Annotated in this window: 119 protein-coding genes, 1 tRNA gene, 2 pseudogenes and 1 riboswitch; of the genes and pseudogenes, 96 read left to right on the top strand and 26 right to left on the bottom strand. The window is 61.9% G+C overall.

Annotated features, from left to right (window positions below):
* The coding region (locus DK391_RS45270) for a hypothetical protein (RefSeq protein ID WP_239482800.1) at positions 1-213 on the bottom strand (213 nt) is incomplete at its 3' end.
* Between DK391_RS45270 and rpsJ the strand changes: the two genes are divergently transcribed.
* The 31 genes from rpsJ (at position 208) to dsbD (ending at position 17169) form a co-directional block, all read left to right on the top strand.
* Positions 208-519 (top strand): 30S ribosomal protein S10, encoded by a 312-nt coding sequence (gene rpsJ / locus DK391_RS12760; RefSeq protein WP_006998489.1) that lies wholly within the window; start codon positions 208-210, stop codon positions 517-519. The two genes, DK391_RS45270 and rpsJ, sit on opposite strands and share 6 nt — an antisense overlap.
* A gap of 189 nt (positions 520-708) precedes the next feature.
* Positions 709-1368 carry a 50S ribosomal protein L3 gene (gene rplC, locus DK391_RS12755; RefSeq protein WP_109478348.1) on the top strand — a complete coding sequence of 220 codons (660 nt, stop codon included), beginning with the start codon at positions 709-711 and terminating at the stop codon, positions 1366-1368.
* Positions 1368-1988 (top strand): 50S ribosomal protein L4, encoded by a 621-nt coding sequence (rplD, locus tag DK391_RS12750; RefSeq protein WP_109478347.1) that lies wholly within the window; start codon positions 1368-1370, stop codon positions 1986-1988. Before rplC ends, rplD begins: the two co-directional genes overlap by 1 nt.
* The gene (rplW, locus tag DK391_RS12745; RefSeq protein WP_007730525.1) at positions 1985-2299 is read left to right on the top strand and encodes a 50S ribosomal protein L23; all 315 of its coding nucleotides are present in this window, start codon (positions 1985-1987) and stop codon (positions 2297-2299) included. The genes rplD and rplW overlap by 4 nt, the downstream gene beginning before the upstream one ends.
* 2 nt (positions 2300-2301) lie before the next feature.
* On the top strand, positions 2302-3129 hold the full coding sequence (gene rplB, locus DK391_RS12740; RefSeq protein ID WP_109478346.1) for a 50S ribosomal protein L2: 828 nt from the start codon (positions 2302-2304) through the stop codon (positions 3127-3129).
* Positions 3130-3139: 10 nt separating this feature from the next.
* Positions 3140-3415, top strand: a complete 276-nt coding sequence (gene rpsS, locus DK391_RS12735; protein WP_006998484.1) for a 30S ribosomal protein S19 — start codon at positions 3140-3142, stop codon at positions 3413-3415.
* A 12-nt stretch (positions 3416-3427) separates the two neighbouring features.
* Positions 3428-3757 carry a 50S ribosomal protein L22 gene (rplV, locus tag DK391_RS12730; RefSeq protein ID WP_004199272.1) on the top strand — a complete coding sequence of 110 codons (330 nt, stop codon included), beginning with the start codon at positions 3428-3430 and terminating at the stop codon, positions 3755-3757.
* 11 nt (positions 3758-3768) lie between these two features.
* On the top strand, positions 3769-4563 hold the full coding sequence (rpsC, locus tag DK391_RS12725) for a 30S ribosomal protein S3 (protein ID WP_007730536.1): 795 nt from the start codon (positions 3769-3771) through the stop codon (positions 4561-4563).
* Positions 4564-4565: 2 nt separating this feature from the next.
* Positions 4566-4982: a 50S ribosomal protein L16 gene (gene rplP, locus DK391_RS12720; RefSeq protein WP_007730545.1), complete on the top strand. Its 417-nt coding sequence runs from the start codon at positions 4566-4568 to the stop codon at positions 4980-4982.
* A 10-nt stretch (positions 4983-4992) separates the two neighbouring features.
* Positions 4993-5187 (top strand): 50S ribosomal protein L29, encoded by a 195-nt coding sequence (gene rpmC, locus DK391_RS12715; RefSeq protein WP_007180130.1) that lies wholly within the window; start codon positions 4993-4995, stop codon positions 5185-5187.
* Entirely contained in the window at positions 5184-5456 is a 273-nt protein-coding gene (gene rpsQ, locus DK391_RS12710) for a 30S ribosomal protein S17 (RefSeq protein ID WP_007730563.1), read from the top strand. Before rpmC ends, rpsQ begins: the two co-directional genes overlap by 4 nt.
* Positions 5457-5749: 293 nt before the next feature.
* Positions 5750-6118, top strand: a complete 369-nt coding sequence (rplN, locus tag DK391_RS12705) for a 50S ribosomal protein L14 (protein ID WP_007730565.1) — start codon at positions 5750-5752, stop codon at positions 6116-6118.
* Positions 6119-6127: 9 nt separating this feature from the next.
* On the top strand, positions 6128-6433 hold the full coding sequence (rplX, locus tag DK391_RS12700; RefSeq protein WP_109478345.1) for a 50S ribosomal protein L24: 306 nt from the start codon (positions 6128-6130) through the stop codon (positions 6431-6433).
* A gap of 16 nt (positions 6434-6449) precedes the next feature.
* A complete protein-coding gene (rplE, locus tag DK391_RS12695) occupies positions 6450-6989 on the top strand; it encodes a 50S ribosomal protein L5 (RefSeq protein ID WP_109478344.1) in 540 nt (179 codons plus the stop codon).
* Between the two features lie 7 nt (positions 6990-6996).
* Positions 6997-7302 (top strand): 30S ribosomal protein S14, encoded by a 306-nt coding sequence (rpsN, locus tag DK391_RS12690; RefSeq protein ID WP_109478343.1) that lies wholly within the window; start codon positions 6997-6999, stop codon positions 7300-7302.
* 14 nt (positions 7303-7316) lie between these two features.
* On the top strand, positions 7317-7712 hold the full coding sequence (gene rpsH / locus DK391_RS12685; RefSeq protein WP_007730595.1) for a 30S ribosomal protein S8: 396 nt from the start codon (positions 7317-7319) through the stop codon (positions 7710-7712).
* A gap of 19 nt (positions 7713-7731) precedes the next feature.
* Positions 7732-8262 (top strand): 50S ribosomal protein L6, encoded by a 531-nt coding sequence (rplF, locus tag DK391_RS12680; protein ID WP_109478342.1) that lies wholly within the window; start codon positions 7732-7734, stop codon positions 8260-8262.
* Between the two features lie 12 nt (positions 8263-8274).
* Positions 8275-8640 carry a 50S ribosomal protein L18 gene (gene rplR, locus DK391_RS12675; protein WP_008923336.1) on the top strand — a complete coding sequence of 122 codons (366 nt, stop codon included), beginning with the start codon at positions 8275-8277 and terminating at the stop codon, positions 8638-8640.
* Between the two features lie 14 nt (positions 8641-8654).
* Positions 8655-9173, top strand: coding sequence for a 30S ribosomal protein S5 (gene rpsE / locus DK391_RS12670; RefSeq protein ID WP_007730604.1), 519 nt, complete (start codon positions 8655-8657; stop codon positions 9171-9173).
* A gap of 10 nt (positions 9174-9183) precedes the next feature.
* Positions 9184-9366 (top strand): 50S ribosomal protein L30, encoded by a 183-nt coding sequence (gene rpmD / locus DK391_RS12665; RefSeq protein ID WP_007730608.1) that lies wholly within the window; start codon positions 9184-9186, stop codon positions 9364-9366.
* A 30-nt stretch (positions 9367-9396) separates the two neighbouring features.
* Positions 9397-9831, top strand: coding sequence for a 50S ribosomal protein L15 (rplO, locus tag DK391_RS12660; protein WP_109478341.1), 435 nt, complete (start codon positions 9397-9399; stop codon positions 9829-9831).
* Between the two features lie 46 nt (positions 9832-9877).
* Positions 9878-11224, top strand: a complete 1347-nt coding sequence (gene secY / locus DK391_RS12655; protein WP_012402182.1) for a preprotein translocase subunit SecY — start codon at positions 9878-9880, stop codon at positions 11222-11224.
* An 8-nt stretch (positions 11225-11232) separates the two neighbouring features.
* Complete coding sequence (gene infA / locus DK391_RS12650) at positions 11233-11451, top strand: translation initiation factor IF-1 (RefSeq protein ID WP_004521905.1); 219 nt, start codon at positions 11233-11235, stop codon at positions 11449-11451.
* Positions 11452-11471: 20 nt separating this feature from the next.
* Positions 11472-11588, top strand: coding sequence for a 50S ribosomal protein L36 (rpmJ, locus tag DK391_RS12645; protein WP_004199844.1), 117 nt, complete (start codon positions 11472-11474; stop codon positions 11586-11588).
* Between the two features lie 41 nt (positions 11589-11629).
* Positions 11630-11995 (top strand): 30S ribosomal protein S13, encoded by a 366-nt coding sequence (gene rpsM, locus DK391_RS12640; protein WP_013589830.1) that lies wholly within the window; start codon positions 11630-11632, stop codon positions 11993-11995.
* 28 nt (positions 11996-12023) lie between these two features.
* Positions 12024-12428 carry a 30S ribosomal protein S11 gene (gene rpsK, locus DK391_RS12635; protein WP_006052224.1) on the top strand — a complete coding sequence of 135 codons (405 nt, stop codon included), beginning with the start codon at positions 12024-12026 and terminating at the stop codon, positions 12426-12428.
* A 146-nt stretch (positions 12429-12574) separates the two neighbouring features.
* Complete coding sequence (gene rpsD / locus DK391_RS12630) at positions 12575-13198, top strand: 30S ribosomal protein S4 (RefSeq protein ID WP_109478340.1); 624 nt, start codon at positions 12575-12577, stop codon at positions 13196-13198.
* 124 nt (positions 13199-13322) lie between these two features.
* On the top strand, positions 13323-14300 hold the full coding sequence (gene rpoA / locus DK391_RS12625; protein ID WP_007730697.1) for a DNA-directed RNA polymerase subunit alpha: 978 nt from the start codon (positions 13323-13325) through the stop codon (positions 14298-14300).
* A 139-nt stretch (positions 14301-14439) separates the two neighbouring features.
* Complete coding sequence (gene rplQ / locus DK391_RS12620) at positions 14440-14835, top strand: 50S ribosomal protein L17 (protein ID WP_109478339.1); 396 nt, start codon at positions 14440-14442, stop codon at positions 14833-14835.
* Between the two features lie 149 nt (positions 14836-14984).
* A complete protein-coding gene (gene cutA / locus DK391_RS12615) occupies positions 14985-15317 on the top strand; it encodes a divalent-cation tolerance protein CutA (protein ID WP_109478338.1) in 333 nt (110 codons plus the stop codon).
* Positions 15310-17169: a protein-disulfide reductase DsbD gene (gene dsbD, locus DK391_RS12610; protein ID WP_109478337.1), complete on the top strand. Its 1860-nt coding sequence runs from the start codon at positions 15310-15312 to the stop codon at positions 17167-17169. Before cutA ends, dsbD begins: the two co-directional genes overlap by 8 nt.
* A gap of 133 nt (positions 17170-17302) precedes the next feature.
* On the opposite strand, the gene hemB is transcribed toward dsbD, so the two are convergent.
* On the bottom strand, positions 17303-18301 hold the full coding sequence (gene hemB / locus DK391_RS12605; RefSeq protein WP_109478336.1) for a porphobilinogen synthase: 999 nt from the start codon (positions 18299-18301) through the stop codon (positions 17303-17305).
* A 245-nt stretch (positions 18302-18546) separates the two neighbouring features.
* Positions 18547-19203, bottom strand: a complete 657-nt coding sequence (gene yihA / locus DK391_RS12600; RefSeq protein ID WP_109478335.1) for a ribosome biogenesis GTP-binding protein YihA/YsxC — start codon at positions 19201-19203, stop codon at positions 18547-18549.
* A 267-nt stretch (positions 19204-19470) separates the two neighbouring features.
* Here yihA and DK391_RS12595 point away from each other — a divergent pair, with 267 nt between their 5' ends.
* The 5 genes from DK391_RS12595 to msrQ all read left to right on the top strand — a co-directional run bounded on the left by DK391_RS12595 (position 19471) and on the right by msrQ (position 25599).
* Positions 19471-20124 (top strand): c-type cytochrome, encoded by a 654-nt coding sequence (locus tag DK391_RS12595; RefSeq protein ID WP_109478334.1) that lies wholly within the window; start codon positions 19471-19473, stop codon positions 20122-20124.
* A 142-nt stretch (positions 20125-20266) separates the two neighbouring features.
* Positions 20267-22504, top strand: a complete 2238-nt coding sequence (locus DK391_RS12590; RefSeq protein WP_109478333.1) for a cytochrome c biogenesis protein ResB — start codon at positions 20267-20269, stop codon at positions 22502-22504.
* Positions 22505-22559: 55 nt separating this feature from the next.
* A complete protein-coding gene (gene ccsB / locus DK391_RS12585; RefSeq protein ID WP_239482803.1) occupies positions 22560-23726 on the top strand; it encodes a c-type cytochrome biogenesis protein CcsB in 1167 nt (388 codons plus the stop codon).
* 174 nt (positions 23727-23900) lie between these two features.
* Complete coding sequence (gene msrP / locus DK391_RS12580; protein WP_109478331.1) at positions 23901-24896, top strand: protein-methionine-sulfoxide reductase catalytic subunit MsrP; 996 nt, start codon at positions 23901-23903, stop codon at positions 24894-24896.
* 10 nt (positions 24897-24906) lie between these two features.
* Positions 24907-25599 carry a protein-methionine-sulfoxide reductase heme-binding subunit MsrQ gene (msrQ, locus tag DK391_RS12575; RefSeq protein ID WP_109478330.1) on the top strand — a complete coding sequence of 231 codons (693 nt, stop codon included), beginning with the start codon at positions 24907-24909 and terminating at the stop codon, positions 25597-25599.
* Between the two features lie 77 nt (positions 25600-25676).
* On the opposite strand, the gene lysA is transcribed toward msrQ, so the two are convergent.
* Together lysA and DK391_RS12565 are read right to left on the bottom strand one after the other, a co-directional pair.
* A complete protein-coding gene (gene lysA, locus DK391_RS12570) occupies positions 25677-26939 on the bottom strand; it encodes a diaminopimelate decarboxylase (protein ID WP_109478329.1) in 1263 nt (420 codons plus the stop codon).
* 9 nt (positions 26940-26948) lie between these two features.
* Positions 26949-27266: a lipoprotein gene (locus tag DK391_RS12565; RefSeq protein WP_109478328.1), complete on the bottom strand. Its 318-nt coding sequence runs from the start codon at positions 27264-27266 to the stop codon at positions 26949-26951.
* Positions 27267-27301: 35 nt separating this feature from the next.
* On the opposite strand from DK391_RS12565, the gene cyaY reads away from it, so the two are divergent.
* Positions 27302-27619, top strand: coding sequence for an iron donor protein CyaY (cyaY, locus tag DK391_RS12560; RefSeq protein WP_109478327.1), 318 nt, complete (start codon positions 27302-27304; stop codon positions 27617-27619).
* 104 nt (positions 27620-27723) lie between these two features.
* Here the strand turns inward: cyaY and DK391_RS12555 are convergent, their stop codons facing one another.
* Positions 27724-30114, bottom strand: coding sequence for a penicillin-binding protein 1A (locus DK391_RS12555; RefSeq protein ID WP_109478326.1), 2391 nt, complete (start codon positions 30112-30114; stop codon positions 27724-27726).
* 251 nt (positions 30115-30365) lie between these two features.
* Between DK391_RS12555 and pilM the strand changes: the two are divergent.
* From pilM to DK391_RS12520, 7 genes and pseudogenes are all read left to right on the top strand, one after another.
* Positions 30366-31325: pseudogene (gene pilM / locus DK391_RS12550) on the top strand (pilus assembly protein PilM).
* Positions 31322-31933 (top strand): fimbrial assembly protein, encoded by a 612-nt coding sequence (locus DK391_RS12545; protein ID WP_109478325.1) that lies wholly within the window; start codon positions 31322-31324, stop codon positions 31931-31933. The pseudogene pilM and the gene DK391_RS12545 overlap by 4 nt, the downstream one beginning before the upstream one ends.
* Positions 31930-32844, top strand: coding sequence for a type 4a pilus biogenesis protein PilO (gene pilO, locus DK391_RS12540; protein WP_109478324.1), 915 nt, complete (start codon positions 31930-31932; stop codon positions 32842-32844). Before DK391_RS12545 ends, pilO begins: the two co-directional genes overlap by 4 nt.
* The gene (pilQ, locus tag DK391_RS12535; protein ID WP_109478323.1) at positions 32841-34430 is read left to right on the top strand and encodes a type IV pilus secretin PilQ; all 1590 of its coding nucleotides are present in this window, start codon (positions 32841-32843) and stop codon (positions 34428-34430) included. Before pilO ends, pilQ begins: the two co-directional genes overlap by 4 nt.
* A 137-nt stretch (positions 34431-34567) precedes the next feature.
* The gene (locus DK391_RS12530) at positions 34568-35119 is read left to right on the top strand and encodes a shikimate kinase (protein ID WP_109478322.1); all 552 of its coding nucleotides are present in this window, start codon (positions 34568-34570) and stop codon (positions 35117-35119) included.
* A gap of 7 nt (positions 35120-35126) precedes the next feature.
* Positions 35127-36218: a 3-dehydroquinate synthase gene (gene aroB, locus DK391_RS12525; RefSeq protein ID WP_109478321.1), complete on the top strand. Its 1092-nt coding sequence runs from the start codon at positions 35127-35129 to the stop codon at positions 36216-36218.
* Positions 36219-36272: 54 nt separating this feature from the next.
* Positions 36273-37502, top strand: coding sequence for a deoxyguanosinetriphosphate triphosphohydrolase (locus DK391_RS12520; protein ID WP_109478320.1), 1230 nt, complete (start codon positions 36273-36275; stop codon positions 37500-37502).
* A 205-nt stretch (positions 37503-37707) separates the two neighbouring features.
* Here DK391_RS12520 and DK391_RS12515 read toward each other — a convergent pair whose 3' ends face one another.
* Together DK391_RS12515 and DK391_RS12510 are read right to left on the bottom strand one after the other, a co-directional pair.
* Entirely contained in the window at positions 37708-38091 is a 384-nt protein-coding gene (locus DK391_RS12515) for a DUF883 family protein (protein WP_109478319.1), read from the bottom strand.
* 362 nt (positions 38092-38453) lie between these two features.
* Positions 38454-39176, bottom strand: a pseudogene (locus tag DK391_RS12510) (OmpW family outer membrane protein).
* A 186-nt stretch (positions 39177-39362) separates the two neighbouring features.
* Here DK391_RS12510 and DK391_RS12505 point away from each other — a divergent pair.
* The 4 genes from DK391_RS12505 to thpR all read left to right on the top strand — a co-directional run bounded on the left by DK391_RS12505 (position 39363) and on the right by thpR (position 47465).
* Positions 39363-40070 (top strand): transposase, encoded by a 708-nt coding sequence (locus tag DK391_RS12505; protein WP_109478318.1) that lies wholly within the window; start codon positions 39363-39365, stop codon positions 40068-40070.
* Between the two features lie 313 nt (positions 40071-40383).
* The gene (locus DK391_RS12500) at positions 40384-45087 is read left to right on the top strand and encodes a glutamate synthase-related protein (protein WP_109478317.1); all 4704 of its coding nucleotides are present in this window, start codon (positions 40384-40386) and stop codon (positions 45085-45087) included.
* A 102-nt stretch (positions 45088-45189) separates the two neighbouring features.
* Positions 45190-46656: a glutamate synthase subunit beta gene (locus DK391_RS12495; RefSeq protein ID WP_109478316.1), complete on the top strand. Its 1467-nt coding sequence runs from the start codon at positions 45190-45192 to the stop codon at positions 46654-46656.
* Between the two features lie 191 nt (positions 46657-46847).
* Positions 46848-47465 (top strand): RNA 2',3'-cyclic phosphodiesterase, encoded by a 618-nt coding sequence (thpR, locus tag DK391_RS12490; protein WP_109478315.1) that lies wholly within the window; start codon positions 46848-46850, stop codon positions 47463-47465.
* 22 nt (positions 47466-47487) lie between these two features.
* Here thpR and DK391_RS12485 read toward each other — a convergent pair whose 3' ends face one another.
* On the bottom strand, positions 47488-48756 hold the full coding sequence (locus tag DK391_RS12485) for a D-amino acid dehydrogenase (protein WP_109478314.1): 1269 nt from the start codon (positions 48754-48756) through the stop codon (positions 47488-47490).
* Positions 48757-48765: 9 nt separating this feature from the next.
* A complete protein-coding gene (locus DK391_RS12480; RefSeq protein ID WP_109478313.1) occupies positions 48766-50037 on the bottom strand; it encodes an MFS transporter in 1272 nt (423 codons plus the stop codon).
* 406 nt (positions 50038-50443) lie between these two features.
* Here DK391_RS12480 and DK391_RS12475 point away from each other — a divergent pair, with 406 nt between their 5' ends.
* Entirely contained in the window at positions 50444-51397 is a 954-nt protein-coding gene (locus tag DK391_RS12475; RefSeq protein ID WP_204117351.1) for a tyrosine-protein phosphatase, read from the top strand.
* 189 nt (positions 51398-51586) lie between these two features.
* Here DK391_RS12475 and DK391_RS12470 read toward each other — a convergent pair whose 3' ends face one another.
* Complete coding sequence (locus tag DK391_RS12470; RefSeq protein WP_109478361.1) at positions 51587-52894, bottom strand: ATP-binding protein; 1308 nt, start codon at positions 52892-52894, stop codon at positions 51587-51589.
* Between the two features lie 25 nt (positions 52895-52919).
* A complete protein-coding gene (locus DK391_RS12465; protein WP_109478312.1) occupies positions 52920-53657 on the bottom strand; it encodes a response regulator in 738 nt (245 codons plus the stop codon).
* A 407-nt stretch (positions 53658-54064) separates the two neighbouring features.
* Between DK391_RS12465 and DK391_RS12460 the strand changes: the two genes are divergently transcribed.
* The 4 genes from DK391_RS12460 (at position 54065) to DK391_RS12445 (ending at position 56007) form a co-directional block, all read left to right on the top strand.
* Positions 54065-54256: a hypothetical protein gene (locus tag DK391_RS12460; RefSeq protein WP_109478311.1), complete on the top strand. Its 192-nt coding sequence runs from the start codon at positions 54065-54067 to the stop codon at positions 54254-54256.
* A 16-nt stretch (positions 54257-54272) separates the two neighbouring features.
* On the top strand, positions 54273-54482 hold the full coding sequence (locus DK391_RS12455; protein ID WP_109478310.1) for a DUF6726 family protein: 210 nt from the start codon (positions 54273-54275) through the stop codon (positions 54480-54482).
* 30 nt (positions 54483-54512) lie between these two features.
* Entirely contained in the window at positions 54513-55238 is a 726-nt protein-coding gene (locus DK391_RS12450) for a hypothetical protein (protein WP_109478309.1), read from the top strand.
* An 82-nt stretch (positions 55239-55320) separates the two neighbouring features.
* Positions 55321-56007 carry a flagellar basal body L-ring protein FlgH gene (locus tag DK391_RS12445; RefSeq protein WP_109478308.1) on the top strand — a complete coding sequence of 229 codons (687 nt, stop codon included), beginning with the start codon at positions 55321-55323 and terminating at the stop codon, positions 56005-56007.
* A gap of 124 nt (positions 56008-56131) precedes the next feature.
* On the opposite strand, the gene DK391_RS12440 is transcribed toward DK391_RS12445, so the two are convergent.
* From DK391_RS12440 to DK391_RS12420, 5 genes are all read right to left on the bottom strand, one after another.
* Positions 56132-56878 carry a response regulator gene (locus DK391_RS12440; protein ID WP_109478307.1) on the bottom strand — a complete coding sequence of 249 codons (747 nt, stop codon included), beginning with the start codon at positions 56876-56878 and terminating at the stop codon, positions 56132-56134.
* A 179-nt stretch (positions 56879-57057) separates the two neighbouring features.
* Positions 57058-57648, bottom strand: a complete 591-nt coding sequence (locus DK391_RS12435; RefSeq protein WP_239482802.1) for a hypothetical protein — start codon at positions 57646-57648, stop codon at positions 57058-57060.
* A gap of 59 nt (positions 57649-57707) precedes the next feature.
* The gene (locus DK391_RS12430; RefSeq protein ID WP_109478305.1) at positions 57708-58205 is read right to left on the bottom strand and encodes a hypothetical protein; all 498 of its coding nucleotides are present in this window, start codon (positions 58203-58205) and stop codon (positions 57708-57710) included.
* 196 nt (positions 58206-58401) lie between these two features.
* Entirely contained in the window at positions 58402-59175 is a 774-nt protein-coding gene (locus DK391_RS12425) for an SDR family oxidoreductase (RefSeq protein WP_109478304.1), read from the bottom strand.
* A complete protein-coding gene (locus DK391_RS12420; RefSeq protein WP_109478303.1) occupies positions 59172-60905 on the bottom strand; it encodes an ABC transporter ATP-binding protein/permease in 1734 nt (577 codons plus the stop codon). The genes DK391_RS12425 and DK391_RS12420 overlap by 4 nt, the downstream gene beginning before the upstream one ends.
* A gap of 309 nt (positions 60906-61214) precedes the next feature.
* Positions 61215-61325: riboswitch (TPP riboswitch) on the top strand.
* 244 nt (positions 61326-61569) lie between these two features.
* Here DK391_RS12420 and DK391_RS12415 point away from each other — a divergent pair.
* The 29 genes from DK391_RS12415 to tatC all read left to right on the top strand — a co-directional run bounded on the left by DK391_RS12415 (position 61570) and on the right by tatC (position 83730).
* Entirely contained in the window at positions 61570-62718 is a 1149-nt protein-coding gene (locus DK391_RS12415) for an FAD-dependent oxidoreductase (protein WP_109478302.1), read from the top strand.
* Between the two features lie 10 nt (positions 62719-62728).
* Entirely contained in the window at positions 62729-62926 is a 198-nt protein-coding gene (gene thiS / locus DK391_RS12410) for a sulfur carrier protein ThiS (RefSeq protein ID WP_109478301.1), read from the top strand.
* A gap of 52 nt (positions 62927-62978) precedes the next feature.
* Positions 62979-63803: a thiazole synthase gene (locus tag DK391_RS12405; protein WP_109478300.1), complete on the top strand. Its 825-nt coding sequence runs from the start codon at positions 62979-62981 to the stop codon at positions 63801-63803.
* The gene (thiE, locus tag DK391_RS12400; RefSeq protein WP_109478299.1) at positions 63800-64909 is read left to right on the top strand and encodes a thiamine phosphate synthase; all 1110 of its coding nucleotides are present in this window, start codon (positions 63800-63802) and stop codon (positions 64907-64909) included. The genes DK391_RS12405 and thiE overlap by 4 nt, the downstream gene beginning before the upstream one ends.
* An 86-nt stretch (positions 64910-64995) precedes the next feature.
* Entirely contained in the window at positions 64996-65817 is an 822-nt protein-coding gene (locus DK391_RS12395) for an ABC transporter ATP-binding protein (RefSeq protein WP_109478298.1), read from the top strand.
* Positions 65814-66581, top strand: a complete 768-nt coding sequence (gene mlaE, locus DK391_RS12390; protein ID WP_109478297.1) for a lipid asymmetry maintenance ABC transporter permease subunit MlaE — start codon at positions 65814-65816, stop codon at positions 66579-66581. Before DK391_RS12395 ends, mlaE begins: the two co-directional genes overlap by 4 nt.
* A 77-nt stretch (positions 66582-66658) precedes the next feature.
* Positions 66659-67213, top strand: a complete 555-nt coding sequence (gene mlaD, locus DK391_RS12385) for an outer membrane lipid asymmetry maintenance protein MlaD (protein WP_109478360.1) — start codon at positions 66659-66661, stop codon at positions 67211-67213.
* Positions 67214-67225: 12 nt separating this feature from the next.
* On the top strand, positions 67226-68179 hold the full coding sequence (locus DK391_RS12380) for a VacJ family lipoprotein (protein WP_109478296.1): 954 nt from the start codon (positions 67226-67228) through the stop codon (positions 68177-68179).
* A gap of 137 nt (positions 68180-68316) precedes the next feature.
* Positions 68317-68949 (top strand): ABC transporter substrate-binding protein, encoded by a 633-nt coding sequence (locus DK391_RS12375; protein ID WP_109478295.1) that lies wholly within the window; start codon positions 68317-68319, stop codon positions 68947-68949.
* Entirely contained in the window at positions 68946-69251 is a 306-nt protein-coding gene (locus tag DK391_RS12370) for an STAS domain-containing protein (RefSeq protein WP_109478294.1), read from the top strand. Before DK391_RS12375 ends, DK391_RS12370 begins: the two co-directional genes overlap by 4 nt.
* Positions 69252-69515: 264 nt before the next feature.
* Positions 69516-70442 carry an ABC transporter ATP-binding protein gene (locus DK391_RS12365; protein WP_109478293.1) on the top strand — a complete coding sequence of 309 codons (927 nt, stop codon included), beginning with the start codon at positions 69516-69518 and terminating at the stop codon, positions 70440-70442.
* The gene (locus tag DK391_RS12360; RefSeq protein WP_109478292.1) at positions 70439-71194 is read left to right on the top strand and encodes an ABC transporter permease; all 756 of its coding nucleotides are present in this window, start codon (positions 70439-70441) and stop codon (positions 71192-71194) included. The genes DK391_RS12365 and DK391_RS12360 overlap by 4 nt, the downstream gene beginning before the upstream one ends.
* An 11-nt stretch (positions 71195-71205) precedes the next feature.
* Positions 71206-71445 (top strand): BolA family protein, encoded by a 240-nt coding sequence (locus DK391_RS12355; protein WP_109478291.1) that lies wholly within the window; start codon positions 71206-71208, stop codon positions 71443-71445.
* Positions 71446-71680: 235 nt separating this feature from the next.
* Entirely contained in the window at positions 71681-72943 is a 1263-nt protein-coding gene (murA, locus tag DK391_RS12350) for a UDP-N-acetylglucosamine 1-carboxyvinyltransferase (RefSeq protein ID WP_162600803.1), read from the top strand.
* A complete protein-coding gene (gene hisG, locus DK391_RS12345; protein WP_109478289.1) occupies positions 72940-73638 on the top strand; it encodes an ATP phosphoribosyltransferase in 699 nt (232 codons plus the stop codon). Before murA ends, hisG begins: the two co-directional genes overlap by 4 nt.
* Before the next feature lie 54 nt (positions 73639-73692).
* Positions 73693-75015: a histidinol dehydrogenase gene (gene hisD, locus DK391_RS12340; RefSeq protein WP_109478288.1), complete on the top strand. Its 1323-nt coding sequence runs from the start codon at positions 73693-73695 to the stop codon at positions 75013-75015.
* A gap of 152 nt (positions 75016-75167) precedes the next feature.
* Positions 75168-76238: a histidinol-phosphate transaminase gene (gene hisC / locus DK391_RS12335; protein WP_109478287.1), complete on the top strand. Its 1071-nt coding sequence runs from the start codon at positions 75168-75170 to the stop codon at positions 76236-76238.
* A gap of 51 nt (positions 76239-76289) precedes the next feature.
* On the top strand, positions 76290-76877 hold the full coding sequence (hisB, locus tag DK391_RS12330) for an imidazoleglycerol-phosphate dehydratase HisB (RefSeq protein WP_109478286.1): 588 nt from the start codon (positions 76290-76292) through the stop codon (positions 76875-76877).
* A 42-nt stretch (positions 76878-76919) separates the two neighbouring features.
* Entirely contained in the window at positions 76920-77540 is a 621-nt protein-coding gene (locus DK391_RS12325) for a MarC family protein (RefSeq protein ID WP_109478285.1), read from the top strand.
* Positions 77537-78178: an imidazole glycerol phosphate synthase subunit HisH gene (hisH, locus tag DK391_RS12320; protein WP_109478284.1), complete on the top strand. Its 642-nt coding sequence runs from the start codon at positions 77537-77539 to the stop codon at positions 78176-78178. The genes DK391_RS12325 and hisH overlap by 4 nt, the downstream gene beginning before the upstream one ends.
* Before the next feature lie 198 nt (positions 78179-78376).
* Positions 78377-79129 (top strand): 1-(5-phosphoribosyl)-5-[(5-phosphoribosylamino)methylideneamino]imidazole-4-carboxamide isomerase, encoded by a 753-nt coding sequence (hisA, locus tag DK391_RS12315; RefSeq protein ID WP_109478283.1) that lies wholly within the window; start codon positions 78377-78379, stop codon positions 79127-79129.
* Between the two features lie 153 nt (positions 79130-79282).
* On the top strand, positions 79283-80056 hold the full coding sequence (gene hisF, locus DK391_RS12310) for an imidazole glycerol phosphate synthase subunit HisF (protein ID WP_109478282.1): 774 nt from the start codon (positions 79283-79285) through the stop codon (positions 80054-80056).
* Between the two features lies 1 nt (position 80057).
* Positions 80058-80468 carry a phosphoribosyl-AMP cyclohydrolase gene (gene hisI / locus DK391_RS12305; protein ID WP_109478281.1) on the top strand — a complete coding sequence of 137 codons (411 nt, stop codon included), beginning with the start codon at positions 80058-80060 and terminating at the stop codon, positions 80466-80468.
* A complete protein-coding gene (locus DK391_RS12300; protein WP_109478280.1) occupies positions 80465-80848 on the top strand; it encodes a phosphoribosyl-ATP diphosphatase in 384 nt (127 codons plus the stop codon). The genes hisI and DK391_RS12300 overlap by 4 nt, the downstream gene beginning before the upstream one ends.
* 106 nt (positions 80849-80954) lie before the next feature.
* Positions 80955-81350 carry a hypothetical protein gene (locus DK391_RS12295; RefSeq protein WP_109478279.1) on the top strand — a complete coding sequence of 132 codons (396 nt, stop codon included), beginning with the start codon at positions 80955-80957 and terminating at the stop codon, positions 81348-81350.
* A 46-nt stretch (positions 81351-81396) separates the two neighbouring features.
* A complete protein-coding gene (locus DK391_RS12290) occupies positions 81397-81762 on the top strand; it encodes a histidine triad nucleotide-binding protein (protein WP_109478278.1) in 366 nt (121 codons plus the stop codon).
* Between the two features lie 317 nt (positions 81763-82079).
* Positions 82080-82316, top strand: coding sequence for a Sec-independent protein translocase subunit TatA (gene tatA, locus DK391_RS12285; RefSeq protein ID WP_109478277.1), 237 nt, complete (start codon positions 82080-82082; stop codon positions 82314-82316).
* 55 nt (positions 82317-82371) lie between these two features.
* Complete coding sequence (gene tatB / locus DK391_RS12280) at positions 82372-82908, top strand: Sec-independent protein translocase protein TatB (protein WP_109478276.1); 537 nt, start codon at positions 82372-82374, stop codon at positions 82906-82908.
* A gap of 42 nt (positions 82909-82950) precedes the next feature.
* A complete protein-coding gene (tatC, locus tag DK391_RS12275) occupies positions 82951-83730 on the top strand; it encodes a twin-arginine translocase subunit TatC (RefSeq protein WP_109478275.1) in 780 nt (259 codons plus the stop codon).
* Positions 83731-83821: 91 nt separating this feature from the next.
* Here the strand turns inward: tatC and DK391_RS12270 are convergent, their stop codons facing one another.
* The gene (locus DK391_RS12270) at positions 83822-85030 is read right to left on the bottom strand and encodes a Do family serine endopeptidase (protein ID WP_109478274.1); all 1209 of its coding nucleotides are present in this window, start codon (positions 85028-85030) and stop codon (positions 83822-83824) included.
* Between the two features lie 19 nt (positions 85031-85049).
* Here DK391_RS12270 and DK391_RS12265 point away from each other — a divergent pair, with 19 nt between their 5' ends.
* The 8 genes from DK391_RS12265 to DK391_RS12230 all read left to right on the top strand — a co-directional run bounded on the left by DK391_RS12265 (position 85050) and on the right by DK391_RS12230 (position 91391).
* A complete protein-coding gene (locus DK391_RS12265; RefSeq protein ID WP_109478273.1) occupies positions 85050-85796 on the top strand; it encodes a Nif3-like dinuclear metal center hexameric protein in 747 nt (248 codons plus the stop codon).
* A gap of 217 nt (positions 85797-86013) precedes the next feature.
* The gene (petA, locus tag DK391_RS12260; RefSeq protein ID WP_109478272.1) at positions 86014-86631 is read left to right on the top strand and encodes a ubiquinol-cytochrome c reductase iron-sulfur subunit; all 618 of its coding nucleotides are present in this window, start codon (positions 86014-86016) and stop codon (positions 86629-86631) included.
* The gene (locus tag DK391_RS12255) at positions 86631-88013 is read left to right on the top strand and encodes a cytochrome bc complex cytochrome b subunit (RefSeq protein ID WP_109478271.1); all 1383 of its coding nucleotides are present in this window, start codon (positions 86631-86633) and stop codon (positions 88011-88013) included. The genes petA and DK391_RS12255 overlap by 1 nt, the downstream gene beginning before the upstream one ends.
* Positions 88014-88036: 23 nt before the next feature.
* Complete coding sequence (locus tag DK391_RS12250; protein ID WP_109478270.1) at positions 88037-88792, top strand: cytochrome c1; 756 nt, start codon at positions 88037-88039, stop codon at positions 88790-88792.
* A 95-nt stretch (positions 88793-88887) separates the two neighbouring features.
* Positions 88888-89499, top strand: a complete 612-nt coding sequence (locus DK391_RS12245; protein ID WP_006052302.1) for a glutathione S-transferase N-terminal domain-containing protein — start codon at positions 88888-88890, stop codon at positions 89497-89499.
* Positions 89500-89569: 70 nt separating this feature from the next.
* Positions 89570-90055, top strand: a complete 486-nt coding sequence (locus DK391_RS12240; RefSeq protein ID WP_109478269.1) for a ClpXP protease specificity-enhancing factor — start codon at positions 89570-89572, stop codon at positions 90053-90055.
* A 20-nt stretch (positions 90056-90075) separates the two neighbouring features.
* Positions 90076-90151 (top strand) — tRNA-Thr (locus DK391_RS12235).
* Between the two features lie 112 nt (positions 90152-90263).
* A complete protein-coding gene (locus tag DK391_RS12230) occupies positions 90264-91391 on the top strand; it encodes a class I SAM-dependent methyltransferase (RefSeq protein WP_109478268.1) in 1128 nt (375 codons plus the stop codon).
* A gap of 21 nt (positions 91392-91412) precedes the next feature.
* Here the strand turns inward: DK391_RS12230 and DK391_RS12225 are convergent, their stop codons facing one another.
* Positions 91413-92681 (bottom strand): TIGR03862 family flavoprotein, encoded by a 1269-nt coding sequence (locus DK391_RS12225; protein WP_109478267.1) that lies wholly within the window; start codon positions 92679-92681, stop codon positions 91413-91415.
* 271 nt (positions 92682-92952) lie between these two features.
* On the opposite strand from DK391_RS12225, the gene DK391_RS12220 reads away from it, so the two are divergent.
* A complete protein-coding gene (locus DK391_RS12220; RefSeq protein ID WP_109478266.1) occupies positions 92953-93165 on the top strand; it encodes a DUF1059 domain-containing protein in 213 nt (70 codons plus the stop codon).
* 13 nt (positions 93166-93178) lie between these two features.
* On the opposite strand, the gene DK391_RS12215 is transcribed toward DK391_RS12220, so the two are convergent.
* Together DK391_RS12215 and DK391_RS12210 are read right to left on the bottom strand one after the other, a co-directional pair.
* A complete protein-coding gene (locus DK391_RS12215) occupies positions 93179-94729 on the bottom strand; it encodes an altronate dehydratase family protein (RefSeq protein ID WP_109478265.1) in 1551 nt (516 codons plus the stop codon).
* Between the two features lie 45 nt (positions 94730-94774).
* The gene (locus tag DK391_RS12210; protein ID WP_109478264.1) at positions 94775-96064 is read right to left on the bottom strand and encodes an MFS transporter; all 1290 of its coding nucleotides are present in this window, start codon (positions 96062-96064) and stop codon (positions 94775-94777) included.
* A 375-nt stretch (positions 96065-96439) separates the two neighbouring features.
* Between DK391_RS12210 and DK391_RS12205 the strand changes: the two genes are divergently transcribed.
* The gene (locus DK391_RS12205) at positions 96440-97138 is read left to right on the top strand and encodes a FadR/GntR family transcriptional regulator (RefSeq protein ID WP_275426820.1); all 699 of its coding nucleotides are present in this window, start codon (positions 96440-96442) and stop codon (positions 97136-97138) included.
* 65 nt (positions 97139-97203) lie between these two features.
* Here DK391_RS12205 and DK391_RS12200 read toward each other — a convergent pair whose 3' ends face one another.
* A complete protein-coding gene (locus tag DK391_RS12200; protein WP_109478262.1) occupies positions 97204-97524 on the bottom strand; it encodes a DNA-binding protein in 321 nt (106 codons plus the stop codon).
* Positions 97525-97915: 391 nt separating this feature from the next.
* Here DK391_RS12200 and DK391_RS12195 point away from each other — a divergent pair, with 391 nt between their 5' ends.
* Positions 97916-98758, top strand: a complete 843-nt coding sequence (locus DK391_RS12195) for an SAM-dependent methyltransferase (RefSeq protein WP_109478261.1) — start codon at positions 97916-97918, stop codon at positions 98756-98758.
* A 27-nt stretch (positions 98759-98785) separates the two neighbouring features.
* On the opposite strand, the gene DK391_RS12190 is transcribed toward DK391_RS12195, so the two are convergent.
* Both DK391_RS12190 and DK391_RS12185 read right to left on the bottom strand, forming a co-directional pair.
* On the bottom strand, positions 98786-99355 hold the full coding sequence (locus DK391_RS12190) for a DUF1415 domain-containing protein (RefSeq protein WP_109478260.1): 570 nt from the start codon (positions 99353-99355) through the stop codon (positions 98786-98788).
* Between the two features lie 88 nt (positions 99356-99443).
* A complete protein-coding gene (locus tag DK391_RS12185; protein WP_109478259.1) occupies positions 99444-100061 on the bottom strand; it encodes a TetR/AcrR family transcriptional regulator in 618 nt (205 codons plus the stop codon).
* A gap of 169 nt (positions 100062-100230) precedes the next feature.
* Here DK391_RS12185 and DK391_RS12180 point away from each other — a divergent pair, with 169 nt between their 5' ends.
* On the top strand, positions 100231-101514 hold the full coding sequence (locus tag DK391_RS12180; RefSeq protein WP_109478258.1) for an MFS transporter: 1284 nt from the start codon (positions 100231-100233) through the stop codon (positions 101512-101514).
* Positions 101515-101698: 184 nt separating this feature from the next.
* The gene (locus DK391_RS12175; RefSeq protein ID WP_109478359.1) at positions 101699-102292 is read left to right on the top strand and encodes a nitroreductase family protein; all 594 of its coding nucleotides are present in this window, start codon (positions 101699-101701) and stop codon (positions 102290-102292) included.
* 106 nt (positions 102293-102398) lie between these two features.
* Here the strand turns inward: DK391_RS12175 and DK391_RS12170 are convergent, their stop codons facing one another.
* Positions 102399-103868: an MFS transporter gene (locus tag DK391_RS12170; RefSeq protein ID WP_109478257.1), complete on the bottom strand. Its 1470-nt coding sequence runs from the start codon at positions 103866-103868 to the stop codon at positions 102399-102401.
* Positions 103869-104105: 237 nt separating this feature from the next.
* Between DK391_RS12170 and DK391_RS12165 the strand changes: the two genes are divergently transcribed.
* On the top strand, positions 104106-105374 hold the full coding sequence (locus tag DK391_RS12165) for an Hsp70 family protein (RefSeq protein ID WP_109478256.1): 1269 nt from the start codon (positions 104106-104108) through the stop codon (positions 105372-105374).
* Between the two features lie 92 nt (positions 105375-105466).
* On the opposite strand, the gene DK391_RS12160 is transcribed toward DK391_RS12165, so the two are convergent.
* On the bottom strand, positions 105467-105670 hold the full coding sequence (locus tag DK391_RS12160; RefSeq protein WP_109478255.1) for a cold-shock protein: 204 nt from the start codon (positions 105668-105670) through the stop codon (positions 105467-105469).
* Positions 105671-106210: the final 540 nt, after the last annotated feature.

Genomic DNA, 106210 nt, shown 5'->3' with positions numbered 1-106210 from the left:
CCAGAAGAAGGTCTGCGCTTCGCAATCCGCGAAGGTGGCCGTACCGTCGGCGCAGGTGTCGTTGCAAAGATCATCGAGTAAAATCGAAGATTGCTGTAGCAGTATGCAGTGCCCGGGTCCGGGCGCACGCTCTCCGCGAGCGCCCGGACCTACGTTCTTTTCTAATCGGCGGTGCAACATCGCCTCGCTCTTTCCAAGGAATTCGTCATGCAAAACCAGAAAATCCGCATTCGCCTGAAGGCTTTCGACTATCGTCTGATCGATCAATCGGCAGCTGAGATCGTCGACACGGCAAAGCGGACTGGCGCAATCGTTCGTGGCCCGGTTCCCCTGCCCACGCGCATTCAGCGTTTCGACATCCTGCGTTCGCCGCACGTCAACAAGACGTCGCGCGACCAGCTCGAAATCCGCACGCACCAACGCCTGATGGACATCGTCGACCCGACGGACAAGACCGTCGACGCACTGATGAAGCTGGATCTGCCGGCTGGCGTGGACGTCGAAATCAAGCTGCAGTAAAGGTTTCCAGCGGTATCAGAGTCGTCGGATACCGCTAAGTCTTTGATTGCTTGCGGAAAACGAAAAGCCTCGTTATAATCGTAGGCTTTTCGCGCATTCGCGTAAAAAAGCCGGTGCGTTTCGCCTCTGAAGCGTGCGGCATTTTTGTAAATTAGCCCCGACCAATCGCAGTCGGGAATGGAGAAAACGATGAGCCTTGGACTCGTAGGTCGCAAGGTTGGCATGACCCGTATCTTCACGGCTGAAGGGGATTCGATTCCCGTCACCGTGCTGGACGTGTCCGACAACCGCGTGACGCAGATCAAGACTGTTGAAACCGACGGCTACACGGCCGTTCAGGTTACCTTCGGTACGCGCCGTGCATCGCGTGTGACGAAGCCGCTGGCAGGTCATCTCGCCAAAGCCGGTGTTCAAGCCGGTGAAATCCTCAAGGAATTCCAGATCGACGCCGCTAAGGCCGCCGAACTGTCGAATGGCGCTGTGGTCGGTGTGGATCTCTTCGAAGTAGGCCAAAAGGTTGACGTGCAAGGCACCTCGATCGGTAAGGGCTACGCCGGTACCATCAAGCGTTACAACTTCGCATCGGGTCGTGCATCGCACGGCAACTCGCGTTCGCACAACGTGCCGGGTTCGATCGGTATGGCGCAGGATCCGGGTCGTGTTTTCCCGGGTAAACGCATGACGGGTCACATGGGTGACGAGACCGTTACCGTGCAAAACCTCGAAATCGCACGTATCGACGCAGACCGCAAGTTGCTGCTGGTCAAGGGTGCTGTTCCGGGTGCGAAGGGCGGCAAGGTGTTCGTGACGCCGGCTGTCAAGACGCGTGCCGTGAAAGGAGCGAAATAATGGAACTTAAGCTCCTGAATGCCAACGGTCAGGAAGGCGCAGCAGTCAACGCATCGGACGTCGTGTTCGGTCGTGACTACAACGAAGCCCTGATCCACCAGATCGTCGTCGCTTATCAAGCGAATGCACGTAGCGGCAACCGCGCTCAGAAGGATCGTGAGCAGGTTAAGCACACCACCAAGAAACCGTGGCGTCAGAAGGGTACGGGCCGTGCTCGTGCCGGTATGTCGTCGAGCCCGTTGTGGCGCGGCGGTGGTCGCATCTTCCCGAATTCGCCGGAAGAAAATTTCTCGCACAAGGTCAACAAGAAGATGCATCGCGCAGGTCTCTGCTCGATCTTCTCGCAGCTGGCCCGCGAAGGCCGCATCTCGGTTGTCGACGAGCTCACGCTCGAAGCGCCGAAGACGAAGCTGCTGGCCGAAAAGTTCAAGGCAATGGGTCTCGACTCCGTTCTGGTCATCACGGACACGGTTGACGAAAACCTGTACCTCGCGTCGCGCAACCTGGCCCACGTGGCAGTTGTCGAGCCGCGTTATGCCGACCCGCTGTCGCTGATCTACTTCAAGAAAGTGCTGATCACGAAGGCTGCGGTCGCCCAGATCGAGGAGTTGCTGTCATGAGCGAAGTTCGCAAAAACGATCATCGTTTGATGCAAGTTCTGCTCGCGCCGGTGATCTCCGAAAAGGCGACCCTGGTAGCTGACAAGAACGAGCAAGTCGTGTTCGAAGTTGCGCCGGACGCTACGAAGCAGGAAGTGAAGGCTGCTGTCGAGCTGCTGTTCAAGGTGGAAGTCAATTCCGTCAACGTGCTGGTCCAAAAGGGCAAAGCCAAGCGCTTTGGTCGTTTCATGGGCAAGCGCAAGGACGTGAAGAAGGCGTACGTCTGCTTGAAGCCGGGCCAGGAAATCAACTTTGAAGCGGAGGCCAAGTAATCATGGCAATCGTGAAAGTTAAGCCGACTTCGCCGGGTCGCCGCGCGATGGTCAAGGTGGTCAACAAGGATCTGCACAAGGGCAAGCCGTACGCACCGCTGCTCGACTCGCAGAGCTCGACCGCTGGCCGTAATAACAACGGTCACATCACCACGCGCCATAAGGGCGGTGGTCACAAGCATCACTACCGTATGGTCGACTTCCGTCGCACCAAGGACGGCATTCCGGCAAAGGTCGAACGTCTCGAGTACGACCCGAACCGTAGCGCGAACATCGCGCTGGTGCTGTACGCAGACGGCGAACGTCGCTACATCATCGCTCCGAAGGGTGTGGCAGTTGGCACGCAGTTGATGTCGGGTTCGGAAGCTCCGATCCGCGCAGGCAATACGCTGCCGATCCGCAACATCCCGGTTGGTACGACGATTCACTGCATCGAGATGCTGCCGGGCAAGGGCGCGCAAATGGCGCGTTCGGCTGGTACGTCGGCAATGCTGCTGGCTCGCGAAGGCATGTACGCACAGGTCCGTCTGCGTTCGGGCGAAATCCGCCGCGTTCACGTCGAGTGCCGCGCGACGATCGGTGAAGTGGGCAACGAAGAGCATAGCCTCCGTCAAATCGGTAAGGCTGGCGCGAACCGCTGGCGCGGTATCCGCCCGACGGTGCGTGGCGTTGTTATGAACCCGGTCGATCACCCGCACGGTGGTGGTGAAGGCAAGACGGCTGCAGGTCGCGATCCGGTGAGCCCGTGGGGCACGCCGACGAAGGGTTATCGCACCCGTAGCAACAAGCGCACGACGAGCATGATCGTCCAGCGCCGTCACAAGCGTTAAGGAGTAGGCAATGGCACGTTCTATTAAAAAAGGTCCGTTCTGCGACGCCCATTTGCTGAAGAAAGTTGAGGCGGCTGCAGCATCGCGCGACAAGAAGCCAATCAAGACCTGGTCGCGTCGCTCGACGATTCTGCCGGACTTCATCGGTCTGACGATCGCTGTTCATAACGGCCGTCAACACGTTCCGGTGTATGTCACGGAAAACATGGTCGGCCACAAGCTTGGCGAGTTCGCACTGACCCGTACGTTCAAGGGTCACGCGGCCGACAAGAAGGCCAAGAAATAAGGGGCAATCAAGATGGAAGTGAAAGCAATTCATCGCGGTGCCCGCATCTCGGCGCAGAAGACGCGCCTTGTGGCTGACCAGATTCGTGGTTTGCCGGTCGACAAGGCGCTGAACGTTCTGACGTTCTCGCCGAAGAAGGCGGCGGGTATCGTTAAGAAGGTCGTGCTGTCTGCGATCGCGAATGCGGAGCACAACGAAGGTGCCGACATCGACGAGCTCAAGATCAAGAGCATCTACGTCGACAAGGCTGCTTCGCTGAAGCGTTTTACCGCACGCGCTAAGGGTCGCGGTAACCGCATCGAGAAGCAATCCTGTCACATCACTGTGACGGTCGGGAATTAAGGAGCCATACGATGGGACAGAAAATTCATCCGACTGGCTTCCGTTTGGCCGTCAGCCGCAATTGGGCTTCGCGTTGGTACGCGAACAACAACAATTTCGCGGCGATGTTGCAGGAAGACATCGGTGTTCGTGAATACCTGAAGAAGAAGCTGAAGAACGCGTCCGTCGGCCGCGTCGTGATCGAGCGTCCTGCAAAGAACGCACGTATCACGATTTTCAGCTCGCGTCCGGGTGTCGTGATCGGCAAGAAGGGTGAAGACATTGAACTGCTGAAGGCCGAGCTGCAAAAGCGCATGGGCGTCCCGGTTCACGTCAACATCGAAGAAATCCGCAAGCCGGAAACGGATGCGCAGCTGATCGCTGATTCGATCACGCAACAGCTCGAGCGTCGCATCATGTTCCGCCGCGCGATGAAGCGTGCGATGCAAAACGCAATGCGTCTGGGTGCTCAAGGCATCAAGATCATGAGCGCAGGCCGTCTGAACGGTATCGAAATCGCTCGTACGGAATGGTATCGCGAGGGTCGCGTGCCGCTTCATACGCTGCGTGCTGATATCGACTACGCAACTTCGGAAGCGAAGACGACGTACGGCATCATCGGTGTGAAGGTGTGGGTCTACAAGGGCGACACGCTCGGCCGCAATGACGCTCCGGTGGTTGAAGAAGTCGCCGAAGAAAAGCGTCCGCGCCGCAACGCACGTCCGGGCGATCGCCGCCCGCGTCGCGATGGTGAAGGTGCACCGGCAGGTGCTCGCCGTGGTGCTCCGCGCCGTGGCGGTGCCGGCGACGGTAAGACTGGAGAATAACGATGCTGCAACCGAAACGCAGGAAGTATCGCAAAGAGCAGAAGGGTCGTAACACTGGCGTCGCAACGCGTGGTAACGCGGTGTCGTTCGGTGAGTACGGTCTGAAGGCTATCGGTCGCGGCCGCCTGACCGCGCGTCAGATTGAAGCAGCGCGTCGTGCAATGACGCGTCACATCAAGCGCGGCGGCCGCATCTGGATTCGCATTTTCCCGGACAAGCCGATCTCGCAAAAGCCGGCTGAAGTACGGATGGGTAACGGTAAGGGTAACCCTGAGTACTACGTCGCCGAGATTCAACCGGGCAAGATGCTGTACGAAATGGACGGTGTGACCGAAGAACTGGCACGTGAAGCGTTCCGTCTGGCTGCAGCAAAGCTGCCGCTGAAGACGACGTTCATGGTTCGCCAGCTCGGCGCCTAAGGAGTGAATGATGAAGGCATCCGAACTTCACCAGAAAGATCAGGCCGCGCTCAACAAGGAGCTGTCGGACCTGTTGAAGGCGCAATTCGGCCTGCGCATGCAACTCGCGACCCAGCAGCTCACGAACACGAGCCAGCTGAAGAAGGTTCGTCGCGACATCGCACGTGTGCGGACCGTCCTGACTGAGAAGGCGAACCAGAAATGAACGATAGCGTAAAAACCTCGCTCAAGCGGACGCTGGTCGGCAAGGTCGTCAGCAACAAGATGGACAAGACCGTTACCGTGCTGGTCGAGCACCGCGTGAAGCACCCGATCTACGGCAAGTACGTCGTACGTTCGAAGAAGTACCACGCTCACGATGAAGCGAACACCTACAACGAGGGTGACCTCGTTGAAATCCAAGAAACTCGTCCGGTGTCGAAGACGAAGGCTTGGGCGGTGTCGCGCCTGATCGAAGCTGCTCGCATCATCTAAAGCAGCTGAGCTGTAAGAAGTAGTTGAAATCGCAGTAGATTTCGCTTGCAAGACCGAGATTATTTGTTATAATCTCGGTCTTCCCTCTTTGTGGGAGCCCCATCGCGGGCGAAGTCGTAGGTGGGGGAGGCGACCGGGACGCCAGTCCTAGTCGACAGATTCACCGGATTGCGATGGCGGGTTTCGTTTGCCGTCGCTGCTGTTCATACCCAAGCAGCCGATTGGCTGACGGGACCAAGACTGACCGAATGCATCATGGTGGTGTGTTCGGATTAAGTTGGGAAAGATAAACCATGATCCAGACCGAAACTCGGCTTGAAGTAGCCGACAACACGGGTGCACGTGAAGTCATGTGCATCAAGGTGCTCGGCGGCTCGAAGCGTCGTTATGCCAACATCGGCGACATCATCAAGGTGACTGTCAAAGAGGCAACGCCGCGCGGGCGCGTGAAGAAAGGCGAAATCTATAACGCCGTGGTGGTTCGCACCGCCAAGGGTGTTCGCCGTCAAGACGGCTCGCTGATCAAGTTCGACGGCAACGCCGCCGTGCTTTTGAATACCAAGCTCGAGCCTATCGGCACCCGTATCTTTGGGCCGGTCACGCGTGAGCTGCGTAGCGAACGCTTCATGAAGATCGTTTCGCTCGCGCCGGAAGTGCTGTAAGGAGCCGAGATGAACAAGATTCGCAAGGGTGACGAAGTCATCGTCATCACCGGCAAGGACAAGGGCAAGCGCGGAGTCGTGCTGGCTGTTGCTGAAGACCGCGTGACTGTCGAAGGCCTCAATATCGCCAAGAAGCATGTGAAGCCGAACCCGATGAAGGGTACGACGGGCGGCGTGGAAGCGAAGGCAATGCCGTTGCAGATTTCGAACGTCGCATTGGTCGACGCGAATGGCAAGCCGTCGCGTGTCGGCATCAAGGTCGAAGGAGACAAGAAGGTCCGTTTCCTGAAGACGACTGGTGCTGTGCTGGCCTGACGCTGCGGAGTAAAAAATGGCACGTTTGCAAGAATTTTATAAAGAGAAGGTTGTTCCCGGCCGGATCGAGAAGTTCCGTTACAAGTCCGTTATGGAAGTGCCGCGCATCACCAAGATCACCCTGAATATGGGTCTTGGCGAAGCCGTCGCTGACAAGAAGATCATCGAGAACGCCGTTGGCGATCTGACGAAGATCGCGGGCCAGAAGCCGGTCATCACGAAGGCACGCAAGGCAATCGCGGGCTTCAAGATCCGTCAGGGTTACCCGATCGGTGCGATGGTCACGCTGCGTGGCCAGGCAATGTACGAATTCCTGGACCGTTTCGTGACGGTTGCGCTCCCGCGTGTGCGTGACTTCCGTGGCGTGTCGGGCCGTGCATTCGACGGTCGTGGCAACTACAACATCGGTGTGAAAGAGCAGATCATTTTCCCCGAAATCGACTACGACAAAATCGACGCACTGCGTGGGCTGAACATCAGCATCACGACGACTGCGAAGACTGACGACGAAGCAAAGGCACTGCTCGCCAGCTTCAAGTTCCCGTTCAGAAACTGAGGTTACCGTGGCTAAACTGGCACTGATCGAACGTGAAAAGAAGCGTGCGCGCCTGGCTGCCAAGTTCGCACCGAAGCGTGCTGAGCTGAAGGCTGTCATCGACGACCAAAGCAAGTCGGAAGAGGAGCGCTATGCCGCTCGTCTGGAGCTGCAGCAACTGCCGCGTAATTCGAACCCGACCCGTAAGCGCAATCGTTGCGCGATCACTGGTCGTCCGCGTGGCACGTTCCGTAAATTCGGGCTGGCGCGTAACAAGATTCGTGAAATCGCGTTCCGTGGCGAGATCCCTGGCCTGACCAAGGCGAGCTGGTAATAGGAGAAACGTAAATGAGCATGAGTGATCCTATCGCCGATATGCTGACTCGCATCCGCAATGCGCAGATGGTTGAGAAGGTTTCGGTGACGATGCCCTCGTCGAAAGTCAAGGTTGCGATCGCGCAAGTCCTGAAGGATGAAGGCTATATCGACGACTTCGCAGTGAAGGCTGAAGGTGCGAAGTCGGAATTGAACATCGCGTTGAAGTACTACGCTGGCCGTCCGGTTATCGAGCGCCTCGAGCGCGTTTCGAAGCCTGGTCTGCGTGTGTATCGCGGCCGTAACGACATTCCGCAGGTCATGAATGGCCTCGGCGTTGCGATCGTTTCGACGCCGAAGGGTGTGATGACTGATCGCAAGGCGCGCGCAACTGGCGTCGGCGGCGAAGTCATCTGCTACGTCGCTTAAAGCCGAAGGGAGAAGAAACATGTCTCGAGTAGGTAAAAGCCCGATCGCGCTGCAAGGCGCAGAAGTGGCCCTGAGCGACGAGCGCATTACCGTCAAGGGCCCGCTGGGTTCGATCTCGCAGAACGCGAATCGCCTGGTGAAAGTGGTGAACGACAACGGCACGCTGAAGTTCGAGCCAGTTGACGAAAGCCGCGAAGCAAATGCGATGTCGGGCACGATGCGCGCACTGGTTGCGAACATGGTGCAAGGCGTGACCAAGGGTTTCGAGCGCAAGCTGACGCTGGTTGGCGTTGGTTATCGTGCGCAAGCGCAAGGCGACAAGCTGAACCTGTCGCTGGGTTTCTCGCACCCCGTGGTGCACCAGATGCCGGAAGGCGTCAAGGCCGAAACCCCGTCGCAAACCGAAATCGTGATCAAGGGGATCGACAAACAGAAAGTTGGCCAGGTCGCTGCAGAAGTGCGCGGCTATCGTCCGCCGGAGCCCTATAAGGGCAAGGGCGTGCGCTATGCCAACGAGGTTGTGATCCTCAAAGAAACGAAGAAGAAGTAAGGGTGCGCAATCATGGATAAGACTCAATCTCGCCTGCGCCGCGCTCGTCAGACGCGGATCAAGATCGCTGAGCTGCAAGTCGCGCGTCTGGCCGTGCACCGCACGAACACGCACATCTATGCGCAAGTGTTCTCGCCGTGCGGCACCAAGGTGCTCGCAAGCGCATCGACGCTCGAAGCCGAAGTGCGTGCGCAACTGGCCGACCAATCGGGCAAGGGCGGCAACGTTGCTGCTGCGACCCTGATCGGCAAGCGCATTGCAGAAAAGGCTAAGGCTGCCGGCATCGAATCCGTCGCCTTTGACCGCTCGGGTTTCCGCTACCACGGCCGCGTGAAAGCGCTGGCTGATGCGGCGCGCGAAGCCGGGCTCAAGTTCTAAGGAAGGAATTCGTCATGGCAAAGATGCAAGCGAAAGTTCAGGCTGACGAACGCGACGACGGCCTTCGCGAAAAGATGATTTCGGTCAATCGCGTGACCAAGGTCGTGAAGGGTGGCCGTATTCTCGGTTTCGCCGCACTGACCGTGGTTGGCGACGGTGATGGCCGCGTCGGCATGGGCAAGGGCAAGGCTAAGGAAGTTCCGGTTGCCGTTCAAAAGGCAATGGAACAAGCCCGTCGCAACATGTTCAAGGTGCCGCTCAAGAACGGTACGCTGCAACACGAAGTGCACGGTAAGCACGGCGCATCGACGGTTCTCCTCGCTCCGGCGAAGGACGGTACCGGCGTGATCGCTGGCGGCCCGATGCGCGCAGTGTTCGACGTGATGGGCGTGCAAAACGTTGTGGCCAAGAGCCACGGTTCGACGAACCCCTACAACCTCGTCCGTGCGACGCTGGACGGTCTGCGCAAGCAGTCGACCCCGGCTGACATCGCGGCGAAGCGTGGTAAGTCCGTCGAAGACATTCTGGGCTAAGGTGGTCACCATGTCTGATAAAACTGTCAAGGTTCAGCTCGTCAAGAGCCTGATTGGGACCCGCGAATCGCACCGCGCCACGGTGCGCGGTCTTGGCCTGCGTCGTCTGAACTCGGTTAGCGAGCTGCAGGACACGCCGGCTGTGCGCGGCATGATCAACAAGGTCTCGTACCTCGTTAAGGTCATCGGCTAAGCGGCCGTTCGGGCACTCAAGGAGTTGATAATGGAATTGAATAACCTGAAGCCGGCTGAAGGCGCGAAGCACGCAAAGCGTCGCGTGGGTCGCGGCATCGGCTCCGGCCTCGGCAAGACCGCTGGCCGTGGTCACAAGGGTCAGAAGTCGCGTTCGGGTGGCTTCCACAAGGTCGGCTTCGAAGGCGGTCAAATGCCGCTGCAACGTCGCCTGCCGAAGCGTGGCTTTACCTCGCTGACGAAGGAATTCGTCGGTGAAGTGCGCCTCGGTGACCTGGAGAAGCTGCCGGTCGACGAAATCGATCTGTTGGCACTGAAGCAAGCCGGCCTGATCGGTGAGCTGATGACCAGCGCGAAGATCATTGCGACGGGCGAACTGAAGCGCAAGATCGTTGTGAAGGGTCTGGGTGCGACGAAGGGCGCGCGCGCTGCGATCGAAGCAGCTGGCGGTTCTTTCGCCGAGTAACGTGCAAGTCGATTGCCGTCACTAGCATTTGCATCGGAGAAGGTACTTGGCTAACAGCCCGAGTCTCGCAAAACCCGGTCGAAGCGCGGCGAAGTTTGGCGATCTGCGTCGGCGTGCAGTATTCCTGCTGCTGGCGCTGGTCGTCTACCGTATCGGCGCGCATATTCCGGTGCCGGGTATCGACCCGGACCAACTGGCTAAGTTGTTTCAAAGCCAGTCGGGCGGCATCCTTGGCATGTTCAACATGTTCTCGGGTGGCGCACTTTCGCGGTTCACGATTTTCGCGCTAGGGATCATGCCGTATATCTCGGCGTCGATCATCATGCAGTTGCTGGCGATTGTTTCGCCGCAACTGGAGGCGCTGAAGAAGGAAGGACAGGCTGGTCAACGGAAGATTACGCAGTACACGCGTGTCTTCACGGTGGTTCTGGCCACGTTCCAGGCGTTCGGTATCGCTGTTGCGCTGGAGAATCAGCCAGCACTGGTGATCGATCCTGGCATGGTCTTCCGGCTGACGACGGTTGTGACGCTCGTGACCGGTACGATGTTCCTGATGTGGCTCGGTGAGCAAATCACGGAACGCGGTCTGGGTAACGGCATTTCGATCATTATTTTTGGCGGTATCGCAGCGGGTTTCCCGAATGCGATTGGTGGTCTCTTTGAACTGGTTCGCACTGGCTCGATGAGCATCATCTCCGCGATTATCGTGGTCGCGTTGATTGCTGCAGTGACGTATCTGGTGGTGTTCATTGAACGCGGCCAGCGCAAGATTCTTGTGAACTACGCCAAGCGGCAAGTCGGCAACAAGATTTACGGTGGACAGTCGTCGCATCTGCCGCTGAAGCTGAACATGTCGGGCGTGATTCCGCCGATCTTCGCATCGTCGATCATCCTGTTCCCGGCAACCATCCTGAACTGGTTCAGTTCGGGGTCGCGGACTGGCTGGTTCGCGGACACGTTGCACAATGTGGCCGAAGCGCTCAAGCCCGGTCAGCCGGTGTACGTGTTGCTGTATGCGTTGGCGATCGTGTTCTTCTGCTTCTTCTACACCGCACTGGTGTTCAACAGCAGAGAGACGGCCGACAACCTGAAGAAGAGTGGTGCATTTGTCCCCGGCATCCGTCCGGGTGATCAGACGGCACGTTATATCGACCGCATCCTGACGCGTTTGACGCTGGCCGGTGCGATCTACATCGTGTTTGTTTGCTTGCTGCCCGAGTTTTTGGTGCTGCGCTGGAATGTACCGTTTTATTTTGGTGGAACGTCGCTGCTGATCATTGTCGTCGTCACAATGGACTTCATGGCACAGGTGCAGTCGTACGTTATGTCGCAACAGTATGAGTCGCTGCTGAAGAAGGCAAACTTCAAGGGCGGCGGCGTCCCGATGCGTTGAAAGGACTTATGGCCAAAGACGATGTAATCCAGATGCAAGGCGAGGTTATCGAAAACCTCCCCAACGCTACCTTCCGGGTGAAGCTGGAAAACGGCCATGTCGTATTGGGACACATATCCGGCAAGATGCGGATGCACTACATCCGTATCCTTCCGGGCGACAAGGTGACGGTTGAATTGACGCCTTACGATCTGTCGCGTGCGCGGATCGTGTTCCGGGCGAAGTGATTTGAAAAAAGGGTAATATCATGAAAGTGATGGCATCGGTTAAGCGCATTTGCCGCAATTGCAAAATCATCAAGCGCAAGGGCGTCGTTCGCGTGATTTGCAGCTCCGATCCGCGCCACAAGCAGCGTCAAGGCTGAACGCCGCGCTTTTGTTTGCGCTTTTTGTTTGAGGAAAAACAATGGCTCGTATCGCAGGGGTTAATATCCCGAACCACCAGCACACTGAAATCGGCCTGACGGCTATTTACGGTGTTGGCCGCACGCGCTCGCGCGACATTTGCGTCGCTGCTGGTGTGGCATTTTCGAAGAAGGTTAAGGACCTGACCGACGCAGACCTCGAAAAGCTGCGTGAAGAAGTCGGCAAGTTCATCGTTGAAGGCGATCTGCGCCGTGAAACGACGATGAACATCAAGCGCCTGATGGATCTGGGTTGCTACCGTGGCGTTCGCCATCGCAAGGGCCTGCCCCTGCGTGGTCAACGTACGCGTACGAATGCCCGTACGCGCAAGGGTCCGCGTCGTGCAGCGCAATCGCTGAAGAAGTAAGCGGAACTGACAGTTACAGGAAAACGTAATGGCTAAGGCTTCGAACAACTCCGCGGCGCAACGCGTTCGCAAGAAGGTCAAGAAGAACGTCGCCGAGGGCGTGGTTCACGTTCACGCGTCGTTCAACAACACCATCATCACGATCACCGATCGTCAAGGCAATGCATTGGCCTGGGCAACGTCGGGTGGTCAGGGCTTCAAGGGTTCGCGCAAATCGACCCCGTTTGCAGCTCAGGTCGCAGCTGAATCGGCTGGCCGTGTGGCGATGGAATACGGCGTGAAGAACCTCGAAGTGCGGATCAAGGGCCCCGGTCCTGGCCGTGAGTCCGCGGTGCGCGCGCTGCATGGTCTTGGCATCAAGATCACCGCGATCTCCGACGTGACGCCGGTCCCGCACAACGGCTGCCGTCCGCCGAAGCGTCGTCGTATCTAAGACGGCTGCTCCGCTTGCGCCTGTTGCCGCTAACGGCGGTAGCAGGCTGCTTGCGTTATTGAATTGACTAAGCCCACCGTTCGACCCAAAGGGTTCGGACTAGCGTGAATGCAAATTCACGTGATCAATCATAGAAGGAATGCAAAGTGGCACGCTATATCGGCCCTAAAGCCAAGCTGTCTCGCCGTGAAGGCACCGATCTCTTCCTGAAGAGCGCACGTCGTTCGCTCGCTGACAAGTGCAAGCTTGACAGCAAGCCGGGTCAACATGGCCGCACCTCGGGCGCTCGTACGTCCGATTACGGCACGCAGCTGCGCGAAAAGCAAAAAGTGAAGCGCATCTATGGCGTGCTGGAGCGCCAGTTCCGTCGTTACTTCGCTGAAGCCGACCGCCGCAAGGGCAACACGGGTGAAAACCTGCTGAAGTTGCTTGAGTCGCGTCTCGACAACGTCGTGTATCGCATGGGCTTCGGCTCGACGCGCGCTGAAGCACGTCAGCTCGTGAGCCACAAGGCAATCACGGTGAACGGCGTCGTTGCGAACATCCCGTCGCTGCAAGTCAAGGCTGGCGACGTGATTGCCGTGCGTGAACAGTCGAAGAAGCAGGCTCGTATTCTCGAAGCGCTGTCGCTCGCCGAACAAGGCGGTCTGCCGCAGTGGGTTGCTGTCGATTCGAAGAAGTTCGAAGGCACGTTCAAGGCAATGCCGGAACGCAGCGATATCGCTGGCGACATCAACGAAAGCCTGATCGTCGAATTGTATTCGCGCTAATCGGATTAACGGCCGAGGTTCCCTGATTGCGTTAGGCAAGGGGGTTCCTCGGCTGTTTATTTTCAGGTTGTTACCGGTCAGCCTTATCGGTGTAACGAGCCGAGGGTATTGAAAAGGAAAACCTATGCAAACCAGTTTGTTGAAGCCCAAGATTATCGCTGTTGAATCGCTTGGCGAAAGCCACGCGAAAGTGGTCATGGAGCCGTTTGAACGCGGTTATGGCCACACCTTGGGTAACGCGCTTCGGCGCGTGCTGCTGTCGTCGATGGTGGGCTACGCGCCGACCGAAGTGACGATCGCAGGCGTCGTGCACGAGTACTCGACGCTCGATGGTGTGCAAGAGGATGTGGTCAACCTGTTGTTGAACCTGAAGGGCGTGGTGTTCAAGCTGCACAACCGTGACGAAGTGACGGTTACGCTGCGCAAGGAAGGCGAAGGCGTTGTGACGGCCGGTGACATCGAGCTCGCGCACGACTGCGAAGTGATCAATCCAGATCACGTGATTGCTCACCTGTCGAAGGGCGGCAAGCTCGACGTGCAGATCAAGGTCGAAAAGGGCCGTGGTTATGTGCCGGGCAACGTGCGTCGTTACGGCGAAGAGTCGGCCAAGATTATCGGCCGTATCGTGCTGGATGCGTCGTTCTCGCCGGTTCGCCGCGTGAGCTATGCCGTGGAAAGCGCGCGTGTCGAACAGCGTACCGACCTCGACAAGCTCGTGATGAACATCGAAACGAACGGTGTGATTTCGCCGGAAGAAGCGATCCGTCAATCGGCGCGTATTCTGGTCGATCAGCTGTCGGTGTTCGCAGCGCTGGAAGGCACGGAAGCAGCGGCAGAAGCACCGTCGCGCGCTCCGCAGATCGATCCGATCCTGCTGCGTCCGGTTGATGATCTCGAACTGACGGTTCGTTCGGCGAACTGCCTGAAGGCCGAGAACATCTACTACATCGGCGATCTGATCCAGCGCACGGAAAACGAGCTGCTGAAGACCCCGAACCTGGGCCGCAAGTCGCTGAACGAGATCAAGGAAGTGCTCGCTTCGCGTGGCCTGACGCTCGGCATGAAGCTCGAAAACTGGCCGCCGGCTGGTCTCGACAAGTAAGACACGTAGTATCGTCTGGCGAAGACGCGGATTTTCCTTTAAAATCCGCGTCTTGCCTTTTTCACTACCGGCCCGTGCTTTCGGCATCACAGAAAGCGATAGAAGAGCTGGACCAAAACTTTGATTCAAGGAAATTGAAATGCGTCACCGTCATGGCCTGCGGAAACTGAACCGCACGAGCAGCCACCGTCTGGCAATGCTCCGTAACAAGTCCAACTCGCTGATCGAGCACGAAGTCATCAAGACGACGCTGCCGAAGGCGAAGGAACTCCGTAAAGTCGTCGAGCCGCTGATCACGCTCGGCAAGAAGCCGTCGCTGGCTAACCGTCGTCTGGCGTTCAATCGCCTGCGCGATCGTGACTCGGTCACGAAGCTGTTCGACGTGCTGGGCCCGCGCTTCGCGAACCGCCCGGGTGGCTATCTTCGTATCCTGAAGTTCGGTTTCCGCGTTGGCGACAATGCACCGATGGCTCTGGTTGAACTGCTCGACCGTCCGGAAGTTGAAGAAGTCGAAAACGTTGCAGAAGCTGAATAAGCTCTCTGACAACCGCTAAAAAGCCAGGCGCGAGCCTGGCTTTTTTGTTTTCAACGTGCGTTTGGCCTATGCCATTCGACCGTCAGCGAACGACGGAGACAAGGTGATACGATAGCGTCACCCTGTTTTGGATAGCGCTGGAGCGGTCGGTGAACGTAAATGTGAGTTTGGTATTGACGACCGTGCCGGACCTCGCAACGGCGCAAGAGCTCGCTCAGGAAGCACTTTCTTTGCGTCTCGCTGCCTGCGTTACGCAGCTGGGCAGCGTTCAGTCGAGCTACCACTGGCAGGGCAAGATCGAATCGGCGGAAGAGATCCAGTTGCTGTTCAAGACGAGCGTCGTGCGTACGCTTGAACTTGAGCAGTTCATTCAGGCTCAGCATCCGTACGACACGCCCGAAATCCTTTCCTGGCAAGTCACCGCGTCGGCCTCTTATGGCCAGTGGGTGAACACCGAAACGCAACGCCCGATCCATGTTTAACGGTTTGTCCTTGCGCTGGCGTATCGTCGCGCGCTTTCTCACCTTTGTCGTCGGCGTGCTGCTGCTTTCTCTGAATGCAGCCAGCATCGTGCGCGCGGCAGATGATTTTCTCGATCCCGCCGTCGCGTTCAAATTCAGCGCGTCCGAGCAGCCAGGCGAAGTGCTGGTCCACTATACGATTGCGGACGGCTACTACATGTACCGCGAGCGCTTCGCCTTCGCGACGCGCAACGGCACGGTGACGCTCGGCGATCCGCAACTGCCGGCCGGTCACGTGAAGTTCGATCAGACCTTCGGGAAAAACGTAGAGACATATCGAGGCGAACAGACCATCCGCGTGCCTGTGAAGCAGGCGAGTGGGCCCTTCGACTTGGCCGTCACTTCACAGGGCTGTGCGGACGCCGGTATCTGCTATCCGCCGATGGAGCGCGTCTATCACGTGACGGGCGCGGCATTGCGCGCGGGCGCGGCTGGCAACACCAGTGTCCAGCAGTCTGGTGAGGATTCGCAGGCCGCCACTTCCTGGTACGAACGCGCGACGAGCGCCGACTATGCGCAAACGTTGCTGCAAGGCGGTGGTTTCTTCGCGATCGTTGGACTGTATTTCGTCGCCGGCGTCGTGCTGAGCCTGCTTCCCTGTTCTTATCCGATGATCCCGATTCTGTCGGCAATCATCATTGGGGAAGGGCCGCGGGTGACGCGGACACGCGGATTCTCCCTCTCGCTGGCATACGTTATCGGGATGGCCCTTGTCTACACGGTCCTGGGCATCGCAGCGGCGCTCGTCGGTCAGAGCCTTGGTGCATGGCTGCAGAATCCGTGGGTGCTTGGCGTGTTTGCCGTTTTGCTGACCGTGTTTGCGCTCACGCTGATAGCCGGAGTCGATATCGTTTTGCCGCAGCGCTGGCAGAGCGGCATGTCGAAAGCATCCGAGGGCCGCTCCGGTGGCAAGTTCGCTGCGGTCGCCGCGATGGGGGCGCTGTCGGCGCTCGTGGTCGGCGCGTGCATGACGGCGCCGCTGTTCGCCGTGCTGGCATTTATCGCCCATACGGGTAACGCGGTTCTGGGCGGTGCCGCCCTGTTTTCGATGGGTCTCGGGCTCGGCGTGCCGTTACTCATCATCGGACTGGGCGCCGGTACCTTGTTGCCCCGGGCAGGCGCCTGGATGGACGGCGTGAAGGTCTTCTTCGGCATCGTTCTACTGGCCGCCGCGCTATGGATCGTGTGGCCAGTACTGGCGTCCACCGCTCAAATGCTGCTGGCTGCTCTGTGGCTGCTGATCGCGGCTGCCGGTCTGGGGTTGTTCACTCCGCACGCGGGCGCGGGTTCGATCTGGCGTGGTCTTGGCCGTGGAGTCGGTGCGGCGCTCGCTATCTGGGCTGCGACGTTGCTGGTTGGCCTTGCAGCGGGATCGACGGATCCAGTCAGGCCGCTTGCCGTACTTGCCAGCCGCACGACGGCTGCGCCCGCTCAGCAGGCCCAACAAGCCGATCTCGCGTTCGCGCCTGTGCGCACATCGGGCCAACTCGACGAAGCCGTCAAAACGGCCGCACAGCCCGCCATGCTCGATTTTTACGCGGACTGGTGCGTCAGCTGCAAGGAGATGGAGAAGTTCACCTTCAGCGACCCGCGTGTTCAGGCGAAGCTCAAGCAGATGAACCTGCTGCGCGCAGACGTCACCGCAAATAACGCTGACGATCAGGGCCTGCTCAAACGCTTCAATCTGTTCGGGCCGCCCGGAATCATCTTTTTCGATCGCGGCGGGAAGGAAGTGTTGCGAGTCGTCGGCTACGAGTCGGCAGATAAATTCCTGAAGAGTCTCGACCGGGCGGCGACGGCGCCGCAGACCTGAGCATCAGGAAACGCACCAAAACGAGCGACGCGCCCACATCAAATACAAAAAGCGGAGGCCGCCAGAAGGCGGCCTCCGCTTTTTTCATCCGTGCCGCGCTGCCGTGCAGAACATTACGGCATCAACGGCGAGCTTACTTTTGCGCCCGCAACAGCCGCGCGGCATCCAGCGCGAAATACGTCAGCACACCGTCCGCGCCTGCGCGCTTGAACGCCAGCAAGGATTCCATCATCACCTTGTCGTGGTCCAGCCAGCCGTTTTGTGCGGCAGCCTTCAGCATCGCGTATTCGCCGCTGACCTGATAGACGTAAGTCGGAAAGCGGAATTCGTCTTTCACGCGACGCACGATGTCGAGATACGGCATGCCGGGCTTGACCATCACCATATCCGCGCCTTCGTCGATGTCAGCGCGCACTTCGCGCAGCGCTTCGTCCGAATTGGCGGGATCGAGCTGATACGTCATCTTGTTGCCTTTGCCGAGATTCGCTGCCGAACCCACGGCATCACGGAAAGGTCCGTAGAACGCCGACGCAAACTTGGCCGAGTAAGCCATGATCCGCGTGTGAATGTGGCCTTCGCTTTCCAGCATTTCGCGGATCGAGCCGATCCGGCCGTCCATCATGTCGGACGGTGCGACGATGTCGACGCCAGCCTGCGCCTGCGTCTGCGCCTGTTCAACCAGAATCTCGACCGTTTCGTCGTTGATGACGTAGCCATTTTCGTCCAGCACGCCGTCCTGGCCGTGGCTGGTGTACGGATCCAATGCGACGTCCGTCAGCACGCCCAGTTCGGGGAAGCGCTTTTTCAGTTCGCGCACGGCACGCGGGATCAGGCCCGCTTCGTTGGTCGCTTCACGGCCATCGGGCGTTTTCAGCGACGGCTCGATCACCGGGAACAGCGACAGCACGGGCACGCCCAGTTCCATGCACTGCTCGGCGACGCCCATCAGCAGATCGACCGAGACGCGCTCGACGCCGGGCATCGACGGAACGGCCTGACGCACGTTCGTCCCTTCGAGCACGAAGACGGGGTAAATCAGATCATTGGTGGTGAGAATGTTTTCGCGCATCAGGCGGCGCGAGAAGTCGTCCCGGCGCATGCGGCGCGGGCGGTGATGCGGATAGAAGCTCATGTGGAGATATCTGCCAAAGTCAAAAATGCTGGCGGCACCCCGCCAGAAACTTTTCGAGACAATGGTATATCATACCGATCGAGCAAGGCGCCTAGCGCTGACCTCCCCGCTTCTCCTCCCTGAGCGGGTGCCTGTCGTTTTTCGATTAGGCTGTTTAACCCGCCGTCATCTAGCGGCGGGTTTTTTTCTGGGCGGACGAAAAGCGCCGCCAGCGTTATGCGGCGGCCTTTGCAGCGTTTTCAGGTTCAGGCTTGTTCGCCTGAATCGCCCGCCATATCGGGCGCAACCCAGCTTTCGATCAGCGCGTGTGCCTCGTCGAGACCGACCCGCTTGAGCGCGGAAAAGAGTTGGGCCGTCAGTTCGCCCTGATAACCCGCCGCACGATATTCATCCAGCCCTTTCTTCGTCGCGCGCAGCGCGTTGATACTTTCCTGGCGGGTCAATTTGTCGCACTTGGTGAGCAAGGTGTGGATCGGTTTGCCCGTCGGCGCAAACCACTCGATCATCCGTCGGTCGAGTTCCGTCAGCGGCCGGCGCGAATCCATCATCAGGATCATGCCGCGCAGCTGCGAGCGGGTTTGCAGATAGCTCGACAGCAACTGTTCCCAATGGGCCTTCGCCGCGCCGGGCACTTCCGCGTAGCCGTAGCCGGGCAGGTCGACGAGATTCGCCACGGGTTCGTCCGCTGGTCCCACCGAGAAATAGTTGATGTGCTGCGTGCGCCCCGGCGTCTTACTGGCAAACGCCAGCCGCTTCTGGTTGCAGAGGATGTTGATCGCCGTCGACTTCCCCGCGTTCGAGCGTCCCGCGAACGCGACCTCAGGCTGTGGCGTGGGCGGCAGATCGCGCAGGTGATTGACGGTCGTGAGAAAACGGGCTTGGTGGAGCAGGAAAGACGACATGGGGAAGACCGGAAGGACGGGTAAATGGACGTCGGGCGGACGTCCTGCGCACATCGACGGACCTGATGACTTGCGGTGCAAGGGCAATGCAGCCCGGCCGTAAAGGCCGGAGAGGCCCGACTGGCGCCAGATCGATTAGCGAGTTATTGTACAATACGATGGTTTACTGAAAACCTGTGAGGCCGCCGCGCGGGCCTCGGCGGCTGATCGGTCGCTGTCGTATTTTGCAGAACCTCTAATTCCCACAAGACGAAACAGGGTGTGCGAATGAATCGACTGGGCAAGTTTCTGGTGGTACTTCACACAGCAGCAGGTCTTTCAGGTTTGGCAGCACAGGCAAAAGCGGCGGATCAGACAAAGCCGGATTTGAATCGGGGACAAGCCATAGCGGCGCAGGTATGCGCGTCATGTCATGGTGCAGATGGCAATAGCGCGGGCGGCGCGTATCCTAAGCTCGCCGGCCAGCACCCCGAATATCTCGTCAAGCAGCTCAAGGATTTCAAGACCCAGCCAGGGGCGAAGCAGCCCGCGCGCAACAACGCGATCATGGCCGGGATGGCGGCAGCGCTGACCGATGCGGATATGGTCAACGTGGCGGCGTACTTCGCGTCGCAGGCACCGAAGCCAGGCTACGCGCATAACAAGGACACCGTGCCGCTCGGACAGAAGATTTACCGGGCAGGTGTCGCCGACAAGGGCGTGCCGGCGTGCGCAAGCTGTCACGGGCCGACGGGGCAGGGCATTCCTTCCCAGTATCCGCGTCTGTCGGGACAATGGGCGGAATACACGGTGGCACAGTTGAACGCGTTCACGCAGGGTCCGGGCGCGCGCAATAACAACGAAGCCATGCATGCCATCGCCAGACGTCTGTCGGATAGCGAGATCAAGGCAGTTGCCGATTACATCGCGGGCTTGCATTAAGAGTCCGTACGCAAGTGAAGCTGGCCATCGGACGAACCGTCCGGCAAGCCTTAAGATGGCTAGCGAAAAACAAGAAAAAGGGTGAGGGAATCGCAAGCAGCGATATCCCTGCACCCTTTTTTGCTGTTCAGTCGGAGTTTGAATGAGCGTCACCACGTCGGGTCTGGAGTTGAAGTCGCGTCAGCGCTTCGTGCGCACGTCGGTCGAATTGCTGAGTTCGATGCGTTTTGCCATCTCGTTGCTTGTGATCCTGTCGATCGCGAGCATCATCGGCACCGTGCTCACGCAGGACGATCCGTATCCGAACTACGTCAATCAGTTCGGTCCGTTCTGGGCCGACATCTTCCGTTCACTGAGCCTCTACAACGTCTACAGCGCGTGGTGGTTCATGCTGATCCTCGGCTTTCTGGTCGTGTCGATCTCGCTGTGCGTGATCCGCAATGCACCGAAGATGATTGCCGACACAAAAAGCTGGAAGGACAAGGTTCGCGAAGGCAGCCTGCGCGCGTTCCATCACAAGGGCGAGTTCGCCGTGCCGAACGCCACGCGCGCGCAAACCGCCGCCACGCTCGGCAAGCTGTCGGCGAAGCTCGGCTACAAGTTCGTGACGCGCGAAAGCGAAGGCGCGACGCTGATCGCCGCCAAGCGCGGCGCGTTGACCAAGCTGGGCTACATCTCGGCGCACATCGCGATCGTGGTGATCTGTATCGGCGGGCTGCTCGACAGCAATCTGCCTATCAAGCTGCAGATGTGGATGTTCGACAAGACGCCGATCCGCAGCAACTCGGTGATTAATGACATCCCGCCCGAGCATCGGCTGTCGCAGGGCAATCCGACCTTTCGCGGCTACGCGTGGGTGCCGGAAGGCCAGCATGTGTCGACGGCCATCCTGAACCAGCAGGACGGTTCGCTGATCCAGGATCTGCCGTTTTCCATCGAACTGAACAAGTTCATCGTCGATTACTACTCGACGGGCATGCCGAAGCTGTTCGCCAGCGACATCGTCGTGATCGACCACAAGACGGGCAAGCGCATTCCGGCGCGCGTCGAGGTGAACAAGCCGTTCGAGTACGACGGCGTGTCGATTTACCAGTCGAGTTTCCAGGACGGCGGCTCGCAGATGCAGATGACGGCATGGCCGATGACGGGCAGCAACGTCAAGACCGAGCCGTTCAACGGTGAGATCGGCGGCTCGAAGACGCTGAGTGCGTCGATTCCCGGCGCCGACAGCCAAACGGTCGAATTTGCCGATTTCCGCGCGATCAACGTCGAAAACATCTCGAACGGCAACGGTCAGACCGACGCGCGTGGCGTCGCGGCACACGAGTCGCTGAAACAGGCCTTCGACGAACGGCTCGGCTCCGGCGCGAAAACCTCGAAGCCCGTCGATCTGAGCAATGTCGGCCCGTCGGTGCAATACAAGGTGCGCGACGAGGACGGCCAGGCGCGCGAGTACAACAACTACATGCTGCCCGTCGACGTGAACGGCGAGCGCGTGTTCCTTGCCGGCATGCGCTCAAATCCCGACGATCCGTTCCGCTATCTGCGCATTCCCGCCGACGCGGGCGGCACTGTCAACGAATGGATGCGCATGCGCGCCGCGCTGCAGGATCCCGCCATTCGTGCCCAGGCGGCGCGCGACTTCGCGCAGCGCTCGGTGCAGTCGAACGCCGAACTTCAACAGCATCTGGAAGAAAGCGCGGCCCGCGTGCTGACGCTTTTCGCGGGCGACGATCCGACCCTCGGCAAGGCGGCCAATGGCCAGAAGGCCGGTGGTTTTCAGGCCGTCGCTGCGTTTATCGATCGCTCTGTCCCCAAGGGGGAACAGGAGAAAGCGGCAGGACTCTTGCTTCGCATGCTCGAAGGTTCGATGTGGGACGTGTGGCAACTCGCGCGCAAGCAGGCGGGAGAAGGCCCGGCAACCGCCGACCCGATCACTAGCCGCTTTATCCAGAGCTCGATCAACGCGATTTCGGACAGTTTTCTGTACGGTTCGCCCGTCTTTTTGCAGCTTGATTCCTTCAAGCAGGTGCAAGCTTCGGTATTTCAGTTGACGCGCGCGCCGGGCAAAAAAGTCGTGTATCTTGGCAGCCTGCTACTCGTGTTGGGCATCTTTTCGATGTTCTACGTGCGTGAACGCCGGCTGTGGTTCTGGCTCAAGGACGCGCCGCATGGCGGCAGCGGCGTGAATGTCGTGATGGCGATGTCGACCGCGCGCAAGACGTTCGATTTCGAGAAGGAATTTGCACAAACCCGCGATGCCGTCGGTGCGGCGCTGGGCGGCAAGCCTGTCGACGCCGATTCCGCCCACGACGCGCCAAAGGGCGCCGCCCGTGCAACGAGCGAAGCGTCCGCCGATTCATCCGATTTGACCCGGTAAGATCATGGACCTGACCCAAGTTTCTTCATCCTCGCGTGGCAAGCCGCGCGCTGATATGGCGGCTCATTCGATCCCGCATCTGTCTGGCGAAGCGCTGCTGGACGACCGTCCATTCCTGAAGCGCCTCGGCCTGTTCGACTGGCTGTTCGCGCTCGCGATGGTGGCAGGCGCGGGCTTCGCGCTGTCGCGCTATCACGAGTACATGAATTACTACGACAAACTGGTGCTGGTGTGCACGGTGCCCGTTTTTGTCGTGCTTGGCTGGCGCTGGAAGCCGGTGCGTCTGCTGATGGCGAGCATCGCCGTGCTGTCGCTGTCGGCGATCCAGATTTACGGCGGTGATCTGGCACGTGCCGATCACGCGTTCTTCCTCAAATACTTCCTGTCGAGCCAGTCGGCCATTCTGTGGATGAGCGCGCTGTTCGTGCTGGCCACGCTGTTCTACTGGATCGGCATGCTGTCGCGCTCGCCGACGGGCGCCGCGATCGGCTCGAAAATGACGTGGGTGGCCGTGCTGATGGGCTTCGTCGGCCTGATGGTGCGTTGGTACGAGTCGTATCTGATCGGCGCGGACGTCGGCCATATTCCTATCTCCAACCTGTACGAAGTGTTCGTGCTGTTCAGCCTGATCACGGCGTTGTTCTACCTGTACTACGAGCAGCACTACAACACGCGCTCGCTCGGCGCGTTCGTGCTGCTGGTGATCAGCGCGGCTGTCGGCTTCCTGATGTGGTACTCGATCGCTCGCGATGCGCAGCAGATCCAGCCGCTCGTCCCCGCGCTCCAAAGCTGGTGGATGAAGATCCACGTGCCGGCAAACTTCATTGGTTATGGCAGCTTCGCGCTGTCGGCGATGGTCGGCGTCGCGTATCTGATGAAAGAACGCGGCGTACTCGCCGACCGACTGCCGACGCTCGACGTGCTCGACGACGTGATGTACAAGTCCATCGCTGTCGGCTTCGCGTTCTTCACCATCGCGACGATTCTCGGCGCGCTGTGGGCCGCCGAAGCTTGGGGCGGCTACTGGAGCTGGGATCCGAAGGAAACGTGGGCGCTGATCGTCTGGCTGAACTATGCCGCCTGGCTGCACATGCGTCTGATGAAAGGCCTGCGCGGCGCCGTGGCGGCCTGGTGGGCGCTGACGGGGCTGCTGGTGACCACCTTCGCGTTCCTCGGCGTCAATATGTTCCTGTCGGGGCTGCATAGCTACGGCAAGCTGTAAGTTCTGCCGGTTCCGAACACCAGAAACCGCCGTGTGCACTGCACCGGCGGTTTTTTTATGCCGATATGGAAGGTTTGTGCGCTGCGTGTGTTAACAGAGCGTAGAACGGCGGCTGTCCTCCGCCAGTCGAATGGATAGCGATCGGGCCGACGCGCCCGGCAAGGAGTTTTCAGTATGTGGATCAAGCGAAGCGACCGTAGCCAGCTGTACGGTGATGACATCGCACGCAGTGAGATCACGCCCCAGCGCGTGTTCGAGAATCGCCGGCGGATATTGCAGGCGGCGGGCGCGATGGCGCTCGGCGGCCTGATCGGCGTGCATGGCGAGGCATTCGCGGAATTTGCGCCGGGCGATCCGAAAGCGCAGAAGCTCGGTGCGAAAACCAATCCGAAGTTCGTCGTCACCGACAAGGTCACGCCGTACAAAGACATCACCACCTACAACAACTTCTACGAGTTCGGCACCGACAAGGCCGACCCCGCGCACAACGCCGGGACGCTGCGGCCGCGTCCGTGGAAGGTGAGTGTCGAAGGCGAGGTGAAGAACGCGAAGGTGTATGACCTCGACGAATTGCTGAAGCTCGCGCCGCTCGAAGAGCGCGTGTACCGGATGCGTTGCGTCGAAGGCTGGTCGATGGTGATTCCGTGGATTGGCGTTCCGCTGTCGGAGATCGTCAAACGCGCACAGCCGACGGCAAATGCGAAATACGTGCAGTTCATCACGCTGGCCGATCCGTCGCAGATGCCGGGACTGTCCGAGCCGATTCTCGAATGGCCGTATTCCGAAGGGCTGCGCATGGACGAAGCGATGAATCCGCTGACGCTGCTGACGATGGGCGTCTACGGTCAGGTGCTGCCGAATCAGAACGGCGCGCCCGTGCGTATCGTCGTGCCGTGGAAGTACGGTTTCAAGAGCGCGAAGTCGCTGGTGAAGATCCGCTTCGTCGACAAGCAGCCGCCGACCAGCTGGAACACCTACGCACCGACGGAATACGGCTTTTATTCGAACGTGAACCCGAATGTGGACCATCCGCGCTGGAGTCAGGCGACCGAGCGTCGGATCGGTGAGGATGGCTTTTTCACGCCGAAGCGCAAGACGCTGATGTACAACGGCTACGGCGATCTGGTCGCTTCGATGTATCAGGGCATGGACCTGAAGAAGAACTTCTGAGGCGGCACGCATGGCAACCGAAACAACCCGACCCGCGAGTGTCAGCACTGCGACGAACACCGTGCGTTCGACGCGCAAAGTGAGCACGAATGCGAACCGCTGGCTCGTGCCGGCGAAGATCGCGGTGTTCGTCGCGGCGCTGTACCCGCTCGCGCGCATCGTGCTGCTCGGCTTCACGGGCGGCCTCGGCGCGAATCCGATCGAGTTCATCACGCGTTCGACAGGCTTGTGGACGCTGGTGTTCATCTGCATCACGCTCGCCGTGACGCCGGTGCGCAAGCTGACGGGCTGGAATGCATTGCTGCGCTTCCGGCGGATGCTCGGCCTCTACGCGTTCTTTTACGGCGCGCTGCATTTCACCACGTACTTCTGGTTCGACAAGTGGTTCGACATTGCCGAAATCGTTAAAGACATCGGCAAGCGACCCTTCATCACCGTCGGCTTCGCGGCGTTTGTTCTGCTGATACCGCTTGCCATAACGTCGCCGAAAGCGATGGTGCGCAAGCTCGGGAGGCGCTGGCAGACGTTGCACCGCGCGATCTACGTGATCGCGGCGCTGGCAATCCTGCATTTCTGGTGGATGAAGGCGGGCAAGCACGACCTGATCTTGCCGAAGATCTACGGTGCGATCGTGATCGCGTTGCTGGGTTGGCGCGTGCTTGTGTGGGCGCGAGACCGGATTCGGCAGCGGGCGAAAGTCTGATTCGATGCGAACCGACAGACGATAAAAAAGGCGATGCGTTGTTAGCGCATCGCTTTTTTGCATTGAGCGTGTCAGCGTTATTGCGGCAAAACGGATTCGCCCGCAAACAGGTCTTTCACTTCTTCGCGCTTGCGCACGACATAGGCCTTGTCGCCGTCGACCATGACTTCGGCTGCACGCGTACGCGTGTTGTAGTTCGAGGCCATCGTGAAACCGTAAGCGCCTGCGGATTGAATCGCGAGCAGATCGCCAGGTTCGACGGCGAGCGCGCGGTCACGTCCGAGCCAGTCGCCGCTTTCGCAGACGGGACCGACGACGTCGTACACGTGCTTGTCGCCGGCGCGCTGCACAACGGCTTCAATTGTGTGATACGCCTCGTACATCGCGGGACGCGCGAGATCGTTCATTGCCGCATCGACGATTGCGAAGTTCTTTTCGGCGCCCGGCTTCAGGAATTCGACGCGCGTGAGCAGCATGCCCGCGTTACCGACCAGCGAACGGCCCGGCTCGAAATACACCTCGCGATGACCATGGCCCCGCGCTTCGATCCGGTCGAGCAGCGTGCGCACGAAGTCGCCGATATCCGGCGGCGTTTCATCGTCGTACGTGATGCCGAGACCGCCGCCCACGTCGATATGCCTGATCTTCACGCCGTCCGCTTCGATCTGTTCGACCAGTTCGAGCAGCTTGTCGACGGCGTCGAGATACGGCGCGACTTCCGTGATCTGCGAACCGATATGGCAGTCGATGCCGACTACATCGAGGTTCTTCATTGCAGCGGCGGCGCGATACGTGGCGCGCGCGTCGTCGAAAGCCACGCCGAACTTGTTCGACTTCAGACCCGTCGAGATATACGGATGCGTCTTCGCATCGACGTCGGGATTCACGCGCAGCGACACGGGCGCTTTCTTGCCCATTTCACCCGCCACCACGTTGAGGCGGTCAAGTTCGGGAATCGATTCGACGTTGAAGCACTTCACGCCGGCCGCGAGCGCCTCGCGCATTTCGGCAACGCTCTTGCCGACGCCCGAAAACACGGTGTTTTCCGCTTTGCCGCCTGCTGCGAGCACGCGCGCCAGTTCGCCGCCCGACACGATGTCGAAGCCCGCGCCCATGCGCGCGAACAGGTTGAGCACGCCGAGATTGCTGTTCGCCTTCACGGCGACGTGCACGGTGGCGCGACGGTCCGCGCAAGCGTCGGCGTACGCGTGCCACGCTTTGCTCAGCGCAGCGCGCGAATAGACGTAGAGCGGCGTGCCGAACTGTTCGGCAAGCGATACGGCGGACACGCCTTCAGCGTGCAACACGCCGTCGACATAGGCAAAAGCGGATTGAGTCATACGACAGTCTTATTGAGCTTCGGACGCGCCGGATGCCGGTTGGGCGGGTGCGTTCGACGACGGCGCGGTGAGCAGTTCGGAATCGGGCGACAGGGACAGCGGCGTACCCGACGTATCCGGAATGGAACCTTCAGCGGTATCAGCGCCGGGCTTCACTTCATCGGACGATGACGGTGTGGTCTGTGCGGTCGGTTTGGCCGGAAGCGGCGGAACGGTCGGCATATACAGCGAACCACGTTGTCCGCAGCCGCTGAGCGCGACACCTGCGACAATAGTGAGAGTCGCTAGAATCGTGGCCTTGGCGCTCGTCCGGAAAACGACTCGCATGACTGTCCCTGAATAATTAATCGCTGGAGTTTAGCATGTCCGACAGTGAATACCTGACCCGCGCCGAGGCCGTGCTGGCAGCCATCGAGCGCTCGATCGACGACGCGGACGCCGACATCGAGTTCGAGCGCAGCGGCAACGTGCTCACGCTCGAATTCGAGAACGGCACCAAGATCATCGTCAATCTGCAGCCGCCGATGCAGGAAATCTGGATCGCCGCGAAGTCGGGCGGCTATCACTTCCGTTACGTCGACGGCGCGTGGAAGGATACGCGCAACGGCACGGAGTTCTACTCGGCGCTGTCCGAGTACGCGACGCAACAGGCTGGCGAGCCGGTGCGGATCGAATCGTGAGCACGGCGTGTCGGCGTGCATGACGCCGACGCCCGCTCGCAGAAACAAAAAAGCCGCCGCGTGTCGTTACGCGGCGGCTTTTTTTGTTGTGCGGCACGCTAGAGCTAGTGACCTTTGAACAGGTTCATGATGTCCTCTTTCTCCTGCGCGCCGACGGCAGCCGGCGCCGCGCTCGCGTCGCTGGCGCCCGGCGGCGGCAGTGTCACACCGACCGTCGACACGAAGCCGTTACCCGGCGTGAAGTCGTCGAAGTACAACTCGTCGCCGATAGACACGACATCTTCGGGCATCGGCATCTTGTACTCGGGCACGCCCTTGAGCGCGCGTCCCATGTAGTCGATCCACACGGGCAGTGCGAGGCCGCCGCCCGTTTCCTTGTCGCCAAGGCTGCGCGGATTGTCGTAGCCCATCCACGCAATTGCGCAGAGCGTGTGCTGATAGCCGGCGAACCACGCGTCGCGCGAATCGTTGGTGGTGCCCGTCTTGCCCGCCAGGTCGGTGCGCTTCAGGACGTTCGACTTGGCGCCCGTGCCGCGCTGCGCGACGCTCATCAGCAGGCTGTTCATCACGTACGCGTTGCGCGACTCGATTGCGTGCGGCGCATTGCTCGCGGCGACGAGGGGATCGGCATGCGCGACCACCATGCCGCGCTGATCGGTGACTTCGGCGATCAGATACGGATTCACGCGATAACCGCCGTTAGCGAACACCGAATACCCAGCCGCCATCTGCAGCGGCGTGACGAGACCGGCGCCGAGCGCCATCGGCAGATAGGCGGGATGACGGTCCGCATCGAAGCCGAAGCGCGTGATGTACTGCTGCGCGTACTTCGTGCCAATGTGATTGAGGATGCGGATCGAGACGAGATTCTTCGATTTCTGCAGCGCCGTGCGCATCGACATCGGACCGTCGAAACCGCCGCCGTAGTTCTTCGGTTCCCACGCCTGGCCACCCGTTTCAGCTGCGCTGAAAAAGAGCGGTGCGTCGTTGATCACGGTGGCCGGCCCGAGACCCTTTTCGAGCGAGGCCGAATAGATGAACGGCTTGAAGCTCGAACCCGGCTGGCGCCATGCCTGCGTGACGTGGTTGAACTTGTTCTTGTTGAAGTCGAAGCCGCCGACCAGCGCCCGGATCGCGCCGTCCTGCGGCACCACGGACACGAACGCGCCTTCGATTTGCGGCAATTGCGTGATCGACCAGTCGCCGTCGTCATTCTTCACGATACGGATGATCGCGCCCGGCCGCACGCGCTGGTTCGGCTGCGCGCGTGCGCTCAGCGCGAAGTTTGCGTAGCGCAGCCCGTCGCCCGTGATCGTCACGGCGTTGCCGTCGATCAGCGTAGCCTGCACCTGCTTCGGACTCGCGGACGTCACGACTGCCGCGATGATCTCGCCGTTGTCGGGATGCTCGAGCAGCGCGTCGTCGATGGCCTGTTCGCGTTCGTCGGCGTCGGCGGGCAGATCGATGAACGCTTCCGGGCCACGATAGCCGTGACGCCGTTCGTAATCCATCAAGCCTTTGCGCAGCGCGCGGTAGGCGGCATCCTGATCGGCGGAATCGATGGTCGTCACGACGTTCAGGCCGCGTGTATAGGCTTCTTCGCGGTATTGCGCGTACATCATCTGCCGCACCATTTCTGCGACGTATTCCGCGTGCACGCTGAATTCCTTGCCCGCGCCCTTCACGATGAGCGGCTGGCGGCTCGCAGTCTCGTACTGGTCCTGCGTGATGTAGCCCAGTTCGAGCATGCGCTGAAGGATGTATTCCTGACGCACTTTCGCGCGTTTCGGATTCACGACCGGGTTATAGGCGGAAGGCGCTTTAGGCAGACCGGCGAGCATCGCGCACTCGGCCAGCGACAGGTCTTTGAGATCCTTGCCGAAGTACACCCGCGCCGCGCTCGCGAAACCATACGCGCGCTGACCGAGATAGATCTGATTCATGTACACCTCGAGAATCTGATCTTTGGTCAGCTTCGATTCGATCTTGTACGCGAGCAACATCTCGTAAATCTTGCGCGTGTAGGTCTTCTCACTGGACAGGAAGAAGTTGCGCGCGACCTGCATCGTGATCGTGCTCGCGCCTTGCGTCGCATGGCCGTTGGTGAGCGCGACCACGCCGGCGCGCGCGATGCCCGTCAGATCGACGCCGCCGTGATCGTAGAAGCGCGCGTCCTCGATCGCGAGCACGGCCTTTTTGAGATTGTCCGGCACTTCGCGCATGTGCACGATGTCACGCCGCTCTTCGCCGAACTCGCCGATCAGCACGTGATCCGCCGTGTAGATGCGCAGCGGCACCTTCGGACGATAGTCGGTGAGGGCGTCGAGCGACGGCAGATTCGGGGTGGCGACCACCAGCGCGTATCCCAGCACGAGCACAGCGCAAATGATTCCTGCAAAGATCAGCCCGACGAAGCCGAAGATGATCTTCAGCCAGAGAGGGCGCTTGCGCTTCTGCGGTGCCGGAGGCGGAGACGTAGGAGTCGTGGATTGCATATGAACACCAGAAAACGGTCCCGCGATTATAGCCGCCTGACCCGGCAGCTTTCGCCGCGCTTACGGTTGCCGCGATGGCAGGACCATGAGAACACTGTAGTGCCTTTGATTGTCGCTGGGTATCTGTTACCCGACCATTAGCCATTCGGCTGAATTTCGCTTGTGCGTCCCGCTGCGCAGAATGCCTTCCGTTGCCCGCGCTGTCCCAGTGCCGCGGGCACTCGTTTTCGTTGGCATCCGAGGGGGAAGCAATGGCGTTAAAAGACTCGTTTCGAATCGCAACGCGGCGTCAGGCCGTCGGTATCGATGTGGGCGCGCAAGCCGTCCGGCTCGTTGTGTTGAGTTGCAATGCACGGAAGAGGGAGCCGGTGCGCATCGAATGCATCGCTTTGCAGCCGCTCGCGCCTGGCGCAATGGCGGGCGCGGAGATCGTCGACCGGCAGGCGGTGGCGCGCATGGTGTGCGAGGCGTTCGGCAATGTGCCGCAGCACTGCATGTCGGGCGCGCTGCGTTGCGCGATGGCGATTCCCGGTTCCGCGACTTTCACCGCGCATCTGCCCGCCGATCGGATGAATGGTGCGCCGTATGGCGACGCATCGTTCGAGCCGGCCGTGCTGATGGAGGCCGAGCGCGTAGCGGGTATCGAGCGGCATGCGCTCGCTGTCGACTGGTACGTGGATGACTCCCCATCGCACCGGGGAGCGGTGGCGATTGCGGCGACGGCACGCGAGCATCTCGAAGCGCGTATCGAATGTGCGGCGATGGCGGGCATCACGCTGACCACGGTCGATGTCGAGCCTCATGCCGCATTGCGCGCACTGCGTCACGCGGCCATTTACGAGCTGGAGTTGCGTGAATCGTATGCGGCAATCTGGATCGGCCGCGATGGCGTGTCGGGCTGGCGGATCGAAGACGAAACCATCGCCGCGGAAATCCGTTATCCGTCGCCCGAGTAGTCGTGGCTTGCCGACGCGATGCGCGATCTCGCGGAAGACGGCCTGAATGTGTGTGCGCTGGGGGGTGGCGAAATCGAACTGCTCGAGGGCGTGTGCTTTTCGCTTGCCGACATCGGTGATGTGCTCGGCTGTTCCGTATTGCCGTTCGACTGCGCTTCGCTGAGCGACGGCAACGTGATACCGCAATCCGACTTGCTGAACGAGGCTTCGTTTGCCGTGGCCTTTGGTCTCGCCTTGCGTGGCATTGCGCAATGATGGCCGTCCACGGGTTCAATCTTTTGCCGCATCGGCAGCGTGACGCACGGCTCGCGCGCCGGCGACGCTATGTCGAATGGGCGAGTGCAGCGCTTTGTGGCTGTGTTGCTGTCGCCTTGCTGGTGGCGTGGCAGACGGTCGAGAGGGTGCGCATCGACGGGGAGCGCGTGTCGGTTGAGCAACGGCTCGTGGCGCTCGCGCCGCAGCTTGCCGAGCATACGCGGCTGACAGGCGAAGCGCGCGATGAGCGCCTGCGAAACGAGCGCGCTGCGACGCTTTCCGCGCCGCTCACCCATCTGCTCGATCTGCTCGAAGCGTTGAGCCGCGAGTCGTCCGAGTCTGTAGTCGTCAGGCAGTTGCAACATCGCGAAAGCGAGACGGAACTGCTGGCGGCTTCGTCGGATCACGCGGCGTCGGCGGCGTGGTTGAACCGGCTCGCCGAACTGAAGGGCGTGAGGGATTCCGATCTGAGCGACGTGCACCGGGCGCCGGCTGCAAAGGACGCTTCTCCGGCGTTTGACGTCACCGCGCATCTGAAATGGGAGCGGCCGCCCGAAAAGCCCAAGGCTTCGGCGACGGCCCGGCAGAACACAAGAGGTAACAAATGAACACTACGATTGCTGGCCGCATCGGTATGCCAACGGCGCGCGCGCGTGGCGCAAACGTGCTACTGCAGCGCCTGCGCGTGCCACTCGAAGCGTGGAGTGCGAAGCGGCGTTGGCTTGTCATGTCGATTGTCGCGATGATCGCGTTTGCGCTGGGCGCAAATGCGTGGCTCACGGCGGACATGAGCGGCTTGCAGGCGAGCCGCCATGCGTTGTCGGAGGCACAGCGCAAACTGAGCGAAGCCGAGAAAGCCGGTGCGCAGTTGCCGTCGATGCGCAAGGATGCAATCGCTACGCCGATGCCCGCAAACTGGACCTCGGCAGACGACATCCGCGTGATTTCGCAACTCGCCACGCGCAACGACGTGACACTGCTGGGCGTCGAGCCGGGCCTCGTGACGGGCAGCGGACTCGACGCGATGCGTCCGTTGCGCGTGACGGCTCAGGCCGATTTCGACCACATCGCCGATTTTCTCGAAGCACTTGCCAGCTTGCCCGTGCTGGTCGTGCCCGAGGAGGTGACGCTCAAACGCCAGCGCGACAGCTTGCAGCTCAACGCCACGCTGCGTTCGTTCAGCGCGATTCATCCTGTGCAGACGGCCGCGCACCGAAGCGTGCGCGACGATCCCGACGCGTTCGATCCCGACGAAGAGATCGTGTTCTACGATCCGTTTCAGCCGGCTGTCTCTACGCCGGCGCCGGAAGACGCTTTGTCATCGATGCGGCTGGTCGGGCTGCTCGCCGATCGCCTGCGTGGTCTCGCACTGATCGAGACGGGCGACAACGCCCAGACGCTCGAAGCGGGCCAGCAGTGGGGCGACGAGCGTGTTGCGCAGGTCGATGCCAGCGCGCTCACGCTGGCAAAGCGCGATGGCAGCCTGTATTCGCTGACGCTCGCGGAGGTCGTCGAATGAAGCGGTTTCTCGCCATACGTTCGTTGATCGCGTGCGCTATGTTCGCGGCGATGGCGGCACGCGCATCGCTGCCGCCGCTTCCCGCCGACATGCCTCTCGACGATACGCTCACACCGTCCGGCATGCCGCCGCTGCCGCGCGTGATTACGACGGATGTTGCCAATCCCTTCGAGCCAGGTGCAACAGGCGTAGCCGCAACGGCGGGACGCGACGCGCAGACATCGCTGGATGCCGACGAACCGCCCGCCGTCGGGCGCAGCGACGCCGACACTGCGCCGCGACGGCAATCCGATACGCAAACGGACGCGCTCGAAGGGCCGCCCGTTCCGCTCGCGCCCGCAACGCGTTTGAGCACGAGTGCGTCAACATCATTGCCCGCCGACCGGCCGATCACGCTGCATTTCCAGCGCGCCGAACTGGGCGCCGTGCTCGGCGCGTTTGCGAAATTCACCGGCCTGAATATCGTTGCCAGCGATAAGGCGCGCGGCTCGGTCACGCTGCATCTGGACAACGTGCCGTGGCGCGCCGCGTTCGATACCTTGCTCGACATCAACGGTCTTGCGATGGAACAGCGCGGTAACGTGATCTGGGTCGCGCCGCAATCCGAACTGGCGGCGCGCGAGCGTCAGCGCTTCGAGGCGCACGCGCGCGCGGCCGATCTGGAGCCGCTCGCGAGCCGCACCTTCGAGCTGCACTACGCGCACGCCGAGGAGCTGCGCAAGCTGTTGACGGCGTCGGGCAGCCAGCGCGTGCTGTCGAAGCGTGGCGCGGCGATGGCCGATCCGCGCACCAATCTGCTGTTCGTTACCGACCTCGACGCGCGTCTCAGCCAGATCGCCGATTTGATCGCCTCGCTGGATCGGCCCACGCGCCAGGTGCTGATCGAGGCGCGCATCGTGGAAGCGGAGAAAGGGTTTTCGCGCAATCTGGGCGTCAAGCTGGCGATGGTCGGCACGAACGAGGACGGCAAGACGGAGGGCGTGGTCGGTGGCAAGGACGGCGCGATCTTCGATCTGTCGGCGCGGCCGATTTCCGGCTTCGACGCGGCCCCCGCGGGTTTCACGCTGTTCGCCGCGCAGGCGACGCGGCTCCTCAACATCGAGCTGAGCGCGCTCGAAGCAGAAGGGCTCGGTCGGATCGTGTCGAGTCCGCGCGTCGTTACGGCGGACCGGATGAAGGCAATCGTCGAGCAGGGCACCGAGCTGCCGTATCAGGCAAAAGTCGGGCAGGGCGTGTCGGGTGTGCAGTTTCGCCGCGCCAGCCTCAAACTGGAGGTCGAGCCGCAGATTACGCCGGACGGTCGCGTCGTGCTGGATCTCGACGTCGCCAAGGACAGCGTCGGCGAGCAGACGGCCTCCGGGCCGGCCATCAACACGAAACACGTGCAGACACGTGTCGAAGTGGAAGACGGCGGAACGGTGTCGATCGGCGGAATTTACGAGTCCGATGACCGCGATGATGTGACGCGCGTGCCGCTCCTGGGCAAAATACCGCTTTTGGGCGCTTTTTTCCGCCATCGCGCGCATCGCGACCTGACCAGCGAACTCGTCGTTTTCATCACGCCGAGGGTTGTGCAGACAAATTGACGGATCGGCGGCAAAGCGCCACGGGCGCGGGCTGCAGGCAAGGCGGGCGGGAGGCGCGCCGGCCTTCAGGCTCGACAAGGCAGGCGCTTTGCCAGTAAGCTGCCGCACGAACTTCACCGGATTAGCCAGAGGATAAGTTGCAAGCGCGGGACGCACACGCCAATGTTTTTTTTGTAGGGCTCATGGGGGCAGGCAAGACCACCGTGGGCCGGGCCGTGGCACGCCGGCTGGATCGCCCGTTCTTCGACTCCGATCATGAAATCGAGGCGCGCACAGGCGCGCGCATCCCGGTTATCTTCGAGATGGAAGGCGAAGCGGGCTTTCGCGACCGCGAGTCGCAGGTGATCGCCGAGCTGACCGGGCGCGACAGTATCGTCCTCGCCACGGGCGGCGGCGCGGTGCTGCGCCCGGAAAACCGCGCGGCGCTGCGTGCGCACGGCGTGGTCGTCTATCTGCGCGCCAACCCGCACGATCTCTGGCTGCGCACGCGGCGCGACAAGAACCGTCCGCTTTTGCAGACCGAGGACCCGAAAGGACGCCTCGAAGCGCTCTACGAGGTGCGCGATCCGCTTTACCGCGAATGCGCCGATTTCGTGATCGAAACGGGCCGTCCGTCTGTCAACGGGCTCGTCAACATGGTGCTGATGCAGCTCGAGATGGCGGGCGTGGCCAAATCTCCTGCGTCATAATGACGAGATGAATCCCATGATTACCGTCAATGTCGAACTGGGCGAACGTGCCTATCCCATCCATATCGGCGCCGATCTGATCGGCCAGACCGAGCTGTTCGCGCCGCACATTCGCGGTGCGTCGGTGACGATCGTCACCAACACGACGGTCGATCCGCTCTACGGCGACAAGCTACGCCAGGCGCTCGCGCCGCTCGGCAAGGATGTGACGACGGTCGTGCTGCCCGACGGCGAGGCGTACAAGAACTGGGAAACGCTGAATCTGATTTTCGACGCGCTGCTGGGCGCGCGCGCCGACCGCAAGACTACGCTGATCGCGCTCGGCGGCGGCGTGATCGGTGATATGACGGGTTTCGCGGCTGCCTGCTATATGCGCGGCGTGCCGTTTATCCAGGTGCCGACCACGTTGCTCTCGCAGGTCGATTCGTCGGTGGGCGGCAAGACGGGCATCAATCACCCGCTCGGCAAGAACATGATCGGTGCGTTCTACCAGCCGCAAGCTGTGATCGCCGATATCGGCGCGCTGCGCACGCTGCCGCCGCGCGAACTGGCGGCGGGCGTCGCCGAAGTCATCAAGACGGGCGCGATTGCCGACGCCGCGTTCTTCGACTGGATCGAAGCGAATATCGAAGCGCTGAATCGCTGTGAGCCAGAAGCGCTTGCCGAGGCGGTCAAGCGGTCGTGCGAGATCAAGGCATCGGTGGTGGCTGCGGACGAACGCGAAGGCGGCCTGCGCGCAATCCTCAACTTCGGCCATACGTTTGGTCACGCGATCGAAGCAGGCCTCGGCTATGGTGAGTGGCTGCATGGCGAGGCAGTCGGCTGCGGGATGGTGATGGCGGCGGATCTGTCCGTGCGTCTCGGCCATCTCGACGAAGCTGCGCGCAAGCGGCTCGTCGCCGTCATCGAAGCCGCGCATCTGCCCACGCGGGCACCTACGCTCGGCGCATCGCGCTATGTCGATCTGATGCGCGTCGACAAGAAGGCGGAAGCAGGTGAGATCAAGTTCATCCTGCTGAAGCGGTTCGGCGACACACTGATCACCCCCGCCCCTGACGGCGTAGTGCTCGAGACACTCGAAGCCAGCGTCAACACCTGACGCGGCGCGCAGCGGCACAGTACAGCGGCCGTCGCATCTGATTCGGAGATATCGGTGAGTGAAATACGCAGCGACAATCTGAGCGAATCATTCGACGCTCCCGCACAGCCTGCTTCCAGACCTGCCGCAGGCGCCGTGTCGCTGCCTACCATCGCCGCTCTCGAAGCGCATCTCGCGCCGTATGCCGCGCATTCATCGCAATCGCGCGGCCGGCGTCATCACGAAGCGCCGCCGAGCGCGCGTACCGAGTTCCAGCGCGACCGCGATCGCATCGTTCATTCAACCGCTTTCCGCCGGCTCGAATACAAGACGCAGGTCTTCGTGAATCACGAAGGCGATCTGTTTCGCACGCGTCTCACGCATAGTCTCGAAGTCGCGCAGATTGCGCGATCCGTTGCACGCAATCTGCGCGTCAACGAAGATCTCGTCGAAGCGATCTCGCTGGCGCACGATCTTGGCCACACGCCGTTCGGTCATGCCGGGCAGGACGCGCTCAACGAATGCATGCGCGATCACGGTGGCTTCGAGCACAACTTGCAGAGCCTCGCTGTCGTCGACGATCTCGAAGAGCACTACGGCGCATTCGACGGTCTCAATCTCTGCTTCGAAACGCGCGAAGGCATTCTCAAGCATTGCTCACGCGACAATGCACGGCGCCTGGGCGAACTGGGCGAGCGTTTTCTGCAAGGCAGACAGCCATCGATCGAAGCGCAGATCGCCAATCTCGCCGACGAAATCGCATACAACAATCACGATGTCGACGACGGTCTGCGCTCCGGTCTGCTCACCGTCGATCAACTCGCGGAAGTGGAATTGTGGCGCGTGCACTACGAGTCGGCGCGGCGCGATTATCCGCATATCGAAGGGCGCAGGCTAATTCACGAAACCGTGCGGCGCATCATCAACGCGCTGATCGTGGATCTGATCGACACCACTACGCGCAATATCGCGCGGCATGCGCCCGCGTCGCTGGATGACGTGCGGCGTGCGCCGCCGCTCGTCGCGCACAGTGACGACGTCGCCGCTCAGGCGACGGCCCTCAAGCGGTTTCTCTTCAAGAACCTGTATCGCCACTATCGCGTGATGCGCATGGCGAACAAGGCGCAGCGCGTGATCGCCGGTCTGTTCGATGCGTTCATCGCCGATCCCCGGCTGCTGCCGCCCGCGTATCAGACGACGGACGCGTCGAAGCAGCCGCGCCTGATCGCGCATTACATCGCGGGCATGACGGATCGGTATGCGGCGAAGGAGTATCAGCGGCTGTTCGTGGTGGACGGCGAATGACGCGCTGACGCACGGCGCTTCATCCGACTAGCGCCATGCAACCGCTATCTGCGTTCCGCAACCTGCCGATAGTCGCGATAGTCCCGATAATCAGGAAAGCGGCGCGCGAGCCACACGCGCTCCGCGTCCGCGTCCATCTTCGTCGCGATCACCTGTCGAGTTCTCGCGCAGACTGGCCACGCAACAGAATCGGCCGAACAGGCGCTTACCGCGCGCCGCCGCGTGCAATCAATGCACCCGCAATCAGCGCGATTCCGCCAACCACGGCAATCGTGCGCCACGGATTTTCGTGCACATATTCATCTGCATCGTGCATCGCGGCTTCGGCGCGTTCGCGCATGGCATCGCGCGTGTCGTTCAGGCGCGTGCGCGCGTCGTCGAGGCGCTTGCGCAGTTGCGTGCGCAACACGGCTCCGTCGGCCTGTGTGCCGTCGCCCAGAGTGTTTTCGAGTTCGTTCATGAGCGTGCGCAGTTCGGTTGCAATGTCTTCCGCGGCATGTCGGCTGTGGCGCGCAATGCGGCGTGCGCGGCGGCCTGCCGTGGTCCAGGATTCGCCCAGGGCATCTCGCGTATTGGGTAGTGCAGTCATGGTCGCTCCGTCGATGAGGGTGGTTGAACATCTCCGCAACACAGCGCGGGAAAATTCCTCTGACGCAACTTCGATGCCCGCCAGGCGACGCTCGTCGCTCAAGCTGATTTCTCAGGCTTTTCGTATGGATCGATGCACGTTGCATCCGGCAGAAATTGCATCGAAGACGCGCGCGGCTCAGTCAAATTTACAACGGCTGGCGCAGATGAAGTGCCGCGAGGGCGTGTATGGCAGGAATGATGTCGCGAACCGTCGGAGACGGATGTGGCCGCATACAGGTATCGTTAGCGCATGGAACAACGCCGATGCGGTTTTATGCATCGGCGTTGTTCAAGCCCGAAAATCTCGACTACCCTGTTGTCTTAGAACCGGTAACCGATGTTCACGTAGGTGACGATCGGATTGAGCTTGATCTTCGTCTGCGATTGCACATTGACGGTGCCGATCGGCGTTTGCGCCTGGGTGTTCAGCTTGGCCGTCGTCGACAGCGGCAGATACGAGATCGAGAAGCCTGCGAACCAGTGATCGGTGAATGCGTAAGTGAAGCCGGCATTAAACCCGGGCTCCCACGAACTATCCGTCGTGACCGTGGTCGGACCATGAAGTACGTTGGCTTCGAAGGCGCCGTTCGTGATCTTCTCGTCGGTGAACGAGCCGCGGCTCACGCCAAGACCCAGCTACGGACGGAACTTCGCTTGCGGCTGGTTGAAGTAGTACTGGAACAGCAGCGTGGGGCTCCACTGTTTCGCCGAGCCGAGTTTGCCGTATTGCTGGAATGCGCCCGTGCCCTTCAGGTCGAACTGCGGCGGCACGCCGATCACGAATTCTGTGGCGATATGGTCGGTGACGAAGTAGCCGCCGGTGAAGCCGATGGTGTCGCCAGCGCCGAGTTCGGCGCCCGTATTGGGCACGGTGATGTTAACGGGCGTACCGTTGACGTTTGTCTCTCTCAACGGCTGACTACTGGATTGAGGCGCGAGATGGAACCACCCTGTTGTAACGATGAAAGTACCGGCCGATTGCGCGTGCGCTGTGGTTGTTATGCAAGCGAGTGCCGCGACCCCCAAGGCCTGTTTTAATTTCATTTGTGCTCCTCCAAAAAAGGCCCGCCAATTATGACCACAACGTTTCAAACAAACCATACGCGCCGGCTAGAGCGTTCTGCCTAGGCTTTATGCCGTTTCCGGCAGAGCCGCTTGGCGCGGGAGGCCGCGCCGGCGCTGCTTTTCGGACCTTCGGGTATGTACCAACGCGACTTTGGATAATCCAGCATGGCACGGCTTGCACGTCTTTATGTCCCCGACCAGCCGCAGCATGTGATCCTGCGCGGACTCGACCAGCAGCCCGCATTCGTCGACGACCAGGATTACGAGCTGTTCATCGATTGCCTGAAGGCGGCTTCGCGCGATCACCATCTGTCTGTTCATGCATACGCGCTGATGCCCGGCGCGGTGCAACTGCTCGTCACGCCCACCGACGAATCGAGTCTGCCCAAAGCAATGCAGGCTGTCGGCAGGCGTTACGTCGCGCACTTCAATCGCCGTTACTCGCGGCGCGGCACGTTGTGGGAAGGCCGCTACCGCGCAACGGTGATCGAAGGCGAGAAGTACTTTCTGCTCGCGAGCCGCGTGGTCGAACTGTCGCCGGTGCGCAACCAGCTGGTCGGCGCACCCGAAGACTACCGATGGTCCAGTTATCGGCATCACATCGGCTTAACCTTAGATAGTCTGATCACCGATCATCGTTTGTATTGGTCTTTGGGCAATACGCCGTTCGAAAGACAGCGCGCGTATCGCGAGTTGTGCGAGCAGCCGCTCGATGAACGCGAGACCAATCAGCTGCAGCAAGCCACGCTAAAAGGCTGGGTTCTGGGTAGCGATTCGTATCGGGAATGGGCGGCGCGGGCGGCAAATCGCCGGGTGTCGCCGCTGCCGCGCGGGCGGCCGCGCAAGGTTCGAGAGACGCCACAGACCCAATAAAAAGCGCTTTGCGCTCAATGACTTGTCGGTGGCGGTTAGAAGCGAACGGCATCCCTGCATGCCGTTTTCTTTTGCCCTGTTTTGATATGGAACCAATTAATTGGGAGGAAAATGCACCATATTGATAATTGGGGTTCGAACATCACATTTTGTTTGCTATTCCTTTGATTCGTCGCGTATATTCCGATTTCCGGCCTGCCGATGTGCAACTGCAATATCGCGCGTCCGTGGCCGCCCGCGCGGTCGAAGCTCACACCGCGGGCAACAACAAAATGGTTCAACGGCCCCACGGCCCCTGACAGACGGTGTCCCCATGAACGACCACCAGCAGCCGCTTTCCACGGTTCCCGCCGCGCAAGGTCTGTATGACCCGGCAAACGAGCACGACGCATGCGGCGTCGGCTTCGTCGCGCATATCAAGGGCAAGAAAAGCCACGAATTCATTCAACAGGGCCTGAAGATCCTCGAGAACCTCGATCACCGGGGCGCCGTCGGCGCCGATCCGCTGATGGGCGACGGCGCGGGCATCCTGATCCAGATTCCGGACTCGTTCTACCGTGAAGAGATGGCCAAGCAGGGCGTGACGCTGCCGCCGAACGGCGAGTACGGCGTCGGTATGATTTTCCTGCCGAAGGAACATGCGTCGCGTCTGGCCTGCGAGCAGGAACTGGAACGTACGGTGAAAGCCGAAGGCCAGGTCGTGCTCGGCTGGCGCGACGTGCCCGTCGACCACAACATGCCGATTTCGCCGACCGTGAAGGCGAGCGAGCCGCTGATCCGCCAGATCTTCATCGGTCGCGGCAAGGACATCATGGTGACGGACGCGCTCGAGCGGAAGCTGTACATCATCCGCAAGACCGCGAGCCACCGTATCCAGGCGCTCAAGCTCAAGCACGGCAAGGAATACTTCGTGCCGTCGTGCTCGGCGCGCACGGTTGTCTACAAGGGTCTGCTGCTGGCGGGTCAGGTCGGCGTGTACTACCGCGACCTGCAGGACGAGCGCGTCGTGTCGGCACTGGCACTGGTGCACCAGCGCTTTTCGACCAACACCTTCCCGGCGTGGGAACTGGCTCACCCGTATCGCATGATCGCCCACAACGGCGAAATCAACACGGTGAAGGGCAACGTCAACTGGCTGAACGCGCGTACGGGCGCGATTGCGTCGCACGTGCTCGGCGACGATCTGCCGAAGCTCTGGCCGCTGATCTATCCGGGCCAGTCGGACACGGCATCGTTCGACAACTGTCTCGAACTGCTGGTCATGGCCGGCTACCCGCTCGTGCACGCGGTGATGATGATGATCCCGGAAGCATGGGAACAGCACACGCTGATGGACGAGAACCGCAAGGCGTTCTACGAATACCACGCAGCCATGATGGAGCCGTGGGACGGTCCCGCAGCCATCGCCTTCACGGACGGCCGTCAGATCGGCGCGACGCTCGACCGTAACGGTCTGCGTCCGGCGCGCTACATCATCACCGACGACGACCTCGTGATCATGGCGTCGGAAGCGGGCACGCTGCCCATTCCGGAGTCGAAGATCGTCAAGAAGTGGCGTCTGCAGCCAGGCAAGATGTTCCTGATCGACATGGAACACGGCCGCATCATCGACGACAAGGAACTGAAGGACAACCTCGCCAACGCCAAGCCGTACAAGAGCTGGATCGACGCCGTGCGCATCAAGCTCGACGAAATCGAGCCGAACGCGGAAGACGTCGCGACGGAGCGCCGCGAAGCGGCTGCGCTGCTCGACCGCCAGCAGGCGTTCGGTTACACGCAGGAAGACGTCAAGTTCCTGATGGCGCCGATGGCGCAGGCAGGCGAAGAAGCCGTTGGCTCGATGGGCAACGACTCGCCGCTGGCCGTCATGTCCAACAAGAACAAGACGCTGTATCACTACTTCAAGCAGCTGTTCGCGCAGGTGACGAACCCGCCGATCGACCCGATCCGCGAAAACATGGTGATGTCGCTGGTGTCGTTCGTCGGTCCGAAGCCGAACCTGCTCGACACGAACAACATCAACCCGCCGATGCGTCTCGAAGTGTCGCAGCCGGTGCTCGACTTCCGCGACATCGCGAAGATCCGCGCGATCGATCAGTACACGGGCGGCAAGTTCAGCTCGTATGAACTGAACATCTGCTATCCGGTGAGCTGGGGCAAGGAAGGCATCGAAGCGCGTCTGGCCTCGCTTTGCGCGGAAGCCGTCGATGCCGTCAAGTCCGGCTACAACATGCTGATCGTGTCGGACCGCAAGACCGACCGCGACAACGTCGCGATCCCGGCGCTGCTGGCTACGTCGGCGATCCACTCGCACCTCGTGTCGCAAGGTCTGCGCACGAGCACGGGCCTCGTCGTCGAGACGGGTTCGGCACGTGAGACGCACCACTTCGCGCTGCTCGCGGGCTTCGGCGCGGAAGCCGTTCACCCGTACCTCGCGATGGAAACGCTCGCGCAGATGGCAGCGGGCATGAAGGGCGATCTGTCGGCGGACAAGGCGATCTACAACTTCACGAAGGCAGTCGGCAAGGGCCTGCACAAGGTCATGTCGAAGATGGGCATTTCGACATACATGTCGTACACGGGCGCGCAGATTTTCGAAGCCGTCGGTCTGGCTGAAGATCTGGTGAACAAGTACTTCAAGGGCACGGCGTCGAAGGTCGGCGGCATTGGCCTGTTTGAAGTGGCGGAAGAAGCGATCCGTCTGCATCGCGACGCGTTCGGCGACAACCCGGTTCTCGCCAACATGCTCGACGCGGGCGGCGAGTACGCATACCGCGTGCGCGGCGAAGACCATATGTGGACGCCGGATGCGATCGCCAAGCTGCAACACTCGGCGCGCAGCAACTCGTATCAGACGTACAAGGAATACGCGCATCTGATCAACGATCAGACGAAGCGCCACATGACGTTCCGTGGCCTGTTCGAATTCAAGGTCGATCCGTCGAAGGCGATTCCGCTCGACGAAGTCGAATCGGCGAAGGACATCGTCAAGCGCTTTGCAACGGGCGCGATGTCGCTCGGCTCGATCTCGACGGAAGCACACGCTACGCTGGCGGTGGCGATGAACCGTATCGGCGGCAAGTCGAACACGGGTGAAGGCGGCGAGGACGAAAACCGCTATCGCAACGAACTGCGCGGCATTCCGATCAAGAACGGCGACACGATGAAGTCGATCATCGGCGATGAAATCGTGACTGACATTCCGCTGAAGGAAGGCGATTCGCTGCGCTCGAAGATCAAGCAGGTGGCGTCGGGCCGTTTCGGCGTGACGGCGGAATATCTGGCTTCGGCAGACCAGATCCAGATCAAGATGGCGCAGGGCGCGAAGCCGGGCGAAGGCGGTCAGTTGCCGGGTCACAAGGTGTCCGAGTACATCGGCAAGCTGCGTTACTCGGTGCCGGGCGTCGGCCTGATTTCGCCGCCGCCGCACCACGACATCTACTCGATCGAAGATCTGGCACAGCTGATTCACGATCTGAAGAACGCGAACTCGGCGGCGAGCATTTCGGTGAAGCTCGTGTCGGAAGTGGGCGTTGGCACGGTTGCCGCAGGTGTCGCGAAGGCGAAGGCCGATCACGTCGTGATCGCCGGTCATGATGGCGGCACGGGTGCATCGCCGCTGTCGTCGGTGAAGCACGCCGGTACGCCGTGGGAACTGGGTCTCGCGGAAACGCAGCAGACGCTGGTGCTGAACCAGTTGCGCGGCCGTATCCGCGTGCAGGCCGATGGTCAGATGAAGACGGGCCGCGACGTCGTGATCGGCGCGCTGCTCGGCGCGGATGAATTCGGCTTTGCGACGGCACCGCTCGTCGTCGAAGGCTGCATCATGATGCGCAAGTGCCACCTGAACACCTGCCCGGTCGGCGTCGCGACGCAAGACCCCGTGCTGCGCGCGAAATTCCAGGGCCAGCCGGAACACGTCGTCAACTTCTTCTTCTTCATCGCTGAAGAAGTGCGCGAAATCATGGCGCAACTGGGTGTTCGCAAGTTCGACGACCTGATCGGCCACAGCGAATACCTCGATATGAAGAAGGGCATCGAGCACTGGAAGGCGAAGGGTCTGGACTTCTCGCGCGTGTTCTATCAGCCGAGCGTCCCGGCGAGCGTCGCGCGTCTGCACGTCGAATCGCAGGATCACGGTCTGGACCGCGCACTCGATCACACGCTGATCGAGAAGGCAAAGGCAGCGATCGAGAAGGGCGAGCACGTGTCGTTCATCCAGCCGGTGCGCAACGTGAACCGTACCGTCGGCGCAATGCTGTCCGGCACGATCGCGAAGAAGTACGGCCACGACGGTCTGCCTGACGACGCCATCCATATCCAGCTGAAGGGCACGGCGGGTCAGAGCTTCGGCGCGTTCCTCGCGAAGGGCATCACGCTGGATCTGGTCGGCGACGGTAACGACTACGTCGGCAAGGGGCTGTCGGGTGGCCGCATCATCATCCGTCCGACGAACGATTTCCGCGGCAAGTCCGAAGAAAACATCATCTGCGGCAACACGGTGATGTACGGCGCAATCGAAGGCGAATCGTTCTTCCGTGGCGTTGCGGGCGAGCGCTTCTGCGTGCGTAACTCGGGCGCGACGGCGGTTGTCGAAGGCACGGGCGATCACGGCTGCGAATACATGACAGGCGGCACGGTGGTGGTGCTCGGCGAAACGGGCCGCAACTTCGCGGCGGGCATGTCGGGCGGTATCGCCTACGTGTACGACGTGGACGGTTCGTTCGCAGCGAAGTGCAACAAGTCGATGGTCGCGCTCGAACCGGTGCTGCAACAGGCCGAACAGGAGCGCACGGTCGACAAGGCACTGTGGCACGCAGGTCAAACCGACGAAGCGCTGCTCAAGGGGCTCATCGAACGTCACTTCCAGTTCACGGGTTCGCCGCGTGCGAAGGCGCTGCTCGAAAACTGGGATGCGGCGCGCCGTCAGTTCGTGAAGGTGTTCCCGACGGAATACAAGCGCGCACTTGGCGAAATGGGCGCGAAGAAGGCTGCCAAGGAAGTGCTCGCAGCCTGATCGTTCCCCGACTGAACCACTGACGACAAAACGAAGCGCGCCCGCTGCAGCGAGCAGCGGGCGCCGATCCCCTCACCGAATCAGATAGACATAGAGAACCACATGGGCAAGGCAACCGGTTTTCTCGAGTTCGAGCGCCGCCACGAGGCGTACGAAGCTCCCCTCACGCGTGTAAAGCACTACAAGGAATTCGTGTCGGCGCTGACCGACGACGAAGCCAAGGTTCAGGGCGCACGTTGCATGGACTGCGGCATTCCGTTCTGCAACAACGGCTGCCCGGTGAACAACATCATTCCGGACTTCAACGATCTGGTGTTCCGTCAGGACTGGAAGAGCGCCATCGACGTTCTCCATTCGACCAACAATTTCCCCGAGTTCACGGGCCGCATCTGCCCGGCGCCGTGCGAAGCGGCGTGTACGTTGGGCATCAACAACGACCCGGTCGGCATCAAGTCGATCGAGCACGCGATCATCGACAAGGCGTGGACGGAAGGCTGGGTCGCACCGCTGCCGCCGAAGCACAAGACGGGCAAGAAGGTTGCTGTCGTCGGTTCGGGCCCGGCGGGCCTGGCTGCCGCGCAGCAGCTTGCACGCGCCGGCCATGACGTGACGGTGTTCGAGAAGAACGACCGCATCGGTGGCTTGCTGCGTTATGGCATTCCCGACTTCAAGCTGGAGAAGTGGCTGATCGATCGCCGCATGCGCCAGATGGAAGCGGAAGGTGTGACGTTCCGCGCGAACGTGTTCGTCGGCAAGGACGCGTTGCCGGCGTACATCGGCAATACCGCGAAGGAAATCGTCACGCCGGAAGAACTGAAGGAACTGTTCGACGCCGTGATCCTGACGGGCGGCTCCGAAACGCCGCGCGATCTCCCCGTGCCTGGCCGCGAGCTTGCGGGCATCCATTACGCAATGGAATTCCTGCCGCAGCAGAACAAGATCAACGCCGGCGACAAGGTTGCTGACCAGCTGGTAGCGAAGGGCAAGCATGTCGTCGTGATCGGTGGCGGCGATACGGGTTCGGACTGCGTCGGTACGTCGAATCGTCATGGCGCGAAGGGCGTCACGCAATTCGAACTGCTGCCGCAACCGCCGGAAGAAGAGAACAAGCCGCTCGTGTGGCCGTACTGGCCGGTCAAGCTGCGCACGGCGTCGTCGCATGAAGAAGGTTGCGAGCGCGATTGGGCGGTGGCGACCAAGCGCTTCGAAGGCAAGAACGGCAAGGTCGAGAAGCTGATCGCGGCGCGTGTCGAATGGAAGGACGGCAAGATGGTCGAAGTGGCCGGTTCCGAATTCGAAATGAAGGCCGATCTCGTGTTGCTGGCAATGGGCTTTACGCAGCCTGTTTCGCCGATTCTCGAAGCCTTCGGCGTCGACAAGGACGCACGCGGCAATGTGCGCGCTTCGACAGAAGGCGACAAGGCGTATTACACGTCAGTGGACAAGGTGTTCACTGCAGGCGATATGCGCCGTGGTCAATCGCTGGTGGTGTGGGCGATTCGCGAAGGCCGTCAGTGTGCGCGTTCTGTCGATGCCTATCTGATGGGGCATTCCGAACTGCCGCGCTAAGTCTGGCTTCTGATCCCGTTTAAGCAGCAGGAGAAGTGGAGACAGACGCGGACGCACAAGACGGCGCCGCACAGCAGTAACAGCAGGACAAAAACCGGGCACGCGCAAGCGTGACCCGGTTTTTTCGTTGCATGGGGCGATAATGCGTGAATGGATGTGTCGAAGAACGGAAAAGCGTACGGAGACTCACGATGCAACGCACCGATCCGCAGCCTGAATCACAAGAAAGCGCAGACACGGCACTGAATGCATCGGGCGATGCACCCGCCGATACGCAGGACTATCAGCGCTGCTTCATCGCGCTGGTTCCCACGGCAGCGACTCGCGACGCACTTTCCAACATCGACGTCCCAGCCTCTGCGCGGCGCGCGCCCTACGAGCAGTTGCACCTGACGGTGACCTTCATCGGCGTGCTGCCGCAGGAAAAAGCCATGCCGCTGATCGAGGCCCTGATGCGTGAAACCGTGCCTCTCCAACCCACGCCGGTTACCAACATCGAGCACTGGCCACGCGCGTCGCATCCACGACTGACAGTCGCCACGCTCGCCATGTCAGAAGCATTCATCGCGCTCGACTGGCGTGTCCGTTCATCGATGATCGCGCTTGGTTTGCCCGTCGATGCCCGCGCATTCCGCCCGCACGTCACGCTGGCGCGCTACCGTCACGACGCGGCAGCCGTTGGCGCCGCAGTGGTGTTGCAGGAAGAACTGATCGCACGCTTCGACTCGCTGACGCTGTACTCCAGCACGCTGGCGCGCAACGGCGCACGTTACCGCTCGATGGCTAGCGTACCCGTCGTCTACGCGTGACGCCTAGCGCAGCGAGCCACAATCAGGACGCGCGATACCGCGCCAGCGTCAGACCATCCAGATCGATTTCCGGCTTGCGTTGCGTCATCAGATCGGCGACCACGCGCCCCGATCCCAGCGACATCGCCCAACCCGTCGAGCCATGCCCCAGATTGATCCACAACCCGTCGATACCGGAAGATCCGAGCAACGGCGCGCCATCGGGCGTCATCGGCCGGCGGCCAACCCAGAAGTGCGCGGAAGAGGGCGCCGTTGCGTGCGGGAACCAGTCGTCGAGCACTTTCATCAGCGTCTGCAAGGCCTGCTCGCGTAACGTCGTCTGCCGGTTGCCGAGTTCCGCCGTGCCCGCGACGCGCAGATTCGGCCCGAAGCGCGTAATCGCCGTCTTCAGAGATTCATCCATCAGCGCGGCACGCGGCGATTTCTCGTCATCGACAATCTGCAAAGTCGCCGAATAACCCTTTACGGGATACAGCGGCACTTTCACGCCGAGCGGCGCGAGCAGTTCCACGCTATCGACGCCCGCCGCCACCACCACCGCATTCGCCACCAGCGTCTCGCTGCCCGCCGCGCTTTCCACATGCACGCCATGCACCGCGCGCCCTCGCACATCCAGCGACGTCACGCGCGTATCGAAGCGAAAGCGCACGCCGTTCGTCTCGCAAATCGCGCGCAATTCGCGCGTGAAGCGCGCACAGTCGCCCGCTTCGTCGTCGGGCAGATAGAGGCCGCTCAACGGCGCCTGGCGCGCCCAGCGCAACCCCGGCTCGATCTCCGCGCATTCGGCTGCGCTCACTTCACGATGCTTGATGCCCGCGTCGCGCAACACGGCCAGCGCGGGCTGCGCCAGTTCGACGTCGTACTCGCTGCGAAAAAGCTGCAGATAGCCCTGACTGCGCCCGTACTCGAACGGATGATGACCGCGAAATTCGTGCAGACATTCGCGGCTGTAATACGCAATGCGTTGCATGCGCTGCTTGTTGACGCGAAAGCGCGCGAGATCGCATTCGCGCAGCCAGCGCGCGATCCAGCGCCATTGGGCGGGATCGAAGGTCGGCCGGAAGATCAGCGGCGATGCCGGCTTGAACAGATACTTGAGAATCTTGGCGGGCATGCCGGGCGCGGCCCACGGCGTCACGTAGCCGGGCGCGATCACGCCCGCGTTGCCGAAGCTCGTGGCGAGCGCGACATCGGATTCGCGTTCGATCACGGTGACGTCGCAGCCGCGCTCGCGCAGGTAGAAAGCGGTGGCGACACCGATGATGCCGCCGCCGAGTACGATGGTTTGCATGGGTGAGTCTTACACGTGTTCCGCCGATTGCGCGCTCTCTGTCGCAAGCGACTTGCCCTTCGTTTCGGGCAAGGCCAGCGCCGCAACGACCACGAGCAGATAGCCCGCGCCCGCGACGATGCCGATTGCCTTCACGAGTGTCATCGTTTGCGACAGCGTGCCGACCAGAATCGGAAAGAACGAGCCGACGCCGCGCCCGAGGTTATAGCAGAAACCTTGCCCCGAGCCGCGTATCGCATTCGGATACAGTTCAGACAGATACGCACCAACGCCCGCGAATATTCCCTGCACGACGATGCCGAGCGGAAAACCGAGCAGCAGCATCGCGGCATCGGTGATGGGCAGCATCGTGTAGACCATGCCGAGCACGAACGAACCGATCGCGAACAGGATGAACGACGCACGCCGTCCGATCTTGTCCGAGAGAATCGCGCCGACGATATACCCCGCAAACGAGCCGACAATCAGCACCACCAGATAGCCACTCGTATTGAACACCGACAGATGGCGCACGGTTTTCAGGTAAGTCGGCAGCCATGTCGTGATTGCGTAGTAGCCACCCAGCATGCCGCTGCACAGCGCGCTGCCGAGGATCGTCGTTTTGAGGTGCGGGCCGGAGAAAATCTGCAGGAAATGGGAGGTGTCGAAGCCGCTTTCGCGCGCGCGGCGTGTTGCGAGATAGATGTCGGGATCGCTGACGTTGCGGCGGATGTAGATGATCCACAGCGCGGGCACGATGCCAATCCAGAAACACGCGCGCCACGCATACTCTTCGGGAAGCAGCGCGAAGAACGCCCAGTAGAGAATCGCCGCCGCGCCCCAGCCGAACGACCAGCTGCTCTGCACGGTGCCGACGGCTTTCGCGCGATGCTGCGGCGAGCGGATCGTCTCCGCCATCATGATCGTCACCACCGACCACTCGCCGCCAAAGCCGAGGCCTTGCAGCGTGCGCGTGGTGAGCAGTTGCCAGAAGTTATGTGTGAAGCCGGACAGGCAGGTGAAGAGGGCGAAGGTGGCAATCGTCCATTGCAGCACGCGGATGCGGCCATAGCGGTCGGCGAGGATGCCCGCGAGCCACCCGCCTATCGCCGACGAGATCAGCGAACTCGTCGCGATCATGCCCGCTTCGCTTTTCGACATGCCCCACGACGCGATCAGCGTCGGGATCAGGAAGGAGTAGATCATGAAGTCGAAGGCATCGACGGCGTAACCGCCGAAGCCCGCGTAGAGCGTGCGCCTTTCGCGCGTCGACAGCTCGGTAAACCACTGAAATGACGCCATCCCCTCTCCTTGGTCCCAATCGTGGGTTGCTGTTCTGTTTCGGGTGCGATGTCCTGCGCGCCGTCTGGTTTGCCGTCGGGCTCGCCGTCCGGCTAGCGGCACGGCGGTCCGCGGGTGGCTTGTATTCTACGGTCCGCATCGGTTGCGGCCAATGCGCAGCAAAAAAGCCTGCCGATATCCCACATCGCAGGAAACGTGGCGCGCGAACCCTTATTCCGAATTCTTACTGATTGCTACTCTGTAACCCTCGAGCTGTTCGCGTCCATTACACTGCAACTCGGCGCCGTAAGTGATCGGCCCGTGCGGTCGAATACACCGTGTATCGGCTGATCCACCCTGCACGTGACCTGCGTGCGTCTTTTCGCATCAGCGCGCGGCATCCCCGCCGCACCTTGTAGACACAACGATGACTTTCTCTGCGAAAGCGGATATTTCGCTCGCCGCTGCGCACGATCTCCATGCCTTACCGCTCGCGCTGCCGCATTCGCCTGCGTGCGTTCCGTCGCGCCGCCGTTTTCTGAAAGGTACGGCGAGCGCGCTGCTGTTCTCGGGCATGGGCAGCACGCTGCTGGCGGCGTGCGGCGGCAACAACGCCGGCTCGGATCAGGCGCCGACGCCGCGTCTCGCCTCGCTGGAAAACTTTCGCGATATTGGCGGCACGGCCGCCGGTTATCCGACCGTCGATGGCCGCGTCGTGCGGCGTAACGCGTTTTTCCGCTCGAATGCGCTGAACGAGAACGCCGCCGATGCCGCCGTGCTCGATTCACTCGCCATCGCTGCGGTCTACGATCTGCGCACGCCTGGAGAAATTGCGCGCGCCGCGGACGTTCTGCCCGCCAACGCGACATACCAGAAGATCAACGTGACAGGCCGCGAGGACATGATGCCGCCGCCGCTGGATAGCGCGGCGGCCGCCGTCGCGTCGATGGAGCGCGCGCAGCGTCTGTACGTGACCGATCCTGTACAGCGCGAAGGGTTTGGCAAGCTGCTCGAACAGCTTGCCGGCACGCCGGGCGTACAGCTGATTCATTCGAGCGCGGGCAAGGATCGCGCGGGCTGGGCTGCCGCGTTGCTGCTGAGCATCGCCAACGTGCCGTTCGACATCATCATGCAGGACTATCTGCTGTCGAACGCGTATTCAGCCAGTTCGATCACGGCGCGCGTCGAAGCGCGCCGTCAGACGGGCGGTGATCTTGCTGCAGATGTGGAGCGGCCGATGGCTGGCGTGCAGAGCAGCTTCCTGCAGGCATCGTTCGATGAAGTGCAGGCAAGCTACGGCACGATGTCGGGCTATCTGACGCGTGGGCTGGGCCTCGCGCAATCGACAGTCGATACGCTGCGCGACCGTCTGCTTCTCTGACGTTTCTTCAGTACAAAGAAAAAACGGCCCGTCCCAGGTGGCAGCGGGACGGACCGAACAGGGAGGCGCCGAGGACGCCGGATTGCACTATAAGTCGGGAGCCGCGCGAAAAGGCCTGAACGTAAGGCAAGGTAAGCGCAAACGCTGTGCACGTAACCCGTTCGAAATGCAGTGCGCTTCTTCCAGCGCTCAGACTTCAGCGGGCACGGTGACCGGCAGCGCGATACGCACGCGCAACCCGCCTTCCGGATGATTCTCCACGCTGCATTTGCCGCCGCGATGATGCGCAAGCCGCACGACGATCGCGAGTCCCAATCCGCAATGTCCTTCGCCGCCGCGCGCCGCGTCGAGTCGCACGAACGGCTTCATGGCAGCAGCGATGCGATCTTCAGGAATGCCGGGGCCATGATCGCGCACGTCGATGATCCATCGCTCGCCTTCGCACGAGGTCGCGATGTCGACGGGCGGTGCGCCGTGCTCGAAGGCGTTATCGACGAGATTGGTGACGAGCCGGTCCAGCAGCGTGCGCGGCAGCGTAAAGCGCGCGCCGGCCCGCAGATCGAGCCTGAAAAGCGGCGCTTCGTCCTGGATACTGTCGTCGCTGTCTTCGTTTGCGTTGCCATCCGTGGCGGAAAACTGCTCGCGCAGAAAGCCGTCCACTTCCGTCATCGGTCCCGATTCCGCCGACTGTCCCGCGAACTCCAGAAACTGCTGCACGATGTTGGTCAACGAATCGACATCGCGGATCAAACCGGCGCGTTCGTTTTCATCGGCGAGGACGCTGGCGCGCAGCTTCAGCCGCGTGAGCGGTGCTTTCAGATCGTGTGCGACGCCTGCGAGCATCACCGCCTGATCGTCGCCTGCTTCGTTCAGGCGCCGCATCATGTCGTTGAACGAACCGATCAGATCGCGCAATTCACGCGGTCCGTGCTCGGACACGGGCTCAGGGCGATTGCCAGCGCCGAACGCGCGAGCGGCATCCGCGACCCGCGTGAGCGGCCGCTGCATCTGCCACACGGCGAGCAGCGACAGCAGCAGCGCGGCAAGCAGCATCGAGATGGATTCGATCACGAAGCGCGGACGCGGCGGCACATCGACGGGAATCACCACCCACATCGACTTGCGTGGAAAGCGAACCCACAGACGCGGCATGTGCGTATCGTCGACGGCGATCTCAGTGCCGGCGGGCAGGCTCGCGCGCAGATGACGCGTCAGTTCGACGAACGGCCGGCGCGTGGGCGGTTCGAGATGGACGGTGGCCGGCATGTTCCACGTCGGCACGAGATGCACGCGCAGCGCGGGCGCGACGTCGGCGCCGTTGACGGGTTCACCGTTCGCGGCCTGAAGCGCGAGCAGAATGCCGCGCGCGTAGCCGTCCACTTCGTGATGCGGCGGCTGCATCACGACCAGCACGAACCAGCCCGCCTGAATCGCGAACAGCACCGCCGACGACAGCAACGCCATTCTGCCGAACAGCGTATTCAGCGGATTCCTGATGCGGGTCACGCGAGTGTCACGCGAATCACGCGGAGTCGGCGGCGAAGGGTTCGCCGTTGAGGTCTGCGTCGGGGACAAACACGTAGCCCTTGCCGCGTACTGTCTGGACATAGCACGGATTGGACGGATCGTTTTCGATCACGCGGCGCAGACGCCAGATCGGCACGTCCAGGCTGCGATCGCGGAACGGCAGGTCGTCGCGATGCACGAGATCGTGAATCAGCACGCGCGACAGCACCTTGTACGGATTGTTGACGAATATTTTCAGCAGCGCGAATTCACTGTCGCGCAGCGTCACGCGCGTGTCATCGCGCGACAGCGTGCGGGTCGCGAAATCCAGTTCGAACGGGCCGAAGCGATAACGCTTGCGGGCTTCCGGCGCGCTCGTCGTCGCCGGGCCGCGACGGCGCAGCACCGTCTGGATGCGTGCGAGCAGTTCGCGCGGATCGAAAGGTTTCGTCAGATAGTCGTCGGCTCCGAGCGACAGCCCGATGATGCGGTCGGCCACCGTGCCGCGCGCCGTCACGAAGATCACGGGAATGTCGTCGCCGGCGGCGCGCAACGCGGTGAGCGCGCGCAGGCCGTCCGTGTTCGGCATCATGATGTCGAGCACGACGACGGAAGGCCGCTCCCGTTCGAGACGCCGTTGCAGATGCGTGCCGTCGTGCAGCACGGATGCATCGTAGCCATTCGATTGCAGGAAGCGGCAAAGCAGATCGCGCACGACGGGATCGTCGTCGACGATGAGGACCTGTGGATTCATACCGAAATTCTAGTCTGGCATCGCCGGTCGGCGCTCGAAGGTTTTCTTACCAACACTTACGCAAACTCTCAGGCAGACCGCGCGCGCCGCGCTATGGCGCAAGGCTTCCTTATGCGACGGGGCGGCACGGCGGAGCGCGTGCGTTTTAGTCTGCAATATTCCCTTGCATCTGCATATCAGGCGCCGGGAGAACTCACCAACCTTTTACGCAGTTGGAAAGATTTAGCGCGCATTCGCAAGCAGTCGTAAGCACCTCAGAAATACGTGCGTTGCTTGAGCCATCGTGAAAGCGGGGCAAACGGGATCATTCGATACGCCACAAGCCGCCGTGCAAGCCGGACGCCGCGATGTATCCGCGACCGGCCGCGCGGTGTTTCCGAAGACTCTCGCACTTCACGAGGTTTGCCATGACTGTTCAGAACAACCATTTCACGACGCAACTGCAAGGTATCGCACGGCCGTCCGCAACGGAACGCCCGGCTTCGCGCGGCGCCTCCACGCCGGCTGCGCCGGCATCGACAGGTGAGAAGGCGGGCGCGGCGCAAGCGCCTGTTTCGCCTTCGGGTCTCGTCGGCAATCACGTCAATACGACGGCCTGACGCTCCGGAGTTCGCCGTGCCGAAATCACGCATTTTCACGCGCGCCAAACGCGCAGTTGCGCGTCTCGCGATGTGGTCGGCCGTGGGCGCGGCGGTAGTGCCGCTCGACGGTTGTGCCGTCGCGGCGCTGCCGTGCCGGCTGACTTCGGCGACGCTGAAGATTCTGCCCGTCGTAGGCCATGTGGCCTCGACGCCGTTCGACGCCTGTGCCGCAGCCATCGACTGAGCTGCTGCCATCGATTACGCGAGGCGAGCGATGAAACTCACTTCGATCGGGCGTGCGCTGCTTGCATGCGCCGTGGCTGTGTCCTGTGTCATCGCGCCGTGCGCGGCACGTGCGCAGAACATGTTGTCGCCGCAACAGGCGGCCGCGCTGCGCATGTCGGCAGCCGCCGTGAAAAAGCGTACGGTCGACAAGCCGTTCGCGTTTCGCGGCATCTCACTCGGCATCACGCTCGATGAGTTTCGCGCTGGCGCCCAGGTGCGCGCGACGCCGATCGGCAGTGTGCCTGTGTGCGAGACGGACAACGTTGCCGGTTCGCTCGGCATGCGTCTGAAGACGTCGCAGAGCCTGACGATCGCGTGCCAATGGGCGCATCGTGCAGCAGACGGCTGGGCGGTGTCGCGCGCTGTCGTGGACGGCGCGCCCGCCGACGAACACGTGCTGCGCTTCGTGCGTGTGGACGGGCAGAGCGCGTTTCGTCTCTACGAGATTTCTTTCGTGATCGACGAGATCACGGCCGACGATCTGCGCGACGCATTCGAAGACCGCTACGGCGCGCCGCGTGCCGCAACGCAGGTGAACTCGCCGACGGCAGGCGCGCTGCCCGTCTACATCTGGGAAAACGACGTGAGCTCGATCACGTTGTGCCTGTTGCCCGCGACGCACAACGCGACGCTCACCTACCTGCTGAAAGATCCCGACGCGTACATGAAGTCGGTGGTGCGGCAGTGGCAGGCGAGCAGTCCCGACGCGGGTTGACGGAGATTTTTCGAGTCACCGCGTCGCTTTATCAGACGCGCTTCACACACGCGCTTTCTAGACGCAAAAGGCACGACACATCATGAACGCCATGCACATGCCCCGCGCCGTCGCCGTGTTGACGAGCGCCGCCGCTTTCTACGCGCTTGCCGGCTGCGGCAGCACGAAAGATTCGATCGTCGATACGCCGATGCTGCCGCCGCTCGCGTCGGCGCCGCTGAACGTGAACACGCAGGGCGCAATCTTCCAGGCGGGCACGAGCATGCTGTTGTACGAGACGCCGCGCGCGCAGCATATCGGCGATGTGCTGACGATCCGGTTGTCCGAGTCGTACACGGGTTCGAACAGCGCGAACGCGCAGGCAAGCCGCAACAGCGACATCACAGCGGAAGCGGCCGACAAGTCGACGGGCACGGCGGCGCGGCTCGCGCGGCTTTTCAACGTCGGCTCGGCGAGCACGAGCTTCAAGGGACAAGGCTCGATCGCCGATACCAGCGGCATGACGGGCACGCTCGCCGTCACCGTGATCGGCACCATGCCGACGGGCAACCTCGTGGTGTCAGGCGAGAAGGTGATCTCGATGGCGGGCAATGTCGACCGGTTGCGGTTCTCGGGTATCGTGAACCCGAAAGACATCGAGGCGGGAAACTACGTCGCGTCAGGCAAGGTTGCGAACGCACGTATTGAGCAGGCGGGGCAGGGCATGCTCGCCGATTCGACGACGCTTGGCTGGCTGCAGCGCATGTTCCTGAGTGTGCTGACGTTCTGATTTTCCCGGCGTTGCCCGGGCCGCAATCAGCAGGGATTCGACGGCGACGTGTGATTGCAGCGCGTCGCCGTTTTCATGTTTGTCACCATTGTCACCAATATCACGCTAGGCAGCGCATGCTGCATCAAAGGCTGGCAACAGGTGCGTCGTAGCGCTCGGCCGCACCGATCTCGCCATCCGGCACGAACACATAACCTTTGCCCCACACGGTCTGCACGTAGCGCGGTTCGGATGGATCGACTTCGATCAGACGGCGCAGACGCCAGATGGAGACATCGAGGCTGCGGTTACGATGAGTATCGACACCGCCGTGCAGCTTCTCCAGCAACTGGGCGCGGGTGAGTACTGTCATCGCGTGCGTGATGAACACCTTGAGCATCGCGAATTCGCTCGAACGCAGCGCGATACGTTCGCCGTCCCGACGCAGTTCACGCGCGGGAAAGTTCACTTCGAAACGGCCGAAGCGATAGGGCGCGCGATTTTCCGGCGCGCTTGGCGCCGCGCTTTCGCGACGGCGCAGCACGCTGCGAATGCGCGCCACCAGTTCGCTCGGATCGAACGGTTTGCCGAGGTAATCGTCGGCGCCCAGTTCGAGACCGATAACACGATCGATCACGTCCGCACGTGCGGTCAGCAGGATCACGGGAATGTTGTCGCCGGCGAGACGCAAGGCGCGCAAGGCGCTGATGCCGTCGAGCTCGGGCATCATGATGTCCAGCACGACGAGAGCCGGGCGCTCGTGCTGCAATGCATGCTGCAAGGCCATGCCGTTTTCGAGCACGGAGACGGTGAAGCCACGGCCTTGCAGATAGTCGCGCACGAGGTCGCGCACGACGGGATCGTCGTCGACGATCAGAATGGAAGAGTTCATTCTGGCGATGGTAGTGGCGCAGCGCCTCGCGCGAAAGCGCGAGGTGCTTTCGAAATCTTTCCTCGGTAAGAGGTCGGTCTTTGCCGGTATCGAAGTCGTCAGGATCGAGGCCGAAACTTGCCATCGAGCGCTGCGGAAGAAGCGCGCCGGATTGCTCCGCGCGCTACAACGACCCGCGCTCAGTTGCCAATCGGCGAGGCCTGCACCGTCTGTATGGCTGGCGGCTGCAGATTCTGCACCCGGTCCACGACCATCTTGTCGATCAGGCCGTCGAGCTTCACCGATGAACTCGAAAAGCGGTCCACGCCGAGTCCGCCCGTCTGATAGCGCGCTGTCACCAGGATGCGGCCGTCCTTGATCAGCGTGAGGTCGATCATCGACAGATACTGGATCGACTCATCGCTGAACGACCGTCGGCCGTAATCGACCGAGGCGTTGTACGCGAGCCGCGCTTCGCAGCTCGCGGGGGACGTTCCCGGGTTGTAGACGTCCGAGCGGATACCGCGCCGGTCGAGCGCCATCTGCAGTGCCGGCACGAAATCGTTGACCGACACGAGCTGATTCACTTCGATGCAGACGCTGCTGATTTGCGCGCGCCGTCCGTTGACGAAGGTCGGCGACGAGTAATTCGACGCGATTGCGTAGCCGGCCTGGATCACGGAACCCGGGGCGTCGGCAGCCGTGAGGAGTGTCCATGCACAACCGCCCAGTGGCAGCAGACAAAGCGCAGCCAGCACGCTACGCGTGCTTCGCGCGACAGAAGAGACGATCACGGTGCGCTCGCTGGCTGGTTGAACGATGCAAAGGTTGCAGGTGCGGCCGATGCAACTCAGCGCGCAATACGCAGACGCAATTCGTTCTGCCCTTGCACGCTCGCCGTCACGCTCACACGGCGGTCTGCCGTCTTCACGATGAAGTGCTGGCGCGTCGGCGTGTTGAGGTCGTGCACGACGTTCGGGAAGCACGCCGCGATATCCGCGCCGATCTCTTCCAGCGGATCGTTGACGAAGCCGTCCGCTTCCCAGTGCGCGCGGAAGGTGCAGTCGTAGGAATGCGAACTGGCGCGGCAATCTTCAACGGGATCGACACCCGGCAGCTTCGCAGCCGGCTCGTCGCGCAGCTTCTTGAAGTCGGCGGAAGAGACGATGTGCGACAGCGCAGGGCAGACATCGGCAGGCTCAGGCTGTTTCTCAGGCGTGATCTGCGCGGCGTTGGCAGCTGCCGCGAACAGCAGCACGGCGGTGGCCGTCAGCGCGGCGTTGCGGCCGGATTGCGCGAGGCGCAGAGACATACGGGAAAGCGAAGGGAGGCGGCGGTCGAATGACATGGCAGGTATTTCCAGTGACGTTGAACATGCATTGCGGGCTGCGCCAGGGGAGCGTTTGGCCCACGATGCAATCGTCGCTGGAATCGACTGCGCACAAAGCACGGAACAGCGCGTGCGCTTCGAAAGTGCTTTCTGTTTGTTCGAGAATCTTTCCGGATGTTGCGCACCCGGAAAACGCGTAAGGCGCGCGTGCCGGTCAGCCGAGTGTCAGACCGCCGTCGACGTGTATCACCTGACCCGTGATATGACGCGCGGAGTCCGACAAGAGGAAGGCGATGAGCGCGGCAATATCGTCCGGTTCGGCGACGTGGCCAAGCGGCGTCGCTTCTGCCGCGCGCGCCCATGCGGGCGCATTCTCGGCGCTTGGCCCGCGATCCTTGCGTGTATAGCCCGGCGCGACGCAGTTCACCGTCACGCCATGCGGCGCGAGTTCCGCTGCCGCGGTTTTTGCAAGCGATTCGAGCGCGGCTTTCGCAGCAGCCGTGCCCGCAAAGGGCGAGTCCGCGCGATAGCGATGCGCGACAAACGAACTCACCGCCACCACGCGTCCGCGTTTCGATGTTTCGAGCGCGGGCGCCGCGCGTTTGAGAAGTGATGCGAATGCGGCGGGCATCGCCGAGAACGACTCGGCGAGCGTGTCGATATCGAGCGTGCCGATGCTTTGACGTTGTGCGTGTCCTGCATTCGCCACGATCTGATCGAGTGCGCCGAATCGCGCCAGCGTTTGATGCACGGCATGTTCGGAGGCGCCGCGCTCGGCAAGATCGCCGAACACGGTGGCGCACGTTGCACCGCTTGCCGTGCAGGTCGAAGCGACGCTGTCGAGCCGTTCGCGCGAAGCGGCGTCCGCACCGCGCGCATGCAACATCAGCGCGACACGCGGCGCCGCGATGCGCCGGGCGAGCGCGGCGCCGATGCCGGAGCCAGCGCCCGTCACCAGTACGACGCGCCCGAACGGCGCTTCGCTCACGCTGCCTCGCGCTCGACCGCGCGCTCGATGAACAGCGTCTGGTCGTGGAACGTTTCGAGCGTCTTGCGATGCGCGACGCTGACAATCGCCGCGTTCGGCAGGCGCTCGATCAGCGCGTTGTAGATGATGCTTTCGTTGTCCGGGTCGAGCGCGCTGGTCGCTTCGTCGAGGAACAGGAAGTCCGGTTGCTGCAGCAATGCTCGCGCCGCCGCGAGACGTTGCTGTTCACCCGGCGACAACGAACGCTCCCAATGCGCCGATTCGCCGAGACGATCGGCAAGCTCCGGCAGACGGCACACCGCGAGCACTTCGCGGCACGCTTCATCCGAAAACGCGGAAGCATCCGACGGATAGCACAGCGCACCCTTCAGCGTGCCAATCGGCAGATAACTGCGCTGCGGGATGAACAGCAGCTTCGCGTCGGCGGGCTTTTCGATTGTGCCTTCGCCAAACGGCCACAGTCCCGCCAGCGTGCGCAGCAAGGTACTCTTGCCCGCGCCCGACGGTCCGCGTACGAGCCAGCGCGACTTCGGTGCGATGGTGAACGAGCCGACGTTGGCCATTGCTTCGCCGTCAGGGCGTTGCAGACGCAGGTCGGTGACGTTGATGGTGTTGGTATCCGTCACATGCACGTTGATGCCGCCATGCGCCGTGCCTTCGACAACCGATTCATGCAGATGCTGCGAACGCATCACGCGATGGAATTCCCGCAGACGGTTCACCGTAGCGCGCCACTCGGCGAGCGAATCGTAATTGTTGATGAACCAGGAGAATGAATCGCTGACCGTGCCGAACGCGCCCGTCACCTGCTGGTACATGCCGAACGAGATGCTCTTCGAAAAGTACTTCGGCGCCGCCGCGATGTACGGAAACACGATCGCCAGCTGCGAGTAGCTGATCACGACGATATTGAAGCGCCGCGTGAAGCGCATGATGAGGCGCCAGTTGTCGCGGATATGGCCGAACACGCCCTTGAGCTGCTGCTCTTCCGAGCGCTCGCCCTGATACAGCGCGATCTGGTCGGCGTTTTCACGGATGCGGATCAGCGAGAAACGGAAGTCGGCTTCCACGCGCTGCTGCTGGTAGTTGATCGACACCAGCGGATGGTTGACCTTGTGCGTGACCCACGAGCCCACGGCTGCATAGATCAGCGCGGCCCACACCATGTAGCCCGGAATCGAGAACTCGGTGCCGAACATGTGGAACGCGAACGCGCCCGACAGATTCCACAGGATCACGATGAACGAGAACAGCGTGACGGTAGTGGACAGCAAACCGAGCGACAGATTGAGCGTCGAGCTGGCCAGCCCTTGCAGGTCGGCGGAAACCCGCTGGTCGGGGTTGTCGGCGAGACTGTCGCGCTCGATCCGGTAATACGCGCGGTCGCCCAGCCATTCGTTCAGGTAACGGTTGGTGAGCCACTGCCGCCAGCGGAACTCGAGCATCTGCCGGAAATACGTCCGGTACGAGCCGAGCAGGATCAGCGCGAGCGCGATGACCGTGAACTGCAGCAGCGAGTACTTGAAGACGGGGTAGTTATATTGCTGGATCGCGTCGAAGAACGTGCGCTGCCAGGTGTTGAACCAGACGTTGGCCGCGACCATCGTCATGTTCATCGCGATAACCAGCGTGAGGAGACCCCATGCTTTCCATTTGTCCTCGGAAACCCAATAGGGCTTGATGAGGCGCCACGCGGTGATGTCCGCGGGATTGTTTGAGTTGTCGATCATAAGCGTCCTTTCATACGGTCGGCCCGGGCAGCCGTGCATTGCGTTGCCCCGTTGCACTGCTGCACGCCGTCGGGCGTCACCCAGGCTGCGATTGTTCCGGCAGCGACTTAATCTGAACTTAAGCGAACGCTTCGCTGCGCTCCCGCCCATCTGTGCCAACCCGACAAAGGCCTTGCAGTGGCGCGGCATTCTGTCCGCATTGACGCGTGCCATTGTGCCAGAGCAAAAGGGAAGCTCGCCAAATTCAGCCACCACCGATTGTGGTCCGCCCGGGTTTGCGGCGTGCGCGGCTTTTATGGTCTAATGGTCCAGACGAAACAGGGGTGCTTCCTGCGCGCGTAATCGTTGCAGCGAGGCTGAGAGAGTCCCTTCGCACCCGATCCGGGTAATACCGGCGCGGGAAGTTTTCGGGAAGTTTTTCCTGGAAGTTCTCCTTCCGCCGGGGCGGCGTTCCCGTTCTATTTTGAGCGCGCCATGCCCGGCCGGCCTCGCCCGCCGCGTTTTCGTCCTTGATTCGTCCTTGGGTACGCGCGCTTTTGCCGTACAGAAAGGATTCGATGACCGCTCATTCTTCAGTTAATTGCTGCCTGGCTGCGGGCTTCGCACGTCGCTGCGCCGTGGGCGCGCGGTTTGCGGCGCTTCAGCTATGCGTCGGAGCCACACGATGAGGACTTCTGCTCAACCGGATTTCGCCGTGATCGGCGGCGGGCTGTGCGGGCGTCTGGTCGCGAGGCAGCTTGCAGGCGAAGGACATCGCGTGGCCTTGTACGAGCGCGGCGATGCAGCCGGCTCGCAGGCGGCCGCGTGGGTGGCTGCCGCCATGCTCGCGCCGCTCGCCGAAGCCGCCAGCGCCGAACTGCTCATTACGCGGCTGGGCGCGGCGTCGCTGGAAACCTGGCCGACCTTGCTCGCGCAATTGCCGGAATCGGTGTTCTTCCAGCGTAACGGTTCGCTGATCGTGTGGCATCACAGCGATCGCGCCGAAGCGCCGCTGTTCGAACGCCGGCTGCGCGCGAACGCGCCTGCCGAACTGCTCGACGGCGGCCTGGTCGCGCTCGCGGGCGCACAGGTCGGCGCTTCGGAACCCGCGCTCGCTGGCCGCTTCACGCAGGGCTGGCTGCTGCCGCACGAGGGCCAGCTCGATAACCGCCAGGTGCTGGCCGCGCTGGCAGCGGGTCTCGCCGAGCGTGGCGTCGACACGCACTGGAACGTGACCATCGACGACAACGCGCTGCCGCCCGCAACATTCACGATCGATTGCCGTGGCCTGGGCGCCAAACCCGTCATGCCGACCTTGCGCGGCATTCGCGGCGAAGTGGCGCGCGTGCACGCGCCGGGCATCGGCCTGACGCGTCCGGTGCGTCTGCTGCATCCGCGCTATCCGCTGTATATCGCGCCGAAGCAGAACGATCTGTACGTGATCGGCGCGACGGAAGTGGAAGGCGAGGACATGTCGCCCGTCAGCGTGCGCTCGGCGCTCGAATTGCTGAGCGCGGCGTTTTCGGTGCATCCGGGTTTCGGCGAGGCGCGCATTCTCGAACTGAACTCGCAATGCCGGCCGACCTTGCCCGATCATCGCCCGGTGCTGCTGTGGGACGGCGCGCACACGCTGCGGGTGAACGGGCTGTACCGGCATGGCTATATGATCGCGCCCGAAGTCGCGGGCGAGGCGGTGCGGCTGGCGTCGGCGCTGCTCGATGGCCGTGTCGCCGATGCCGACGGTTTCGCCGACTGGCAGCGCAACGCGCGCTGGAGCGAACTGTTCCGGCTCGATGGCGCGCACGCGCAGTCTGCCGCCACACTCAACGTTTGACCACAAGACTATGGATATCCAGATCAACCAGAAGCCGCTGTCGCTGCCCGAAGGCGCGACCGTCGCCGACGCGCTCAGCGCGTTCGGCGCGCGGCCGCCGTTCGCGGTGGCGCTGAACGGCAATTTCGTCGCGCGTACGCAGCATGCGGCGCGCGCATTGCAAGCGGGCGACAAGCTCGATGTCGTGCATCCCGTCGCGGGCGGTTGAGGCGCAAGCCAGCGCCACTCAACGCGACGCAAGCCACTGACAAGGAACACACATGAACTCACACGCGAACGCTCCCGCCGACGCGCTCACGCTTTACGGCGAAACCTTCCAGAGCCGCGTGCTGCTGGGCACGTCGCGCTATCCGTCGCTGCAGTCGCTGTCGGATTCGATCGCGGCATCGAAGCCCGGCATGGTGACGGTCGCGCTGCGCCGGCAGATGAGCGAAGGCGGCGCCGAAGCCGGCTTCTTCGATCTGCTCAAGCGCCATGGCGTGCCGCTGCTGCCGAACACGGCCGGTTGCCAGACAGTCACCGAAGCGGTGACGACGGCGCAGATGGCGCGCGAAGTCTTCGAAACCGACTGGATCAAGCTCGAACTGATCGGCGACGACTACACGCTGCAGCCTGATCCCGTCGGTCTGATCGAAGCGGCGGCGCTACTGGTGAAGGACGGCTTCAAGGTGCTGCCGTACTGCACGGAAGATCTCGTGATCGGCCGGCGTCTGCTCGATGCGGGCTGCGAAGCGCTGATGCCGTGGGGCGCGCCGATCGGCACGGGCAAGGGCGTCGTGAATCCGTATGGCTTGCGCGTACTGCGCGAGCGTCTGCCCGACGTGCCGCTGATCGTCGATGCGGGTCTCGGTGTGCCGTCGCATGCATGTCAGGTGATGGAGTGGGGCTTCGACGGCGTGCTGCTGAATACAGCGGTGTCGCAGGCGACGCATCCGGAGACGATGGCGCGCGCCTTCGCGATGGGTGTCGAAGCGGGCCGCGAGGCTTATCTGGCCGGCCCGATGGCCGAACGTGAAACTGCCCACGCGAGCACGCCCGTCGTCGGCATGCCGTTCTGGCATCAGGATGGGAGCGCTGCGGCATGACGGATACCTTGAAACTCACTGGCCGCGATTTGTTCTGGCCGCCCGCCGACGAACTCACGGAAGCCGCAGAGCGCATTCGCGCAAGTCTGGGCGACTGGCCGCCTGTTCACGTCAACTGGCGCATTTGCCTGACGGCACCGGACGACGCCAACGGCGGCGATCTGATCGTGATCGCGGATGCTCAACAGCATGGCGAGCAGATCGCGCGCTGGCTGACGCAAGGCGCGGGCGTAATCGAAGCGGCGGCGGGGCGCGCGGTGCTGCATCTGGGCGGCGTGCGCTATCAGCTGGAAGGTCATCTGGCGGAAGACTGGATTCCCGCGCTGGCCGCTTTCCTCGATTGCGGTTTCGATCCGCACGACGCCCTGACGCTCGCGCTCGCATGGCGCGACGGCGACGAAACGAAATCCGACGATGCGTGGCCTTGCGACATGTCGCGCTTCCCGCGCGTCGCCGGTTTGCCCGACGCGCCGGCGCAGCCCTTCGCGGCGTGTCCGGACGCACTCGGTCTCTACGCCGTGTTGCCGACAGCCGAGTGGGTCGAGCGCGTGGCGGGCTTCGGCGTGAAAACGCTGCAACTGCGCCGCAAGACGGCCGAGCCGGAAGAACTGAAGCGGGAAATCGCACGCTCGGTCGCGGCGGGCCGCGAGCACGGCGCGCAGGTTTTTATCAACGATCACTGGCAGGCCGCCATCGATGCGGGCGCCTATGGCGTTCACCTCGGCCAGGAAGACGTGCATACGGCGGATCTGCATGCGTTGTCGAAAGCGGGCGTGCGTCTTGGGCTTTCCACGCACGGCTACTACGAAATGCTCACCGCATGGCACTTCCGTCCGAGCTACATTGCGCTCGGCGCCGTGTTCCCGACGACAACCAAGGTGATGCCGACCGCGCCGCAAGGTGTGACCAGGTTGGCGCGTTACGTGAAACTGCTGGAAGGCGTCGTGCCGCTGGTAGCGATCGGCGGGATCAGCGCCGATGTGCTGCCGCTCGTGCTCGCGACGGGCGTGAAGAGCGCAGCTGTCGTGCGTGCGATCACGGAGGCCGCCGATCCCGCTACTGCTGCATCGTCGCTAAAAAGCGCTTTTTTGCAAGAAAAAGTTTAGAAAAGTTAAATCGTTAGCGTCGTCAAGGCAGGGTTTGCACGAAGGCCCTATAATTCGGCCTTCCGTGTAAAAGGACTGTCAGTTACGTGCCTTCCTCTTCCGAGACCCTCCTTGAGCTGCGCGACGTCGATTTTGGCTACGGCGACCGGCTCGTCCTGTCGAACCTGAATCTGCGCTTCAAACGCGGCCAGGTGGTCGCGGTCATGGGCGGATCGGGGTGCGGCAAGACAACCGTGCTGCGGCTGATCGGCGGCCTCGTGCGTGCGCAACGCGGCCAGATTCTGTTCCACGGCCAGGACATCGGCGCGCAGTCGCGCGACGGTCTCTACGCACTGCGCCGCAAGATGGGCATGCTGTTCCAGTTCGGCGCGCTGTTCACCGATATGTCGGTGTTCGAAAACGTCGCCTTCGCGCTGCGTGAACACACCGATCTCCCCGAAGAACTGATCCGCGACCTCGTGTTGATGAAGCTCAACGCGGTCGGTCTGCGCGGTGCGCGCGATCTCGCGCCGTCGGAGATTTCGGGCGGCATGGCGCGCCGCGTCGCGCTGGCGCGTGCCATCGCGCTCGACCCTGAACTAATGATGTACGACGAGCCGTTCGCCGGCCTCGATCCTATTTCGCTCGGCATTACGGCCAATCTGATCCGCGCGCTCAATACCGCGCTCGGCGCGACCTCCATTCTCGTCACGCACGACGTGCCCGAATCGTTCGCCATTGCTGATTACGTCTACTTTCTCGCCAACGGCGGCGTGCTCGCCGAAGGCACGCCGGACGAACTGCGTGCGTCGACGGATCCGACCGTGCGCCAGTTCATCGATGGCACGCCCGACGGTCCCTTCAAATTTCACTATCCGAGCAAGGCGCCGCTGGCGGCGGACTTCGGTATCGGCGGAGACCGCGCATGATCAGCTTCATCGGCCGTTCCGTGATTGGCGGGCTCGGGCAGACGGGTTATGCGGCGCGCATGTTCCTGCGCCTCGTACTGGAATTTTTCCCGCTGCTGCGCCGTCCGCGTCTTGTCACGAAGCAGATCCACTTCGTCGGTAATTATTCGCTGGTGATCATCGCGGTGTCGGGGCTGTTCGTCGGCTTCGTGCTCGGCTTGCAGGGCTATTACACGCTCAATCGCTATGGTTCCGAACAGGCGTTGGGCTTGCTGGTCGCGCTGTCGCTGGTGCGTGAACTCGGGCCTGTGGTTACGGCGCTGCTGTTCGCCGGGCGCGCGGGCACGTCGCTCACGGCCGAAATCGGCCTGATGAAGGCGGGCGAGCAACTGACGGCGATGGAAATGATGGCCGTCGATCCTCTGAAAGTGGTCGTCGCGCCGCGCATGTGGGCAGGGATCATCGCGATGCCGGTTCTCGCGGCCATTTTCAGCGCGGTGGGCGTGCTCGGCGGCTATATCGTGGGCGTGCTGATGATCGGCGTCGACGCCGGCGCGTTCTGGTCGCAGATGCAAGGTGGCGTCGATGCGTATCGCGATGTCGGCAACGGTGTGATCAAGAGCATCGTGTTCGGCTTCGCGGTCACATTCATTGCGCTCTATCAAGGCTACGAAGCGAAGCCGACGCCGGAAGGCGTGTCGCGCGCGACGACGAAGACGGTGGTCTACGCGTCGCTGGCCGTGCTCGGTCTCGATTTCCTGCTGACCGCGCTGATGTTCAGCTAAACGGCGTCGGGCCACATTCGCGCGGCGGGCCGCGCAGGGCTCACGTCGCAGCGGCATAGATTCTCTTTGGGATGAAGATGAAAAAAACTGCTCTCGATTTCTGGGTAGGTCTGTTCGTGGTGCTCGGCTTTATCGCGCTGCTGTTCCTCGCGCTGAAGGCGGGCAACATGAGCTCGCTGTCGTTTCAGGCAACGTACCCGGTCAAGCTGAAGTTCGACAATATTGGCGGCCTCAAGGTGCGCGCGCCCGTGAAGAGCGCGGGCGTGACGGTGGGCCGTGTGGCGTCGATCGGCTTCGACAGCAATTCGTATCAGGCAGTCGTGACGCTCGATCTCGACAAGCAATATCAGTTTCCGAAAGACACGTCCGCGAAGATTCTGACGTCCGGTCTGTTGGGTGAGCAGTACATCGGTCTTGAGCCGGGTGGCGACAGCGAAATGCTGAAAGCCGGCGACACGATCACGATGACCCAATCGGCTATCGTCCTGGAAAATCTGATCGGGCAGTTTTTGTATAGCAAGGCAGCGGATTCGGGCGCTGCCAAACCTGGTGCATCGTCTGCGGCGCCCGCGCCCGCAGAACCGGCTCCTGCGGCACCTGCTGCAGCGGCGTCGGGCGCATCGGGCCAATAAGGAGAATAAAAAATGAAGACGACACGCTTACGTGTCGCGGGGATTACGCTCGCAGTGGCAGCGCTTGCCGGGTGTGCAACCGTCCAGAACCCCACAAAAGAAGACCCGCTCGAGGGCTTTAACCGCACGGTGTTTTCGTTTAACGACACCGTCGATAAATACGCGTTGAAGCCCGTCGCGAAGGGTTACGTGTTCGTCACGCCGCAACCGGTGCGTGACGGCGTCACGAACTTCTTCTCGAACATCGGCGACGTCTACATTGCAGCGAACAACCTGCTGCAGTTGAAGATCGCCGACGGCGTGTCGGACATCATGCGGATCGTGATCAACACGATCTTCGGTGTCGGCGGTCTGTTCGACGTCGCGACGCTCGCGAAGCTGCCGAAGCACGACAACGATCTCGGCCTGACGCTCGGTCACTATGGCGTGCCGCCGGGTCCGTATCTGGTGCTGCCGCTGTTCGGGCCGAGCACGGTGCGTGATGGCGTGGGTATCGTGGGCAACTACTTCATTAATCCGCTCACCTACGTGAAGCCGGATAGCGTGAGCTGGGCGCTGTATGGCGTGAATCTGGTCAACACGCGCGCAAACCTGCTGAACGCCACCGACGTGCTCGAAGGCGCGGCGCTCGACAAGTACTCGTTCGTGCGCAACGCCTATCTGCAGCGTCGCCGCTATCTGCTGACGGGCGGCAATGCGTCGTCGTCGAGCTTGCCGGATTACGGCAACGAGGCGCCGCTGCCGAAGTACGACGATGTCGACGGCGGTGCGGCGGCACCTGCGCCGGCTACGACACCGGCAGCGCCGGGTTCGGCTTCGGCACCTGAAGCGGCTTCGGGCGCCACGTCGAACGGTACGGCGGGTGCTGCGCAACCCGCATCCGGCACGGAAGCGCCGCCGACCGTTCCGGCCGGCCAGATCGTGCCGCCCGCGATCTTCGGCTATCCGTCGCTGAAACTGCGTTAAGGCCTGACAATTGCGAGCGTCGTACCTTTCAACCGTAACACTCGGATACGACTCTCGCAGTTTGAGCGTGGATTGCGGCTGAACTCGCGTGATATCGTCGCCTCCAAGCTAAGCTTCTTTTTTTTGCAGGACTGGAAATGAAAAAATTCTTCTTCTTTATCCCGTTTATTGCAGCCTTCTTTGCGTTCGGTAACGTGGCGTCCGCGCAATCCGTCGACACCAGCAATCCTGACGTGATGGTGAAGACCGTCACGCAACAGGTCATCGACGCCGTGCGCGCCGACAAGACCATCCAGACGGGCAACATCGGCGCCGTCACGAAGCTCGTCAACGAGAAGATCCTGCCGTACACGGACTTCCGCCGCACCACGCAACTGGCAATGGGCCGCAACTGGCGCACCGCCACGCCGGAACAGCAGAACGCCGTGGTCGAGCAGTTCAAGATGCTGCTGATCCGCACGTACTCGGGCGCGCTGGCGCAGGTGAAAGACCAGCAGATCGAATACAAGCCGTTCCGCGCCAGCCCGGACGATACCGACGTCGTGGTCCGTTCGGTCGTGATGAACAACGGCTCGCCTGTCGAACTCGACTACCGTCTTTACAAGACGCCGCAAGGCTGGCGCGTGTATGACCTGAACGTGCTCGGCGCATGGCTGATCCAGGCGTACCAGCAGCAGTTCAACGAGCAGATCCAGAAGAGCGGCGTCGATGGCCTGATCCAGTTCCTGACGGCACGCAACCAGCAACTCTCGGGCGGCAAACAGTCGTGAACAACATTGCAAGCGCGCCGGTGAGCCCGTCGGCCAACACGTTCGACTCGGGCAGCACGCTGACCCACGCGAGCGCGAAGGCCGCGCTCGCGGCGGGCCTCGCACGCATCGGCAGCGGCGCGACCGCGGTCGATTGCGCGGCGCTCACGCAATTCGATTCCTCCGCGCTTGCCGTGCTGCTCGCATGGCAACGCGCCGCGACTGCGCGCGGTACGCCGCTCGCCATCGTCAACCTGCCTGCGGGGCTGTCCAGTCTCGCGCAAGCGTACGGCGTCGATTCGCTTCTCCCCGTACGACATTGACGCTCTTGCGTCAGTGAGCCGCGCACCGCGTTTCTTCATTTGCGCTGGCTCACGTTCTCTCAAGGCAAGTCGGCCGTTTAGACTTTTGCCCTATAATCAAACGTTTTTTGGCGCCTGGCCGTTTCACACCGCATCGCGGAAACGGTCGTAGCGGTTGCAGTCGTCGCGCAAGCGGTCTTTTGCACCCGGCCCCAATTCCGTCCCCATGCTTCGCGCCCTTGCCGGGCGACCTATCAGGCGCTGTCTCCCCGACGGCGCACAGTCATGTCAGCGATTGAAATTCGTAACGTCAAAAAGCGCTACAAAGATCTGCAAGCGCTCAAAGGCGTCAGCTTTACCGTCGAACAAGGCGAGTTCTTCGGGCTTCTTGGCCCGAACGGCGCCGGCAAGACGACGCTCATCAGCATTCTCGCCGGCCTCGCCCGCGCCGATGAAGGCAGCATCACGGTTCACGGCCACCATGTCGTCGACGATTTCCGTCTCGCGCGCCGCGCGCTCGGTGTCGTGCCGCAGGAACTCGTGTTCGATCCGTTCTTCACCGTGCGCGAAACGCTGCGCATCCAGTCGGGCTACTTCGGCCTGCGCAAGAACGACGACTGGATCGACGAAGTGATGGCCAATCTCGATCTCACCGAAAAAGCCGACGCGAACATGCGTGCCTTGTCGGGTGGGATGAAGCGCCGCGTGCTGGTCGCGCAGGCGCTGGTGCACCGGCCGCCCGTGATCGTGCTCGACGAGCCGACGGCGGGCGTCGATGTCGAATTGCGCCAGACGCTGTGGAAATTCATCTCGCGCCTGAACCGCGAAGGTCACACCATCGTGCTGACCACGCACTATCTGGAAGAAGCCGAGTCGCTGTGCGACCGCATCGCGATGCTGCGTCGCGGTGAAGTCGTCGCGCTGGAGCGCACGAGTGCGCTGCTCGCACGTTTCGCGGGTACGCAACTGTTCGTGCGTTTCGCGCAGGGCGTGCTGCCCGCCGAACTGCGGCCGCTCGAAGTCGATCCCGCCAACGTCAACGGACGTCAGCATCTGTTGCGTCTGTCGAGCTATGACGATGTCGAGCGCATCCTCGCGCAATGCCGCGCGGCGGGCTGCACGTTCGATGAAATCGAGGTGCGCAAGGCCGACCTCGAAGACGTGTTCATGCAGGTGATGAACGGGCCGGAAGTGGTAGAGGGGTTGGCATGAGCGGTTTCCGTACGTTGTTCTACAAGGAGCTGCTGCGCTTCTGGAAGGTCTCGTTCCAGACGGTGCTCGCGCCCGTTATCACCGCGTTGCTGTATCTGACGATCTTCGGCCACGCGCTGCGCGATCACGTGCAGGTCTATCCCGGCGTGCTGTACACGAGCTTCCTCGTGCCCGGCCTCGTGATGATGAGCGTGCTGCAGAATGCATTCGCGAACAGTTCGTCGTCGCTGATTCAATCGAAGATCACGGGCAATCTCGTGTTCGTGCTGCTGCCGCCGCTGTCGCACTGGGAAATGTACGGCGCGTATGTGCTGGCCGCCGTCGTGCGCGGCTTGTGCGTCGGGCTGGGTGTGTTCATCGTGACCGTCTGGTTCATTCCGATGAGCTTCACCGCGCCGCTTTTCATCATCGCGTTCGCGGTGCTCGGTTCGGCGATTCTCGGCACGCTCGGCGTGATCGCCGGCATCTGGGCCGAGAAGTTCGACCAGCTCGCCGCGTTCCAGAATTTTCTGATCATGCCGCTCACGTTCCTGTCGGGCGTGTTCTACTCGACGCATACGCTGCCGCCCGTGTGGCGCGAAATTTCGCGGCTCAATCCGTTTTTCTACATGATCGACGGCTTTCGCTATGGCTTCTTCGGCATGTCGGATATCAATCCGCTGTGGAGCCTGCTGATCGTCGCCGGTTTCTTCGTCGTGCTGGCCGTGATTGCGATGCGCATGCTCGCAACCGGCTTCAAGCTGCGTCACTAGGAGCACCATTCATGCTACCCACACCTGAACAGGTCAAGAACTACATCGCGGCGGGCCTTCCTTGCGAGCATCTCGAAGTGGAAGGCGACGGCCAGCATTTCTTCGCGACCATCGTTTCGACGAATTTCGAAGGCAAACGTCTGATTCAACGACATCAACTCGTGTACGCGGCGCTCGGCGACCGCATGCGCGAAGAGATCCACGCGCTCAGCATGAAAACGCTGACGCCGGCCGAATGGCAAAGCGCCTGACCTGCGCGTAGCGACTACGCGCAAACCGTGCTGTCTGTCGGAGGACGGCGCTTGATAACCTGGCTGCAGGAAGAGCGGAACAACAAGCTGCACAATAAGCTTTAGACGTGGCTGCAAATTAGCTGGAACATTAGTGCGACTTACACATGAGAATCGCGACGCCGCGAACGGCGCCGCAGCAACCGCCCACAACAAGACGCCCGCAGGCGGACGGGCAGATCAGGAACAAACAGGCATGGACAAACTCGTGATTGAAGGCGGGCAAAAGCTCGCTGGTGAGATCGTTGTTTCGGGTGCGAAGAATGCGGCGCTGCCGATTCTTTGTGCGGGCTTGTTGAGCGCGGAGCCGGTGCACCTGGATAACGTGCCCGATCTGCAGGACGTGCGCACCACGCTCAAGCTGCTCGGCCAGATGGGCGTGCGCACGGAAAGCGCGGACGGCAAGGTGATGCTCGACGCGTCGAAGGTCGATAACCTCGTCGCGCCGTACGAACTTGTGAAGACGATGCGCGCGTCGATTCTCGTGCTCGGCCCGCTCGTCGCGCGTTTCGGCGAGGCGAAGGTGTCGTTGCCGGGCGGCTGCGCGATCGGTGCGCGTCCGGTGGATCAGCACATCAAGGGCCTGCAGGCGATGGGCGCCGAGATCAACATCGAGCACGGCTTTATCGAAGCGCGCGCGAAGCGTCTGAAGGGCGCGCGCATCATCACCGACATGATCACCGTCACGGGCACCGAAAACCTGCTGATGGCGGCTGTGCTGGCGGAAGGCGAAACGGTCATCGAAAACGCCGCGCGCGAGCCGGAAGTGGGTGATCTGGCCAATCTGCTGGTGTCGATGGGCGCGAAGATCGACGGTATCGGTACGGATCGTCTCGTGATTCAGGGCGTCGACAAGCTGCACGGCGCGAAGCACACAGTCGTGCCGGATCGTATCGAAGCGGGCACGTTCCTGTGCGCGGTTGCGGCGGCGGGCGGCGATGTGACGTTGCGCCATGTGCGTCCGCAGATTCTCGAAGCCGTGACCGACAAGCTGCGCGAAGCGGGCGTGACGATCGAAGAAGGTGACGACTGGATGCGCGTGCGCATGAACCAGCGTCCGAAGGCTGTGTCGTTCCGCACGTCGGAATACCCGGCGTTCCCGACCGACATGCAGGCGCAGTTCATGGCGCTCAACACGCTGGCTGACGGCACGTCGCAAGTGGTCGAAACGATCTTCGAAAACCGCTTCATGCACGTGCAGGAACTGAACCGTCTCGGCGCGAGCATCACGATCGACGGCAAGACGGCGCTGGTGAACGGCGTCGAGAAGCTGTCGGGCGCGAAGGTGATGGCAACCGATCTGCGCGCGTCGGCGAGTCTCGTGATCGCGGGTCTGTGCGCCGACGGCGAAACGCTGATCGACCGTATCTATCACCTCGATCGCGGCTACGACCGGATGGAATCGAAACTCACGGCAGTCGGCGCGAACGTGCGCCGCATCAAGGGTAATCAGGCATGAGCGAATTGCCGCAAACGTCGTCGTCGCCAGCGGCCAGCAAGCCGCTGACGCTCGCGTTGTCGAAGGGGCGTATCTTCGAGGAAACGGTGCCGCTGCTCGCGGCAGCGGGCATCGAAGTGACGGAAGACCCGGAAACGTCGCGCAAGCTGATCCTGCCGACCAATGACCCGAACGTGCGCGTGATCGTCGTGCGCGCGACGGATGTGCCGACCTACGTCGAATACGGTGCGGCCGATTTCGGCGTCGCGGGCAAGGACGTGCTGATCGAGCACGGCGGGAGCGGCCTGTATCAGCCGATCGATCTCGATATCGCGCGTTGCCGGATGTCGGTGGCCGTGGCGGCGGGCTTCGATTACGCGAGCGCGGTGCGCCAGGGCGCGCGTCTGCGCGTCGCGACGAAGTACGTGCAGACGGCGCGCGAGCATTTCGCATCGAAAGGCGTGCACGTCGATCTGATCAAGCTGTATGGATCGATGGAACTCGCGCCGCTCGTGGGCCTGGCCGACGCGATCGTCGACCTGGTCAGCTCGGGTGGCACGCTGCGCGCCAACAATCTCGTCGAGGTGGAAGAGATCATGCAGATCTCGTCGCGCCTCGTGGTGAACCAGGCGGCGCTGAAGCTGAAGCGTGCCGCGCTGGCACCCATTCTCGACGCGTTCGAACGCGCGTCGCAACGTACCGACGCAGCGGCCTGACGCACGGTTCACACTCAGGTCTGACTCGCGCGCCTTATCGAAACGGATACCAGCATGTCTATCAAGATTCGCAAACTCGATTCCAGCACTGAAGATTTCCGCAAGTCGCTGCATGCGGTGCTCGCGTTCGAGGCGAGCGAAGACGAAGCGATCGAACGCTCGGTCGCGCAGATTCTGGCCGACGTGAAGGCGCGCGGCGATGCTGCCGTGCTCGACTACACGAACCGTTTCGACCGCCTGAGCGCCAGTAGCGTGGCCGCGCTCGAACTGCCGATGTCGGAACTCGAAGCTGCGCTGGAAGGGCTGGAGCCGAAGCGCCGCGCGGCGCTCGAAGCGGCAGCGGCGCGCGTGCGCGGCTATCACGAGAAGCAGAAGATCGAATGTGGCAGCCATAGCTGGCAGTACACGGAAGCCGATGGCACCGTGCTCGGCCAGAAGGTGACGCCGCTCGATCGCGCGGGCATCTATGTGCCGGGCGGCAAAGCGGCGTATCCGTCGTCGGTGCTGATGAACGCGATTCCGGCGCGTGTGGCCGGTGTGCGTGAAATCGTCATGGTCGTGCCGACGCCGGACGGCGTGAAGAACCCGCTGGTGCTGGCAGCGGCGCTGCTGGGTGGCGTCGATCGCGTGTTCACGATTGGCGGCGCGCAGGCAGTTGGCGCGCTCGCGTATGGCACGCAGAGCATTCCCGCTGTCGACAAGATTTGCGGGCCGGGCAATGCGTATGTGGCTTCGGCGAAGCGTCGCGTGTTCGGCACGGTCGGCATCGACATGATTGCCGGGCCGTCGGAAATTCTCGTGCTGTGCGACGGCACGACCGATCCGCGCTGGGTGGCGATGGATCTGTTCTCGCAAGCCGAGCACGATGAACTCGCGCAATCCATCTTGCTGTGTCCGGACGACGGCTTCATCGCGCGCGTGCATGACGCGATCAACGAACTGCTGCCGTCGATGCCGCGCCGCGACGTGATCCAGGCGTCGCTCGAAGGCCGCGGCGCGCTCGTCAAGGTGCGCGACATGGCCGAAGCGTGCGCAATCGCCAACGACATCGCGCCCGAGCACCTCGAAATTTCCGCGCTGGAGCCGCAGCAGTGGTCGCAGCAGATCCGTCACGCAGGCGCGATTTTCCTTGGCCGCTACACAAGCGAAAGTCTCGGCGATTACTGCGCCGGGCCGAATCACGTGCTGCCTACGTCTCGTACCGCACGTTTTTCGTCGCCGCTCGGCGTCTATGATTTCTTCAAGCGCTCGAGCCTGATCGAAGTGAGCGCGGACGGCGCGCAGACGCTCGGTGAAATTGCCGCCGAACTCGCTTATGGCGAAGGTCTGCAGGCGCATGCGCGCAGCGCAGAATACCGGATGAAGCACACGGGCTGACCTTGCGGCGGATAGCCGTTTCACGCGGACAAGATCCGCGCTGAATTCGAGACGGCTTCCGGATCGACGAAAACAGAGAAATCAACCCGGGACGGCCGCACGGCCGCCCCTATTGCGCTTCTGCCTGACAGAAGGCGGACGCACTCCAGGCCATGACGACACCTCAAGACATCATCCGCCGCGACGTGCTCGCGATGACGAGCTACCCCGTTGCCGACGCAACCGGCCTCGTAAAGCTCGATGCAATGGAGAACCCGTTTCCGCTGCCCGAAGCGCTGGCTGCGGAACTCGGCGAGCATCTGGCGGGCGTCGCGCTGAACCGCTATCCGGCGCCGCGTCCGCAGGCGCTGCTCGACAAGCTCAAGCGCGTGATGAACGTGCCGGCGAACTGCGAAGTGCTGCTCGGCAACGGCTCGGACGCACTGATCAGCATGATCTCGATGGCGTGCGCGACGCCGGGCGCGAAGGTGCTGGCGCCTGTGCCGGGCTTCGTGATGTACGCGATGTCCGCGAAGCTCGCGAACATGGAATTCGTCGGCGTGCCGCTGAAGGCGGATTTCACGCTGGACGTGGACGCGATGCTCGCAGCGATTGCGGAACACAAGCCGGCGGTCGTCTATCTCGCGTTTCCGAATAACCCGACGGGCACGCTGTTCGATACGGCCGACATGGAGCGCATCATCGCGACCGCGAGCAGCAGCCTTGTCGTGATCGACGAAGCGTATCAGCCGTTCGCACAGCAAAGCTGGATGCCGCGCGCGGGCGAGTTCGACAATGTCGTCGTGATGCGTACGGTGTCGAAGCTGGGTCTCGCGGGTATCCGCCTCGGCTACATGGCGGGCCGCACGGAATGGATCAACGAATTCGACAAGGTGCGTCCGCCGTACAACATCAACGTGCTGACGCAGGCAACGGCCGATTTCCTGCTCGATCGTATCGACGTGCTCGACGCCCAGGCCGCGCAATTGCGCGACGAACGCGCGAAACTGGCCGCAGCAGTGGCCGCGCTGCCGGGCGCAGAAGTGTTCCCGAGCGCCGGTAATTTCCTGCTCGTGCGTGTGCCCGATGCATCGGCGACGTTCGAAACCCTGCTCACATCGCGGGTTTTGATCAAAAACGTGAGTAAAATGCACCCATTGCTCGCGAATTGCGTGCGTTTGACGGTCGGTTCGCCGGAAGAGAACGCGCAAATGCTCGCCGCACTGAAACTCGTGCTGAACTGATTCAGCACCATTCACAACCCCCACTTTTTAAGTCAGATTCGAGGAATTGCCATGCGCCTTGCGGAAGTCGTTCGCAACACCAGCGAAACGCAGATCCGTGTGAAGATCAATCTGGACGGCACCGGTCAGCAAAGGCTGGCTACGGGTGTGCCGTTTCTTGATCACATGCTTGATCAGATCGCCCGTCACGGGCTGATCGATCTGGACATCGAAGCGCATGGCGATACGCAGATCGACGATCACCATACCGTCGAAGACGTCGGCATCACGCTCGGTCAGGCTATCGCAAAGGCAGTCGGCGACAAGAAGGGCATTCGCCGTTACGGTCATTCGTACGTGCCGCTCGACGAAGCGCTGTCGCGCGTCGTGATCGACTTTTCCGGCCGTCCGGGCCTCGAATTCCATGTGCCGTTCACGCGCGCACGCATCGGCACGTTCGACGTCGATCTCTCCATCGAATTTTTCCGCGGTTTCGTGAACCATGCAGGCGTGACGCTGCATATCGACAACCTGCGTGGCCTGAACGCGCATCATCAGATGGAAACGGTGTTCAAGGCGTTCGGCCGTGCAATCCGCATGGCCGTCGAACTGGACGAGCGCGCGGCGGGGCAGATTCCGTCGACCAAAGGCAGCCTCTAAGCGACCCAACGGAACCGGCGCGCATCGCGCGGCCGGCTTGAGATGGACATCATCAAGTCGTTTATTTCGCTGCTGGCGTTGATCAACCCGGTGGGCGCGATACCGTTCTTTCTGAGCCTGACGTCGCAGCAGTCGTCCGCTGAACAGCGGCGCACGATCCGTGTCGCATCCATTTCGGTGTTCTGCGTGATCGCGGTGTCGACGCTGATCGGACAGCAGATCATCCGTTTTTTCGGCATTTCGATCGGTGCGCTCGAAGTCGGCGGCGGCATCATCATGCTGCTGATGTCGATCAGCATGCTGAATGCGCAGGTCGGTAACGCACGCTCGACGCCCGAGGAACGGCACGAAGCCGAGATGAAGGACAACATCGCTGTCGTGCCGCTGGCGATTCCGCTGCTGACGGGACCGGGCTCTATCAGTACTGTCCTAGTCTATTCGGCCAGCTATCCTCACTGGTACGACCGGATTAGTCTGATCGCTATTGGTGCTGTGATTGCAGCGCTCTGCTTCGGGTCGTTGAGTCTTGCTGAACCGATTGCCCGCTGGGTCGGTCGGACGGGAATCAACATCGGCACGCGGTTGATGGGTTTGATGTTGTCGGCGCTGGCGGTGGAGTTCATCGTCAACGGATTGAAGGCGTTGCTGCCTAACTTGAAATGAAAACTTCGATTGCGATTGTGGATTACGGAATGGGCAACCTGCGTTCGGTCGCCCAGGCGTTGAAGAAAGCTGCGCCGGAAGCGGACGTGGCGATCGTCGACAAGCCCGAAGCCATTCGTGCGGCAGACCGCGTGGTGCTGCCCGGACAGGGCGCGATGCCCGACTGCATGCGTTCGCTCGGTGAATCCGGCTTGCAGGAAGCGGTGATTGAAGCATCGCGCATGAAGCCGCTGATGGGCGTGTGCGTCGGCGAGCAGATGCTGTTCGACTGGAGCGCGGAAGGCGACACGAACGGCCTCGGCCTGTTGCCCGGCAAGGTGGTGCGCTTCGATCTCGAAGGCCAGTTGCAGGACGACGGCTCGCGCTTCAAGGTCCCGCAGATGGGCTGGAACCGCGTGCGTCAGGCGCAGGCTCACCCGCTGTGGGATGGCGTCGCGGACAACGCGTTCTTCTATTTCGTGCACAGCTATTACGTCGTGCCGGAAAACGCTGCACATACCTCGGGTGAAACCGTGTACGGTGTGCCCTTTACCTCGGCGGTGGCGCGGGATAACATTTTCGCGACCCAATTCCATCCGGAAAAGAGCGCCGACGCGGGCCTGCGCGTGTATCGCAACTTCGTGCACTGGAATCCCTGATCTTTTTCGTCAGCGTCTCTAAGCGTCCATGTTCTCCGTCCCGTCCTGTTGCCTCATTCAGGTGCATGCGCACCCGAAGCCCATTGGCAAGGTCGCCGAAAGACATGTACTAAACTAGCGGAACGGCCTGGCGCGGGCCGCAGCCGGATTTCCCGCCAGCCGAACTTCAACTTTTCTCCCAGACAACACCCGATTGCTATGCTGCTGATCCCCGCCATCGACCTGAAAGACGGTCAGTGTGTACGCCTCAAACAAGGCGATATGGACCAGGCGACGATTTTCCACGAGGAACCGGCGGTAATGGCCCGACATTGGGTCGACCGCGGCGCGCGTCGCCTGCACCTCGTCGACCTGAATGGCGCGTTCGCCGGCAAGCCGAAGAACGAAGAAGCGATTCGCGCGATCATCGAAGAAGTGGGCGGCGAGATCCCCGTGCAGCTGGGCGGCGGTATCCGCGATCTGAACACGATCGAACGCTATCTGGATGACGGCCTCGAATACGTGATCATCGGCACGGCGGCGGTGAAAAACCCGGGCTTCCTGCTCGAAGCGTGCACGGCGTTCGGCGGCCATATCATCGTCGGCCTCGACGCGAAGGACGGCAAGGTCGCCACCGACGGCTGGAGCAAGCGGACCGGCCACGAAGTGGTGGATCTCGCGCGCAAGTTCGAGGACTACGGCTGCGAGTCGATCATCTACACGGACATCGGCCGCGACGGCATGCTTCAGGGCATCAACATCGAAGCGACGGTACGCCTCGCGCGCTCGATGAAGATTCCCGTGATCGCGAGCGGTGGCCTGTCGAACATGGGCGATATCGAAGCGCTGTGCGAAGTGGAAAACGAAGGGATCGAAGGCGTGATCTGTGGCCGCGCGATCTATTCGGGCGACCTCGACTTTGCCGCGGCGCAAACGCACGCGGACCGCTTGCGCGAATCCGACGACGCCTGAGCATCGGTTGGTCTGCGCATGGCGCGCCGCTGACGTTTAGCTCAGGCGCGCGCCTTGCGCGGCATCCGGCGTGCCGGCCCTGCGCCGTTCTCCCACCCATGACGCACGGGCGAGCGGCCTCACCAGCGGTATTGGCAAGAACTTGGCAAGATCATGGCTTTAGCTAAACGCATCATTCCCTGTCTGGACGTCACGGCTGGCCGCGTGGTCAAGGGCGTCAACTTCGTCGAACTGCGCGACGCGGGCGATCCCGTCGAAATCGCGCGCCGCTACGACGAGCAGGGCGCCGACGAACTCACGTTCCTCGACATCACCGCTACGTCCGATCAGCGCGATCTGATTCTCCCCATCATCGAAGCGGTGGCTTCGCAGGTGTTCATTCCGCTGACGGTCGGCGGCGGCGTGCGCGCGGTCGAAGACGTGCGGCGCCTCTTGAACGCGGGCGCGGACAAGGTCAGCATGAATTCGTCGGCGGTGGCGAATCCGCAACTGGTGCGTGATTCGACCGACAAATACGGCTCGCAATGCATTGTCGTCGCGATCGATGCGAAGCGCGTATCCGCCGAGGGCGAAGCGCCGCGCTGGGAAGTCTTCACGCATGGCGGACGCAAGAACACAGGGCTGGATGCCGTCGAATGGGCGCGCAAGATGGCCGAACTCGGTGCCGGTGAAATCCTGCTGACCAGCATGGACCGCGACGGCACGAAGAGCGGGTTCGACATTGCGCTCACGCGTGCGGTGTCGGATGCCGTGCCGATTCCCGTGATCGCGTCGGGCGGCGTCGGTTCGTTGCAGCACCTGGCCGATGGCATCACGGATGGCCGTGCGGACGCCGTGCTGGCTGCAAGCATCTTCCACTATGGTGAGCACACGGTCGGCGAGTGCAAGCGCTTCATGGCCGATCAGGGCATCTCGGTGAGGTTGTAACGTGGTCAATCCGTCTGAAGTCGGCTGGCTCGACAAGGTGAAGTGGGACGCGAACGGCCTCGTGCCCGTGATCGCGCAGGAAGCATCGACCAACGACGTGCTGATGTTCGCGTGGATGAACCGCGAAGCACTGTCGAAGACGATCGAAACGGGCCGCGCGGTGTACTTCTCGCGCTCGCGCCAGCGCCTGTGGTTCAAGGGCGAGGAATCGGGCCACGTGCAGCATGTGCATGAAGTGCGGCTCGATTGCGACGAAGACGTCGTGCTGCTGAAGGTCGAGCAGGTGTCCGGCATCGCGTGCCACACCGGCCGGCATTCGTGCTTTTTCCAGAAATTCGAAGGCTCGACCGATTCCGGCAACTGGGTTGCCGTCGATCCCGTGCTGAAAGACCCCGAACATATCTACAAATGACGCAAGATTCGCAATCGACCAACTCGACCAACGATACGCTGCGGCGCCTCGCGGCCGTGATCGACAGCCGCAAGGGCGGCGATCCCGAGACTTCGTACGTATCGCGCCTGTTCCACAAGGGCGATGACGCGGTGCTGAAGAAGATCGGCGAGGAAGCCACGGAAGTCGTGCTGGCCGCGAAGGACGTGCGCCTGGGCGCGGAGCGCAAGGCGCTGGTCGGCGAAGTGGCCGATCTGTGGTTTCATTGCCTCGTGATGCTGTCGCACTTCGACCTGAATCCCGCTGACGTGCTCGCCGAACTCGAGCGCCGCGAAGGCTTGTCGGGCATCGAGGAGAAGGCCTTGCGCAAGAGCCGCGACCGCGAGCAGAACGGCGACTGAGCCGCCGAAGCGCGGCAAGCAGCGTGCGTAAAAAGACAAACAGCGACGAGAGATCTGACACCAGCGTAGCAACGTATCCATTCGCACCCTCGAGGAGGACGCAAGCATGGAACAGTCGCATGGCGGTTATCCGCCACCGTCGTATCAGAGCGCAATCGAAATCGACCGCCAGCGCAGCCTGCGCACGCTGACGCACATCATCTACGCGCTTTACGCCGTGTACTGGCTGACGGGCGGCATCTCGGTGCTGGTCGCGATCATCATCAACTACATCAAGCGGGCGGAGACCGTCGGCACGCCGTACGAAGCGCATTTCGACTGGCAGATCCGCACGTTCTGGCTGGGCCTCGTCGGGCATCTGATCGGCGTGGCGCTCTTCATCGTGCTGATCGGCGTGCCGATCCTGTGGGCTGTCGCGATCTGGACGTTGTACCGTATCATCAAAGGCTGGCTGTACCTGTACGACAACAAGCCGTTCACCAATCCGCGCGGCTGGTTTTAACCTGCGCCGCATGAGGCGTTCGCCGCGTTTGCCGTCCAACAAGACCATGAGCCACGATCCGAACTGCCTTTTCTGCAAGATCGCCGCGGGCGAGATTCCGTCGACCAAAGTCCACGAAGACGAAGACTTCGTCGCGTTTCGCGACATCCGTCCGGCGGCCGAAACCCACGTGCTGGTGATCCCTCGCAAGCACATCGCGACGCTCTCGAACTGTACCGAGGCCGATTCCGCCCTGCTTGGTAAGATGCTGATATTGGTCGCGCGTCTGGCCGATCAGCTGGGCGTCGCCTACACGGGCGGAGAGACGGGTTTCCGTACGGTCGTCAATACGGGGCCGGGCGGCGGGCAGGAGGTGTATCACCTGCACGCGCATCTGCTGGCAGGTCCGCGTCCGTGGCTGAGGATGGGCTGAGCGCCAGGCGTTCACGATGCGCCGTAGTCACGAATATTTTCGAGATGAACGTGGCGTCCATCGACAAAGATTCACCGCATCGGCTTTTTGACTACGCACAATGGCGGGTCCGTCACGACGACATCGTTACTTTATGTAGGGATGTAACGACAGCGACTCGCAGACATGGTCATAATGGGACTGCGGAGCTGACGCAATAAGCAGGCGTCGGCGGTAGTTATGCAGACGGGGCGTATCCGCGAGACGCGCTTCGATTCAGGCCGCAAGGCGCACAGTTGCCGTCGCAAGGCACGACGGTGGGGGTTAAGGAGATTTTTATGGGTTCGTTGAGTATTTGGCATTGGCTGATCGTTCTGCTGATCGTCGCTCTGGTGTTCGGTACGAAGAAGCTGCGCAATATCGGTACTGATCTGGGTGGCGCGGTGAAGGGCTTCAAGGAAGGCATGAAGGACGGCGAAACGCCCGAAGGGCAGCCGCGCGACCAGATTTCGCGCACGAACACCGTTGATGTCGACGCGAAGGAAAAGGCGCCGCATTCCGGCGATTCCCGCTAATCCGGCGCCAGCCGAGCTTGCGCTGACACGCGCGCACTGACGGGAAGCCCTATCCATGCTGGACCTCGGTTTGACCAAGATGGCGTTGATCGGCGTGGTCGCGCTGGTCGTGCTCGGCCCTGAGCGCTTGCCGCGCGTGGCCCGCACGGCGGGCGCGCTGTTCGGCCGCGCGCAACGCTATATCAACGACGTGAAATCCGAAGTCACGCGTGAGATCGAACTCGACGAATTGCGCCGCATGAAGACCGAGTTCGAATCGGCGGCGCAAAACGTCGAAACCTCGATTCACGACAATCTGCGCAAGCACGAAACGGAACTGAACGAGGCGTGGTCGCAAGGCACGTCGGTGTCGCCGAGTATCGCGAGCGGCGCGACGGAAAGTCTCGCAACCGATTCGCTGATGACAGGCGGCACGTCGTGGCGCAGCGCCGACGCCGGCGCGCCGAAACGCAAGAACTGGCGCGTGAAGCAGACGGCCACGCCGAACTGGTACAAGCGCGCCACGTTGCGGCGCACCCGCGTGCAATCGGGCGCGGCCCGTGTCGCACGGCATACGCCCGTCAGCCTGCGTCGGCCGACACGCTTTTTCTGAACGTCCGATGTCCCGCGCATCAATCTCTAACCGAGGGCCGGTGTGAGCGACCCCCAAAATCAAACTGAAGGTACGGAAGAGACCTTCATCTCGCATCTCGTCGAACTGCGCGATCGCATTATCCGCGCGGGCATTTCGGTGATCATTGTGTTCGTCGGGCTCGTTTACTGGGCGCCCGACATCTTCCGGCTGCTCGCGCGTCCGCTGATGAACAACCTGCCGAAGGACGGCAAGATGATCGTCACCGACGTCACCGGCTCGTTCTTCGTGCCGATGAAGGTGACGATGCTCGTCGCCTTCGTGATCGCGCTGCCATTCGTGCTGTACCAGATCTGGGCATTCGTCGCGCCGGGGTTGTATCAGCACGAGAAGAAACTGGTCGGGCCGCTGGTCGGCAGCAGCTATACGCTGTTCCTGTGCGGCATGGCGTTCGCTTATTTCGTGGTGTTCCCGACCATTTTCCGCGTGATGGCGCATTACAACGCGCCGCTTGGCGCGGAAATGACGACGGATATCGACAATTACCTGAGTTTCGTACTGACGATGTTCCTCGCCTTTGGCGTGACGTTCGAAGTGCCGATCGTCGTCGTGCTGCTGGTGCGGATGAACGTGCTGACCATCAAGAAGCTCAAGGAAATCCGGCCGTATGTGATCGTTGGCGCGTTCGTGATCTCGGCGGTGGTGACGCCGCCGGACGTGTTCTCGCAGCTGATTCTCGCGATCCCGCTGATCGTGCTGTATGAGGCGGGCATCATCGCGGCGCGGCTGTTTGTCAGCAAGCCGGTGACGGCGCCGGAGAACGAAGGCAACGCGGCAAGTTGAATCGGCTAGCGAGGCGGACATAAAAAAGGGCAGTGCTCCGTCGGAGACTGCCCTTTTTGTTTGCCCTATGCGATCTGGCTGCTCTTAACGCTCAACCGCCGTCGTCATCATCGCCTTCATCGGTAGGCTGTTTGGGCGGCGGCGGGCGTTTGCCGATCATCACCGTCAGATCCATTTCCTTGTTCTTGCGCACCAGATGCACCTTGGCATCGGTGCCCGGCTTGATCTGCGCGATCACGTTCAGGAGGCGCGTCGTATCGGTGATGTCCTGGCCGTTCACCGACACCAGAATGTCGCCCGGCTTGATGCCCGCCTTGTCGGCCGGTCCGCCCTTGAGCACGCCCGCGACGATCGCGCCCGACTTCTGCTCCAGCCCGAACGATTCGGCGATTTCCGGCGTCACGTCCTGCGGCTCGACGCCGATCCAGCCGCGCGTCACCGTACCCGTCGTGATGATGCTTTCCAGCACGCTACGCGCCGTCGAAACAGGAATCGCGAAGCCGATACCGAGCGAGCCGCCCGAACGCGAATAAATGGCCGTATTGATGCCGAGCAGATTGCCGTTCACATCGACCAGCGCGCCGCCCGAGTTGCCGGGATTGATCGGCGCATCTGTCTGGATGAAGTTTTCGAAGGTATTGATGCCGAGGTGATTGCGGCCGAGCGCGCTGACGATACCCATCGTCACCGTCTGGCCTACGCCGAACGGATTACCGATTGCGAGCACCACGTCGCCGACGCGCGTCTGGTCCATGCGGCCGAGCGTGATGGTCGGCAGGTTCGTCATGTTGACCTTGAGCACGGCCAGATCCGTTTCCGGATCGACGCCGATCACCTTTGCGTTCGTGGTGCGGCCATCGGCAAGCGCGATTTCGATCTGATCGGCGCCATCGACGACATGCTGGTTCGTTAGAATGTAACCTTCCGAACTCACGATAACCCCTGAGCCAAGGGTGGCCGCGGGTTGCTCCTGCTGCTTTTTGTTCTTGTCGCCGAAGAAGTAGCGGAACAGCGGGTCTTTGGCGCGCGGGTCGGGCGGCAGCGAGCCGTCCGTGCTGGAGCACACGTTGCCGCCGGCGGGCATCGCGTTCTGTGCCGCGTCGGCGTAGGAATTCTGGGCGGTGCCGCCGCTGCCGATTCCGGGGGCTACCTCTCGGAGCGCGACGATCGGCTCGGCCAGCTGCTTGCCGAACTGCCCTTGACGTTGCAGCCACTGCGGTTTGAGGGTCGCAATGATGAACATCAGCGCCAGCAGCACGGTCACCGCCTGGGCGAAGAACAGCCAAAAGCGTCTGAGCATCTGAAAATTAGAGGTGTATATGGATCGGATCGAACTCGAATTGTACTTGAACAATCTCCTTGAAACTTCGCGCTTCAAGGACTATTGCCCGAATGGTCTGCAAGTCGAAGGGCGGCGCAAGATCGAGAAAATCGCTACCGGCGTAACGGCGTCGCTGGCCTTTCTGGAAGCCGCGCTGGAGTGGGGCGCCGACGCCGTGCTCGTGCATCACGGCTACTTCTGGCGCAACGAGGCGCCTCAGATCACGGGACGCAAATATCAGCGTCTGAAGGCGCTGCTCGCGAACGATCTGAACCTGTTCGCCTTCCATCTGCCGCTCGACGATCACCCCATCTACGGCAACAACGCGCAACTCGGCGCGAAATTCGGCCTGATTCCGGATGGCCGGTTCGGTGAGAACGACATCGGCTGGATGAGCAGCTTGCCCATGTCGATCACGCTCGCGCACTTCAGCGCGGAAGTCGAGCAGACGCTAGGGCGTACGCCGCTCGTGCTGGGCGACCCCGACAAGCAGCTGCGCCGCGTCGCGTGGTGCACGGGCGCCGCGCAAGGCTATTTCGAGGCCGCCATCGAAGCGGGCGCCGACGTCTATCTGACGGGCGAAATCTCCGAGCCGATCACGCATATGTCGGCGGAAAGCGGCGTCGCGTTCATCTCGGCCGGCCACCATGCGACCGAACGTTACGGTATCCAGGCGCTGGGCACGCATCTGTCCGAGCAGTTCGAGCTGGAACACCTGTTTATCGATATTCATAATCCAGTTTGAATATCGGCAGCATTACGCAAGAAAAAGGATTGAAAAACGGAGGAAATACTTAATAAAAGCCGTAAAACGGTTTGCGATGCGTGCGGGGAAACCCTGATTTATCAAGGACTTCGCACGCTTTTTGGTACTCGGCCCTTGTAAATGGCGACTCCATTCGAGCAAACTAGCGGCGGTAGACCCGACGAAGGAAAAATCCAACTCAGAAGTGGGGCGTGTGATGCGAGACAAGGAAGATGAACGCGTCGATGGAAGCCGCCGTAGCTGGCTGATTGCGACGACCGTAGCAGGTGGCATCGGAGGAGTCGCCACCGTCGTACCCTTTGTTAGTTCGTTTGCACCATCCGAAAAAGCCAAAGCGGCGGGCGCGCCCGTCGAAGTCGATATCTCCAACCTGAAGCCCGGCGACATGATGACGGTCGCCTGGCGCGGCAAGCCTGTCTGGATCATCAATCGCACCGATCAGCAGCTGGCCGATGTGCAGAAGGCCGACAAGGAAGTCGCCGATCCCGAAACGAAGAACCCGTTTTCGATGCCCGAGCCGGACTATACGAAAAACGAGTTCCGTTCCCGTCCCGACCACAAGAATCTGTTTGTTGCCGTCGCGGTGTGCACCCATCTGGGCTGCACGCCGACTCCGCGCTTTCAGGAAGGCGCGCAGCCCAATCTCCCTGATGACTGGCCGGGCGGCTTCCTCTGCCCGTGCCACGGCTCGACCTATGACCTGGCCGGCCGCGTCTTCAAGAACAAACCTGCGCCGCAAAACCTGGACATCCCGCCCTACATGATCACCGGCACTACGCTCGTGATCGGCAAGGACGAGAAAGGAGAAGCGTAATGGCGACGACCGAGAAAGAGGTGGAAACAACCGGGCTCGTGGGCTGGATCGATCGCCGCTTTCCGATGACGGCGACCTGGAAAGCGCATGTGTCCGAGTACTACGCGCCGAAGAACTTCAACTTCTGGTACTTCTTCGGCTCGCTCGCGCTGCTGGTGCTGGTCAACCAGATCGTCACCGGCATTTTCCTGACGATGAACTACAAGCCCGATTCGACGCTCGCGTTCGCATCGGTCGAGTACATCATGCGCGAGGTGCCGTGGGGCTGGCTGATCCGCTACATGCACTCCACGGGCGCGTCGATGTTCTTCGTCGTCGTGTATCTGCATATGTTCCGCGGGTTGCTGTACGGCTCGTATCGCAAGCCACGCGAACTGGTGTGGATCTTCGGCTGCGCGATCTTCCTGTGCCTGATGGCCGAGGCGTTCTTCGGCTATCTGCTGCCGTGGGGCCAGATGTCGTACTGGGGCGCACAGGTGATCGTGAACCTGTTCTCAGCGATTCCGTTCATCGGTCCGGACCTGTCGCTTTGGATTCGCGGCGATTACGTGGTCTCCGACGTCACGCTGAACCGCTTCTTCGCGTTCCACGTGATCGCGATTCCGCTGGTGCTGCTCGGGCTGCTGGTCGCTCACATCGTCGCGCTGCACGAAGTCGGCTCGAACAACCCGGACGGCATCGAGATCAAGGCGAAGAAGGACGCGAACGGTATCCCGCTCGACGGCATTCCGTTCCATCCGTACTACTCGGTGCACGACTTCATGGGCGTGTGCGTGTTTCTGATGTTTTTCGCGGCGATCATCTTCTTCGCGCCGGAAATGGGCGGCTACTTCCTGGAATCGAACAACTTCATTCCGGCCAATCCGCTGCAGACGCCGCCCGAAATCGCACCGGTCTGGTATTTCACCGCGTTCTACGCGATGCTGCGCGCCACGACGGACCCGTTCAAGATCGTGCTGATGGTCGTGATCGGGCTGCTTGGCGTGTTCGCGCTGATCCGAGCGCGAGGCAAGTGGAAGCTCGGCTTGCCCGTGCTCGCGATCCTCGTGATTCTGGCGATGGCGTTCACCGAGTCGAAGTTCTGGGGTGTGGTGGTGATGGGCAGCGCGGGGGTGTCGCAGTTCTTCCTGCCGTGGCTGGACCGTTCGCCGGTGAAGTCGATCCGCTACCGGCCGTTCTTCCACAAGGTGTTCTACGGGATCTTCGTGCTGGCGTTTCTGACGCTGGCGTTTCTCGGCACCAAGCCACCGTCTCCCGCCGCGACGCTGATTGCGCAGATCTGCGCGCTGGTCTACTTCGCGTTTTTCCTCGGCATGCCGTTCTGGACGCCGCTTGGCACGTTCAAGCAGCCGCCCGAACGAGTGCGGTTCAAACCCCACTAACCGCGAGCCAGGAGAAAACGAAGATGAAAAAACTGCTTTCGATGCTCGCGCTGCTCGGTGCAACCGTGCTGGCGTTATCCGCTACGCCGGTTCGCGCGGAAGGTGAATTCCCGCTCGACCGTGCGCCCGACAACGCGGACAATATTGCTTCGTTGCAGCACGGCGCCCAATTGTTTGTAAACTACTGCCTGAATTGCCATAGTGCGAACCTGATGCGGTACAGCCGATTGCAGGATATTGGCATTTCGCCGAAGGAAATTGAAAAAAACCTGCTGTTCACGACAGATAAAGTCGGCAACACGATGACGGTCGCGATGCGCCCCGACGACGCGAAGGCGTGGTTCGGCGCCACGCCGCCCGATTTGTCGGTGGAAGCGCGGGCGCGGAACCGTGACTGGCTGTACACGTATCTGCGCAGTTTTTACCGCGATGACACACGGCCGACTGGCTGGAACAATATGGTGTATGAAAACGTGAGCATGCCTCACGTGCTGTGGCAGCTTCAGGGGCAGAGAACGGCGAAGTTCGAAGACGACATCGACGAAAACACGAAGGAAAAGGTCAAGAAATTCGTGGGATATCAGCAGGTCACGCCGGGGACGATGTCGCCGGTAGATTATGATTCTGCTGTGGCCGACCTCGTGTCGTACCTGTCATGGATGTCCGAACCGACGCAGAAAACCCGTCGTCAGCTTGGCGTGTGGGTGCTGCTGTTCCTGGGCGTTCTGAGCTTTTTAGCCTGGCGACTGAACGCCGCGTACTGGAAAGATATCAAATAGTCACACCGTAACGGGTGTGGGGCCGGCGCAAGGGAAAACCTGCAAGACGGTTTTCCCGCTCGCTGGCCCTTTAAGTTTTTTGAGGAAACGCAAACATGATGGTTCTGTATTCCGGCACTACTTGCCCGTTCTCCCAGCGCTGCCGGCTGGTGTTGTTCGAAAAGGGCATGGACTTCGAAATCCGCGACGTCGACCTGTTCAACAAACCGGAAGACATCGCCGTGATGAATCCGTATGGTCAGGTGCCGATCCTCGTCGAACGGGATCTGATCCTGTACGAATCGAACATCATCAACGAGTATATCGACGAGCGCTTCCCGCATCCGCAACTGATGCCGGCCGATCCCGTCCAGCGTGCGCGCGCGCGTCTGTTCCTGCTGAACTTCGAGAAGGAACTGTTCGTTCACGTCGGCACGCTCGAAAACGAAAAGGGCAAAGCCGCCGAGAAGAATCACGAAAAGGCGCGCCTCGCCATTCGTGACCGTCTGACGCAACTCGCGCCGATCTTCCTGAAGAACAAGTACATGCTCGGTGAAGAGTTCTCGATGCTCGACGTCGCGATCGCACCGCTCTTGTGGCGTCTGGATCACTACGGCATCGAACTGTCGAAGAACGCTGCGCCGCTGATGAAGTACGCCGAGCGTATTTTCAGCCGTCCGGCCTATATCGAAGCGCTGACGCCGTCGGAAAAGGTAATGCGCCGCTGAGTTTGAGATTGGCTTCGGGTTCGGCGCGCGGCGTTCCGTTGCGCGCGCCTGCCCGGCAAAAGGACAGTTGATGCAAGAGATTTCCACGAAGCCGTACCTGCTGCGCGCGCTGTACGAATGGTGCACCGATAACGGCTATACGCCGCATATCGCCGTGCGCGTCGACAACCAGACGCGCGTGCCGCGCCAGTTCGTGCGCGACAACGAGATCGTGTTGAACATCAGCTTCGAGGCGACCAGCCAGCTGCAGATGGGCAACGAGTGGATCGAGTTCAACGCGCGCTTTTCGGGCAAGTCGCACAAGATCGAAGTGCCCGTGGCCAACGTGCTCGCCATTTACGCGCGCGAGAACGGGCAGGGCATGGCATTTCCGGTCGAGTCGGCAGGCGGCGAGGCAACGGATTCCGAGGATGACGAAGCCGTGATCGCCGAGGCGCCGCAGGAAGCGCCCGAAGCGGCGGCGGCGGAAAAAATCGGCGAAACCGATGACGATCCGCGTCCGGACGATGACGGTGCAAAAGGTGGCGGAAGAGGCCACCTCAAAGTCGTGAAATGAAGTAGAATCCCGGTTCTCATGCCGGCTTAGCTCATCAGGTAGAGCGCTTGACTTGTAATCATGAGGTGGCGGGTTCGAGTCCTGCAGCCGGCACCAGCATCAAGAAACGGGTTACACGGTTTTCCGTGTAACCCGTTTTTCTTTGGTCCGCCGTTTCTCCGTTGCGGCTCGATGTCGACGAGGTCCAACGGTTCAATACAATACGGACATGACCGATTTCCCCACACTCACCTGGCCTGAAGCCGACGGCCCGCATTCTGCCCGCTGGCGCTCCGAAGCCTCCGTGCCGCCCGCGAAGCGCGTCGTCATCGCCGACGACCGCACGACCGCCGACGCCGCCTACCGCCTCGCCTGCGAAGGCACCGCACTGCTGTGGCACGGCGATTTCCAGAACGCCCGCCAACTGTTGCAGGCGATGACGCGCCGTCTCGATCGCAAGCCACGCAAGCAGGCGCCTGCTACGCCACTCGATGCCTTCAATCAGCACCGGCAAGCGCAGTCGCAGAAAGCGCGCACGCTCGGCATGCTGCTGATCCCGCTCGAAGGCGATTACACGATTCCATTGCGCCGCGCGCCGAACGTGCAGCAAGCCTGTGAAGAAGTGTATGGACCGCCGTCGCAGGAAGCGTCGGTGGTGTCGCTGCGTGAACTGCTTGGCCTGATCGGGGCGCACGAGTGGCGCAAGAAAGGCGTCGAGATTCCCGCGTTGCAGGAGCGCATTCACCCGCACTACGGCGTGTTCTCGCCCGTGCGAGGCGAGTACGTCGATCTGGTTGCGCGTGCGCCGTTGCCGTCGAAGGAATTGGCCTTTGATATTGGCGTCGGCACGGGCGTGTTGTCGGCGTTGCTGGCCAAGCGCGGCGTCAAGCGGATCGTTGCAACGGATCAGGATCCACGCGCGCTCGCTTGCGCCAAAGACAACCTCACGCGGCTCGGTTACGACGCACAGGTCGGAGTGATTGCCGCCGATCTTTTTCCTGAAGGGCGGGCGCCGCTTGTCGTGTGTAACCCGCCGTGGCTGCCCGCGCGTCCGGCGTCACCGATCGAAAACGCCGTCTACGACTACGAAAGCCGTATGTTGCTCGGCTTTCTGAACGGACTCGCCGATCATCTCGAAACGGGTGGCGAGGGATGGCTGATTCTGTCGGATTTCGCGGAGCATCTGGGGATGCGCACGCATGACTGGCTACTGGCCGCGCTCGATCGCGCCGGGCTTGTCGTTGTTGGGCGCGAGGACATCAAGCCGCGTCATCCGAAGGCGACGGATGCGTCCGATCCGTTGCACGCCGCGCGCGTGGCTGAAATCACGTCGCTTTGGCGGCTCAAGGTCAAATAAGCGCCAGGTAAAGCGCGACATTCACCGCGCCATCAGATACGCAGCGGCCCCGCGCCCCGCGACGAGGCCGCTGGCGAAGCACGCCGTCAGCAGATAGCCGCCCGTCGGCGCTTCCCAATCCAGCATCTCGCCCGCGCAGAACACGCCGGGCAGTGTCCGCAGCATCATCGCGTTATCGAGCGCTTCGAACGGGATGCCGCCTGCGCTGCTGATCGCTTCGTCGATGGGACGAGCGCGCGTCAGGTTCAACGGTAAGGACTTGATCGCTTGCGCGAGCTTCGCTGCATCGGTGAAATCTTCTTTCGACAGACACTCGTGCAGCAACCCCAGCTTCACCCCCGTGATACCGATGCGGCTATGCAAATGGCTCGACATCGAACGCGAACCACGCGGCCGCGTCACTTGATCGATCACGCGCTGCGCGCTCAGACCTGGCGCGAGATCGAGCCGTATCGTCACGGTGCCGTCGGCGAGCAGGCGGTCGCGGATCGTCGACGACATCGCGTACACGAGGCTCCCTTCGATCCCCGTCGATGTCACGACGAACTCACCTTGGCGATGCTGGACCGTGCCATCCACGTTTTCCACAGCAATCGACACAGGCTTGACCGGCTCGCCTGCATAGCGCTCGCGGAAGTAATCGGTCCAGTTGGCGTCGAAGCCGCAATTCGCGGGCAGCAACGGCGCGACAGGGATCTCGCGTTGCTGCATCAGCGGCACCCACGCAGCGTCGGAACCGAGCCGCGCCCAACTGCCGCCGCCGAGCGCTAACACCACGGCGTCCGCCAGGACTTCGCGTTCGCCTTCCGGCGTGCCAAACCGCAAACCATGCGCGCCGGACGCCGCAGTCTCCGCCCAGCTAATCCACTTATGCCGCATGTGAAACCGCACGCCCGCCTCACGCAGCCGATGCAGCCACGCGCGCAGCATCGGCGCGGCTTTCATGTCGGTCGGAAACACGCGGCCCGAACTGCCGACGAAGGTATGGACACCCAGTTCATCGAGCCACGCACGCAGCGCGTCCGGGCCGAACGCGTCGAGCAGGGGCGCAATGTCCGCGCGACGCTTGCCATAGCGGCCGAGAAACGGCTCGATCGGCTCCGAATGCGTGATGTTCATGCCGCCTTTCCCCGCCATCAGGAACTTGCGTCCGACCGACGGCATTGCGTCGTACACATCGACCTGCATGCCGCCGCGCGCCAGCGCTTCGGCCGCCATCAACCCGGCAGGACCGCCGCCGATAACGGCGACGCGGACGTGATCCCTGGTGTGATCGGACGGATTCGACATCGATGGAATGAAGCAGTGAATGACGGTGAAGCGCGCTCGGCGCGAAGGCCGGTATTGTCCCACTGGGCTGGAGGACGGGCAAACGCAGCGCAAACGTCCACGCGCCACGACCTATACTTTTCTCAGACACCTTCCTTCCCGGCGCGCGTCGCGCCGTCTTGCCGCGCACAATCCACGCATCACGTTTTTAGCCAACGCCCCGCCGATACGCACGCTGGGGCTACGCCAGCGCACGGGTTGCACGCGACGCCTTTGATCTGAGGAGTCCGTCATGGGTCGCAAATATATCGATTGCCGCGAATTTCCGAGTGACATCAAGTGCACGGTTGCCCTGTGCGCCGATTCGGAAAACGAACTGCTCGAAGCCGCCGTCGCGCACGCGACGCAGGCGCACAAGCACAGCGATTCGCCCGAGCTTCGAGCGAAGCTGAAGTCGATGTTCCACGACGGCACGCCGCCAATCAGCGCGCCTGCCGCCGCATGATGTCAGTCTGCCTTCACGTCACCACGCCGACTTGCCAGGGCACGAACTCGTTTTGTCCATAGCCGTGCAGTTCGCTTTTCGAGCGCGTGCCCGACGCGCAATCGAGCATCATCTGGAAGATGTCGGCACCGAGCTGATCGATGCGCGCCGTCCCGTCGATCACGCCGCCGCAGTTGATGTCGATGTCTTCTTCCTGGCGGTCCCACAATGCCGTGTTGGTGGCGAGCTTCAGCGACGGCGACGGCGCGCAGCCATACGCCGAGCCGCGTCCCGTCGTGAAGCAGATCAGGTTCGCGCCCGACGCGACCTGACCCGTCGCCGACATCGGGTCGTAGCCGGGCGAATCCATGAACACGAAGCCCTTGGCGTGAATCGGTTGCGCGTACTCGTACACGTCGACGAGATTGGTCGTGCCGCCTTTTGCGACCGCGCCGAGCGACTTTTCGAGGATAGTCGTGAGGCCGCCGACCTTGTTGCCCGCCGACGGATTGTTGTCGAGCGCCGCGCCGTTGCGCGCGCAGTAGTCCTGCCACCACGCGATGCGCGCCAGCAGTTTCTCGCCGACCTCGCGGCTCACCGCGCGGCGTGTGAGCAGATGTTCGGCGCCATAGACTTCAGGTGTCTCAGACAGAATCGCCGTGCCGCCATGCTGCACGAGCCGGTCGACGGCGGCGCCCAACGCAGGGTTCGCGGAGATGCCCGAATAGCCGTCTGACCCGCCGCACTGCAAGCCGACCATCAGATGCGACGCGCTGACCTTTTCGCGCACCGCGCGGTTCGCATCGACGAGCATGTCGCGCACCATCGCAATGCCGCGTTCGATTGTCTTGCGCGTGCCGCCGCTGTCCTGAATCGTGAAGCTGCGCAAGGTCGCCGTGTTATCGGTCAGTCCGCCCGCTTCGAGCACGCCGCCAATCTGGTTCGTCTCGCAGCCCAAACCGACGAACAGCACCGACGCAAAATTCGGATGCGCCGCGTAGCCCGCCAGTGTGCGCTGCAGGATCATCGTGCCTTCGCCGCGCAGATCGACACCGCAGCCGAGTCCGTGCGTCAACGCGATCACGCCGTCCACATTGGGAAACGCCGCCAGTTCCCCGGGGTGCACGTCGCGCCGGAAATGATCGGCGATGGCGCGCGCGACGGTCGCCGAGCAGTTCACGCTGGTCAGCACGCCGATGTAGTTGCGCGTCGCCACGCGCCCGTCCGCGCGCCGGATGCCCATGAAATGCGCGGGATCGCGAGCGGCGATGGTCGGATGCGTGTCGACGCCGAATTCATGCTCGCGCGCGAATTCGGCCATCGCCAGATTGTGCGTGTGCACGTGCTGGCCGCGCGCAATCGCCTCGCGCGCCACACCGATGATCTGGTTGTAGCGCTTCACCGGCTCACCCTTCGCAATCGCGCGCGTCGCGATCTTGTGGCCAGGCGGAATCAGCCCCGCGACGACCAGGTCTTCGGCTTCGATACGCGTGCCCGACACGAGTTGACGTGTCGCGATGATCACGTCGTCGTTGGGATGCAGGCGGATAGCGGCGTGCGCTGCGGTGGCGGTAGCTGTCGACATGATGCGGGGCCTGTTCTGAAAGCGGAGTGCTGACGGGATGGATCATCAAACGTGCGAGCGTTGCGCGCCTTCCGGCACGTACGGCTGCTCGGGATCGGCAGGCAACGGCGCGATGCGGCCGACGATCACAAGATAGCTGAACGCGCCGAGAAAGCAGAAGCCGCCCGCGACGACCAGCGGAATCGTGAACGAGCCTTTCGATATCGCGAGCATGACGCCCGTGAACGTCGTGATGACGATGCCCGCCAGATTCGACGCGAAGTTCTGGATGCCGCTGATCGACGCGACGTGACGCGGCGTGGGCGCGACGTCGGCGGGCAGCGACCAGATGCTGGCGGCGGCGAACGCGAGGCTGCCGTACGAAATGCCGAAGAAAGCGAGCATCAGATACGTGTTCGACGTGAACGCCGACAGCGTGATCACCGACGACAGCAGCATGCCGCCGACCATGCAGGTCTTGCGCGCCGCCGTGAGGCTCCAGCCGCGCCGGAACAGCGCATCGGACACCAGACCGCCGATCCAGCCGCCCGGAATCGACATCAGCGCGGGAATCATGCCTAGCGTGCCGAGCGACTTCAGCGAAAAGCCGCGCGTCTGCACCAGATAGCTCGGAAACCACGTGATAAAGAAGTAGATCACGAAGTTCAGGCAGAAGAAGCCGAGCATCATGCCCCACAGCGTGCGGTGGCGGAACAGCGAACCCCACGTGACCTTGTCGGCGGCGCGGGCGGCGCGTGCGTCGGGCACGACATCGGTTTCGCCCGTCATGTCGCCGTGCGCCGGGCTGCGATAGATGGCCAGCCAGCCGAGAATCCACACCGCGCCGAGCACGCCCGTCACGATGAACGACGCCTTCCAGCCCAGCGTGCCGATGATCAACGCAACGACAGGAATCGACAGGGCCGAGCCGACGCGCGAGCCGCTATCGAAAATGCTGGTCGCGAGCGCGCGCTGCGAAGGCTTGAACCATTGGCTGACGAGTTTTGCGCACGACGGATAGGCGCCCGCTTCGCCGACGCCGAGCATCAGCCGGCAGCCGAACATGCCGCCCACGCTGCTGGCGGCTGCCGTGGCGGCGGTGAACAGCGACCACCAGCCAACCGCGAGCGGCAACGCGATGCGCGCACCGACGCGATCGACGAACCAGCCGAACGGCATCTGCATCAGCGCGTAGGTCCAGAAGAAGCCGCTCAGGATAAAGCCCATCTGCGCCGGACCGATACCCAGCGCTTTCTGGATTTCAGGTGCGGCGACGGCGAGGTTCGCACGGTCGATGTAGTTCACGGCAATGGCGAGAAAGCAGAGCAAGATCACTACCCACCGCATTTTCCTCATGACGTCGTCTCCTCCGGTATCGGCATCTTTCGTATGGTTGGCGCCCCTCGGCGATGCCGGTCCGGTGGCCGCTTTCCTACGGTCGTGCTGCGTGCGCGAGGTGGATGCTGCGTAGTTGCGCCCGCTCTGGCGGCGGGGCTGCCGTGATGCATTGTCGGGCTGGCAGGGCGATGAGCGTCTTATGCGCTTATTGAAATTCGGCCTGACCAGTTGGGCATAATAGAAGTCTATCGATCAAGTGGTCAAGCCAATTGTCCGGCTATTTACCCTTGGTCCAAGGCGCGTGGCCGGTGCGGCGCGCGGCTGATTACAATGCTCGTTTTCTCGTGCAACCCGTTGACGCGGGTATCGCGCGACGTCGAAGCAGGAGTCTTTGTGCCCGTCAGAACCGTCGAAACACGCCGTCTTTATCAACAGATCGCCGATCGCTTGCGCGAGCTGATTGCACAGCCGGGCTTCGTGTCGAATGGCCGTTTGCCGCCCGAGCGCGATCTGGCGCAGACGCTCGGTGTGTCGCGTCCGACGGTGCGTGAGGCGCTCGTCGCGCTGGAGCTGGAAGGGCGGGTGGAAATCCGGATGGGTTCGGGCGTCTACGTGACGAATGTGTCGCCTGCTGTCGCCGCGCCCGATCCCGACAAGCTCGGCGAGAGTCCGCGCGAAATCATGGAAGCGCGCTCGCTGATCGAAGGCGCGCTGGTCGCGAGCGTCGCGCCGTTCGTAAAGCCGAAGGCGCTCAAGGCGCTGCGCGCGCTATTCGAGCGCATGGCGGACGAAGTCGCGAATGGGCAGATTCCGACTGCTGCCGACCGCGAGTTTCATCTGTGCATCGCGCAGATGTCCGGCAACGATGTGCTGGTTCGAACGGTTGCCGATCTGTTCGACGAACGGCATAGCCCGCTGTCGAGCACGATGCGCGGGCATTTTGAAGCGGAAGATACCTGGCTAGTCGCGCTGGAGGAGCACCGGGCAGTGCTCGAAGCACTCGAAGCACGCGATTCCGTGCAGGCGCACGCAGCGATGCAGCGGCATTTGAAGGAATCGTTTGCGAGATTGATGACGCGGGTGAAACGGTAGCGGGTGAAGGATGCCGGCGCAAAACGGCGGTAATAACGCCAGCATCCGCACAGCCATCGACGGGTTCAACCCGGATACGCCTCGTCCACCTTCAGTCCAGCCAGCTTGAAAATCACTCGCAGCGTTTGAGGCTTGATATCGCGCCGCGAAGCTAGCGTCGTCATCACAAAGTCCAGCACTTTCGCGTATTTGAGCAGGGTGAGACACATCTCCATATCGACGCTGCCGTCACGCATGATTTCTGCGAGACGCAGCATCTCGACGGAGATGTCACGCGCCATTTCCAGTTCCAGTTGCTGCTTTTCCGTCCACTCGGGTGTGGCCAGCAGCTTCGCCATGAGCTCCTGAAACTTCTGCTCGGCGTTTCCGTTGGGTGTCATATCCATTTGCAGCCTCATCAGATCTGAGCGCGCTCCTTTTCAGTCCCGTCGCGCTTCAGGTTACGTAACGTTCGAACCATGTTCCGGCCCGACCTCCCCCACGCTTACCGGATTTCTATCGACGCTGCAGCAAACCGGTAGCTAGTCTTTCTTTATGCATCCTGCAAGCCGTCACGCTCTAACGGACCTGCAACAGACGACTGCCTTGCGACACGTTCTCCAGCTGGCTCGACTTCGGACGCTATGCTGCACGAATCGTTCCAAGCGGGGTCCGGTGTCACCGTCGACGTGCAAGAACCGGGACCGTTCTTCACGCTTTGGGTAAACTGACAGACACTTTTCCCTTTTTCCGTCACCTGACGCACGTTCGCGATGCAATCGGTGGCGCGCTCATTCGATGTCCAGCAAATCCTACGAAGTCCGTCCTAATCAGTCCGTCGAACTGCTAAAGGAACTCCATATCCTGACGCGCGACGGCAAGATGAACCAGGACAGCCGCCGCAAGCTCAAGCAGGTCTACCACCTGTTTCAGTTCATCGAGCCGTTGCTCAAAGACCTCAACGAGACCAAGGGCGAACTGACCCTCGTCGATCACGGTGCGGGCAAGTCCTACCTCGGCTTCATTCTCTACGACCTGTTCGTCAAGGAACTGCGGGATAACTCGCATATCTACGGCATTGAGACACGCGAGGAACTCGTTACGAAGTCCGAGGAGCTTGCAGGGCGCCTTGGCTTCAAGGGTATGTCGTTTCTTAATCTTTCCGTAGCCGAATCGATCACATCGGACAAACTGCCGCCGACAGTCGACATCGTCACCGCCTTGCACGCCTGCGATACGGCCACCGACGACGCAATCCGCTTCGCGCTCGAAAAACATGCGAAATACATCGTCGTGGTGCCGTGCTGCCAGGCGGAAGTGGCGGGCGTGCTGCGCCGGAACAAAGGCAAGTCGTTGGCGAACGCGCTGACGGAAATCTGGCGTCATCCGTTGCATACGCGCGAATTCGGCAGCCAGATCACCAATGTGCTGCGCTGCCTGCAACTGGAAGCGCACGGCTATCAGGTCAACGTGACGGAACTGGTCGGCTGGGAGCATTCGATGAAGAACGAGCTCATCATCGCGACCTATAAGGATTTGCCGCGCCGGCGCCCGGCCGAGCGGCTCAATGAAGTGATGGACACGCTCGGCATTGCGGAACTGCGCGAGCGGTTTTATGCCGAGGAGGCGGGAGAGGTTTAAGGCGTGAGGCGCGGCGGGCCGACTGTGTCAGTCTTTGGCCGGCTCGCTCATCCATTTGCGCCAGCCTTCCGGGCCGAGACGCTGCAACGTGTCGATGTTGCGCTCATAGATGTCGGCGGCGTCCGGAAATGCTTCGACCGCGCGCTCGATGCTCGCTTCCCGCAGCAAATGCAAGATCGGGTAGGGCGCGCGGTTCGTGTAGTTCTCGATATCGTCTGGACCGGTGTCTTCGAACTGATAGTGCGGGTGGAAGCTGGCAATCTGCAGCGTGCCTTCCAGCCGCATCTGCTTGAGCATCCGGTCGGCGAAAAACAGGCAGTCGTTGTAGTCCAGAAATTCGCCAAGCGCGTACGGAATGATCAGCAACGTCGTGTCGATGTCGGCGGGATCGGCTTCGGTCAGCGCGCGCAGTTCGGCTTCCAGCTCGGTTAGCACGCCTTCCATGTCGGTAGCGTCGCTGATCGCGTAGCGGATCTGCCGCTTCACATGCACGGCCTTCGCAAACGGGCACAGATTCAGTCCGATTACGGCGCGCGTCAGCCAGTGGCGCGTGGCGTCGAGGATGGCATCGTGCGAATCGGCGGAGGTGGAAGACATGGCGGGGCGAGCGGCAAAAGCAAAACCGTCATTTTACCGGCGCGTGTCTGCGAGCCTCGCGTGAGCGTCGTGCAAACGCCCTACGCAATTACGCGCACGCCTGCGCAACCAGCAGTTCCGCCATGCGCGGCGCGACCTTGATCGGCCCGCAACCCGGACCATAAGTCTGGCTCGACGCATAAATCCCTTCGATCAGCAGCCCGAGCGCGTTCGCCAGTTCAACCGGATCGCGTGCGCCTGCTTCCGTGCAAAGCGTGTGGAGCCGCTCCATCAGCCTGGTCTTGTTGTCGAACACACAAATGCGCGCGGGATGCGCCGGATCGGGAAACTCCGCCGACACATTCACGAACGGACAGCCGCGGTAGTCTTCCTGCGACGCCCGCCCGGCCAGATCCTCGAAATACTGGACGATCTGCTTGCGCGGCTCGCCGGGATATTTGGCCAGACTTTCCTCGAAGCGCCGGAAGAACTGCTCATCCGACTGTTCCAGATACGCAACCACCAGATCGTCTTTCGAAGAAAACTGGCGATACAGGCTCATCTTGTTGACGCCCGCCCGCTCGACGACGGCATCGACGCCGACCGCGCGCACGCCTTCCCTGTAGAAGAGATCGGCGGCGGCGCGTAAAAGATGTTGCTGCGCGTCCGAGCCAGCCGTTTGTGAACGCCGGCGCGATGCGCGTTTGGCGATGTCGGAAGTAGCCATGATGGTCGTGTGGTCCTTGAGTCGACGCCTTGACATGTTACCGATCGGTAACTAACATCGCAACACCGATTGTGACAGGTCAGTCACAACTCCTTTACGAAAGCGGTAAGAATCAGATGCGGCTAGCATGGCGACACCCGCGAGCCGTGGCGGAACCCTTGGAGAACCGATGAACTGGGCAGCAAGATTAATTGGCGGGCGCTTCCACTACGGCTGGCTGGCCGTGGCTGTGGTGGTTCTGGTGTTGCGCGCGGCGGCCGGCACGCGTGCAACGCCGAGCGTGATGATGGTGCCGCTTGAGCACGATTTCGGCTGGAGCCGCGCGACGATCTCGCTGGCGATTTCCGTGAATATCGCGCTGTACGGCCTGATGGGCCCGTTCGCGGCAGCGGCGATGCAACGTTTCGGCGTGCGTCCGACGCTGCTGACGGCGCTCGGCGCGATGGCGGTGGGCGTGGCGCTGTCGTCGCTGATGACGCATCCGTGGCAGATGATCCTCGTCTGGGGCGTGATGGTCGGCGGCGCGACGGGCGTGGCGGCGCTGACGCTGTCGGCGACGGTCGTGAACCGCTGGTTCACCACACATCGCGGTCTGGTGATGGGCATACTCACGGCCAGTTCGGCCACGGGCCAACTGGTGTTCCTGCCGCTGCTTGCGGCGATTGCGCAGCATCACGGCTGGCGGCCCGTCGTGTGGACGGTCGCGGCGGCTGCGGCTGTCATCCTGCCGCTGGTGGCGTTCCTGCTGCCCGAGCGTCCCGCCGACATGTCGCTGCGCCCGTTCGGCGAACCCGCCGATGCGCCCATCAAATCCGACATGACGAAGCAGAACCCGCTTGCGATCGCGTTCGGCACGCTGGCGATGGCGAGCAAGACGCGCGACTTCTGGCTGCTGTTTTTCAGCTTCTTCATTTGTGGCGCGAGCACCAACGGCTATGTCGGCACGCACCTGATCGCGATGTGCGGCGATTACGGCATGACGGAAGTGCAGGGCGCATCGCTGCTCGCGGCGATGGGCATTTTCGACCTGTTCGGCACGACGATGTCGGGCTGGCTGTCGGACCGCTTCAACGCGCGCATCCTGCTGTTCTGGTACTACGGGCTGCGCGGGCTGTCGCTGATGTATCTGCCGCATGCATTCGGCATCGACTTCTTCGGTTTGCCGCTGTTCGCGGTGTTCTACGGTCTCGACTGGATCGCGACCGTGCCGCCGACCGTACGCCTTGCCACCGATGTCTACGGCAAGGACAAGGCGCCCGTCGTGTTCGGCTGGGTCGTCGCCGGCCACCAGCTCGGCGCGGCTTTCGCGGCGCTCGGCGCGGGCATGCTGCGCGCGAGCCTCGGGACGTACACGGTGGCGTCGATGATCTCGGGTGGCTTGTGCCTCGTGGCGTCGATCATCGTGCTGCGGATCAATCGTGGTGAACGGAGCGTCGCGGCGCAAGCCGTCTGACGAAGCACACCGTCTGAAAGTGCCATACGGCGCGCCGCGGCTGAAAAGCCCGGCGCGCTTTTCTTATGCGCGTCCGCGATAAACATCTGCGCGACCTGAAAGGCGCGGAGGGGACGGCTCGGGTTATGCTAGTGACCCCTCGGGCTGCTGCCCGCCGATCATGAATTCTGACCGAGAGATGCGCATGACCAACAAACCCGCACCCACCGACGTTCCCGTTCATGAACTGATCGCCGGCCGCTGGAGCCCGCGCGCGTATTCGAGCGAGCCCGTGAGCCGAGAGCAGTTGCTCGCGGTGCTCGAGGCGGCGCGCTGGGCGCCTTCGTCGTACAACATGCAGCCGTGGCGCTTCGTGGTGTTCGATCGCACGGCCGACGAAGTCTCGTTCAAGAAGGCTTTCGACACGCTCGTGCCGTTCAATCAGGGCTGGAACGCGAATTCGCCGGTGCTGATCTGCGTGACGACCCAGACGCTGACGCCGAAGGGCGAAGTCAATCGCTGCGCGCCGTACGACGCGGGCGCAGCAGCGATGTCGCTGGTATTGCAGGCGCATGCGCTGGGGCTCGCTGCGCATCAGATGAGCGGCTTCGACGTCAATGCGTTCCGCAAGACATTTGCCATTCCCGACGATATCGAAGTCATCGCGATGATTTCGCTTGGCCACTATGGCGACGTCGACAAGCTCGACCCGGTGCTGCGCGAGCGCGAGAAATCGGTGCGCACGCGCGTGCCGCTCGGCGAGGTCGCGTTTGCGGGAGCGTGGAAGAAGCCGTTCTGAGTTCGCGACGTAGCGCGAGCGCGTGAACAAGCGAAACGCGGCCTGAGGGCCGCGTTTTTTATGAGCCACCCGTGGAGCAGCCGCCGGGCGTCGCAGGCGATTGCGGTCAATCGTCGTCGACAGCGGAGAGTGGTGCGGCGACGCTTTCCAGCGAGCGCCGCTCGGCATCCACGCCCCAAATCCCGGCGATCACGGCCGCCGCCAGCATCAGCGCCGAGCCGACCAGATAGCCTGAAAACACCTCGCTGCGTTGCTGCGTGTCGATCAGCCGGCCGAAGAACGCCGGACCTGCGATGCCGCCGAGCGCCGTTCCGAACGCATAGAACACCGCGATCGCGAGTGCGCGGATTTCAAGCGGAAACGACTCGCTGACGGTGAGGTACGCCGAACTCGCCGCCGCCGACGCGAAAAAGAAAATCACCATCCATGCGATCGTCTGCGTCGTCACGGTCAGCAACTGCTGCTCGAACAGATAGCCGCTCACGGTCAGCAGCAGCCCGGACAGCGCGTAGGTCGCGGCGATCATCTTGCGTCGGCCGATCACGTCGAACAGCCTGCCGATCAGCAATGGCCCAGCGAAATTACCGAGTGCGAACGGCAAGATGTACCAGCCGCCATGGTCGCCCGGCACGTGATAGAGATCGGTCAGCACCAGCGCGTAGGTGAAGAAAATCGCGTTGTAGAAGAACGCCTGCGCCGTCATCAGCGACAGCCCGACCAGCGCGCGCCTCCGGTGCAGCGTAAAAAGCGTGTGGAACACTTCGCGCAAGGTGGTGCGCTCACGGGCGCGCAATCGCAGGCGCTTGAGTTGATCGTCCGGGAGCGTGTGATTTTCAGCCCGAAAACGCGCCTCGATCCCTTCGACGATTTCGCGCGCTTCCTTCTCCTCGCCGTGCGTGAGCAGCCAGCGCGGGCTTTCGGGGATCCACACGCGCATCGGCAGAATGGCCAGCGCCAGCACCGCGCCGATGAAGAAACACGCGCGCCAGCCCCAGTCGCCGGGCAGCGTATGCGGATCGAGCAGCACCCGCGAACCGATCGCGCCGCGCGCTGCGCCGCCCCAGAAAGTGCCGTTGATGGCGAGATCGGTGTGGCCGCGCACGCGGGCGGGCGTGAATTCCTGGATCGTCGAGTTGATAGCCGTGTACTCGCCACCGATGCCCGCGCCCGTCAGAAAGCGGAACACCAGAAAGCTCGCCAGATTCCACGAGAATGCCGTGGCTGCCGTCGCCGCGAGATAGAGCGCGAGCGTGATGAAGAACAGCTTGCGGCGTCCGAGCCGGTCGGTCAGCCAGCCGAAGCCGAGCGCACCGAGCACAGCACCCGCGATATACGCGCTGCCTGCCAGACCGACGTCCGCGTTCGTAAAGCGCAGCACGCCGCTCGATTTCAACGCGCTCGCCACCGATCCCGCCAGCGTCACCTCCAGCCCGTCGAGCAGCCAGGTCACGCCGAGCGCGACGACGATCAGCGTATGAAAGCGGCCCCACGGCAAGCGGTCGAGCCGCGACGGCAGATCGGTTTCGACGATATTGGCCGGGCCGGTGCGAACCGTGGCGGCGGAGGGTTCCTGCATCGGATCTCCTGTGTGAGCGGCCTTTGGAGCGGGCCATGACCGGACGAGTTTTTAGATGATTCTGTAAACCGTTCTTCGAACAGCGTATCCTGTCGGATTCATTCGAACCCGGCGCGACACTTCGGGCAAGCAAGCTGCATTCCCTGTCGGCGCGCTGCCGGTTGATGGCGTCACTGCTTTCATGTTACAAAGCCCGTCCTCTTTCTGTTCGCGCCAGCGTGAGCGGCGAAACCTGCCATGACCTATTGCGCGATTGATTTCGGCACGTCTAACTCGGCAGTTGCCGTCCCTGTCGGCGGCTCGACGGCCGAAGCGGCTGTTCTGAAGCTGGCGCCCGTCGACGGCGCCTACACGACGCTGCCCACAGCCGTCTTCTTCAATACCGATGAAAACTCGCGCGCGTACGGCCGTGCGGCGCTCGAATCGTATATCGACGGCTTCGACGGCCGGCTGATGCGCTCGATGAAGAGCATTCTCGGCTCGGCGCTCGCGGACAATACGACCGATCTCGGCGACGGTTCGGCAATCAAGTACACCGACGTCATCGGAATTTTCGTTACGCATCTGAAGCGCTGCGCCGAACAGACGGCGGGCGGTGCGATTAATCGCGCGGTGCTCGGGCGTCCGGTGTTTTTCGTCGACGACGATCCGCGTGCCGATCAGCTGGCGCAGAACCAGCTCGAAGCGGCGGCACGCTCGGTCGGCTTGAACGAAATCCACTTCCAGTACGAACCGATCGCAGCCGCGTTCGATTACGAAGCGCATCTGACGCAGGAAGGACTGGTGCTGGTGGCCGACATCGGCGGCGGCACGTCGGACTTCTCGCTGGTGCGCGTCGGCCCGGAGCGCATGAAGCGCATCGAGCGCAAGGACGATGTGCTCGCTCATCACGGTGTGCACGTCGCGGGAACGGACTTCGACCGGCGTGTCGAACTCGCGACGGTGCTGCGCGAACTCGGCTATCAGTCGCTCGATCCCGAAGGCCGCGAAGTGCCGAACCGCATTTACTTCGATCTCGCGACCTGGCATCTGATCAACACCATTTACACGCCGAAGCGTGTGTCGGAACTCGGTTTGATGCGGCATCTGTATTCGGATACGCGGCATCACGACCGGCTGATGCGCGTCGTCGAGCAGCGCTTCGGCCATGCGCTGGCGGCGCATGCGGAAGAGGCGAAGATCGGCGTGGCGGCGGGCGGTGAGACGCTGATCGATCTGGAGATCGTCGAAGATGATTTGCGCCTGGCTTTCGACGAAGCGCAACTGATCGCGGCGGGCAAGGATGAGACGCAGCGCATCGTGCAAGCCGCGCGCGATACGGTGCAACGTGCGGGCGTCGCGCCCCGCGATGTCGATGCGCTCTATTTCACGGGTGGCTCGACGGGGCTGGCATTCCTGTCGGGTGCGCTGGCTGCTGCCTTCCCGGATGCACGTCCGGTGTTCGGCGACCGTCTCGCGAGCGTGGCGACGGGACTCGGCATTCACGCGCAGCGCGTATTCCGGTAAAGATTTCAGATCTCACGCCGACAAAACGTTTAAGCCAGAAAACAAAAAACCCCGCCGAGGCGGGGTTTTTGCGTTCCAGAAGGAAGCTAAGCTTAGACCGGCTTGATGTTAGCGGCTTGCTTGCCCTTCGGGCCCGTCTTGACGTCGTAGCTAACCTTTTGGTTTTCTTGCAGCGTCTTGAAGCCTTCAACGCGGATTTCCGAGAAATGCGCGAACAGATCTTCGCCGCCAGCGTCCGGGGTAATGAAGCCAAAGCCCTTTGCGTCATTGAACCACTTGACGGTACCGGTTTCCATATTACTTTTTCCTAAAAATGGTGAATAAGGCCGAAGCCCGAGGGTGCATGAAAATCAAGGAAGGGTAATGGGACCAACCGGAGTACCGTTGATGGGCGAACTACGAAAGAACCAATTCACTCGCCGCTTGAAATCCTGCCCGATCTTTATACGGGCATTTCGAGAGAAGGTCAACCGTAATCTTTAAATCCTCATATGGTCCGGGGGTATTTAGCAGCAAAATAGCTTACAAAGCTTGCTAATTTGCCGATTTTTTTGTAGGGCTCAAACGCATTTTGACTGCAATCAATCGGTGCAACCGTTACACTACGCCCCGCGCGCGACCGGTTGCACCTTCGAATAACCTGCAATCGCGCTCGCGACCTCTCGCCGTATGCCCTAGTCTTTTCTATGACTTCTAGCCGTGTCTCATGGCCGCGGCAGCGGCGTGGTTTCAGATATAGGAGAAGACGTGAAAAGTTCTATTCAACGGCACATCGGCCCCTTCGCGCTGATGCTGACGGGACTCGGCTCGATCATCGGGTCGGGCTGGCTGTTCGG

This window comes from Paraburkholderia sp. C35 (genome assembly GCF_003121405.1).
Taxonomy (GTDB): domain Bacteria; phylum Pseudomonadota; class Gammaproteobacteria; order Burkholderiales; family Burkholderiaceae; genus Paraburkholderia.
The sequence above is the reverse complement of the archived record's forward strand: the minus strand, read 5'-3'. Positions and strand labels throughout refer to the sequence as shown.

Coding starts and splice junctions, on each gene's coding strand:
- DK391_RS12515 (WP_109478319.1), bottom strand. CDS start 38,091: ATGACTGCACTACCCAATACGCGAGATGCCCTGGGCGAATCCTGGACC.
- rplC (WP_109478348.1), top strand. CDS start 709: ATGAGCCTTGGACTCGTAGGTCGCAAGGTTGGCATGACCCGTATCTTC.
- DK391_RS12245 (WP_006052302.1), top strand. CDS start 88,888: ATGATGGTTCTGTATTCCGGCACTACTTGCCCGTTCTCCCAGCGCTGC.
- DK391_RS12450 (WP_109478309.1), top strand. CDS start 54,513: ATGAAACTCACTTCGATCGGGCGTGCGCTGCTTGCATGCGCCGTGGCT.
- hemB (WP_109478336.1), bottom strand. CDS start 18,301: ATGAGCTTCTATCCGCATCACCGCCCGCGCCGCATGCGCCGGGACGAC.
- murA (WP_162600803.1), top strand. CDS start 71,681: ATGGACAAACTCGTGATTGAAGGCGGGCAAAAGCTCGCTGGTGAGATC.
- rpmC (WP_007180130.1), top strand. CDS start 4,993: ATGAAGGCATCCGAACTTCACCAGAAAGATCAGGCCGCGCTCAACAAG.
- cyaY (WP_109478327.1), top strand. CDS start 27,302: ATGTCCGACAGTGAATACCTGACCCGCGCCGAGGCCGTGCTGGCAGCC.
- thpR (WP_109478315.1), top strand. CDS start 46,848: ATGCAACGCACCGATCCGCAGCCTGAATCACAAGAAAGCGCAGACACG.
- DK391_RS12500 (WP_109478317.1), top strand. CDS start 40,384: ATGAACGACCACCAGCAGCCGCTTTCCACGGTTCCCGCCGCGCAAGGT.
- thiS (WP_109478301.1), top strand. CDS start 62,729: ATGGATATCCAGATCAACCAGAAGCCGCTGTCGCTGCCCGAAGGCGCG.
- rpmD (WP_007730608.1), top strand. CDS start 9,184: ATGTCTGATAAAACTGTCAAGGTTCAGCTCGTCAAGAGCCTGATTGGG.
- ccsB (WP_239482803.1), top strand. CDS start 22,560: ATGGCGGCTCATTCGATCCCGCATCTGTCTGGCGAAGCGCTGCTGGAC.
- DK391_RS12160 (WP_109478255.1), bottom strand. CDS start 105,670: ATGGAAACCGGTACCGTCAAGTGGTTCAATGACGCAAAGGGCTTTGGC.
- rplD (WP_109478347.1), top strand. CDS start 1,368: ATGGAACTTAAGCTCCTGAATGCCAACGGTCAGGAAGGCGCAGCAGTC.
- DK391_RS12460 (WP_109478311.1), top strand. CDS start 54,065: ATGACTGTTCAGAACAACCATTTCACGACGCAACTGCAAGGTATCGCA.
- DK391_RS12445 (WP_109478308.1), top strand. CDS start 55,321: ATGAACGCCATGCACATGCCCCGCGCCGTCGCCGTGTTGACGAGCGCC.
- rplE (WP_109478344.1), top strand. CDS start 6,450: ATGGCACGTTTGCAAGAATTTTATAAAGAGAAGGTTGTTCCCGGCCGG.
- DK391_RS12195 (WP_109478261.1), top strand. CDS start 97,916: ATGTCCAGCAAATCCTACGAAGTCCGTCCTAATCAGTCCGTCGAACTG.
- pilQ (WP_109478323.1), top strand. CDS start 32,841: ATGAAGCGGTTTCTCGCCATACGTTCGTTGATCGCGTGCGCTATGTTC.
- rpsE (WP_007730604.1), top strand. CDS start 8,655: ATGGCAAAGATGCAAGCGAAAGTTCAGGCTGACGAACGCGACGACGGC.
- DK391_RS12485 (WP_109478314.1), bottom strand. CDS start 48,756: ATGCAAACCATCGTACTCGGCGGCGGCATCATCGGTGTCGCCACCGCT.
- hisG (WP_109478289.1), top strand. CDS start 72,940: ATGAGCGAATTGCCGCAAACGTCGTCGTCGCCAGCGGCCAGCAAGCCG.
- DK391_RS12505 (WP_109478318.1), top strand. CDS start 39,363: ATGGCACGGCTTGCACGTCTTTATGTCCCCGACCAGCCGCAGCATGTG.
- DK391_RS12595 (WP_109478334.1), top strand. CDS start 19,471: ATGAATCGACTGGGCAAGTTTCTGGTGGTACTTCACACAGCAGCAGGT.
- DK391_RS12365 (WP_109478293.1), top strand. CDS start 69,516: ATGTCAGCGATTGAAATTCGTAACGTCAAAAAGCGCTACAAAGATCTG.
- DK391_RS12215 (WP_109478265.1), bottom strand. CDS start 94,729: ATGTCGACAGCTACCGCCACCGCAGCGCACGCCGCTATCCGCCTGCAT.
- DK391_RS12180 (WP_109478258.1), top strand. CDS start 100,231: ATGAACTGGGCAGCAAGATTAATTGGCGGGCGCTTCCACTACGGCTGG.
- yihA (WP_109478335.1), bottom strand. CDS start 19,203: ATGTCGTCTTTCCTGCTCCACCAAGCCCGTTTTCTCACGACCGTCAAT.
- mlaD (WP_109478360.1), top strand. CDS start 66,659: ATGAAAAAAACTGCTCTCGATTTCTGGGTAGGTCTGTTCGTGGTGCTC.
- DK391_RS12420 (WP_109478303.1), bottom strand. CDS start 60,905: ATGATCGACAACTCAAACAATCCCGCGGACATCACCGCGTGGCGCCTC.
- DK391_RS12380 (WP_109478296.1), top strand. CDS start 67,226: ATGAAGACGACACGCTTACGTGTCGCGGGGATTACGCTCGCAGTGGCA.
- DK391_RS12220 (WP_109478266.1), top strand. CDS start 92,953: ATGGGTCGCAAATATATCGATTGCCGCGAATTTCCGAGTGACATCAAG.
- rpsM (WP_013589830.1), top strand. CDS start 11,630: ATGGCTCGTATCGCAGGGGTTAATATCCCGAACCACCAGCACACTGAA.
- DK391_RS12210 (WP_109478264.1), bottom strand. CDS start 96,064: ATGAGGAAAATGCGGTGGGTAGTGATCTTGCTCTGCTTTCTCGCCATT.
- rplB (WP_109478346.1), top strand. CDS start 2,302: ATGGCAATCGTGAAAGTTAAGCCGACTTCGCCGGGTCGCCGCGCGATG.
- rpsC (WP_007730536.1), top strand. CDS start 3,769: ATGGGACAGAAAATTCATCCGACTGGCTTCCGTTTGGCCGTCAGCCGC.
- mlaE (WP_109478297.1), top strand. CDS start 65,814: ATGATCAGCTTCATCGGCCGTTCCGTGATTGGCGGGCTCGGGCAGACG.
- rpmJ (WP_004199844.1), top strand. CDS start 11,472: ATGAAAGTGATGGCATCGGTTAAGCGCATTTGCCGCAATTGCAAAATC.
- rpsJ (WP_006998489.1), top strand. CDS start 208: ATGCAAAACCAGAAAATCCGCATTCGCCTGAAGGCTTTCGACTATCGT.
- rplO (WP_109478341.1), top strand. CDS start 9,397: ATGGAATTGAATAACCTGAAGCCGGCTGAAGGCGCGAAGCACGCAAAG.
- DK391_RS12240 (WP_109478269.1), top strand. CDS start 89,570: ATGCAAGAGATTTCCACGAAGCCGTACCTGCTGCGCGCGCTGTACGAA.
- petA (WP_109478272.1), top strand. CDS start 86,014: ATGCGAGACAAGGAAGATGAACGCGTCGATGGAAGCCGCCGTAGCTGG.
- hisA (WP_109478283.1), top strand. CDS start 78,377: ATGCTGCTGATCCCCGCCATCGACCTGAAAGACGGTCAGTGTGTACGC.
- rplQ (WP_109478339.1), top strand. CDS start 14,440: ATGCGTCACCGTCATGGCCTGCGGAAACTGAACCGCACGAGCAGCCAC.
- thiE (WP_109478299.1), top strand. CDS start 63,800: ATGACGGATACCTTGAAACTCACTGGCCGCGATTTGTTCTGGCCGCCC.
- DK391_RS12355 (WP_109478291.1), top strand. CDS start 71,206: ATGCTACCCACACCTGAACAGGTCAAGAACTACATCGCGGCGGGCCTT.
- rplV (WP_004199272.1), top strand. CDS start 3,428: ATGGAAGTGAAAGCAATTCATCGCGGTGCCCGCATCTCGGCGCAGAAG.
- DK391_RS12185 (WP_109478259.1), bottom strand. CDS start 100,061: ATGGCTACTTCCGACATCGCCAAACGCGCATCGCGCCGGCGTTCACAA.
- aroB (WP_109478321.1), top strand. CDS start 35,127: ATGAATCCCATGATTACCGTCAATGTCGAACTGGGCGAACGTGCCTAT.
- rpsK (WP_006052224.1), top strand. CDS start 12,024: ATGGCTAAGGCTTCGAACAACTCCGCGGCGCAACGCGTTCGCAAGAAG.
- DK391_RS12300 (WP_109478280.1), top strand. CDS start 80,465: ATGACGCAAGATTCGCAATCGACCAACTCGACCAACGATACGCTGCGG.
- rpoA (WP_007730697.1), top strand. CDS start 13,323: ATGCAAACCAGTTTGTTGAAGCCCAAGATTATCGCTGTTGAATCGCTT.
- rplP (WP_007730545.1), top strand. CDS start 4,566: ATGCTGCAACCGAAACGCAGGAAGTATCGCAAAGAGCAGAAGGGTCGT.
- hisD (WP_109478288.1), top strand. CDS start 73,693: ATGTCTATCAAGATTCGCAAACTCGATTCCAGCACTGAAGATTTCCGC.
- DK391_RS12190 (WP_109478260.1), bottom strand. CDS start 99,355: ATGTCTTCCACCTCCGCCGATTCGCACGATGCCATCCTCGACGCCACG.
- DK391_RS12170 (WP_109478257.1), bottom strand. CDS start 103,868: ATGCAGGAACCCTCCGCCGCCACGGTTCGCACCGGCCCGGCCAATATC.
- DK391_RS12375 (WP_109478295.1), top strand. CDS start 68,317: ATGAAAAAATTCTTCTTCTTTATCCCGTTTATTGCAGCCTTCTTTGCG.
- DK391_RS12360 (WP_109478292.1), top strand. CDS start 70,439: ATGAGCGGTTTCCGTACGTTGTTCTACAAGGAGCTGCTGCGCTTCTGG.
- rplN (WP_007730565.1), top strand. CDS start 5,750: ATGATCCAGACCGAAACTCGGCTTGAAGTAGCCGACAACACGGGTGCA.
- DK391_RS12325 (WP_109478285.1), top strand. CDS start 76,920: ATGGACATCATCAAGTCGTTTATTTCGCTGCTGGCGTTGATCAACCCG.
- DK391_RS12270 (WP_109478274.1), bottom strand. CDS start 85,030: ATGCTCAGACGCTTTTGGCTGTTCTTCGCCCAGGCGGTGACCGTGCTG.
- DK391_RS12295 (WP_109478279.1), top strand. CDS start 80,955: ATGGAACAGTCGCATGGCGGTTATCCGCCACCGTCGTATCAGAGCGCA.
- tatB (WP_109478276.1), top strand. CDS start 82,372: ATGCTGGACCTCGGTTTGACCAAGATGGCGTTGATCGGCGTGGTCGCG.
- DK391_RS12255 (WP_109478271.1), top strand. CDS start 86,631: ATGGCGACGACCGAGAAAGAGGTGGAAACAACCGGGCTCGTGGGCTGG.
- rplF (WP_109478342.1), top strand. CDS start 7,732: ATGTCTCGAGTAGGTAAAAGCCCGATCGCGCTGCAAGGCGCAGAAGTG.
- DK391_RS12290 (WP_109478278.1), top strand. CDS start 81,397: ATGAGCCACGATCCGAACTGCCTTTTCTGCAAGATCGCCGCGGGCGAG.
- dsbD (WP_109478337.1), top strand. CDS start 15,310: ATGTTTAACGGTTTGTCCTTGCGCTGGCGTATCGTCGCGCGCTTTCTC.
- msrP (WP_109478331.1), top strand. CDS start 23,901: ATGTGGATCAAGCGAAGCGACCGTAGCCAGCTGTACGGTGATGACATC.
- pilO (WP_109478324.1), top strand. CDS start 31,930: ATGAACACTACGATTGCTGGCCGCATCGGTATGCCAACGGCGCGCGCG.
- DK391_RS12430 (WP_109478305.1), bottom strand. CDS start 58,205: ATGTCATTCGACCGCCGCCTCCCTTCGCTTTCCCGTATGTCTCTGCGC.
- DK391_RS12265 (WP_109478273.1), top strand. CDS start 85,050: ATGGATCGGATCGAACTCGAATTGTACTTGAACAATCTCCTTGAAACT.
- msrQ (WP_109478330.1), top strand. CDS start 24,907: ATGGCAACCGAAACAACCCGACCCGCGAGTGTCAGCACTGCGACGAAC.
- rpsS (WP_006998484.1), top strand. CDS start 3,140: ATGGCACGTTCTATTAAAAAAGGTCCGTTCTGCGACGCCCATTTGCTG.
- DK391_RS12415 (WP_109478302.1), top strand. CDS start 61,570: ATGAGGACTTCTGCTCAACCGGATTTCGCCGTGATCGGCGGCGGGCTG.
- rplW (WP_007730525.1), top strand. CDS start 1,985: ATGAGCGAAGTTCGCAAAAACGATCATCGTTTGATGCAAGTTCTGCTC.
- DK391_RS12480 (WP_109478313.1), bottom strand. CDS start 50,037: ATGGCGTCATTTCAGTGGTTTACCGAGCTGTCGACGCGCGAAAGGCGC.
- DK391_RS12230 (WP_109478268.1), top strand. CDS start 90,264: ATGACCGATTTCCCCACACTCACCTGGCCTGAAGCCGACGGCCCGCAT.
- rplR (WP_008923336.1), top strand. CDS start 8,275: ATGGATAAGACTCAATCTCGCCTGCGCCGCGCTCGTCAGACGCGGATC.
- rplX (WP_109478345.1), top strand. CDS start 6,128: ATGAACAAGATTCGCAAGGGTGACGAAGTCATCGTCATCACCGGCAAG.
- DK391_RS12465 (WP_109478312.1), bottom strand. CDS start 53,657: ATGAATCCACAGGTCCTCATCGTCGACGACGATCCCGTCGTGCGCGAT.
- DK391_RS12405 (WP_109478300.1), top strand. CDS start 62,979: ATGAACTCACACGCGAACGCTCCCGCCGACGCGCTCACGCTTTACGGC.
- DK391_RS12250 (WP_109478270.1), top strand. CDS start 88,037: ATGAAAAAACTGCTTTCGATGCTCGCGCTGCTCGGTGCAACCGTGCTG.
- infA (WP_004521905.1), top strand. CDS start 11,233: ATGGCCAAAGACGATGTAATCCAGATGCAAGGCGAGGTTATCGAAAAC.
- hisF (WP_109478282.1), top strand. CDS start 79,283: ATGGCTTTAGCTAAACGCATCATTCCCTGTCTGGACGTCACGGCTGGC.
- DK391_RS12475 (WP_204117351.1), top strand. CDS start 50,444: ATGACTTTCTCTGCGAAAGCGGATATTTCGCTCGCCGCTGCGCACGAT.
- DK391_RS12590 (WP_109478333.1), top strand. CDS start 20,267: ATGAGCGTCACCACGTCGGGTCTGGAGTTGAAGTCGCGTCAGCGCTTC.
- DK391_RS12495 (WP_109478316.1), top strand. CDS start 45,190: ATGGGCAAGGCAACCGGTTTTCTCGAGTTCGAGCGCCGCCACGAGGCG.
- DK391_RS12555 (WP_109478326.1), bottom strand. CDS start 30,114: ATGCAATCCACGACTCCTACGTCTCCGCCTCCGGCACCGCAGAAGCGC.
- DK391_RS12165 (WP_109478256.1), top strand. CDS start 104,106: ATGACCTATTGCGCGATTGATTTCGGCACGTCTAACTCGGCAGTTGCC.
- tatA (WP_109478277.1), top strand. CDS start 82,080: ATGGGTTCGTTGAGTATTTGGCATTGGCTGATCGTTCTGCTGATCGTC.
- DK391_RS12440 (WP_109478307.1), bottom strand. CDS start 56,878: ATGAACTCTTCCATTCTGATCGTCGACGACGATCCCGTCGTGCGCGAC.
- rpsH (WP_007730595.1), top strand. CDS start 7,317: ATGAGCATGAGTGATCCTATCGCCGATATGCTGACTCGCATCCGCAAT.
- DK391_RS12225 (WP_109478267.1), bottom strand. CDS start 92,681: ATGTCGAATCCGTCCGATCACACCAGGGATCACGTCCGCGTCGCCGTT.
- rpsQ (WP_007730563.1), top strand. CDS start 5,184: ATGAACGATAGCGTAAAAACCTCGCTCAAGCGGACGCTGGTCGGCAAG.
- lysA (WP_109478329.1), bottom strand. CDS start 26,939: ATGACTCAATCCGCTTTTGCCTATGTCGACGGCGTGTTGCACGCTGAA.
- hisB (WP_109478286.1), top strand. CDS start 76,290: ATGCGCCTTGCGGAAGTCGTTCGCAACACCAGCGAAACGCAGATCCGT.
- DK391_RS12565 (WP_109478328.1), bottom strand. CDS start 27,266: ATGCGAGTCGTTTTCCGGACGAGCGCCAAGGCCACGATTCTAGCGACT.
- DK391_RS12175 (WP_109478359.1), top strand. CDS start 101,699: ATGACCAACAAACCCGCACCCACCGACGTTCCCGTTCATGAACTGATC.
- hisH (WP_109478284.1), top strand. CDS start 77,537: ATGAAAACTTCGATTGCGATTGTGGATTACGGAATGGGCAACCTGCGT.
- DK391_RS12200 (WP_109478262.1), bottom strand. CDS start 97,524: ATGGATATGACACCCAACGGAAACGCCGAGCAGAAGTTTCAGGAGCTC.
- DK391_RS12545 (WP_109478325.1), top strand. CDS start 31,322: ATGATGGCCGTCCACGGGTTCAATCTTTTGCCGCATCGGCAGCGTGAC.
- hisC (WP_109478287.1), top strand. CDS start 75,168: ATGACGACACCTCAAGACATCATCCGCCGCGACGTGCTCGCGATGACG.